The organism is Geodermatophilus sp. SYSU D00879 (genome assembly GCF_054050375.1).
The window spans coordinates 55,522-169,116 of sequence record NZ_JBJGZF010000008.1 but is presented as its reverse complement, the minus strand read 5'-3'; the positions used below and the strand labels follow the sequence as shown (position 1 = coordinate 169,116).

Here is a 113,595-nt window from a genome sequence, read left to right as displayed (position 1 = left end):
CTTCTTCATCCGGGACGCCATCAAGTTCCCCGACTTCATCCACTCGCAGAAGCCGGACCCGGTCACCTTCGAGGCGAGCGTCGCCGAGCGGGCGTTCGACTTCTTCAGCCAGACCCCCGAGGCCATGCACATGATCTCGCTGGTCTTCAGCCCGAGGGGCACGCCGGCCAGCTACCGGCACATGCAGGGCTTCGGCGTGAACACCTACAAGTGGGTCAACGACCAGGGTGAGACCGTCCTGGTCAAGTACCACTGGTACCCGAAGCAGGGCGTGAAGTCCTGGACCGCCGCGGACGCCTCGGCCGCGCAGGCCAAGAGCCTCGGCACCCACACCAAGGACCTGCACGACGCCATCGCCGCCGGCGACTTCCCGTCGTGGGACCTCTACGTCCAGGTCATGAGCGACGACGAGCACCCGGAGCTGGACTTCGACCCGCTCGACGACACCAAGGTCTGGCCCGAGGAGCTGTTCCCGGTCCGCAAGGTCGGGACGATGACGCTCGACCGGATGCCGGTGGACAACTTCACCGAGAACGAGCAGATCGCGTTCGGCACCGGTGTGCTGGTCGACGGCCTGGACTTCTCCGACGACAAGATGCTCGTCGGCCGCACGTTCTCCTACTCCGACACCCAGCGCTACCGGGTGGGCCCGAACTACCTGCAGCTGCCGGTGAACGCGCCGAAGGCGCGGGTGGCCACCAACCAGCGCGACGGCCAGATGGCCTACGGCGTGGACCGGGCCGAGGGCACCAACCCGCACGTGAACTACGAGCCGTCGATCCTCGGCGGCCTGCGGGAGGCGCAGTACCCGACGCACGACGAGCAGGGCCCGGTCATCACCGGCCGGCTCACCCGCAAGCGGATCCCGCGCACGAACGACTACGCGCAGGCCGGGGAGCGCTACCAGCTCTCGGAGCAGTGGGAGAAGGACGACCTGGTGAAGAACCTGGTCGACGCCCTCTCGCAGTGCCGCCGCGAGATCCAGGAGCGGATGGTCTGGCACTTCTTCATGTGCGACGACGAGTGGGGCCAGCGGGTCGGCGACGGCCTGGGCATCAGCGCCGACGACGTCCGCGGCCTGGAGCCGCTGCAGACGCAGACCCTCTCCGAGGAGGAGCTGCAGCGCGCCGCCAACCTCGGCAAGAACGGCCCGCGCGACGTCACCGGTCACCAGATGACGCACTGCGTGCCCAACGAGCACGTCACCGTCGAGGCCTGATCACCGCAGGGCATCGAGCAGCGGGCCGCGTCCGGGATCCCCGGGCGCGGCCCGCTGTCGTCCCGGGCCGGGGTGCTTCCGCTGGGCGGGAGCCGATTGGGACGCGACGCGGGGCGCTCCTACCGTCGGTCGACCGCCGACGCCCTCGCCGTGGAGGACACCGATGAGCTCGACCCCCGTCCGCCCGACGACGCCCGGCGCCGCGGCCCGCGCCGCCGGGTGGGTCGCGCCGCTGTGCTGGATCGCGGTGCTGCTCGACGGCTTCGACCTGGTCGTCGTCGGGACCGTCGTCCCCACGCTGTCGCAGCCGGAGGAGTTCGCCCTCACCGGCACCGGCGCCACCGTGGTGATCACCATCGGCCTGGTCGGCATGATGATCGGCGCGCTGACCATCGGCACGCTCACCGACCTGGTCGGCCGCCGCAAGGCGCTGATCGGCGCCGTGGCGTCCTTCTCGCTGTTCACCCTGCTGTGCGCGTTCGCGCCCAACGAGGTCGTCTTCGGGGTGCTGCGCTTCCTCGCGGGCCTGGGCCTCGGTGGCTGCCTGCCCACGGCGATCGCCATGGTCAACGAGTTCACCCGCGCCGGGCGCAGCGGCCGGGCCACCACGACGATCATGACCGGCTACCACGTCGGCGCCGTGGCCACCGCGGCGCTGGCCATCGTGGTCATCCCGTCGCTGGGCTGGCGGTGGATGTTCGTCATCGGCGCGGCCCCGGCCCTCGTGCTCGTCCCGCTCATGATCGCGCGGCTGCCGGAGTCGGCGTCCTTCCTGCAGGCCGCCGGCCGGCGGGCGGAGGCCGAGGAGGTGGCCCGCCGCTACGGGCTGGAGCTGGAGAGCACCGCGGGCCCGGCGTCGGCCGGCGCGGCCGCCGGTGCCACCTCGACCGTCCGCTCGCTGTTCACCGGCGGGTACGCCCGCAACACCGTGGCCATCGGCGTGACCTCGTTCATGGGGCTGCTGCTGGTCTACGGCCTGAACAACTGGCTGCCGACGATCATGCGCGAGGCCGGCTACGACCTCGGCAGCTCGCTGGCGTTCCTGCTGGTGCTCAACGTCGGCGCCATCGTCGGCCTGCTGGTGGCCGGCACGGTCGCCGACCGCATCGGCGCCCGCACCGCCGGGATGATCTGGTTCGCCTCCGGCGCGCTGTTCCTGGCGCTGCTGTCGGTCGAGCTGCCCACCGTGGGCCTCTACCTGATGTGCTTCCTCACCGGCTGCTTCGTCTTCTCGGCGCAGGTGCTCGTGTACGCGTTCACCAGCGCCAACCACCCGCCGGCCGTGCGCGCCACCGCGCTGGGCTGGTCGGCGGGGGCCGGCCGGGTGGGCGCCATCGTCGGGCCGGTGATCACCGGGGCCCTGGTGACGGCGGGCATCGCCTTCCCGTGGGGCTTCTACGTGTTCGCCGTCGTCGGCGCGCTGGGCGCGCTGGCCCTGAGCGTCACCCGGACCCGGCGCCCCGCGCGGTGACACCGCGGTCCTCCGGACCGCACCGCGGCCACGTGCCGTCCCCCTGAGCGCGGAGCCCCGCCGGCGAGTCCTCCTCGGGGACCCTCCGGGCCCCGCTCGTCGGACCGCACCGCGGCCACGTGCCGTCCCCCTGAGCGCGGAGCCCCGCCGGCGTCACTGCGCGGACCCCTCCGGGGCCACTCGGGACGCCGTCAGTCTCCTCGCCCGCGGCGGTCCTGCTCCGCGAGGAAGCGCTCGAACTCCGCGCCGATCTCGTCGCCGCTGGGCACCTCGCCGGCCCCGCCGAGCAGGTCCTCGCCCTCGCGGGCGGCGGCGAACTGGTCGTACTGCTGCTCCAGCGCGGCCACGACCGCGGTGTTGTCCGCGGAGCGGGCGATCTGCTCGTCGACCTCGGTGCGGTGCTGCTGGGCCGCCTCGCGCAGCGTCTCGGTGGGCAGCAGCAGGCCGGTGAGCCGCCCGAGGTGCTCGAGCAGGGTGAGCGTCGCGGCCGGGTAGCTGGCCTGCGCCAGGTAGTGCGGCACGTGCGCGGCCACCCCGAGGGCGTCCACGCCGGCCTCGCCCAGGCGCAGCTCCAGCAGTGCCGGGGCGCTGCCCGGGACGCGCAGCTCGCCCCAGTAGACGGGGTAGGACTCGATCAGCTGCCGGCGCGTGGCGTGCGCGGTGACCGTCACCGGCCGGGTGTGCGGCACCGGCATCGGGATGGCCTGCAGCGCCACGACCGAGGTCACCCCGAGCCGCTCGACCACCCCGGCCACGGCGGCGGCGAAGCCCTCCCACCGGTAGTCCGGCTCGGGCCCGTGCAGCAGCAGGAACGGCTCGCCGGCGTCGTCCTCCAGCGCCGAGAGCACGATCTCCGGCGCGGTGAAGTCCTCGTAGTGGTCGCCGTTGAACGTCATCCGCGGCCGGCGGGCGCGGTAGTCCACCAGCAGGTCGGCGTCGAACCGCGCGACGGTGCGGTGCGGCAGCGAGGCCAGCAGGTGCGAGGCGGCGAGCTGGGCGGACGAGGCGGCGTCGAAGTCGCCCGCGAGGGCGTGCACGAGCACCAGGCCGCGCCGCTGGGCGGCGCCGGTGACCGCCTCCTCGGCGGCGAGGAACGGATCGGCCTCGGGAGTGAGCTCGACGAGCTCCTCCGGTCGCTGCGCCACGGGGGCACCTCCTGCTGGTCGGACGCCGTGCTGATCGGACGTCGTCAGGGGAAGCGACGGCGGCCCGGCCGGCATTCCCGTCCGGTCAGGCCGGCGGCGCGGGGGAGCGGGTCAGGACGGCGCCGTCGTCGTCGCCGGCCACCTGGTGCCGGGTGCCGTCGTCGGCGACCTCGGGATGGCGGCCGTCGAGCGCGTCGCGGGTGTACCGGTAGACGACGGCGATCAGCGCGGCCACCGGCACCCCGAGGAAGGCGCCGATGATCCCGGCCAGGCTGCCGCCGGCGGTGACGGCGAGGATGACCACCGCGGCGTGCAGGTTGAACCCGCGGCCCTGGATGATCGGCTGCAGCACGTTGCCCTCGATCTGCTGCACCAGCAGCACGATCCCGAAGACGATCAGCGCCACGGTGAAGCCCTCGTCGACCAGGGCGATCAGCACCGCGAAGGCGCCGGCGACGAACGCGCCGATGATCGGGATGAACGCGCCGAAGAACGTCAGCACGGCCAGCGGGATGACCAGCGGCACGTCGAGGATCCACAGCCCCAGGCCGATGAAGAAGGCGTCGACGAAGCCGACGAGGGCCTGCTGCTTGATGAACTCCGACAGGGTCGTCCAGGTCTTCTGCGACAGCGCGGCCACGTGCGGGGCGGCCTTCGGCCCGGTCTGCGCGGCCAGCCACGGCACCCAGCGCGGCCCGTCCTTGACGAAGAAGAACGCCAGCACCAGCGCGAGCACCAGGTTGATCAGCCCGTTGCCGACGGCGGAGGCGCCGGTGGCCGCGTAGCCCGCGATGTTCGACGCGTTGTTCTGGACCGAGTCGATCGCCTGGTCCACGTACTGGCCCAGCTGCTCCTCGTCGATGTTCAGCGGGGGGCCCTGCAGCCAGTCCTGGACCTGCTGCAGGCCGCTGGTGAACTGGTCGGCGAGCTCGGTGACCTGGTCGGCGACCTGCGGCGCGATGACCGCGACCAGCCCGCCGATGAGGCCGAGGAACAGCAGCAGCACGACCGCCGCGGCCAGGGCGGGGGGCCAGCCGTGCCGGCGCAGGAACCGGGTGGGCGGCCACAGCACGGTGGCGAACAGCAGGCCGAGGATGACCGGCAGCAGGATGACCCACAGCTTGCCGAGGACCCAGCCGATCACCACCAGCGCCGCGCTGATGAGCAGCAGCTGGGCGGAGGCGATGGCGAGGGTGCGGGTGGCCGACACGGCCCGCTCGCCGCGCTGCCAGGCCGGGGCGGGGGCCGCCGTGGCGTCGTGGTCGGCGGCGCGCGGGTCGCCCGGGCCGCCCTCGCCGGTGAGCGTGGGGGTGGCGCGCTCGTCGCCGACCGGCCCGGCGCCGGACCCGTCGGCGGCCGCGCGGTCGCGGGCCGCGGCGCCGCCGGCGGCGGACGCGCCACCACCGGCCGGGGCGTCGTCCCGGCGTCCGGACAGGCGGAACCTCATGGTCACATCGCACCACGGATCACCGCGGACCACCGCCCGACGGCTGGTGGGGCGCGGGCCGCCGCTAGCGTCGGGGACGTGCCCAGGACCGCCAGAGCCGACCGGGTCGAGCGCGCCGAGCTGCTCGACTTCCTCCGCCCGCGGCACCGCGCGGTGCTGCTCACCCGGCGCCGCGAGGGCGGGGTGCAGCTGTCCCCGGTGACCTACGGCGTCGACGCCGAGGGCCGGGTCGTCGTCAGCACCTATCCGCAGCGCGCCAAGGTGCGCAACGCCCGGCGCGACCCCGCCGTCTCCCTCTGCGTCCTGTCCGACGACTGGGACGGCGCGTGGGTGCAGGTGGACGGCCGCGCCGAGGTGCTGGACCTGCCGGAGGCGCTGGAGCCACTGGTCGAGTACTTCCGGTCGATCAGCGGCGAGCACCCCGACTGGGACGAGTACCGCGCCGCGATGGCCCGGCAGGGCAAGTCGCTGCTGCGGGTCACGATCGACCGCTGGGGCCCGGTGGCCACCGGCGGCTTCCCGCCCGAGCCGGCGCAGGACTGACCGGCGCGCCGGGCAAGCCCAGGAGCTTGCACCCGGCCCGGCCGGCGGCGACGCTGCGCGCGTGTCCCTGGCCGTCGCCTGCGCCCCGCTGACCGCGGGCCCCGCCGCCGGCGGCCCCCCGGCGGCCCTCGGGGCCGGCGCGCGTGCGGTGGGGGAGGGCTGGGCGGCGGTCCTCCACCACCCCCCGGCCGCCGTCGACGCGGTCGTCGCGCTGGTGCGGGAGGGCGGCCGGCGGATCGGCGTCGGCGCCGCGCCCGCCGGTCCCGGCGACGGCCCGGTGGTGCTCGCCGCGCGCCGCGCCCTGGAGGCCGCCGGGCGCCGCCCGGCCCGGCTGGCCGTGCGCGGGTCCGACGCCGAGGCGGCCGCCGACGCGCAGGCGGTCCTCACCGCGCTCGCCGTCCTGCTCGCCCGCCGCAGCGCCGCGGCCTGGGCCGCCGTCGACCTGGTCGCGGCCGGCGCCACGCGGGCCGCGGCGGCCGCCGAGCTCGGCGTGTCCCGGCAGGCGGTCGCGCAGCGGCTGGCCGCCGGGTCCTGGGAGCTGGAGCAGGAGCTGCGCCCGGCCGCCGCGCGCCTGCTCACCCGCGCCGGCCGGCCGCCCGGATGAGGGACGCCGCCGCGCGCGGTGATCACCGGTCCCGGAGGATGGGGACGTCCCGCCCCGCAGGAGGTCCCGTGTCCGAACCCGTGCAGCCGCTCCGCAACGCCGAGCTCCTCGGCGTCTACGTCAACGACCACCTCGCCTCGGCCACCGGCGGCATCGAGCTGGTCCGCCGGATGCTGGGCGTGCACCGCGGCTCGCAGTGGGAGGCGCCGCTGACCCAGCTGCTCGGCGAGCTGCGCGAGGAGAAGTCCTCGCTGCTGGCCACGGCCCGGGCGCTCGGCATCCCGGTGCGGCAGTACAAGCAGCTCGGCGTCTGGCTGGCGGAGAAGGTCACCCGCGTCAAGCTCAACGGCCGGCTGCTGTCCCGCTCCCCGCTGTCGGACCTCGTCGAGTTCGAGTTCCTCGCCTCCGGGGTGCGCGCCAAGCGCAGCGGCTTCGAGACGCTGCGCATCGTCGCCGAGGCCGACGACCGGCTGGACCGGGCCGAGCTCGACCGGCTCATCGACCAGGCGCACCGGCAGTACGCGTGGCTCACCGACGCCCGCCGCGAGGTCGCCGCCGCCGTCTTCGGCGGCCGGGCGGGGGCCGCCGAGCGCACCGGGGGCGTCTGACCGGGTCCCTCGCGCGGTGCCCGCCGCGGCCTGGTAGCACAGGGCCATGTGCCACGACCCCGCCAGCCGCCCGCCCGCCCCGCCGCGCTCGGGGCAGGTCGGCGACCGCGGCCTCACCGTCCTCACCGCGGCCGACGGCACGGAGGTCTCGGCCGCCTGGGCGCTGCCCGCCGACGTCGCGGCCGCACCCGCCGGCGTGGTGGTCCTCCCGGACATCCGCGGACTGCACCCGTACTACGTCGCGCTGGCCGAGCGCTTCGCCGAGGCCGGCGTGCCAGCCGTCGCCTTCGACTACTTCGGCCGCACCGCCGGCCCCTGCCCGTCCGGCACCCGCGACGCCGGCTTCGACTGGCAGACGCACGTCCCGCAGACCACGCCCGAGGGGGTCGACGCCGACCTCACCGCGGCGATCGCCGAGCTGCGCCGGCGCACCCGGCCCGGCCTGCCGGTGGTCACCGTCGGCTTCTGCTTCGGCGGCAGCCACTCCTGGCGGCAGTCCGGCGGCGCCCTCGACGTCGCCGCCTGCGTGGGCTTCTACGGCCGGCCGGCCATGGTCGGCGACGCCGCCCGGCGCGCCGCGCGCCCGACGCTGATGGTCGTCGCCGGCGCGGACGCAGCCACCCCCGTCGAGGACCAGCTCGCCCTCGCGGAGACGATGCGCGCCGCCGGCGCCGACGTCGAGACCGCGGTCTACGACGGCGCCCCCCACTCCTTCTTCGACCGCGCCGCGCCCGAGTGGGAGGAGGCCTGCCAGGACGCCTGGCGGCGGATCCTCGCCCTCGTCGACGGCCTCGGGGCGGGGGCGCGGTCGTGAGCGAGCCCATCGACCCCGGCGTCATCGAGCTGGCCGCGCGGGTCTTCGACCTCGCCCGGTTCGGCCACACCGCGGAGCTCGCCGCCTACGTCGACGCCGGCGTCCCGGTGGACCTCACCAACGACAAGGGCGACACGCTGCTGATCCTCGCCGCCTACCACGACCACCCGGAGACGGTGGCCGCGCTGCTCGAGCGCGGCGCCGACCCGGGCCGGGCCAACGACCGCGGCCAGACGGCGCTGGCCGCGGCGGTCTTCCGCCGCTCGGAGGCCGGCGTGCGGACGCTGCTGGCCGCCGGCGCCGACCCCGACGCCGGCGGGCCGAGCGCCCGCGAGACCGCGGCGTTCTTCGACCTGCCGGACATGACCGCGCTGCTCGAGGGCCGGTCCGGCTGAGGCTCCCCGCGGGAGCCGCACCGCCGTGACACCCTGGGGCGTCACGGCGCCGTTACGGGGGAGGACGTCCATGGCCGCGCAGTCGCACCTGCCCGAGCCGGGTGCGGAGCGGGCGCGCACCGGGGCCTCAAGGGTGGTCCCCCCGGAGCCCACCGAGCTGCCGGCGGACCTCGCCGACGGGCTGCCGCTGGCCGCCGACGTCCCGCTCGCGCCGGTCGACGGCGGCCCGGCGCCGGGACCGGCCGGCACCCTCTCGGGCCCCGGCGGGCTGCCCCGCTGGCTGGTGCTGCTGGTCGGTGCCGCGGCCGCGACGATCGCCGTCGCCGGGGTGCGCGAGATCGCCTGGCTGGTCGCGCCGGTGCTGCTGGCGCTCGTCGTCGTCGTGGCGCTCATGCCGGTGCAGCGCTGGCTGCTGCGCCACCACGTGCCGCGCTGGGCGGCGGCCGGAGTCCTGCTGCTGCTCGTGTGGGGTGTGCTGCTCGGCCTCGGGTCGCTGCTGGTGGTCGCGATCGCCCAGTTCGCCGTCCTGCTGCCCGACTACGCGCCGCAGTTCGCGGTGCTGCTCGACGACACGGTGCAGCGGCTCGACGAGGCCGGGCTGTCCTCCACGCAGATCCAGGACCTGGTCGACCGGTTCGACTACGGCCAGCTCGTGGGCCTGGCCACCGACCTGCTCTCCCGGGTCACCGACACCGCCAGCACGCTGGTGCTGCTGCTGTCGGCGATGGTGTTCCTCGCCATCGAGTCCGGCGGGTTCGGCCGCCGGCTGGCGCTGGTCGCCGAGGACCGGCCGCACCTGCCCATCGCCCTCGGCCTGTTCGCCCGCGGCACCCGCAGCTACCTGCTGGTGAGCACGGTGTTCGGGGCGATCGTGGCGGTGGGCGACACCGTCGCGCTGGCGATCCTCGAGGTCCCGCTGCCGGTGCTGTGGGGCCTGCTGTCGTTCATCACCAACTACGTGCCCAACATCGGGTTCGTGCTCGGCGTCATCCCGCCGGCGCTGCTCGGCCTGCTCGCCGGCGGCTGGACCGAGTTCTGGGTGATCATCGTCGTCTACGCGCTGCTCAACTTCGTCGTGCAGACGCTCATCCAGCCCCGGTTCGTCGGCGACTCGGTGGGCCTGTCGATGACGGTCACCTTCCTCGCGCTGCTGTTCTGGGGCTGGGTGCTCGGCGCGCTGGGCGCGCTGCTGGCCATCCCGCTCACGCTGCTGGTGAAGGCGCTGCTGGTCGACGTCGACCCGCGCGGGCACTGGCTGGACGCCCTGCTGCGGGAGGAGCCGAGAGCCCCGCGGACCAGCCGCGCGCGGCAGCGCGCGCAGGCCCGCCGGGCGGCGCTGGCCTCGGTCCGGGCGCTGCACCCGCACTGGCCCTCGCGACGCGGATCCGGGGACTGACCAGCGCTTTCGGGGAATGTCAGGGGTCGGGAGGACGTTGTCCACAAGCCGGGAGATGGTCCCGGCGAGACCCCGAGGAGGACCCGTGAAGGGCGATCGTGTCGAGGTCGTCATCGACGCCGGTGGCGACACCCGCACCTACGAGATCGAGGCCACCCGCGCCGGGCGCCGGGTGGACGTGTCCCACGGCCGCGGCGTCGTGGAGGTCACCGAGACCACCCGCGGCGGCACGCCCGTGCGCACCGCACGCTTCATGTCCGGGAGGGTGCTCGCGCTGGTCGAGCACCCGGCGGCCCGCCCGGTGTTCGAGGACGACGACGAGCCGGTGACCCCGCTGCGCCGGAGCGCATGACGGCCGGACCGGCCGACGGCGCGCAGGAACTCGTCGTCGTGGTCGGCCTGCAGGGCGCGGGCAAGTCGACGTGGGTGCAACGGACCCTCGCCGGCACGCACGAGGTGGTGAGCAAGGACCACTGGCCCCGCGCCCGCCGGCGGGAGGCGCGGCAGCAACGGCTGGTCGCCGCGCTGCTGGCGGCCGGGCGCAGCGTCGTCGTCGACAACACCAGCCCCTCGCCGGAGGAGCGCGCGCCGCTGGTCGCCGCGGCCCGCGCGGCCGGCGTGCCGGTGCGCGCGGTCTGGGTGGACACCCCGCTCGAGGAGTGCCTGGCCCGCAACGCGGCCCGCGAGTCGCCGGTGCCGCTGGTCGGGGTGTACGCCGCCCGCACCCGGTTCGCCCCGCCCACCGCGGCCGAGGGCTTCGACCGGGTCGACGTCGTGCGGGGTGACGTCGTACAGGGGTGACGTCGTACACGGGTGACGTCGTGCGGGGTGACGTCGTGCGCGCGGGGACCGACCGGCCGGACCGTCGCGTGCGGCCGGGGGAGCCGGTGCGGTAGGAACTGGCAGGCCCGTCCGCTCCCGCCCCCGGAGGTACCCGTCCCGTGCTGGCCAGCCTCGGCTACGCCGTCGCCTACACCGCCGTCGGCCTCGTGCTGCTGGCCCTCGGCTTCCTCGTCCTCGACCTGCTGACGCCCGGCCACCTCGGCCGGCGCATCTACGAGGACCGGTCGGTGAGCGCCGCGGTCGTCCTGTCCGCCGGGTTCCTCGCCCAGGGCGCGGTCATCTTCGCCTCGATCTGGACCAACGCGACGTCCGGGTTCGGGGAGGCGCTGCTCTACACCGTCGTCTTCGGCCTGCTCGGCGTGGTGCTGCAGGCCGTCGCCTTCGTCGTCCTCGACCTGCTCACGCCGGGGAAGATGGGCCACCTCGTCACCGAGCCCGGCTTCCACCCGGCGAGCCTGGTGATGGCCGCCGCCCAGCTCTCGGTCGCCGGGATCATCGTCGCCTCGATCTGGCCCTGACGGCCGCCGCGCACCGGCACGGGGCCGTCTCCGGACGCCCCGGGAGCCCGACGTAACGTGTCCGGCGCAGCCCGGGGGCCGGCGCGGGACGACCCGGCCCGAGCCCCCCACCCGGACCGGCCGGCGACGACGCCGCCACCAACGAGAGGAACTGCCATGAGCGAGGCCACCCCCCGCGTCGCCATCGTGACCGGCGCCGCGCGCGGCATCGGCGCCGCGACGGCGAAGCGCCTGGCCGCCGACGGCTTCGCCGTCGCCGTGCTCGACCTCGACGAGGCGAACACCAAGGACACCGTGCAGGCCATCGAGTCCGCCGGCGGCCGCGCGCTCGGCGTCGGTGCCGACGTCAGCGACGCCGAGCAGGTGCAGGCCGCCGTCGACCGCATCGCCGCCGAGCTCGGCCCGCCGGTCGTGCTGATCAACAACGCCGGCGTCATCCGGGACAACATGCTGTTCAAGATGACCGAGGTCGACTGGGACCTGGTCATGAACGTCCACCTGCGCGGCGCCTTCCTCATGAGCCGCGCCTGCCAGAAGCACATGGTCGAGGCCAAGTGGGGCCGGGTCGTGAACCTGTCGAGCACCTCGGCGCTGGGCAACCGCGGCCAGGCGAACTACTCGACGGCGAAGGCGGGCCTGCAGGGCTTCACCAAGACCCTCGCCATCGAGCTGGGCAAGTTCGGCGTCACCGCCAACGCCATCGCGCCGGGCTTCATCCAGACCGAGATGACGATGGCCACCGCCGAGCGCATGGGCATCGCCTTCGACGACTTCATCAAGGGCGCCGCCTCGCAGATCCCGGTGGCCCGCGTCGGCCAGCCCGAGGACATCGCCCACCTGGTGTCGTTCTTCGTCAGCGAGGGCGCGGGCTTCGTCTCCGGCCAGGTCGTCTACGCCGCGGGCGGCCCGAAGGCGTAACAGCCGCCACGCACGGACCCTGGGGGCCCGGCCGGGAGAGATCCCGGCCGGGCCCCGTCGCGTCTGGGGCCGTTCGGTCGTGGGTCTCGGCCTGCTGGCGACCACCGACGCCCGGGACGTCGACCTGGCAGCTGGGCGCCTACACGGTCGTGCTCGGCTGCGGCGCCGGCATGCTCGGGCAGAACCTGGTGCTGGCCGCACCGGTCGCCGACGGGCCCGGTGCCCTCGGCGGCGGCGCGCCGCCCCGGGCGGCGGCGAGCCCGCGGCGCCGGACGTCAGCGGGCTGCCGCCGGAGGTGGTCGCGCTGGTGCAGGGCACCCGCGCCTGCTCGTGGTGCCGTTCATCCCGGAGAAGCCGCTGAAGACGACGTCGGGCTCGCAGCGGCCGGCCGAGGAGCAGGGCGGCGCGCCCGTCCTGCACCGACCGCAGCGGCCGTGTCCCACCCCGGTCCCGCGGCACCCGGCGCTCACGCGGCCGGCGCCCCGGGCCCGGGGTGGGCCGTGCCGGGGAGCGCGGTCCGGGGCTCGGCCAGCCGGGTCACCACGGGGCCGGCGACGGCGAGCACCAGCACGTACGCAGTGGTCAGGGGACCGAGCTCGGGCAGTCCGGCCACCACGGCCAGCCCGGCGATGACCACGGAGAACTCCCCGCGGGCGATCAGCGCCGTCCCGGCACGCCAGCGGCCCGGAGCCGCGACCCCGTCCCGGCGGGCCGCGTACCAGCCGGTCCCCACCTTGGTCGCCGCCGTCACGACGGCGAGGAGCAGCGCCGCCGGCAGGACCGGGAGGACGTCGGCGGGGTCGGTGCCCAGCCCGAAGGCCACGAAGAAGGTGGCCGCGAACAGGTCGCGCAGCGGGATGAGGATCCGCCGCACCCGTGCGGCGAAGGGGGCGGGCAGGGCCAGCCCGACGAGGAAGGCGCCGACCGCGGCCGAGACGCCCAGCGCCTGGGCCGCGCCGGCGACCAGCAGGGTCAGCCCGACCAGCCGCAGGAGGACCTGCTCGTCGTCGGGAGAGGTGAGCAGCACCCCGAGGCGGTGACCGTGGCGCCGGGCGGCGGCCAGGACCAGCACCACGGCCCCGGCGGCCAGGGCGAGGCCGCCGGCGGCCGCGGCCGGGCCGCCCCCGGCCAGCGCCACCGCGAGCAGCGGCAGCACAAGCGCCATCGCGAGGTCCTCGAGGACCAGGACCGACAGCACGGCCGGCGTCTCCCGGTTGGCCAGCCGGCCGAGGTCGGCCAGCAGCCGGGCCACGATGCCCGACGACGAGACGTAGGTGATGCCGCCGAGGGCCAGCGCTCCCTGCCAGGGCAGGCCGAGCGCCAGGCCGCCCACGATGCCCGGCGGCGCGTTGAGCAGCAGGTCCACCACGCCCGAACGGCCGTGGTGGCGCAGCGAGGCGAACAGCTCGTCCGGTGAGAACTCCAGGCCGAGGGCGAGCAGCAGCAGCACGACGCCGATCTCGGCCGCGGCCTCGATGAACGGGGTGGCCGTGGTCAGGGGCGCGACCCCGCCCTCGCCCACCGCCAGCGCGGCCACGAGGACGAACGGGATGGGGGAGAGGTCCAGGCGCCGGGCGAGCAGGCCGAGCAGCGCGAGCCCCAGGAAGAGCAGCCCCAGTTCGACCAGCAGCGCCTCGGTGCCGTGCACGCCGGGGGGCCTAGGCCGCGCCGTCCAGCCGCGCGCCGAGCTGGGTGAGCCCGGCGTCGGAGCCGATGGCGACGAGCACGTCCCCGGCGTGCAGGACCTCCGCCGGCCCGGGGGAGGGGACGACGTCGTTCTCCCGCACCACGGCCACGATCGAGCACCCGGTCAGCGTGCGGGCGCGGGTCTCCCCGAGCGGACGCCCGTCGAAGGGGGATCCCGGGCGGACGAGGAAGCGGGCGGACTCGAGGCCCGGCACCTCCCGGGAGAGGTCGACGAACCGCTGGGTCAGCCGTGGCGCGCCGAGGAGCTCGGCCAGGACGCCGGTCTCCTCGGCGTCGAGCCGGAACACGGCGCGGGCGCGGTCCGGGTCGCGCCGGTCGAACACGGCCACCTCCGCGCCGCCCTCGCGCTGGACGACGACGGCCAGGCGGTCACCGGCGCGCGTCGTGAGTCCGTAGCGCACGCCGACGCCGGGCAGCATGGTCTCGTCGAGATCCACCACGCGGGCATCGTGGCAGAGCGTCGCGGGTCGGGGCGCACGGTGGCCGGGGTCACCGGCGGCCGGCCGCTCCGGCGGGCAGAGCGCCCCCCCGGCCGGCGTTGTACCGGGCGTGACCGACCGTCTCCACCTCGCCGTCCTCGGTGACTCGATCGCGTACGGCACCGGTGCCGCGCGGGTCGAGGACGGCCTCGGCCCGCGGCTGGCGCAGGTGCTGCGCAGCGCGGGCATCGACACCGACCTGTCCGTGCTGGCCGTGCCCGGCGCGGTCTCCCGCGACCTCGCCGCGCAGGTCCGCCGGGCCGCGCCGCTGGGCGCCGACCTCGCCGTCGTGGTGATCGGCGCCAACGACCTGGCCCGGTTCCTCCCCGTCGAGCAGGCGGTGGGCGCGCTCGGCGCCGCCGTCGACGGGCTGCGCGCCGCGGGCACCGACGTCGTCGTGGTGCCGGCGCCGGACATGTCCAGCGTGCCGTTCGTACCGCCGGCGTTCCGGCCGGTCGTGCAGGCCGCCTGCGCGGCGATGCAGCAGCGGCAGGCGGAGGTGGCGCGGGCGCGCGGCGCCGCCGTCGCGGCCGTGTCCGCCGAGGTGGGCCGGGCGTTCACCACCGACCCGGCGCTGTTCTCCGCCGACCGGTTCCACCCCTCCTCGGGCGGCTACGCGCGGATCGCGGCGGCGCTGGCCCCGACGGTGCTGGCCACCGCCCGCGCCCGCCGGGACCGCCGCGCCGCCTGAGCTCACGCGGCCCGGGTCGCCTCCGCGGTCGCCCGGCGCAGGCCCTCGAGGTCGAGGTCCGGGCCGTAGCCGGCGGTGCCGGGCTCGATCCGCCAGCTCTCGGCCAGCGGGCCCAGGTCGAGGACGTCGAAGCCGACCTCGTCGATGAACGAGGCGACGACCTCCCGGGCCGAGGCGTCGTCCCCGGCGACGGCCAGCGCCCGCCGGTGCGGGGTGCCGCTCGGCGTCCGCCGGGCGGTGATCTGCCCGGCGGCGATGTGGTTGAACGCCTTGACCACGCGCGACGTGGGCAGGTGGTCCTGCAGCAGCTGGGAGCTGGTGGTGGTGCCCTCGTCGAGGGCGGGGACGTGCCCGTCGCGCTCCGGGTAGTAGTTGTTGGTGTCGACGACGACCTTCCCGGCCAGGGGCTCGACCGGGATGTCGGGGACCGCCCTGAGCGGCACGGTGACGACGACGAGGTCGCCGGCGGCGCCGGCCTCGGCCGCGGTCGCCGCGCGCACCGTGCCCCGGCGGGAGGGCCGGTCGGCGAGCGCGTCGACGAGGCCGGCGAGGGTCTCCGGGCCGCGGGAGTTGGCGAGGACGACGTCGTAGCCGAGGTCGGTGGCCGCCTGCGCGAGCGCCGTGCCGATGTGGCCGGCGCCGATGATGCCGAGAGTGGTCATGCCTGCCGCCAACGCGCCGGCCGGCGGCTCATTCCCGGTCCAGCGCTCCCTGGGCCCGGTCCAGCGCGTCGGCCAGGAGCTCGGCGAGGTGCTTCCCCGGCCGGTCGGCGAGCTGGTCCAGCTGCGTGCGGCAGGAGAACCCGTCGGCCAGCACGACGGCGTCCGGGCCGGCCGCGCGGACGGCGGGCAGCAGCTGCTGCTCCGCGATCGTCACCGACACCTCGTGGTGCCCGCGCTCGACGCCCCAGTTGCCGGCCAGCCCGCAGCAGCCGCCGAGCCGGGTGACCGTCGCGCCGGCCCGGCGCAGCAGCCGCTCGTCGGTCGCCCAGCCCATCACCGCGTGGTGGTGGCAGTGCGGCTGCGCGACCACCTCGACGCCGGCCAGCGACGGCGGCGCCCACCCCTCGGTGGCGGTGAGCAGCTCGGCCAGCGTCCGGGTGGCCGCGGCGACCCGCGCCGCCGTGGCACCCCCGCCCACCCCCTCGAGCAGCTCGACGGCGTCGCTGCGCAGCGCCGCGGTGCACGAGGGCTCCACCCCGACGATCGGGATGCCCGCGTCGGCCAGCGGCGCCAGCCGGTGCACGGTGTCGCCGAGGATGCGCTTGGCGGTGTCCAGCTGCCCGGTGGTGATCCAGGTCAGCCCGCAGCAGGTGTCGTCGCCGGGCACCTGCACCGAGTAGCCGGCGGCCTCGAGCACCCGGACGGCGGCGTGCGCGGCCTCCGGCGCGAAGTGGTCGGTGAACGAGTCCACCCACAGCGCCACCGGCGCGCCGCCGCCGGGCCGCGGGGTGAACGACTGACGGAAGGTGCGCGGCGCGAACGACGGCAGCGACCGCCGCCGGTCCACGCCGGCGCCCCACTTCGCCAGCCGCCCGCCGAGCCGGTTGCGCAGCACCGCGTTGACCAGCCGGGGCGCCCGAGCGGCCAGGTCGGACCACATCGGCAGCCGGCCCAGCGTGTAGTGCGCCAGCGGCCGGAGGCGGCGCCGGTAGGACTGGTGCAGCACCTCGGACTTGTAGCTGGCCATGTCCACGCCGGTCGGGCAGTCCCGCGAGCAGCCCTTGCACGACAGGCACAGGTCGAGCGCGGCGTGCACCTCCGGCGAGCGCCAGTCCCGCACCGGCCCGCCGGGCGCGAGCATCTCCTGCAGCACCCGGGCGCGGCCGCGGGTGGAGTCCTTCTCCTCGCGGGTGGCCGGGAACGACGGGCACATCACCGCGACGCCGGACGGGTCGGCCCGGCACTTGCCGACGCCGGTGCAGCGGTGCACCGCGTTGGACAGGTCGCCGTCGTCGTGCCGGTAGGCCAGCGCCAGGCCCTCGCGCAGCCGGGGTGCGGCGGCCACCCGGACGTCGTCGTCCAGGCGGGCCGGGCGCACCAGCACGCCCGGGTTGAGCACGTCGTCGGGGTCGAACAGCGCCTTGACCTGCGCGAACAGGTCCAGCGCGGCGGGGGAGTACATGGCCGACAGCAGCTCGCTGCGGGCCCGGCCGTCGCCGTGCTCGCCCGACACCGACCCGCCGTAGCGGGCGACCAGCCGGGCGGCGTCCTCGACGAACGAGCGGTAGGCGGCCCGGCCGCGGTCGGGCTCGCGGCCGAACGGGAAGTCGATGCGCACGTGCACGCAGCCGTCGCCGAAGTGGCCGTACGGCACGCCCTGCAGCCCGTGCTGCTCCAGCAGCGCGTCGAACTCGCGCAGGTAGGCGCCGAGGGACTCCACCGGCACGGCGGCGTCCTCCCAGCCGGCGTGCGCGGGGCGGCCGTCGGAGGTGCGCGCGGCCAGGCCCGCGCCGTCCTCCCGGATCCGCCAGATGGCGGCGGCGTGCGCGACGTCGGTGACCACCAGGGCGTCCAGCGCGCCGGCGTCGGCGACCACGCCCGCGCCCTTGGCCTCGACCTCGGCGACGGTGTCGCCGGTGACCTCGACGATCAGCCAGCCCGCGCCGCGCGGCAGGTCGGGGACGACGGCGGCCGGCACGTCGCGCAGCCGCTGCACGATCCGCTCGTCCAGGCCCTCGACGGCGGTCGGCCCGTGCCGGAGCAGGCCGGGCGTGGCGTCGGCGGCGTCGGCCATCGACGGGTAGCCGAGCACCACCAGCCCGCGGTACGGGGCGTCGGCGACCAGCCGCACGGTGGCGCCGAGGACGACGGCCAGCGTCCCCTCGCTGCCGACCAGCGCCCGGGTGACGTCGAAGCCGTGCTCGGGCAGCAGGTGCTCCAGCGAATAGCCCGACACCTGCCGGCCGAAGCGGCCGAGCTCGGTGCGGATGGTGGCCAGCTCGCGGCCGACCAGGGCGCGCAGGTCGTCGACCACCCCGCTGCCCGTGCCGTCCACGGCCGCCCCGGAGGTCAGCCGCAGCCGCTGCCCGGTCCCGGTGACGACGTCGAGGCCGACGACGTTGTCCGACGTCCGGCCGTAGCCCAGCGCCCGCGACCCGCAGGCGTTGTTGCCGATCATCCCGCCGACGGTGCAGCGGTTGGCGGTGCTCGGGTCCGGCCCGAAGCGCAGCCCGTGCGGGCGGGCGGCGACCTGCAGGCGGGCCTGGACGACGCCGGGGTCGATGACCGCGGTGCGGGCCTCGGCGTCGACCGCGTGCACCCGGTCCAGGTGCCGGCTGGTGTCGACGACGACCCCGGTGCCCACGGCGTTGCCGGCGATCGAGGTGCCCGCGCCGCGCATGGTCAGCGGCACGCCGAGCGTCCGGCAGACCTCGAGGGCCGCGACGACCTCGTCGGCGTCGCGCGGGCGGACGACGGCGCGCGGCAGCACGCGGTACAGCGAGCCGTCGGAGGAGTACAGCGCCCGGGCCAGGCCCGAGTCGTCGACGTCGCCGATCCCGGCCCGGCGGAGCGCGGCGGTGACCTCGGCGGTGTCGGCGGTGGTGTCGGCGAGTGCGCTGCTCACCCTCCCAGTGTCCCCGGTGCCGCCGCGGGGGCGGACGGCACCGGGGGGAGGCGTGTCAGTCGCCGGTCGGCGGCTCGTCCTCGCCGGACTCCTCCGCCGCGTCGGCCTCCTCCTTGGTGTGGTGCACCGCGCCGTCGGCGTGCTCCGGCGGGCCGTAGACCGTGTACAGGATCAGCGGGTTCTCGCCGGTGTTGACGAAGTTGTGCTTGGTCCCGGCCGGGACGACGACCAGGTCGCCCTGCGCGACCTTCTTCGTGGCGCCGCCGACCTTCGCCTCCCCGATGCCGCTGACGAAGGTGAGGATCTGGTCGATGTCCTCGTGGACCTCCTCGCCGATCTCCCCGCCCGGCGGGATGGTCATGACGACCAGCTGCGTGTTCTTCCCGGTCCACAGGACCCGGCGGAAGTCGGGGCTCTCCTCGGCGACGGTCGCGATGGTGAAGTGGATGACGGACGCCATGGACGGCGCTCCTCCCTGTCTCGCGGCACCCGGACGGTGCTCCTCGGACCAGCCTTGCCCCCCGCTGCTGCGGCCCATGCCTGTTCCTCCGCGGGGGTGGTGCACCCGCGCCCGGCCCTGCTAGCGTCCCGGCATCACGGTTGGAATGTCCAACCGACAAGCCTCCTGGGGGCGCGCGTGTCCCGATCGGTCGAGTCCCGTCCCGTGCCCGCGGCCGCCGACGGCGCCGGGACCGCCGTGCTGCAGCGGCGGACGCTCGCCGTCGTCGCGGTCAGCACCCTCGTCGTCCTCGCCGCCTTCGTCACCCCGCTGGCCACCGCCGTGGCCACCGCCGCCGAGCTCGGCGCCGGCGCGGGCGGGCAGGCGTGGCTGCTGTCGGCGATGAGCGTCGGGCTGGCCGCGGCGCTGCTGGTCACCGGCGCCGCCGCCGACGACCTCGGCCGCCGCCGGGTGTTCACCGCGGGCCTCGTGCTGCTGGCCGCCGGCGCCGCGCTGTCGGCCGCCGCGGGGTCGACCGGCGTCTTCGTCGCCGGCCGGCTGGTCGAGGGCGTGGGCGGCGCGGCCGTGCTGGCCTGCTCGCTCGGGCTGATCGCGCAGGTGTTCCCGCTCGGCCCGGCGCGGGCGCGGGCGGCGGCGGTCTGGGGCGCAAGCCTGGGCGCGGGCACCGGCGTGGGCGGGCTGGCCGCGGTGGTCCTCGACGGCGACACCGGCTGGCGGGCCACGCACGTCGCCACCGCCGTCGTCACGCTGCTGCTGGCGGTCGCCGCCCGGCTGCTGCTGCCGGAGGCGGCACCCGGCCGCCGGCCGCGGGTCGACGTCGCCGGGCCGGTGCTGCTCGTCGCCGCGGTGTGCTGCCTGCTCGTCGGGCTGGTCGCCACCCGCACCGGCACCGGGACCGCCACCGTCGTCGCGCTGCTCGCCGGCGGCGCGATCCTGACCGTCGGGTTCGTGCTGGCCGAGTCCCGGGTGCGCGCACCGATGGTCGACCTCGGCCTGTTCCGCGTCCGCGGCTTCCTCGCCGCGAGCGTCGGCGCGCTGGTCACCGGCGCAGCCACGGTCGGGCTGATGTCCTTCCTCGCCACCGTGCTGCAGCGGGCGCTGGGGGAGAGCCTGCTCGCGACGACGGTGCTCGTGCTCATCTGGTCCGCGGTGGCGACGGCGACGTCGGTGGGCCTGCGCTGGCTGCCCGGCGTCGACGGGCGCGTGCTGCTGGCCGCCGGCCTCGCGGTGTCGGCGGCGGGACTGGCGGCGCTGGCCGTCCTCGACCCCGGCGACCGGGCCGCCGCGCTGCTGCCGGGCCTGCTCGTCCTCGGCGTCGGCTACGGCGCGGCCAACGCGGCGCTCGGCCGCGAGGCGGTGGCACACGTGCCGCCGGAGCGGGCCGGCATGGGCAGCGGCGCCAACAACACCGCCCGCTACCTGGGCGCCGCCGTCGGCGTCACGCTGGTCGTCCTGCTGGTGACCGCGGGCGCGCCCGCCGGCACCGCGGCCGGCCTGCTCGCCGGGTGGGACGCGGCCGCGCTCGCCGGCGCCGGGGTCAGCGCGGCCGGGGCGCTGGCGGTGCTGGCACTGCGACCGGCGCGCCGCTGACCGCCACCACGGCCACCGCGGCGTCGCCGTCCGGGTCCGGCGCCGCCGCGCGCAGCCGCAGCAGACCGACGGTCACCAGCAGCACGCCGGTGCCGGCCGCGGTCCCGACGACGGCGAGCACCGACAGCCGCCCGGCCGCGGCCAGGACCTCCACCACCGCGCACTCGAGCGCGACGGCGCCCCAGACCGCGGCGGCCGCGACCCGGTCCGCGGCGGCGATGCCGGAGTAGAGGAGCAGCTGCGCCAGGGCCAGCAGCGCGCCGCACGCGGTGAACACCCACGCCCAGCCGCCCAGCGCGCTGCCGTAGGCGGCCCCGCCGACTAGCGGCAGCGCGGCCTCCCCGAGCGCCGCGGTGGCGGCGGTCAGCAGCGCACCCAGCCCGCCGACCACCGCCAGCGCGCGCGGCAGCTCGCGCCGCCGGGCCGCGGCGTCGGCCATCCGCGGCAGCACGACCACCCCGACGCCCTGCGGCAGCCAGTAGGCGACCTTGGCGAACACCGCGCCGACGGCGTACTCGCCGGCCAGCGCCGCCGGCAGGTGGTGCCGGGCGAGCAGCAGGTCGACGTTGACCAGCAGCACCAGCCCGGCCAGCGCCCCCGCCGCGCGGGCCGCCGCCCGGGCGGGCGCGCGCAGCCCGCGGGCCACCCCCGGCCGGCCGGCGCAGAGCCACGACACGGCCGCGCCGGCCGCGCACCCGGCGGCCATGCCGGCCAGCGCCGCGGCCGGCGTGCCGCCGGTCAGCAGGCCGGTCAGCGCGCCCGCCGTCTTCAGCGACCCGAAGGCGACGACGACCACCGCCAGCCGCCCGTGCCGACCGGTGCCCTGCAGGACGCCGTCGTAGGTGCCGACCAGCGTGTGCGGCACGAGGACGGCGACCATCCAGGCGGCCGCGGTCGCGTCGGGCAGCCGCAGCAGCGCCACCACCGGCGCCAGCGCGAGCAGCCCCACGAGCGCGGTGGCGGCGCCGGTGGCCAGCGCGGTCGCGTGCAGGCGCGGCGCCTCGGCCGCGGCCGCCTCCGGTGACCGGTCGCCCAGCCGCAGCGCGGTGGCGGTCTGCAGCCCGGTGGCCGGCACCGTGCCGACCAGCAGCACGCCGAGCAGCGCAGCCAGTTCCCCGTAGGACACCGGGGTGAGCACCCGCGCGGCCAGCACGGTGACCACGTAGGACAGCGCGCTCACCGACAGCAGCGCCGCGGACACCAGCGCCGCCGGCGCCACGCGGGCCGCCCGGCTGCGGGACGCGCTCACGCCGCGCACCTACGCTGCTGGCGCCCGGGAGCCGGGCACGACGGGGGAGAGGGGCGCGCGTGGAGACCGCCGTCGATCCCGTCATCGCGCCCGACCGCTCCCCGTGGCCGGCCCGCGCGCTGGCCGCCGCGGTGGCGCTGCTGGTGACCGCGCCGGTGCTCGCGCCCGGCTACGTGCTGCTCGCCGACATGGTGTTCGTGCCGCGCCAGGACCTCGACCTCGACGCGCTCGGCCTGTCCGGCGGGCTGCCCCGCGCGGTCCCTGCCGACGGCGCGGCGGCCCTGCTCACCGCCGTGCTGCCCGGCTCGCTGGTGCAGGCCGCCGTGCTGCTGCTCACCGTCTACGCCGCGGTGCTCGGCGCCGCGCGGCTGGTGCCGCCGGGCCCGGAGGGGCGCCGCGGCGCGGCCGGCGCGGTCGCCGGGCTGGTCTACGGCTGGAGCCCCTACCTCGCCGAGCGGCTGCTCATCGGCCACTGGACGCTGCTGGTGGCGTGGGCCGCGCTGCCCTGGGTGGTGCGGGCCGGGCTGCGGCTGCGCGCCGGCGAGCCGCGGGCGCTGCCCTGGCTGGTGCTCGCCGTCGCGCCGGCCGCGCTCACCCCCACCGGCAGCCTGCTCGCCGCGGGCGCCGTGCTCGCCGGCACCGGCCGCCGCTCCGCCCTGCGCGGGCTGGCGGCGGTCGCGCTGCTCTCGGCGCCGTGGGTGGTCGCCGGCCTGCTCGCCCCGGTCACCGGCACGTCGGACCCGTCCGGGGTGGCCGCCTTCGCCGCGCGCGGCGAGAACTGGGCCGGCGCCGTGGTCGCCGTCCTCGGCACCGGCGGCATCTGGAACGGCGCGGCCGTCCCCGGCAGCCGCGCGTCGGTGCTCGTCCCGCTGGTCACCGCGCTGCTGCTCGCCCTCGCCGCCGCGGGCTGGGCGCCGCGGCCCGCCCGCGCGGGCGGCGGCGGCCGGCTGCTCGGACTCGGGGCCGCGGGCCTGCTGCTCGCCGTCGCGGGCGTCCTGCCCGGCACGCGGGACCTGCTCGAGACCGCGGTCGCCGGCGTGCCGGGGGCCGGCCTGCTGCGCGACGGGCAGAAGTGGGCCGCCTGGCTCGCGCTGCCGCTCGCCGTCGGCGCCGGGCTGGGCACCCGCCGCGCGGTCGCGGCCGTGCGCGCGCACCTGCCGGGCCCGGCCGGCGGGGCGGTCGCCGTCGCGGCCGCGCTGCTGCCGCTGGTCGCCGTCCCCGACCTCGCCTGGGGCGTCGGCGGCCGGCTGCAGCCGGTGGCCTGGCCCGCCGACTGGCAGACCGTGCGCACCGTCCTCGCCGAGGACCCCGCGCCCGGCGACGTGCTGGTCCTGCCCGCCGGCGCCTACCGGGCGTTCGGCTGGAACGACGACCGCCCGCAGCTGGACCCCGCGGCCCGCTGGCTGCCCCGGCCGGTCCTCGCCGACGACACGCTGGTCGTCGACGGCCGGCCGGTGCGCGGCGAGGACGCCCGCGCCGCGCGGGCCCTCGCCGCCGCCGGGGACCCGCGGGCGCTGGCCCGGCTCGGCGTCGGCTGGGTGCTGGTCGAGCGCGGCACGCCCGGCCCGGCGGTCCCCGCCGCGGTGGGGGACCTGCCGCTCGTCGTCGACGGCGCCGACCTGCGGCTGTACCGCGTGCCCGGCGCGCTGCCGGGTCCCCGGCCGTCGGCCGCGCGGGCGGCCGCGGTGGGGGTCGCTCACGGCGCCGCGCTCGGCGCGGTGGCCGGGGCTGCGTTGTGGATCACGCTCGCGGCGTCTATGGTCCCGCTCCGACGTCGCCCCCCGAGGAAACGAGTGCCCGCGTGAAGACCCTCCTGGCCGTGCTCCTGTCCCTCGGCACCGGTGCCGGCATCGGTGCCGCGGCCGTCGCCGGCGTCTCGGCCGCCGTCGACCCGGACACCTCCGCCGTCGAGCAGAGCGACCAGCAGCCGATCGACGTCCTGGACTACGGCACCCGCGGCTGACCCCCGGCCGGCGTCCGCACCGGCGGGCGCCGGCACCCCCGCCAGGACCCCGCGCAGCACCCGCGCCCAGCCCCGCACGGCCGACGGCCAGTCGAACCGGGCCGCGTGCCGGGCCGCCGCCGCACCCATCGCCGACCGCGCGAGCGGGTCGGCCAGCAACCGGTCCACCGCCTCGGTGAGCTCGTCGAGGTCGTCGACCAGCACGCCGGTGCGGCCGTCGAGCACCGACTCGGTGAGCCCGCCCGAGGACCGGTAGCCCACCGTCGGCGTCCGGTGCGCGCCCGCCTCGGTGACCACCAGGCCCCACCCCTCCTTGACCGAGGGGCACAGCTGCAGCCACGCCCGCGCCAGCTCGGCGTGCTTGGCCGGCTCGTCCAGGAAGCCGTGGAACTCGACCCGGTCGGCGACGCCCAGCCGCTCCGCCTCGGCCCGCAGCCGGTCCTCCCACCAGCCCTCGCCGACGACCGAGAGCACCAGGTCGGGCCGGTGCCGCCGCAGCCGGGCCAGCACCTCGAGGGCGTGCTCGACCCGCTTGTGCGGCACCAGCCGGCCGAGCACCACCACCCGCGGCGTCGCCGAGCGGCGCACCGCCACCGGCGGCGCGGGCTCCACCCCGTTGGGGACGACGGTGACCCGCGACGGCGCGACGCCGAGCCCGGCCAGCTCCGTGCGGGTGGCCCCGGAGACGGTGACGTACCGGGACCGCCGGTAGACCCACGGCGCGAGCCGCGACTCCAGCCACCAGCCCACCGCGCCGCCGACTCGGCCGAACACGATCGGCCACTGCTCGCGGTGCACGTGGTGGACCAGCACCGTCACCGGCGCGCGGGTCACCAGCGGGCTGCAGAAGGGCAGCCCGTTCTGCACGTCGACGACGAGCCGGGCGCGCGAGCGCCGCACGTGCAGCAGCGCCCGCGGGTAGACGCCGAGCCGGCCGCCGCGGCGCACGACGTGCACCCCGCCCACGACCTCCTCCGCCGGGGCGCGGTCGTGGGCGGCGCAGAACATCTCGACCCGCAGCCCCGCGGCCGCGAGCCCCTCGGCGACCCGGTGCACGTACCGTTCGGACCCGCCGCCCTCCGGGTGGCCGAGGTCGCGCCAGTTGACGAACAGGACGTCGACGGGCGGACGCCGGGGGGAGAGGCGGATCACCCGCGGCACGATACAGACGGGTACCAGCCATTCCACCCGCCCGAACGGGCGGTCCTTCCAGTGCTGAGGAGAGGCCCCGGAAATGGACCGGACGGCGACGTTGCGGCGGTCGGTGCGGCTGTTCCGCGCCTTCCTGCGCGAGCAGAGCGATCCCGATTCCTTCTACGGCGTCCTGGCCGAGGACTCGGTGCGCCAGCTCGCCCGGCACGCCGACCTCGCCGGGGCCACCGTCCTCGACGTCGGCGGCGGGCCGGGGTACTTCTCGGCCGCCTTCCGCGCGGCCGGCGCCCGCTACGTCGGCCTCGAGCCCGACGCCGGTGAGATGGCCGCGCGCGGCGAGCCGGAGCCCGGGACGGTGCGCGGCAGCGGCGAGGCGCTGCCGGTGCGCACCGGCGCCGTCGACGTCTGCTACTCCTCCAACGTGCTGGAGCACGTGCGGCACCCGTGGGTGATGGCCGAGGAGATGGTGCGGGTGACCAGGCCCGGGGGCACCGTGCTGCTGTCGTTCACCCCCTGGCTGTCGCCGTGGGGCGGGCACGAGACCGCGCCCTGGCACTACCTCGGCGGGGCGCGCGCCCGCCGGCGCTACCGGCGGCGCACCGGCCGCGAGCCGAAGAACCGGTTCGGCGAGTCGCTGTTCGCCGTCTCCGCGGGGGCGGCGGTCCGCTGGGCCCGGCGCTGCCCGGACGCCGACCTCGTGGCGGTGTACCCGCGCTACCACCCGTGGTGGGCGGCGTGGGTCGCGCGCGTGCCGGGGCTGCGGGAGGTCGCCGGCTGGAACGTCGTCCTGGTGCTCCGGCGCCGTGCGTGTGACGCCCGGTAACGGGTGTTATCGACGCCGGTACGTGGCCGTACCCGACCCGATCGGGGGACCGGTACCGACCGGAACCGGCCGGAGTTGGCCTGTGGTGTGGCCGACAGTAATGTGACCGCGCTGCGACGCCGGTGGAGCCGTCGCTTCGGTCGAGGAGGTCCCCGCATGCGTCGTCGTGTCCTCGGGTTTGTGCTGCTGGCCCTGGGCGCGCTGTGCCTCGGTGCCGCGCTCGCGATCCGCCTGGTGCTGGCGCCCACCCTGGTGACGCTGCCCCTCGACCAGGAGGCCTCGCGGGCCGTCGTCGACGAGGACGCGACCTACCTGGACATGGAGCGGCTGGAGGAGGCGCAGGGCGAGGTCACCGCGCGGCTGACCGTCCAGGGCGACGCCGACTCACCCGACGCCTCCGACGACGTCGCCGTCTGGGCCTCCGGCACCACGATCACCACGGCCGACGGCACGCTGGTCACCGAGCCCTCCGAGGTCGTCAACTGCCTCGACCGGGAGACGGCCGAGGCGGTGGACTGCGGCGCGGCCAGCGAGGACATCGACGGCCTGACGCTGACCTTCCCGTTCCACACCCGGCAGCGGGACTACGAGGTGTGGAACGGCAACGTCGGCGAGGCGGTTCCCGCCCGCTACGACGGCGAGGACGAGGTCGAGGGCGTCGAGGTCTACCGGTTCCTGCAGTCGGTCCCCGAGACGGTGATCCGCCAGATCGAGGTCCCCGGCAGCCTGGCCGGCGAGTCGGGCGACGCGACCGTCACCGCCGACGTCGTCTTCAGCAGCGAGCGGGAGATCCTGGTCGAGCCGGTCAGCGGCAAGATCGTCAGCTCCGTCGAGAGCCCGGTGACGGTGCTGCGCGGCCCGAGCGGCGACAACGGCGTGACGGTGCTGTCCGCCGAGCTCGGCCCCACCGAGGACGGGCTGCGCGACGCCGCCGCGGACGCCGCCGACACCCGCGACCAGATCACCCTCGTCCAGCGCACCCTGCCGCTCGCCGTCGCCGGGCTCGGCGTGCTGCTGCTGATCGCCGGCGCCGTGCTGCTCCTGCGCGCCGACCGCGGCGCCCACCGGGCCTCCGTGACGGCCGCCGTCCCGCCGACCGCCCCGGTGTCCTTCGCCAAGTGACGCCCGACCGCCGGCGCGCCCCCCTCCCGGGGTCGTGACCGTCGCTCCGCCGACGACCGAGCCCGCCGGGACCGCCCCGGCGGGCTCGGTCGCGTCGCGGGAGCCCGACCGCGCCCCGCGGGGCCCCGGGTCGGCGGCGCTGCTGCGGCGGCTGCGGCTCGCGATCGTCTGCACCGCCTTCCTCGGGCTGGCGCTCACCCAGTCGCCGGGCCGGGTCGTGCCGGACACCAAGCTCGACCTCGCCGTCGACCCCGCCGGCTTCCTCGGCCGCGCCCTGCGGCTGTGGGAGCCCGAGGGCTTCGCCGGGCAGGTGCAGAACCAGGCCTACGGCTACCTGTTCCCGATGGGCCCCTTCTCCGCCCTCGGCGACGCGGCGGGCCTGCCGGCCTGGGTGGTGCAGCGGCTGTGGTGGGCGCTGCTGATGAGCACCGCGTTCCTCGGCGTCGTCGTCCTGGTCCGGCGGCTGGGCATCGGGACGCCGGCGGCGGCGATCGCCGGCGGGCTGGCCTACGCGCTCGCCCCGCGCATGGTCACCGCCCTCGGCGCCACCTCGGTCGAGGTGGTCCCGATGGCGGTGGCGCCGTGGGTGCTGGTGCCGCTGGTCGGCGCCGCCGCGGTCCGCTCGCCGCGGCGGGCGGCCACCCTGTCCGGCCTCGCGGTGCTCTGCGCCGGCGGCGTCAACGCGGTGGCGGCCGCCGCCGTCCTCCCGCTGCCGGTGCTCTGGCTGCTCACCCGGCCCGGCGGGCCGCTGCGGCGCCGGCTGGCCGCCTGGTGGGCCGGCGCGGTGCTGCTGGCCACGGCCTGGTGGGCGGGTCCGCTGCTGCTGCTCGGCCGGTACAGCCCGCCGTTCCTGGACTACATCGAGAACGCCGACGTCACCACCGCGCCGACCGACGTGCTGTCGGTCCTGCGCGGCACCGACCACTGGCTGGCGTACCTCGGCTCGGCGACCGGGCCGCTGTGGCCGGCCGGCTGGACGCTGGTGGCCGAGACCCTCCCGGCGGCCGGGACGCTCGTCCTCGCCGCGGCCGGCCTGTGGTCGCTGGCCCGCCGCGACCTGCCCGAGCGCACCTGGCTGGTGCTCGGCCTGCTGGCCGGGGTCGCGCTGGTGACGCTGGGCCACCTGGCGACCGTCGACGGGCTGCTCGCCGGCCCGCTCAACGCCGCCCTCGACGGGCCGCTGGCGCCGCTGCGCAACGTGCACAAGTTCGACCTCGTGCTGCGGCTGCCGCTGGCGCTGGCCCTGGCGCACCTGGTCGGCGTCCTCGCCCGGCGGTCCCGGCAGCGGCCCGGCCGGCGGCCGGCGTGGGTGACCGAGTGGGTGCCCGCGTGGCCCGACCGCCGGCCGCAGCCGGCGACGCTGCTGGTCCGCGGCGTCCTGGCGCTCGTGGTGGCCGCGCTGGCCGCCACCGCCTCGCCCGCGCTCGCGGCCCGGCTCGCGCCGCCGACCGGCTTCGAGGAGGTCCCCGGGTACTGGGCGGACGCGGCGCGCTACCTGGCCGCCGAGCAGCCCGCCGGCCGCGCGCTGCTGGTGCCGGCGTCGTCGTTCGGCACCTACGCGTGGGGCAGCCCGCAGGACGAGCCGCTGCAGCCGCTGGCGGACTCGCCGTGGGACGTCCGCAACGCCGTCCCGCTGACCCCCGAGGGGCACATCCGCGTCCTCGACGCCGTGCAGCGGCGGCTCGAGCGCGGCGAGGGCTCGGCGGGGCTGACCCGCTACCTGGCCCGCGCCGGCTTCTCCCACCTGGTGCTCCGCAACGACCTGGACACCGGCGCCGCGGGGTCGGCGCGGTCGGTGGTGGTGCGCCAGGCGCTGCGGGACTCGCCGGGCATCACGCCGGTCGCCGCCTTCGGGCCGGCGGTCCCCGAGCTGCCCTACGTCGACGGGATCTCGCTGGACGCCGGCCTGGTCGAGCCCGCGCCCGCGGTCGAGGTCTACGCCGTCGAGGACCCCGCGCCCCGGGCGTGGACCGCGCCGCTGGCCGACGCCGCGGTGGTCAGCGGCGGGCCCGACGCGGTGCTCGCCCTGGAGGACCGCGGCCTGGTCACCGACCGGCCCACGGTGCCGGCCGGCGCGGCTCCCGACGGCGCCGGGCCGGCGGTGGTCAGCGACGCCCTCGTGCGCCGCGAGCGCAGCTTCGGCCGGATCGACGGGGCGACGTCGGCCGCGCTGTCCCCGGACGACCCGCGGCGCCTGACCGGCCCCGCCCGCGACTACCGGGTCGAGCACCCCGAGCAGGCGGAGACGGTCGCGCGCTACGCGGGCGGCACCCCGAGCGCGTCGAGCTCGGCGTCCGACGCGGGCGCCCTCGGCGGGTCCGACCCGGCCGCCACGCCGTGGGCCGCGCTGGACGGCGACCCGGCCACCGCGTGGCGGCCGGCCCCCGCCTACGGCGGGCAGGGTGCCTCCTGGTGGCGGGTCACCGCCGACGCCCCGTTCCGCGCCGCCGGCGTCACGGTCACCCTCGCCGCCGAGACCGCCGACGACCCGCCGGCCGCCGTCCGGCTCACCACCGACACCGGCACCGTCACCCGGCCGCTGCGCGCGACCGCCGACCCGCAGGACCTGCCGCTGCCGGCGGGCACCACCCGGACCCTCACCGTCGGCGTCGACCCCGCCGACGGCGACCCCGGCGACGGGCTGGCCCTCGCCGAGGTGGACCTGCCCGGCGTCACCGTCACCCGCTCCCTGGTCACCCCCGCCCCCGACGGCGAGGTCGCGGCCTGGGCGTTCGACGCGCTCGGTCCGGACGGCACCGCCTCCGGCTGCGTCGTCGACGCCGGCGGGGACCCGCGCTGCGCCGCCGTCCTCGCCGCGGCCGCCGAGGAGACCGCGGGCCTGGACCGGGTGTTCACCGCGGCCGCGCCCACCGACGCCGACCTGGCGCTCACCGCCCGGCCGCGCCCCGGCCCGGCGCTGGACGCGCTGCTCGCCGACGCCGGCGGGGCGGGCGTCCGCGCCACCGCCAGCAGCACCGCGGTCGACGACCCGCGGGCGAGCGCGCTGGCGGCGGTCGACGGCGACCCGGCGACCGCCTGGCGGGCCGCGGCCGGCGACGACGCCCCGGCGCTGACGCTCACCTGGCCCGCGCCGCGCACGGTCGACTCGCTGCGGGTGGTCACCACCCCGGGCCTGGCCGCCTCCTTCCCGACGGCGGTCACCCTCGTCACCGGCGGGCTGCCGCGCACGATCGCCCTCGACGACGACGGCACCGCCCGCTTCGCCCCGGTCACCACCGACCGGCTGGAGGTGCGTTTCGCGCTGCCGCTGGAGCTGCAGACCTTCGACCCGGTCACCCGCTTCGTCACGCCGCTCGGCGTGGGGGTGAGCGAGCTCGAGGCCGGCGGCCCGGCGCCGCCCCTCGACGCCGGCGCCGAGGTCACCGTCCCGTGCGGTGACGGCCCGGTGGTGATCGTCGACGGGGAGCGCCGCGGGACCACCGCGCGGACCACGGTCGGCGCGCTGCGCGCCCTCGACGAGCTGGACCTGGAGCTCTGCGACGACCCCGGCGTCGCGCTGGCGGCGGGCGGGCACCGGCTGGTGGCCACCGGCACCGACGTGCTCGCCGTCCGCTCGGCGACGCTCACCGCCGCGGACCCCGGCCCCGCGCCCGGCCGGGAGGCGGCCGACGTGACGCGCTGGGACGCCGAGCACCGCGCCGTGCGGGTGGCCGCCCGGGACGAGCCGACGCTGCTGGTCGTCCCGGAGAACACCAACCCCGGGTGGCGGGCCACCCTCGACGGCGAGGTGCTGGACACCGTCGCCGTCGACGGGTGGCAGCAGGGCTACGTGCTCCCCCCGGGCGCGGCGGGGACGGTGACGCTGGACTTCCTCCCCGGCACGGCCTACCGGGCCGCGCTCACCGCCGGTGCCGCGGCGGTGCTCCTGCTGGTGCTGCTCGCCGTCCTGCCGGTGCGCCGGCCGCGGCCCGTGCCGGCCCCCGGGCGCCGCGGCCGGGGCGGGCAGGTGCTCGTGGTGCTCGCCGCCGTCGCCGGCACCGCGCTGGCCGGCGGGGTCGTCGGCCTCGGGCTGCTGGCGGTCGCGGTGGCGGCAGGGGCAGCGCTGCGCACCCGGCGGGCCGCGGTGCTCGGGGGCGTGGCCGCCGGGGCGGTGGCGGTCGCCGGCGTCCTGCTGCTCGTGGTGCCCGACGCGACCGGCACCGCCCGGCAGGTGCTGGCGCTGGCCGCGCTCGCGGCGGTGGTGGCCGCGGTGCTGCCCGCGCCCCGGGTCCGGCGGCCGCGGCTCCGCGCCGCGGACTGACCCGGCCTCAGGGGGCCAGGGTCTGCGCCTCGTCCTCGTCCCGCGCGATCACCTGGTCGGCGGGGCGGGCCGGCGGCCGGTCCGGGACCACGGGGCGCAGCCGCTCCACCAGCGGCCGCTCGAGGAACCGGTAGGAGACGGCCGCCGCGGCGACCGAGACCACGAGCGTCCCGCCGAGGACCACCGGCAGCGGGTGCGCGAACAGGTCCCAGAAGGTGACCAGCAGCAGCAGGTGGAACAGGAAGACGCCGTAGGAGATCTCGCCGGCCCAGCGCATCGGCCGGCCGGCGAGGAAGCGGCGGGCCCGGCCGGCGGTCTGGTCGCCGAAGACCAGCGGCACCAGGGCCAGGGCGGCGACGCCGGTGTAGAGCGCGTGCTTGACCACGACCTGCGCCCCGGTCAGCGGCTGGTCGATCTCGACCGAGCCGGTGAGCGGGCTCGCGGCGACCCAGAACAGCGCCGCGGCGCCGGCCCAGCAGGTCCACGGGCTCGACGCCAGCACGTGCACCAGGCGGACCGGCCCCCAGCCGGGCGGCGAGACGGTCAGGATCGCGGTGGCCATGCCGGCGGCGAACCAGGACAGGTAGGCCGGCAGCCACAGGGTGAGCGAGGCGAGGACCAGCGGGTCGCTCGCCGCCCACAGGCTCCAGACGGACCCCAGCACGGAGAGCACCCCGAGCGCGGCGACGAGCCGGGCCGGGCGCCACCCGCCGCACACCGCCAGCAGGCCGCGGACCAGCAGCGGCAGCAGCAGGTAGAAGGCGACCTCGGTGCACAGGCTCCACGCGTGGTCGAGGCCCTCGGCGTGCCAGTCGCGGGAGTAGATCTGGGTGAGGGTCAGGAACCGCAGCCAGTCGCCGGGGGTGGCGTCCTCGTTGCCCGGCAGGAACAGCAGCGCCAGCGCCACGCACAGCCAGTAGGCCGGGAGGATGCGCAGCGCCCGCCGCCATAGGAACGCCGCGGTCCGGGGCGCCGGGCGGCCCTCGGCGGCGGCGCGGAACAGCGGCTGGGACAGCAGGAAGCCCGACAGCGTGAAGAACACGGCGACGCCGACGTCGAGCCGGGCGAGGGCGAACCCGCCGAGGTCGGGGGTGTAGGACCCGCTCCAGAACGCGGCGTGGGTGGTGACGACGGCGAGCGCGGCCAGCGCGCGCAGGCCGTCGAGGGCCGGGTAGCGCACCGCGCTCAGCCCCCGCCCGGGGTCAGCGGGCGGGGCGTGCCCACCGTCACCGCGCCCACGCAGACCGGCACCGACGGGTCGTCGACGGTCACGACGACCTCGCCGACCGGCCCCTCGGCCTGCAGGAACAGGTCGTGCAGCCCGGCGCCGACCAGCGCGCCGCCGACCGTGCCGCCGGCCTGCACGGTGACCGCGTTGCCCGCCCCGGCGATGTAGGGGACCTGCACGATCCACCGCCCGTCGGGCACCGGCTCCTCCAGCGGGACGGTCACCGGCCCCTCGGCCACCCGCCAGCCGCAGTCGGGCACCGGGCCGGTCTCCGAGGTGCCCACGGGGTCGACGGCGGCGAGCTGGCCGCGGCCCCGGTCGTCGAGCGCGGCGAGCTGGTAGGCGATCTCGCCGACGGACTGGAAGTGCGGCTGGGCGGGCAGGCCGGAGAGGACCACCGACGCCCGGTTCGCCGGCGCCAGCGCGGCCGGGACGACGTCCTCGGGCACCGTCGTGTCGGCGAGCACCAGGTCCGGCCGGCCGATGACGGAGCCGCGGGCGCCGTCGACGTAGTCGCGGGTGGCGTTGACCGACCAGTGCTGCGCGAACCCGGCCGTGGAGAGGACGCAGCCGACGGCGAGCGCGGCGGCGACCGCGGTGCCCAGCGCCGGGCGGGCGAGCCGGTGGGCCGGCAGTCGCGCGGTCCGCGGGCGCAGGACCGGCGGCGCGCCGCGGACCGGCAGCGTCGCCAGCGCGAGGCCGAGGGCGGCGAGCAGCGCGACCGTGGCCGGCGGCACCGTGTCCGCGGGCAGCCCGCCGGCCACGGCCGGGCCGTCGGGCGCGGCGGCCTCGGCGACCAGCACGACCGCCCCGGCGACGGCGGTGAGCGCCCACGCGCGGAGCGCGCCGCGCCGCAGCACGACGCTGCCCAGCACGACGGCGGCGACCACGGCCCCCGCGCCCACCACCAGCGCCTGCGGCGGCGCCGGGACGGCGAAGGGCAGGGCCACCGGCCGCCAGACCCAGGGGCCGCCGACCAGGCCGGGCAGCACCGTCCGGGTCACCTCGCCGCCGAGCCCCGGGGCGGCCTCGCGCAGCGCGTCGCCGTCGACGAGCGGCCCGGCGCCGGTCAGCAGCCGGGCGAGCAGCCCCACGGCCACGCCGGCGACCTGCGCCGCCCAGGCGGCGGGCCGCGCGGCGAGGGCGCGCAGCCGGTCGCGGACCGGGCCGGTCGTGCCCCACAGCAGGGTGGCGGCGAGCAGCAGCAGCGGGACCAGCAGCACCCAGCCGGTGAACGACAGCCCGGCCGCGACGGCGAGCCCGGCGGCCACGGCCGGCCCGGGGCGGCCGGTGCGCAGCGCGCGGACGTGCCCGGCGACGGCGGCGAGCAGGCACAGCTGCACGGGCAGCTGCACCAGCGCCGCGCTCCACCACAGCCCGCCGACCAGGGGCAGGGAGCTGGCCAGGTACACCGTCAGCGGCAGCAGCACGGCCGGGCGGCGGCCGAACAGGTCGACCAGCAGCCGGTAGAGCAGCACGTCGACGGCGAGCTGCCCGGCCAGCACCAGCGTCACCAGCCCCGCCCACGCGTACGGCGCCACCGAGGCCACCCCGCCGGCCAGCGCCGCGGCGCCCGGGGGGCCGGGCACCTCGGGGGTCAGGCCGAGGAGGTGGGCGGCGGGGAGGAGGTCCTGCCGGGTGAGCCAGCCGCCGGCCGCCGTCCAGGCGCGGGCGGCCAGGGACAGGGTCACCAGCAGCGCGGCCAGCGCGGGGACGAGCGCCTCGCGCTCGACGCGCAGCGAGAGGACCGGGCGCCGGTCGGCCGCGGGCGACGCGTCCCCGGCGGCGTCGGTCGCGACGTCCGCCGCTGTGGTCATGGGCCTCCGATCCCCGTGAGCCAGGTCCCGGGGCAGCGTAGGACCCGCCGGTACCGCGCGGTATCCCGGTGGCGGGTGACCCGCCGGGCGGCTCAGCGGCGGGCGACGAGACCGACGAGCACCTCAGTGGCGACGTCGGTGTCCTCGGCCAGGGAGCCGGCCTCGCCGCGCTCGACCCGGACGAGCATGAGCTCGTTGAGCCCGCCGACCGCGGCGACGACGAGCGCCCGGTCCACCGCCCGCACCTCGTCGGGGTACCGCTCGGCCATCTCGGCGGCGACCCCGCGGATCAGCTCCACGTAGCGGTCGATGACCTGCCGCCGCAGGGTGAGCGCGTGCCGGCCGGCGGCCTGCACCTCCACCAGCGCCGCCCAGGCCACCTCCGGGTTGGCGGCGAGCACCTCGAGGTAGGCCCGCACGGCCGACCGCAGCCGGTCCCGCCAGGCCAGCCCCTCAGCGGCCGCCCGGTCCTGCGCGGCGTGCACGGTGGCGAGCATCTTGTCGGTGGCGCGGGTGTAGAGCTCGAGGAGGCAGTGCTCCTTGTCGCGGAAGTGCGCGTAGACGACGGTCTTGGACACCCGGCCCTCGCGGGCGATGTCGGAGATCGTCGTCGCGCGGTAGCCCTTCTCGGCCATGCAGGTGGCCAGCGCGAGGAGGATGCGCACCCGGCGGTGGGCGTCGTCCTCGGTCAGGTCCTCGGGGGAGACCAGTGCTGCGACCACCTCCCGATCCTAGGGCCGGGCACCCCCCGTCCGGGCCGCGCGCGGGCGCGTGCCGTGAGGCGACTCACCGCGGTACCGGGAACAACCGGTCCGCGGGAGCTGTCGTCCCCTCAGTGACGCCCCCGACCGCCGCCCGCACCCCGCTGCGCGCCTACGCCGTCTGGCTCACCGCGCTCGCCGCCTACGTCGTCGCCGTGTTCCACCGCGCCTCCCTCGGCGTGGCCGGGGTGGAGGCGCAGGAGCGGTTCTCCGCCGGGGCGTCGGCGGTCTCGCTGTTCCTGGTGCTGCAGCTCGCGGTCTACGCCGGGCTGCAGGTGCCGGTCGGGGTGGCGCTGGACCGCTTCGGCTCGCGCCGGCTGATCGTCGCGGGCGGGGTCACCATGGCCGCGGGCCAGCTGGTGCTGGCGCTGGCCACCGACGTGCCCACCGCGGTCGCCGCCCGCGTGCTGGTCGGGGCCGGCGACGCGATGACGTTCATCAGCGTGCTGCGGGTGATCGGCTTCTGGTTCGCCGGCCGCACCGTCCCGCTGGTCACCCAGCTCACCGGCATCCTCGGCCAGCTCGGGCAGGTCGTGGCCGCCTACCCGCTGGTCGCGCTGCTGCACACCGCGGGCTGGCGCAGCACCTTCCTCGGCGCGGCGGCGGCCGGCGTGCTGGTCGTCGTCCTGGTGCTCGCCACGCTGCGCGACGCGCCGCCCGGCGTCGCGCCCGCCACCCCCGCCGGGCTGGCCGAGGTGCGCCGCAACCTGGCGCTGACCTGGCGGGAGTCCGGCACCCGGATCGGCCTCTACACCCACCTGGTCACCCAGTTCTCCGGCACGGTCTTCGCGCTGCTGTGGGGCTATCCCTTCCTCGTCGTCGGCCAGGGGCTGTCCCCGGCGACGGCGGCCGGGCTGCTCACCCTGCTGGTGGTCGTCGGCATGGGGGTGGGGCCGCTGCTCGGCCGGCTGTGCGGGCGCTGGCCCCTGCGCCGCTCGGTGCTGGTCCTCGGCATCCTCGCCGTCACCGCCGCCACCTGGACCGTCGTCCTGCTGTGGCCCGGCCGCGCGCCGCTGTGGCTGCTCGTGCTGCTGGTCGTCGTGCTCGGCACCAACGGTCCCGGCTCGATGATCGGCTTCGACTTCGCCCGCACCTGGAACCCCGCCGAGCGGCAGGGCAGCGCCAGCGGCGTGGTCAACGTCGGCGGCTTCGTCGCCTCGCTGCTGACCATCCTGGCGATCGGCGCGGTGCTCGACGTCCTCACGCCCGGCGCCTCGACCGCCTACGACCTCGGCGCCTTCCGCGCCGCGTTCGCCGTCCAGTACCTGTTCTGGGCGATCGGCCTGGTCGGCGTGCTGCGCCACCGCCGGGCGCTGCGGGCGCGGCTGGCCCGCGACGGCGTCGTCCTCGCCCCGCTGGTGACGGCGGTCGGCGCCCGGCTGCGCGGCGGGTCCGCCTACCGCTGACCGGTGCGCGGGGGCGCCGTCCCGGCGGCCGGTGCGCCAGGATCGGGCGGCGTGCTGCCCGCCGGCGCGCTGCCGGCGGCGGCGGGATCGCTCGCCCTCGGCGCCGGCGGCGGGCTCGACTGGCTGGTGGGGGCGCTGGTCGGCGGGATCGCGGCGTCGTGCCCGAACGCCCGGGTGCTGCTGGGGGAGATCCGGCGCTGACCTGCGGCCCCCTGGGGGCGCGGGCAGGATCGCCCGCATGGACGTCGTGGTCGGGCTGGACAGCGGGACGACGGCGACCAAGGCGGTCACGGCCGGCACCGACGGGCGGGTGCGCGACCTGGTGAGCGTCGGCTACCCGCTGTCGGTACCCGCCCCCGGCCGCGCCGAGCTCGACGCGCACCGGGTCGCCGACGCCGCCGTCGAGGCGCTGGCCGCCGTCAGCCGGGCCGCCCGCGAGCGCGGCGACCGGGTGGTCGGGGTCTGCCTGTCCGCGGCCATGCACGGCCTGGTCCCCATGGACGACGACGGACGGCCGCTGGGCCCGGTCGTCACCTGGGCCGACGACCGCGCCGCGGGCTTCGCCGAGGCCCTGCGCGCCGACGGCCGCGCCGGCGGGCTGCACACCCGCACCGGGACGCCGGTGCACCCGATGTCCCCGCTGCTCAAGCTCGCCTGGATGCGCGCCGAGGAGCCCGGCCGGCTGGACGCGGTGCCGCGCTGGGGCGGGGTCAAGGAGCTCGTCGTGTCCGCGCTGCGCGGCGGGCCGCAGGTCCTCGACCGCGCCTGCGCCTCGGCCACCGGGCTCTACGGCATCCGCACCGGCACCTGGGACCCCGAGGCGCTGCAGCTGGCCGGGATCCGCCCCGGGCAGCTCGGCGAGGTCCTCCCCACGACGACGGTGCTCGAGGGCCTGCGCCCGGAGGTCGCCGCGGCCACCGGCCTGCCCGCGGACACCCCGCTGGTGCTCGGCGCCTCCGACGGCGTGCTGGCCAACCTCGGCATCGGCGCGGTCCGCCCCGAGGTCGCCGCCGTGTCGCTGGGCACCAGCGGCGCGATGCGCGTCGTCGTCCCGGCGCCGACCGTGGACCCGGCGCACCGGCTGTTCTGCTACGCGCTCACCGACGACCAGTGGGTGGTCGGCGGCGCGGTCAACAACGGCGGCTCGGTGGTGCGCTGGGCCGCCCAGGCGCTGGCCGAGGGGGAGGGGGTCACGGGGGAGGACGCCGACGCCCTCGACGCCCGGCTGCTCGAGGAGGCCGCCGCGGTGCCCGCCGGCAGCGCCGGGCTGCTGTGCCTGCCCTACCTGCTGGGGGAGCGGGCGCCGTGGTGGCGGTCCGGGCTGCGCGGGGCGTACGTCGGGCTGCGCCGCGAGCACCGCCGGGGGCACCTGGTGCGCGCCGCCGTCGAGGGCGTGTGCCAGCAGCTGGCGCTCGTCCGCGACGCGTTCTCGGCCACCGGCCTGCCCGTGACCGAGGTCCGCGCCACCGGCGGGGCGGTGGCCTCGCCGCTGTGGGTGTCCACCCTCGCCGCCGCGCTGGACCTGCCGGTGCGGGTCGCCGACTCCCCGGAGGGCACGGGGCTCGGCGCCTGCCTGCTCGGCCTGCACGCGCTGGGCGCGCTGCCCGACCTCGACGCCGCCACCGCGCTGGTCGGCGTCTCCGACCCGGTGGAGCCCGACCCGGCCGCCGCGGACCTCTACCGGCACACCCGCCCGCTCGTCGAGCGGTCCACCCGCGCGCTCGAAGACGTCCTGCGCGCCCTCGACGCCCTCGACGACGAGGGCTGACCCCCAGGAGGACCCATGCCCGAAGTCGAACCGGCTCTGGGAGCCGGGTGGCTGTTGCTCATCGCGGCGGTAGCCGTGGGCGTGCTGCTGTTCCTGATCATGAAGCTGAAGCTGCACGCGTTCCTGGCGCTGATCCTGGTCAGCCTGCTGGTCGCGCTGGTCACGCAGATCCCGCTCGAGGACGTCGTCACCACCCTCACCGAGGGGTTCGGCGCGACCCTGGCCAACGTCGCGCTGCTGGTCGGCCTCGGGGCGATGCTCGGGCGGCTGCTCGAGCACAGCGGCGGGGCGCAGGTGCTGGCCGACAGCCTCATCGGGCGGTTCGGGGAGAGACGGGCACCCCTGGCCCTGGGCGTGGCGGCGCTGCTGTTCGGCTTCCCGATCTTCTTCGACGCCGGGCTCGTGGTCTTCCTGCCCATCGTCTTCACCGTCGCCCGCCGGCTGGGCGGGTCGCTGCTCACCTACGGCCTGCCGGTCGCCGGCGCCTTCGCCGTCATGCACGCGTTCGTCCCGCCGCACCCGGGGCCGGTCGCGGCGGCCGAGCTGATCGGGGCCGACATCGGGCTGGTCCTGGTCTTCGGGCTGGTCGTCGGCCTGCCCACCTGGTACCTCGGCGGCTACCTGTTCGGCCTGTGGGCCGGGCGGCGCTTCGACGTCGCGGTGCCGCCGTCCGAGGACGACCCGGACGCCGGTGCCGCGCCGGAGGCCCCCGAGCCCACCGTCGCCGGGACCGCACCGGGCACGGCGGGCGCCTCCGGCGGCCTCCGGACCGGGACGGTCACCCGCCCGGCGCCGCCGCGCTTCGCCACCGTGGTCGGCATCCTGCTGCTCCCGCTCGTGCTGATCTTCCTCAACACCGGGCTGACCACCCTGGCCACCGCGGGGGCGCTCGAGGAGACGTCGTTCGTCGTGCGCGCGGGACAGCTGGTCGGCGCCACCCCGGTGGCGCTGCTGATCACCGTGCTGGTGGCGATCGTGGTGCTCGGCCGGCGGCGCGGCGAGAGCGGCGCCCAGGTCGAGTCCATCGTCAACAGCGCCCTGGGCCCGGTCTGCGCGGTCATCCTCATCACCGGCGCCGGCGGCATGTTCGGGGGCGTCCTGCGGGCCAGCGGCATCGGCACGGCGCTGGCCGACGTCCTCGGCGACATCGGCCTGCCGGTGATCGTGGCCGCGTTCGTGGTCTCCGTGCTGCTGCGGGTGGCGCAGGGCTCGGCGACGGTCGCCCTCACCACGACCGCCGGTCTCATGGCGCCGGTGGTCGAGGCCAGCAGCGGGCTGTCCTCCATCGACCTGGCGCTGATCGTCCTCGCGATCGCCGGCGGGGCCACCGTCCTCTCGCACGTCAACGACTCGGGGTTCTGGCTGGTCAGCCGGTTCTTCCAGATGGACGAGAAGACGACGCTCAAGACCTGGACCGTCATGGAGACGCTGCTCGGGACGCTCGGGTTCGTCTTCGCGCTCGTGCTCAGCCTCTTCCTGTAGACCCCGGACCCCGGGCGGCCCACCATGGCTGTCCGGGGTCCGCCCGGGGTCCGCAACGACGCGGGAGGAGCGGGGTCATGAGGGGTGCGGCGCGGGCCGCAGTGGCCGGACTCGGGGCGCTGGCGGCGGTGGCCGCCCGGGACCTGGCGCAGCGGGAGCACACCCTGCTGCGCAACTTCCCGGTGATCGGCCACGCCCGCTACCTGCTGGAGTCGATCGGCCCGGAGCTGCGGCAGTACCTGGTCGCCGGCAACAACGAGGAGCGGCCGTTCACCCGCGACCAGCGGCGCTGGGTGTACGCCTCGGCCAAGGGCGAGAACAACTACTTCGGGTTCGGCACCGACAACGACCTCGAGTACACGGCCGGCTACCCGGTCATCAACCACCGCACGTTCGGCCGCGCCGTGCCGCCGTCGCACCCGCACTCGGCGGCCGACGTCACGATCCCGTCGGCGAAGGTGCTCGGCGGCCCGCGCGGGCGGGCGCACGCGTTCCGGCCGCCGTCGGTGGTCAACGTGTCGGCGATGAGCTTCGGCTCGCTGTCCGGCGCCGCGGTCGAGGCGCTCAACCGCGGCGCGGCGCTGGCCGGCTGCCTGCACAACACCGGGGAGGGCGGGCTGTCGGTACACCACCGGCACGGCGGCGAGCTGGTGTTCCAGATCGGCACCGCCTACTTCGGCTGCCGCGACGAGGCCGGCCGGTTCGACCTGCAGCGGCTGAAGGACCTCGTGGCGTCCGCTCCCGTCCGGGCGCTGGAGATCAAGCTCAGCCAGGGCGCCAAGCCCGGGCTCGGCGGCGTGCTGCCCGCGGCCAAGGTGACCGCCGAGATCGCCGCCGCCCGCGGGGTGCCCGAGGGCGTGGACTGCGTCAGCCCGTCCCGGCACGCGGAGTTCACCGACACCGACAGCCTGCTCGACTGGGTGGAGCTGCTCGCGACCGAGACCGGCCTGCCGGTGGGGATCAAGTCCGCCGTCGGCGACCTGGTCTTCTGGGACGAGCTGACCCGGCTCATGGCCGACACCGGCCGCGGCGTGGACTTCGTGACCGTCGACGGCGGCGAGGGCGGCACCGGCGCCGCGCCGCTGATCTTCACCGACTCGGTGTCGCTGCCCTTCCAGCTCGGCTTCGCCCGCGTCTACAGCACCTTCGCCCGCCGCGGGCTGGCCGAGCAGGTCACCTTCGTCGGCGCCGGCAAGCTGGGCCTGCCCGACAACGCGGTGGTGGCCTTCGCGCTCGGCTGCGACATGGTCAACGTGGCCCGCGAGGCGATGCTCGCCATCGGCTGCATCCAGGCGCAGAAGTGCCACACCGACACCTGCCCGACCGGCGTCGCCACCCAGAACGCGTGGCTGGCGCACGGCCTGGACCCGGCGCTGAAGTCGGTGCGGCTGGCCAACTACGTGGCCACCCTGCGCCGGGACCTGCTCAAGGTGGCCGAGGCGTGCGGCGTCGAGCACCCCGGGCTGATCGACACCGGCTCGGTGGAGGTGCTCACCGGCCGGACGGCGTCACGGCCGCTGTCCGAGGTCTACGACTACGAGCCCGGCTGGGGCCTGCCCTCGGCCGCGGACCGGGCGGAGGTCGTCCGGGTCATGACGGCGGAGGCCCCGCAGGGCGGCTCGGCGGCGCCGTCGGAGGACGCCGTCCGCTGAGCCCACCCGCCGTCACCGGTCGGGGGCCGCCGGTGGCGACGCGCTACGGATGGGGCCGAAGGTCCCGCCGTCCCGTCCGGGCCCGCCACTAGCGTCGCCCGCTCCCGAGTGGTCCCGACTTCCCCGCGGAGGCCAAGATGGCGGCCTACCTGTACCGGTGCCCGGCGTGCGGCCCGTGGGAGGTGCGGCGGCCCATCGGCACCGCGCAGGCCTCCGAGCGGTGCCCCGCGTGCGGCGACACCGGCCGGCGCGTCTACACCGCCCCGCTGCTGGCGCGCACCCCGGCGCCGCTGGCCGCGGCGCGCTCGCGCGAGGAGGCCAGCGCCGACGCGCCCGCCGTGACGACGGCCGTGCCGCCGGCCGCCCGCCGCCCGGTGCCGCGCGACCCCCGGTGGAGCGCCCTCCCGAGGCCCTGACCAGCCCGCGCGGCGGCCACCGGGCCGGGCCGCCGTCGCCTCCCCGGCTCCCGCGCGGAGCCGCCGCGAACGGCCCGCGGACGCGGGTCGGCCCTCCCGTCAACGGAGATCGGAGTGTGGGGGACATGCCAGACGTCGTCTTCACCGTCGACCAGGCCAAGTCCATGCGCGACCAGGCCGTCCCGGGGCACAACCGCTGGCACCCGGACGTACCCGTCGCCACGATGGTCCGGCCCGGGCAGGACATCCGGGTGGAGTGCCGGGAGTGGACCGACGGCCAGATCGGCAACAACGACTCGGCCAACGACGTCCGCGACGTCGACCTGACCAGGGCACACATGCTCAGCGGACCCATCGGCGTCGAGGGGGCCGAACCCGGTGACCTGCTCGTGGTCGACATCCTGGACCTCGGCCCGGTGCAGGCGCCGCAGGAGTACGGCGACGCCCCCGGCCAGGGCTGGGGGTACACCGGCATCTTCGCCAAGGCCAACGGCGGCGGCTTCCTGACCGACTACTTCCCGGACGCCTACAAGGCGATCTGGGACTTCCACGGCCAGGTGGCCACCTCCCGGCACATCCCGGGCGTCCGCTACACCGGCCTGACCCACCCCGGGCTGTTCGGCACGGCCCCGTCGGCCGACCTGCTCGCGAGGTGGAACCGGCGGGAGAAGGCCCTGGCCGACACCGACCCCGACCGCGTGCCCGCCCTCGCGCTGCTCCCGATCGAGGCCCAGACGCTGGCCGGGCAGGCCGACGGCGACGTGGCCGCGGCGATCGCCCGGGACGGCGCCCGCACCGTGCCGGCTCGCGAGAACGGCGGCAACCACGACATCAAGAACTTCAGCCGCGGTTCCCGCGTCTTCTACCCGGTGCACGTGGAGGACGCGAAGCTCTCCGGCGGCGACCTGCACTTCAGCCAGGGCGACGGCGAGATCACGTTCTGCGGCGCCATCGAGATGGGCGGGTTCATCGACTTCCACATCGACCTGATCAAGGGCGGCATGGAGACCTACGGGGTGACCACCAACCCGGTGTTCATCCCGGGCAACGTCGAGCCCCGCTACTCGGAGTTCCTGACCTTCATCGGGGTATCGGTCGACCACGAGGAGGACCGAAACCTCTACCTGGACGCGACGCAGGCCTACCGCAACGCCTGCCTCAACGCCGTCCGGTACCTGCAGAAGTTCGGCTACTCCGGCGAGCAGGCCTACCTGCTGCTCGGCTCGGCGCCGATCGAGGGCCGCGTCAGCGGGGTCGTCGACATCCCGAACGCCTGCTGCTCGCTGTACCTGCCGACGGCGATCTTCGACTTCGACGTGAAGCCGTCGGCGTCGGGACCGGTCCGTGCCGACCGCGGGCAGTGCGCCGTCACGTCCTGACCGCCCGGCGGGTCCCGGCGCACGCCGGGACCCGTCCGCCCGGGCCGGGCGCCGCCCTCAGGCGGCGTCCGGCTCCGGGAACGGCTCGGGGAAGGGCCGGCGGACGGAGGGCCGGGCGGTCACCACGACCGGCCCGCCGCAGTTCCAGCAGGTCGGGTCGTCGTCACCGTCCTCCGTCACGTCCTGCCCGCCGACCTCGCACGGCGCGCACGTCCACACCACCTCGACCCGGAGTTGCACGGATCGCTCCTCACACGAGCACTGCACGGCTCCCGGTTGTTCGAGGCCGGGAGGGGGAGTACCCGGCGCGCCGTGCGCCCAACCGGGTCCGGGGGTCACCGACCGTGCCGAGGGGGCCGGGGCCGAGGGGAGTGGGAGGAGGCCAGAGGTGAGCGGGGAGGTGCCGCGGATCGAGCGCCACGAGGCGGCCGACCGCGCCGGCAAGGCCGCGCTGCGGGCGGCGCACGACCTCACCGAGGGGCTGTCGTCCGGGGAGCCCGACGACGACGTGCCCGAGCCGGTCGTCGTCCGCCGGGGCGGGCCGCACCGCTCGGTCGGCGGGCTGGCCGACCTGATCGACAGCGCCCTGGAGGAGAACGAGGCCCTCCAGGAGAACGAAGCCGTCCGGGAGAACGAACGGGAGTCCGGGGAGCCCGGCTCCTGACCGCCGGCGCGACCGCTGCCGGCACCAGCCACGGGGGACGTCCGCACCGTCGCGGGATCCGAGGAGATGACCGCACATGGGAGCCGTGGGACTGCTGTACGTGGGAGCCGTCCTGGTCGTCAACGGCCTGATGCTGCTGGGGCTGGTGGACGCCCGCGCCGCCGCCCCGCTCAACCTGTTCGTCGGGGCGCTGCAGGTGGTGACGCCGACCGTCCTGATCATCACGGCCGACGGGGACCCGGCCACGATCCTGGCCGCGTCGGGCCTCTACCTGTTCGGCTTCACGTACCTGTACGTGGGGATCAACCTGCTCGGCGGCCTCGACGGCACGGGGCTCGGCTGGTTCTCCGCGTTCGTGGCGGCGTGCGCGCTGGTGTACGCCGGGCTCAGCTTCTTCTACGTCGTCCCCCGGGACCCGGGCTTCGGCGTGATCTGGCTGTACTGGGCGGTGCTCTGGGCGCTGTTCTTCGTCGTCCTGGGGCTGAAGCGGGAGGAGTTCACCCGGTACACGGGCGCGATCGCCGTCGTCGCCGGGCTGCTCACCGCCGCCCTCCCGGCGTTCCTGCTGCTCACCGGCTCGTGGGTCGACTACACCGGCACGTGGGCGGTGATCCTGGCCATCGCCCTGGCGGCCAGCCTGGTGCTGGCGTACCCGCGGCTGCGGGGCCGCCCGGAGCCGGCCGTGCCGCCCGCCGCGCCGGTGCCGGCCGCGCCCCCGGCCGCGCCGGAGGGCGTGCCGGTCGCCCGGCAGGCCCCCGAGCGCGACAGGACACGGCACTCGGACCCGCGCGGCGGCGGGTCGTCCCAGGCGCCGGTCCAGGACCGGTCCTAGGCGGTACCCCGCAGCAGGTCCTCGAAGGAGGGGACGTCGGCGAAGGGGTCGGCCGGGCGGGCCGACGCCGGCCGGCCGGTGACGACGTCGGCCAGCTCGCCGGCCGCGCGGGTGATCCGCGCGGCCAGCTCCTGGCCGACGCCGTCCCCACCGGCCCAGTCCTCGCTCGCCGCGAAGACGGCCGTCGGCACGGTCACCGCGCGCAGGTAGCTGAACAGCGGCCGCATGGCGTGCTCGAGCACCAGCGAGTGCCGGGCGGTGCCGGCGGTCGCCGCGAGCAGCACCGGCGTGCCGGTGAGCGCGTCCTTGTCCAGCACGTCGACGAAGGACTTGAACAGGCCGCTGTAGGAGGCGGTGAACACCGGCGTGACCGCGATGACCGCGTCCGCGCCGGTCACCGTCCCGACCGCCGCGCGCAGCGCCGCGTTCGGGAACCCGGTGACCAGCGCGTCGGCGACGTCGCGGGCGTGCTCGCGCAGCTCGACGACCTCGACGGTGGCGTCCTCGCCGCGCTCGCGCAGCGCGGCGACGGTGGCCGCCGCGAGCCGGTCGGCCAGCAGCCGCGTCGACGACGGGACGCCGAGCCCCGCGCTGACGACGGCCAGGGTGCGGGTGGTCATCGGACGGACACCTCCTCGCGGGCCTGCCCGGTGACGTCGTCACCCGCGGCGTACACGGTCGGGTCCTGCGCGCCCCCGCGGGCGGCCACCCGGGCGGCGTGGGTGGGGGCGTCGGGCACGTGCGCCGGCGTGAGCGCGGCGAACTCGCGGCGCAGCACCGGCACGACCTCCTCGCCGAGCAGGTCCAGCTGCTCGAGGACGGTCTTCAGCGGCAGGCCGGCGTGGTCGATGAGGAACAGCTGCCGCTGGTAGTCGCCGACGTAGTCGCGGAAGCCGAGCGTGCGCTCGATCACCTGCTGCGGGCTGCCCACGGTCAGCGGCGTCTCCCGGGAGAAGTCCTCGAGCGAGGGCCCGTGCCCGTAGACCGGCGCGTTGTCGAAGTAGGGCCGGAACTCGGCGACGGCGTCCTGGCTGTTCCGCCGCATGAACACCTGCCCGCCGAGGCCGACGATCGCCTGGTCGGCGGCGCCGTGGCCGTGGTGCTCGAACCGGGACCGGTAGAACTCCACCATCCGCTGGGTGTGCTCCTTCGGCCAGAAGATGTGGTTGTGGAAGAAGCCGTCGCCGTAGTAGGCGGCCTGCTCGGCGATCTGCGGGCTGCGGATCGAGCCGTGCCACACGAACGGCGGGACGCCGTCCAGCGGCCGCGGGGTAGAGGTGAAGCCCTGCAGCGGGGTGCGGAACCGGCCCTGCCAGTCCACGACCTCCTCGTCCCACAGCCGGCGCAGCAGCGCGTAGTTCTCCACGGCCAGCGGGATGCCGTTGCGGATGTCCTGGCCGAACCACGGGTAGACCGGGCCGGTGTTGCCGCGGCCCATCATGAGGTCGACGCGGCCGTCGGCGAGGTGCTGCAGCATCGCGTAGTCCTCGGCGATCTTCACCGGGTCGTTGGTGGTGATCAGCGTGGTCGACGTCGACAGCTGCAGCCGGGAGGTCTGCGCCGCGACGTAGGCCAGCGTGGTCGTGGGGGAGGACGAGAAGAACGGCGGGTTGTGGTGCTCGCCGAGCGCGAAGACGTCGAGGCCCACCTCCTCGGCCTTCTTCGCGATGGTGACGACGGCCTTGATCCGCTCCGCCTCGCTCGGCGTCCGCCCCGTCGTCGGGTCGGTCGTGACGTCGCTGACCGTGAAGACCCCGAACTGCATCTCGTGCTCCATGTGGTTGAGAGTGCAACTACTGTACCCGGCCCAACGACCCGCCTCCGCCGGGCATTCCCCGCGGGGGCCGTGACCGTACTGAGACCTCTCGACCGCGCACAGTGACCAGCCCGGCACGTCCGGGCGCGACCGGTCCGCACGTCCCGCGCGCGCCCGTGTCGGCCCGTTCGGCCGCACCCGGCGGGTGGAACTCTGTGATCACCCACGCCGGCGTGCCGGTGGGGGACCGGATCGGAGCGCACCGAGGGGGAACCGGGATGTCGCTGCGGGGACAGGGAGCTGCTCCGGACAGGGCCGGGGACGGCCCCGCCGAGCCGCCTCCGGGACGCGGGCTCGACGGCCTGCTGGGCACCGGACCGGTGTTCACCGGGGCGGTGCGCGGCTACGACCGCCTGCAGGTCGACGACTACGTCGCCTGGGCGGAGACGGAGTTGCTGGTCCTGCGCCGGGAGAACGAGCACCTGCTCAGCCGCTACGCCGCCGCGTCGGCCGAGCTGCAGAACGCCCGCCGCCGGCTGGCCCAGCTGGTCCGCGAGCGGCAGAGCCTGCCCGGCCCCGAGGACGCCGCGGCGATGATGCGCCGGGCCGAGGAGGCGGCCGCCGCGCTGACCGCCGCCGCCGAGGAGGAGGCCGGGCGGATCCGCGCCGAGGCGCTCACCGAGGCGCAGGCCCGGCTGTCCGGGGTGGCCGAGATGCGCGAGGCGGTGCTCGCCGCCCGCGAGCAGACCCGCAGCGAGGCCGCCGCGATCCTGGAGGCCGCGCGCCGCGAGGCCGCCCGGCTGGAGGAGGGGGCCGCCGCCGAGCGCGCGCGGCGGGACCGCGAGGCCGCCGAGGCGCGGGCACGGGCCGACGCCGAGGCGCTCGAGCGCCGGTCCGCCGTCGAGGCCGAGCTCGAGCCGCTGCGCGACGAGCGCGACCGGGCGCGCGACTGGCTGCGCCTGCTGACCGGGCAGCTGGACGAGGCGCTCGCCGTCGTCACCGGGGTCGTGCCCGACGACGTCCACGCCCTCGGCGACAAGCGGGGGCTGCCCCGCCTCGGGGAGGACCCGGCGCCCGAGCCCCGCGCGGGGGCGCGGCCGGCGCCGTCCGCCACGGACGTGTCCGACGTGACACCTCTGCACGGGCCCGGCCGGCCCGAGGTGGCCGCGGCCTCCTGACCAGCGGCGACGCGGAGGGGCGTTCCGGTACGGGACAGTCCGTACCACGCGTCACGGCCGCACCTCCGGCCACGACCGTTGTCACGAACCGGTAACGACCGTACGGTGGCTTGCGTCCGGCAGGTCGTCAGGTCCCCGTCCCGGGGAGCCCGGCCGGACGCCGCCGAGTCGTGTCCGCACCCGTGGACGCGAGCCGGGGACCCACCGCAGTACTGGGGTGAATCGCGCCCGCCGAGCTCCGGCCCGGCACGCGTAGGGCTCCTTCCCGCCCGAACCCGTCAGCTAACTCGGTAGGCGGCTCACGGAAGAAACGGAGAGTCTCCGCATGCCCCGCCTCCGGGCCGAAGCGGCCCGCAGGTGCAGCTGCCCGCGCGCACACCGCGCCCCCGCGTCCGCCTGACGCCGGCCGCCCCTGCCCTGCCGCTCCCTGCGACGACGTCGCCGGGGACCCCGTAACGCCACACCCCCCAGACCCGCGCCGCACCCGCACGCCCGAGGTCCGCCTCCGGGCCGCTGCCGCGCGCACTCTCCCTCGGAGCCCTCACCCCCTCATGTCCCGCCACGTCCAGAACACGCCTGCCGACGCCCCCGTGACCGTCGAGCTCGCCACTCCCGACGCCATCGACGCCACCGCCGACACCGCCACCCGCGAGCTGCCCGCGCTCGCGGACGCCGCCGAGCCGGCCGCCGAGGCCCCCGCCCGCCGGCGCCTGTTCCGCCGCGGCAGCCCGCCGCTGGGCCCGCGCCGCCCGGCCCTCCTGCTCGGCGCCGCCGCGGCCGGCGCGCTGATCGTGGGCGTCGTCTCCACCAGCGGCCCCGCTGCCTCCGCCGGCACCGACACCGCCGGCACCACCGGCACCGCGGTCAGCGTCGCCGACGAGCTGGGCATCCCGCAGCAGCAGGCGGCCGCGCAGGCCGCGACCGGCCCCGACCTGACGACGCTGGCCGACGTCGCCGCCTCGCGCGCCGAGCGCAGCGCGCAGGAGGCCGGTGTCGCCCAGGCGCAGCTCGCCGCCGAGCAGGCGGAGCGCGACCGCCAGGCCGCCGAGGCCGAGGCCGCCCGCGTCGCCGCCGAGCAGGAGGCCGCCCGCGTCGCCGCGGAGCAGGAGGCCGCTCGCCAGGCCGCCGAGGCGCAGGCCGCCGCCGAGGCCGCCGCCGCGCAGCAGGCCGCCGAGGAGCAGGCCGCCGAGGAGGCCGCGCCGGCCGCGCCGTCCGGCTCCTTCAAGGACTACGCGCTGAGCAAGGTCGGCAGCGGCGAGCAGTTCTCCTGCCTGGAGAAGCTGTGGGGCAAGGAGAGCGGCTGGAACCCCAACGCGCAGAACCCCACCAGCACCGCCTACGGCATCCCGCAGTTCCTGGACTCCACCTGGGCCAGCACCGGGATCGCCAAGACCTCCGACGGCTACCGCCAGATCGACGCCGGCCTCATCTACATCGAGCAGCGCTACGGCACGCCGTGCGACGCCTGGGCGCACTCGCAGGCCACCGGCTGGTACTGATCCCCAGGTGATCCAGCGAGGGCCGGCCACCCGGGTGGTGCCCGCGGGGTTCGTCCGCGCGCACACCCAGGTGCGCCGGCCCTCGCTCGTCCCCGAGGTGCGGCTGCACGTCGCCGACGACGTCGTCGCCCTGTGGGAGGCGATGGAGACCGCGGCCGGCGGGGCGGGGGAGGAGCCGCCGTTCTGGGCGGCCGCCTGGCCCGGCGGGCAGGCACTGGCCCGCCACCTGCTCGACGCCCCCGCCACCGTCGCCGGCCGCACGGTGCTCGACCTCGGGTCGGGCAGCGGCCTGGTCGCGGTGGCCGCCGTCCTCGCCGGCGCCCGCCGGGTGCTGGCCAGCGACGTGGATCCCTTCTCCCGGACGGCGGTCGGTGTCAACGCCGGCCTCAACGGCGTGACCGGCATCAGCGTCACCGGCGACGTCCTCGACCGCGAGCCGCCGGCCGTCGACGTCGTCGTCGCCGGCGACGTCTGCTACGACCGGGAGATGACCGGGCGGGTGCTGCCCTTCCTCGACCGGGCGCGGGCCCGCGGCTGCGACGTGCTGATCGGCGACCCCGGCCGCCCGTACCTGCCGCACGAGCGGCTGGAGCCCGCCGCGGTGTACGAGGTCCCCGAGACCGAGGGGCCCGGGCTGCGCCGGACGACGGTGTGGCGGCTGCCCTGAGCGCCGCCGGATACGGTCGCCGCGTGCGCCCCTACGCCTTCACCGGTACCGCCGTCGTCACCGGGGCGGCCAGCGGCATCGGCGCCGCGCTCGCCCCGCGGCTGGCCGCCCGCGGCACGGACCTCGTGCTGCTCGACCGCGACGCCGAGCGCCTCGAGGGCGTCGCGGCGGCGGTTCGCGCGGCCTCCCCGGGCCGGTCGGTGGTCACCGTCGTCGCCGACCTCGCCGACGCCGGGCAGCTGCGCGAGGCCGCCGACCGGGTCGTCGCAGGTCACCCGGCGACGACGCTGCTGGTCAACAACGCCGGCGTCGCGCTGGGCGGGCGGTTCGACCAGGTGACCCTCGAGGAGTTCGAGTGGGTCATGGACGTCAACTTCCGTGCCGCCGTCCGGCTCACCCACGCGCTGCTGCCCACGCTGAAGGGGAACCCCGGGTCGCACCTGGTCAACGTCTCCAGTCTCTTCGGGCTCATGGCGCCGGCCGGGCAGGCGGCGTACGCGTCGAGCAAGTTCGCCGTCCGCGGGTTCACCGAGGCGCTGCGGCACGAGCTGGCCGAGGACGGCGTCGGCGTGACCAGCGTGCACCCCGGCGGCATCGCCACCCGGATCGCCGAGACCGCCCGGGTGGCGAGCGGCGCCGACCCCGCGGAGGCCGAGCGGGGCAAGCGCGAGTTCGCCAGGCTGCTGCGCTACCCGGCCGACCGCGCCGCGCAGCGGATCGTCGAGGCGGTGGAGCGGCGCCGGCCGCGGCTGCTCATCGGCGCCAGCGCCGTCGTCCCCGACGTCCTGGTGCGGCTGGCGCCGGGTTCGTACGGGCGGGTGCTCGCCGCCGCCACCCGGCTGGCCGGCCTGCGCCGGGCGGCCTGACCCCGCGGGGTCCCCGGTGGCCGTCCACGTCGGCACGTCGGGCTGGAGCTACGACCACTGGGAGGGCGTCCTCTACCCGCCGGGGACGCCGTCCCGGGACCGGCTGGCCCACTACGTCCGCCGGTTCGGCACCGTCGAGCTCAACGCGAGCTTCTACCGCTGGCCGCGCACCGCGACCTTCGCCGGGTGGCGGCAGCGGCTGCCCGAGGGCTTCCAGCTGTCGGTCAAGGCCCCGCGCGGGCTGACCCACGCCAAGCGGCTGTACGCCCCCGAGGCGTGGGTCGAGCGGATGACCGCGGCCTGGCACGAGCTGGGGCCCCGGCGGGCGGTGCTGCTGGTCCAGCTGCACCCGGCCGCCGCCCGCGACGACGCCCGGCTCGACCACTTCCTCGGCCTGCTGCCCGACTGGGTGCGGGTGGCCGTGGAGTTCCGGCACCCCAGCTGGCACGACGACGGCGTGTTCGCGCTGCTCGAGCGGCACGGCGCCGCCTACTGCGTGATGAGCGGCGCCGGCCTGCCGTGCGTGCTGCGCGCGACGGCGCCGTTCGTCTACGTCCGGCTGCACGGGCCCGACGCCGCCCACCTGTACGCCGGCTCCTACCCCGACGCCGACCTGCGCTGGTGGGCCGACCGGATCGGCGAGTGGGCGGGGCAGGGCCGCGACGTCTACGCGTACTTCAACAACGACGGGTACGGCCACGCCGTCCGCAACGCCGAGACGCTGCGCGCGCTGACCGGCGGCTGAGGTCCGCAGCCGCGAGACTGGGCCGGGTCCCGCCGACCGGGCGGGGAGAGCCGGGGGAGGTGCGCGTGAGCGAGTCCGAGGACAGGCCCCGCGACGGCGGGCTGGTGGCGCGGTCGGTCGAGGAGTTCGTGGCGCAGCTGCGCGGCTTCACCGACCGGGCCACCCGGCTGGCCGCCGGCGCCGTCCCGTCCGGGTTCTCCCTGCCGCGGCTGCCCTCGCCGCCCGGGGCGATGTCGGCGGCGCAGGTGCGGTCGATCGCGTCGTCGGTGCGGGCGCAGCGCCAGCTCGTCGAGGGCCTGATGGGGCAGCTGCAGGCCTTCGACGAGCAGCTCGCGGTCTTCGAGCGGATCCTCGAGCCGCTCGTCGAGTGGAGCGGCACCTGGGCGCGGCTGGAGGAGTCCCTCGCCGACGTCCTCCGCCGCTCCCCGGCCGACCGGCCGCCCGGCGGACAGGAACCGCCGCCCGCTCAGTCCTCGTAGCAGGCGGTCAGCGCGGCCACCATCGACGGGACGTCGAGCGCCGAGGCGAGCTCGCGGCAGGAGTGCATGGCCAGCACCGGCGCGCCGACGTCGACGGTCGCAACGCCCAGCCGGGTGGCGGTCAGCGGGCCGATCGTCGAGCCGCAGGGCAGGTCGGCGCGGGACACGAAGTACTGCACCGGCACGCCCGCCCCGGCGCACCGCTCCGCGAACCAGCCGCCGCCGGCCGCGTCGGTGGCGTAGGCCTGGTTGGCGTTGACCTTGAGCACCGGGCCGCCGCCCAGCTGCGGGGTGTGCGCGGGCTCGTGCCGGTCGTACCGGGTCGGGTGGACGGCGTGCGCCATGTCCGCCGAGACCAGCCGGGACCGCGCGAGCGCCCGGGGCAGCGCCTGCGCGTCCCCGGGGTCGGTGACGGCCACCAGCCGGCGGACGACGTCCTCGAGGAAGCTGCCGCGCGCCCCGGACATCGAGCCGCTGCCCACCTCCTCGTGGTCGTTGGCGACCAGCACCTGGGTGCGCGCGCCGGGCGCCGCGCCGGCCAGCGCCGTCACGCCGGCGTGGCAGCTGGCCAGGTTGTCCAGCCGCGGCGCGGCGACCCACGTGCCGTCGGCGCCGGCGGGGGCCGCGGGCTGGGTGTCGGCCAGCACCAGGTCGTGCCCGACGACGTCGCCCGGCGCCACCCCGGCGGCCGCGGCGAGCGCCTCGGTCAGCCCCGGCTCGGTGTCCAGGTCCCGCGACCAGACCGGGACCAGGTGCCGCTGCGGGTCGAGGGTGAGCCCCTCGCGGACGCCGCGGTCGAGGTGGATGGCCAGCGACGGCAGCCGCAGCGGCGCGCCGTCGAGCCGGACCAGCGCGGTCCGGCCGCCGCGCAGCGCCACCCGCCCGGCGACGGTCAGTTCCCGGTCCAGCCAGGTGTGCCAGAGCCCGCCGCCGTAGGGCTCGACGCCGACCAGCCGGTAGCCGGCCTGCCGGACGTCGGACCGCGGCCGGACCCGGAAGGTGGGGGAGTCGGTGTGCGCGCCGACCAGCCGCATCCCGGCGTCGGCGAGCGGGGCGCTGCCCAGCCGGAACGCGACGAGGCTGCCCTGCCGCACCACGAAGTGCGCCCCGCCGGGGGCGAGCCGCCACGCGTCGGCCTCGGCCAGCTCGGTGAACCCGGCGGCGGTCAGCCGGCGGGTGAGCTCGGCCACGGCGTGGAACGGGGAGGGGGAGGCGTCGACGAGAGCGCGCAGGTCGTCGCCGAGGGAGAGGTCCGGCACTCGTGCGATCCTGCCCCACGGGCCCGGGCGCCCCGACCCCCGCCCGTGAATGGTCATGCGTGGTCGTGCATAATCTCTCTCGTGTCCAAGGTGCTCACGTCCCTGCCCGTCGGCGAACGCGTCGGGATCGCCTTCTCCGGTGGTCTCGACACCTCCGTGGCGGTCGCCTGGATGCGCGACCGGGGCGCGGTCCCCTGCACCTACACCGCGAACATCGGGCAGTACGACGAGCCCGACATCGCCTCGGTGCCCGGCCGGGCCACCGCCTACGGCGCGGAGATCGCCCGGCTGGTCGACTGCCGGGAGGCGCTGGTCGAGGAGGGCCTGGCGGCCCTGACCTGCGGCGCGTTCCACATCCGCTCCGGCGGGCGCAGCTACTTCAACACCACCCCGCTGGGCCGCGCGGTCACCGGCACGCTGCTGGTGCGCGCCATGCTCGAGGACGACGTCCAGATCTGGGGCGACGGCTCGACGTTCAAGGGCAACGACATCGAGCGGTTCTACCGGTACGGCCTGCTGGCCAACCCGTCGCTGCGGATCTACAAGCCGTGGCTGGACGCCCGGTTCGTCGAGGAGCTCGGCGGCCGCAAGGAGATGTCGGAGTGGCTGACCGCGCACGGCCTGCCCTACCGGGACAGCGCGGAGAAGGCCTACTCCACCGACGCCAACATCTGGGGCGCCACCCACGAGGCCAAGCGGCTGGAGCACCTCGACGCCAGCATCGAGATCGTCGAGCCGATCATGGGCGTCCGGTTCTGGGATCCCGCGGTCGAGATCGAGCCCGAGGACGTGACGATCGGCTTCGCCAACGGGCGGCCGGTCTCGGTCAACGGCAAGGAGTACGCCTCCGCCGTCGACCTGGTGCTCGAGGTCAACGCGATCGGCGGCCGGCACGGCCTCGGCATGTCCGACCAGATCGAGAACCGGGTCATCGAGGCCAAGAGCCGCGGCATCTACGAGGCGCCGGGCATGGCGCTGCTGCACGCCGCCTACGAGCGGCTGGTCAACGCCATCCACAACGAGGACACCCTCGCCACCTACCACACCGAGGGCCGGCGGCTGGGCCGGCTCATGTACGAGGGCCGGTGGCTGGACCCCCAGGCGCTCATGCTGCGGGAGTCGCTGCAGCGGTGGGTCGGCATGGCCGTCACCGGCGAGGTCACGCTGCGGCTGCGGCGCGGGGAGGACTGGTCGGTCGTCGACACCACCGGCCCGGCGTTCAGCTACCACCCGGACAAGCTGTCGATGGAGCGCACCGAGGACCCCGCCTTCGGGCCCACGGACCGGATCGGCCAGCTGACCATGCGCAACCTCGACATCGCCGACTCCCGCGCCAAGCTCGAGCAGTACGCGCGCCTCGGCATGGTCGGCGGCGGGGCCGAGCCGGCCGTCATCGGCGCCGCGCAGGCGGCTTCCACCGGGCTGATCGACCGGATGACCGAGGGCGGCGCCCGGGCGATCGCCGGCCGCACCGCCCCGGCCGACGACGAGCTGCTCGACCGCGCCGCGATGGAGTCCGGCACCGACTAACCGGGCGGGCGGACGTCCACCCGGAGCGGGTGGTCGGCGGGGACCTCGACGAGCACGATCGCCACGCCGTCGGGGTCCTCGACCGTCGCCTCCAGCAGGCCCCACGGCATGCGCCCGGGCTCCGCGACGACCGGGACGCCGGCCGCGGCCAGCCGCGCCGCCTCGGCGGCCAGGTCGCGCACCTGCACCCACAGCGCCAGCCCGCGCGGGCGCTCGTCGGCGCGGCCGGACACCTCGAGCAGGCCGTTCCCGAGGAAGAACACCACCCCGCGGTGCTCCGGCGGCCCGAACTCGCGGTACACGGCCAGCCCGAGGACGTCGCGGTAGAACGCCTGCGAGCGCGCGGGGTCGGTGGGCCGCAGGAGCACGCGGCTGCTCAACACGTCCATGCCCGCGACATACCCTCGGCCGGTGACCCCTCCCGCCCCGCCGGCGGCTGCCCCCGCCGATCGGCGGCGGGACCTGGCCGCCGACTGCTCGTCCTGCGCCGGGCTGTGCTGCGTGCTGCCCGCCTTCGCCGCCTCGGCCGACTTCGCGATCGACAAGCCGGCCGGCCGGGCCTGCGTCCACCTCACCGCCGACGCCCGCTGCGGCATCCACGCCGACCTGCGGCAGCGCGGCTTCCCCGGCTGCACGGTCTTCGACTGCTTCGGCGCCGGCCAGCGGCTGGTGCAGGCCGCGGCGGTCGAGGACCCGGCCGCCGACCCCGGTGTCGCGGCGGCGTTCCCCGTCCTGCGGCAGCTGCACGAGCTGCTCTGGTACCTGACCGAGGCCGCCGCGCTGCCGCTGCCGGCCGGCCTGCACGACGAGGTCACGAGCGCCCTCGACCGCACGGAGCGGCTGGCCGCGGGCTTCCCGGCCGATCTGGCAGCGGTCGACGCCGGAGCGGTCCGCGGGCCGGCGGGGGAGCTGCTGGGCCGGGTCAGCGCGGCCGTCCGCGCCGGTGGGCGGGACCGGCGCAACGCCGACCTGGTCGGCGCCGACCTGCGCCGGACCGACCTGCGCCGGGTGAGCCTGCGCGGCGCCTACCTGATCGGCGCGGACCTGCGCGGCGCCGACCTCACCGGCACCGACCTGCTCGGCGCGGACCTGCGCGCGGCGGACCTGCGCGGCGCCGACCTCACCGGCGCGCTGTTCCTCACCCGCCCGCAGGTGGCCGCCGCCCGCGGCGACGCCGGCACCCGGCTGCCCGCCGTCCTCGGGCGCCCGCCGCACTGGACGGCGGCCGCGGCGACCGTCAGCCCGCCGCGTCCGCGTCGTCGGGGCGGTCGTCGGGGCGGTCGTCGGGGCGGCTACGGCGGCGCAGCAGGCCGGTGACCCCGGCGACCCGCGACTGGGCCTGACGCAGCGTCGCGATCATCGGCATCAGGTCCTCGTCGATGGTGCGGATGATGTCCGGCACCGCCTCCACCGCGGGGTCGTCGAGCACCCGCCCGACCCGCTCCAGCCCCGGCTTGAGCGCCCGCACCGGCTCCTCCAGCTCGCCGACCAGCCCCTCCAGCCGCTCGGCGGTGCGCTGCGCCGACGCGATGGCCGACGTCGCCGTCGAGGTCGCGGCGATGAGCTCCCGGACGGCGGCGTTGAGGTCGGTCAGCGTGCGCGGCAGCTGGGCCAGTGCCTCGGTCTGCGTCTGCAGGAGCGTCAGCAGCTCCGTGAGGCCGGGGATCTTCGGCATGCCGAGGCGGAAGGGGTCCACGGCGTCCACCGTCGCGCCCGTGCCGACCACGCCGCAACTCAGCCCGGCAGCACCTCGCGCCAGCGCCGCCCCGCCGCGCGGCCGTCGCGGACGTCGGCCAGCCCGCGCAGCGCGTCGAGGTCGGCGAGGGCGTGCGGCGGCAGCGTCCCGGTGAGCACCCCGACGGCGCCCACCGACGACGCCAGCATCGACGGCTGCGGCGGCGGCATGCCGTTGGGCCGGACGAAGGTGACCTTCCACCGCTGCCCGGCCGCCGTCAGCTTCAGCCCGCCGCCGAACCACCACCACGGCCAGGACACGTCGGTGACCGCGCCCAGCGGCACGTCGAACACCGGGGTGTCGCTGACGAAGGCCAGCCCCCGCCCGTCGGTGGCCAGGAAACCCGGCACGTTGCGCAGCCCACCGATCAGCCAGGCGGGGCTGACGAGCACCCCGCTCACAGCGCCCGCAGGATGTCCTCGACCCGCTCGCGCGCGTCGCCGAACAGCATCCGGGTGTTCTCGCGGAAGAACAGCGGGTTCTGGACGCCGGCGTAGCCGGTGCTCATCGACCGCTTGAACACGACGACGTGCTCGGCCTCCCACACGTGCAGCACCGGCATGCCGGCGATGGGGGAGCCCGGGTCCTCGGCCGCGGCCGGGTTCACCGTGTCGTTGGCACCGATGACCAGCACGACCGACGTCTTCGGGAAGTCGTCGTTGATCTCGTCCATCTCCAGGACGACGTCGTAGGGCACCTTCGCCTCGGCGAGCAGCACGTTCATGTGCCCGGGCAGCCGCCCGGCGACCGGGTGGATGCCGAAGCGCACCGGCACGCCCTTGTCCGACAGGGTCCGGGTGAGGTCGGCGACGGCGTTCTGCGCGTGCGCGACCGCCATGCCGTAGCCGGGGGTGATGACGACGCTGTCGGCGTCGCGCAGCAGCTGCGCGACCTCCTCGGCGGTGGTCTCGGTGTGCTCGCCCTCGACCGCGCCGGTCCCGGTGGTGCTGCCCTCGTTGCCGAAGCCGCCGGCGATGACGGAGATGAAGGAGCGGTTCATCGCCTGGCACATGATGTAGGAGAGGTAGGCACCCGAGGAGCCGACCAGCGCGCCGGTGATGATCAGCAGGTCGTTGTCGAGCAGGAAGCCCGACGCCGCGGCCGCCCAGCCGGAGTAGCTGTTGAGCATCGAGACGACGACCGGCATGTCGCCGCCGCCGATCGAGGCGACCAGGTGCCAGCCCAGCGCCAGCGCCAGCACGGTCAGCCCGGCCAGCACGCCCAGGCTCGGGGAGACGACGAAGACGACGGTCAGGACGGCGAACGCCGCGAGCGCGCCCAGGTTGAGCGCGTTCTTGCCCGGCAGCACCAGCGGGTTGCTCTTGATCCGCGCCGACAGCTTGAGGAACGCGACGATCGAGCCGGTGAAGGTGACCGCGCCGATGAAGACGCCGATCGCGACCTCGGCGGAGTGGATGCCGACCGGCAGGCCGAGCTCCTCGGCCTCCCCGGCCGGCGCCCCCTCGACCGACAGGTAGCCGTTCCAGCCGACGAGCACCGCGGCGAGGCCGACGAAGCTGTGCAGCAGCGCGATGAGCTCGGGCATGCCGGTCATCTCGACGATGCGCGCCCGCCAGAGGCCGATGGCCGCGCCGAGGGCCATGGCGACGGCGATCAGCCCGACGGCGAGCGCGTCGCCGTTGCGCCAGGCCAGCCCGATCGTGGCGACCAGGGCGATGGCCATGCCGGCGATGCCGTAGGCGTTGCCCGCCTTGGCGGTCTCGTGCTTCGACAGGCCGGCCAGGCTCAGGACGAACAGCAGGCCGGCGACGATGTAGGCCGCGGACGCGGCGCTGGTGGCGGTCATGGCGGTCAGGCCCTCCGGAACATGCCGAGCATGCGGCGGGTCACCGCGAAGCCGCCGAACACGTTGATGCTGGCCAGCAGGACGGCGAGGAACGCGAGCACGGTGACCACGGTGCTGACGTGGCCCAGCTGCAGCAGGGCGCCGACCACGATGATCCCGGAGATCGCGTTGGTGACGCTCATCAGCGGGGTGTGCAGCGCGTGGTGCACGTGCCCGATGACGTAGAAGCCGACGACGACGGCGAGGGCGAACACCGTCAGGTTGCCGATGAGCTGGTCGGGGGAGAACGCGGCCAGCAGGAACAGCAGCGCGGCGGCCAGGCCCACCAGCGCGGCCCGCCGCTGGGGCGTGGGCGCCTTCTTCTCCGGTGGCGGCAGCGGCGCCGGTGGCGGCGCGGTGGCGGCCGGGGCGGCGGAGACCTGCACCGGCGGCGGGGGCCACAACAGCTCGCCGTCGCGGGTCACGGTCATCGCCCGCTGCACGACGTCGTCCATGTCCAGGACCAGCCGCCCGTCCTTGCCGGGGGTGAGCAGCGTGAGCAGGTTGACCAGGTTCGTGGCGAACAGCTGGGAGGACTGCGCGGGGAGCCGGGCCGGCAGGTCGGTGTAGCCGATGATCGTGACGCCGTTCGGGGTCACCACCACCTCGTCGGGCACCGAGCCGGCGACGTTGCCGCCCTGCGCGGCGGCCATGTCCACGACCACCGAGCCGGGCTTCATGCTGGCCACCATGTCCTCGGTGAGCAGCCGGGGCGCCGGGCGGCCGGGGATGAGCGCGGTGGTGATGACGACGTCGACGTCGCGGGCCTGCTCGGCGTACACGACCGCGGCCCGGGCGTTGAAGTCCTCGCTGGTCACCGACGCGTAGCCCGTGCCGCTGGACCGGTTCTCGCTCTCGTCGGCCGGGACGCCGACGTACTCGCCGCCCAGCGAGCGCACCTGCTCGGCGACCTCGGGCCGGACGTCGGTGGCCCGCACGATCGCGCCCAGGCTGCTCGCCGCGCCGATGGCGGCCAGCCCCGCGACGCCGGCGCCGGCGACGAAGACCTTGGCCGGCGGGACCTTGCCGGCCGCGGTGACCTGCCCGGTGAAGAACCGGCCGAAGGCGTGCGCGGCCTCGACGACGGCCCGGTAGCCGGCGATGTTGGCCATCGAGGACAGCACGTCCAGCGACTGCGCGCGGGAGATGCGGGGGACGGCGTCCATCGCGAGGGCGGTGACGCCGCGGGCGGTCAGCGCGTCGAGCAACCCGGGCGCCAGCGCCGGGGCCAGCAGGCTGACCAGCACCGCGTCCGGCCGGAGCCGGGCGACCTCGTCGAGGGTCGGGGCGTTGACGTGCAGGACGACGTCGGCGCCCCAGGCCTCGGCCGCCGACCCGATCCGCGCGCCGGCGGCGACGTAGGCCTCGTCGGGGCAGCTGGCCGCCTCCCCGGCGCCGGACTGGACGAGGACCTCGTGGCCGAGGGCGCACAGCCGGCCGACGCTCGCGGGGGTCGCGGCGACCCGCGTCTCGTTCCGCCGGGTCTCTGCGGGCACACCGATGAGCACGCGCACTCCAACGACAGCTCGGGCCGGCGTCGTTGCCGGCGGGCCTGGGTGGTGCTGCGGGGGAGGCGGGCTCTGCCACCCCGGGGCTGCATGGTGACAGGCGCACCCGGCATCCCTCGCCCCCAGGGACCCGATCGTGACGCGGATCGCAGGCGGCCCTGACCCACCCCTCGGGGTGAGGGGGCGGCGCCCCCGGCTGGAGTCCGGCCCCGCGGGTGCCGACGCAGCGGGGGTGTCCCCGTGCGGGGACGCCGACCACGCAGGCCGCAGCCCAGGAGGACGCCCGTGCCCGCCAGCCCGCCCGTCACGGGTCCGGCCGGTGCCGTGACCCCGGAGGTGGTGGCCGCGGTCTTCTCCGCCGCGGCGGGGGGCGTGGGCACCGCCCTGCTCGTGGCGGAGACCATCGGGGACACGCCGCGGGTCACCTGGGCCAACGAGGGCGCCGTCCGGCTGCTCGGCCCCGCCCCGGGAGACCTCGCCGGGCGGCCGGTCGCCGACCTGGTCCCCACGCTCGCCGCCGGCGAGCTCCCGCTGCTGCTGCGCCGCGAGCACACCTCCCGGCTGGCCCTGCAGGTCCGCACCGCGGACGGCGGCCTGACCGACGCCGTGGTGCGGGCGACCCCGGCGCCGGGCGGGAACGCGTGGACGCTGGTCGTCACCCCCGGGACCGCGGAGGCCGACCGGGTGTCGCGCGCCACCGCCGACGCCGCCGAGCGCCGCTTCGCCACCCTGAGCGAGCGCTCGCCGGTCCCGACGCTGCTGTCCGAGCAGGGCATGCGGCTGGCGCACGTCAACGACGCGTTCTGCCGGCTGGCCGGGCGGCCCGCCGAGGTCCTGCTGGGCACCGGGTGGACCGCCTGCGTGCACGAGGACGACCTCGGCGCCGTCGTCGAGGTGGTGGCCGCCGTCCTCGAGGGCGGGGACGGCGAGGTGCGGGCCCGCCTGGTGCGCCCCGACGGCACCGAGCGGACCACCGTGCTGCGCTTCGGCCACGTGTTCACCCCGGGCGCGGGCGCGGGCTTCCTCGGCACCGTCGAGGACGTCACCGACCGGATGGCGTTCGAGGCGCGGCTGGCCCACCAGGCCCAGCACGACCCGCTGACCGGCCTGCCCAACCGCACGCTGCTCGACCAGCACCTCACCGGCCGGTTCGCCGCCGGCGGCCGCGGCCTGGCCTGCCTGTTCCTGGACCTCGACGACTTCAAGGTGGTCAACGACTCGCTCGGCCACGAGGCCGGCGACGAGCTGCTGGTGGAGGTCGCCGACCGGCTGCGCGCCACGGTCCGCCCCGGCGACCTGGTCGCCCGCTTCGGCGGGGACGAGTTCGTCGTCGTCTGCGAGGACGTCGACGAGGCCGACGCCGCCGCGCTGGCCGAGCGCATCGTCGCGGCGCTCGCGGTGCCGGTGCACCTGGCCGGCGTGCTGTTCCGGCCGCACTGCAGCGTCGGCGTCACCGTGCAGGCCCCCGAGCACGCCGACGCCGCGGACCTGGTCCGCGACTGCGACATCGCCATGTACCAGGCCAAGGCCGGCGGCAAGGGCCGGGTTCGGGTGCTGGACCGCGCCGGCCGCGCCGAGGCCCGCGACAAGCTGCGGCTGGTCGCCGACCTGCGCGACGCGATCGAGCGGCGGCAGATCGGCCTGCACTACCAGCCCATCGTCTCCGCCGCCGACGGCTCGCTGGACGCCGTCGAGGCGCTGGCCCGCTGGGTGCACCCCGAGCGCGGCCCGATCAGCCCCGCGACGTTCGTGCCGCTGGCCGAGGAGAGCGGGCTGGTGGGCGCCCTGGGCCTGCTGGTGCTCGACGAGGCGTGCCGCCAGGTGGCCGAGTGGGACCGCGCGCTCGGCGCGGCCGCGCCGCCCCAGGTCAACGTCAACGTCTCGGCGCTGCAGCTCGACGCCGCCCTCCCCGGCGAGGTGGTCGCCGCCCTGGACCGGCACGGCGTCGCCCCGGCCCGGCTGTCGATCGAGATCACCGAGTCCGCGCTCATGACCGACCCCGTCGCCGCCCGCGCGCTGCTCCAGCGGCTGCGCGACCTCGGGGTGGCGCTGGCGATCGACGACTTCGGCACCGGCTACTCGTCGCTGGCCTACCTGCGCCACCTGCCGGTCGACTGCCTCAAGGTGGACCGGTCCTTCGTGGCCGAGCTCGCCGACGGGCACGTCGAGATCGCCAGCGCCGTCATCGCGCTGGCCCGCAGCCTGGGGCTGTCCACCGTCGCCGAGGGCGTGGCCACCCCCGCCCAGGCGGTGGCGCTGCGCCAGCTCGGGGCCACCTACCTGCAGGGCTTCTCCCTCGCCGAGCCGATGGACGGCGCGGCGGTCGCCACCTGGGTGGGTGCCCGGTGACCGCGGTGCCCCTGTCCCGCCCGGCGGTGGACCTGGACCGGCTGCTCGCCGGCATCGACACCATGGCCGCGCAGCGCCCGGTCGCCGCGCAGGTGGTGGCCGTCGCCAACACCGAGGACGCCAGCGCCCGCACCCTCGCCGACGTGCTCGCCGCCGACGTCGCCCTGGCCGGCCGGGTGATGAAGCTGGCCAACTCGGCCTACTTCGGCATGAGCGGGCGGGCGACGACGCTGCAGTTCGCCGTCACCGTCGTCGGCTTCACCGCGGTGCGCACCATGGCGACGGTCGCGCTGACCTGCCTGGACGACGAGTCGCAGCTGCCCGAGCGGTTCTGGGAGACCAGCACCGGCATCGCGCTGGCCGCCTCCGCGCTGGCCCCGCGCTTCGGGAGCCGGCCGCAGGACGCGCTGTGCCTCGGGCTGCTCGCCCAGGTCGGCGTGGCGCTGCTGCACGCCGACGACCCCGAGGGCTACCGCGAGCTGGCCGCCGCGCAGCGCCCGTTCGCCGCCCGGCGGACCGCGGAGGTGTGCCGGTACGGCATCTCCGCGCTGCGGCTGTCCGCGGTGGCGCTGGAGCAGTGGGGCTTCCCGCCGGCGATGGTCGCCCCGCTGGCCGCCGTCGACGACCCCGCCTCCGCCGAGGGCACCCTGCTGCGGGTCGCGTTCGAGCTCGGCGCCCGCTACGCCGACCCGGAGCACGTGCCGGTGCCGGTCGAGCGGCTCAGCGGCGGCCTGCTGCGCGAGGACGGCATCACCGCGGTGCTCGAGCAGGTGCGCGCCGACGCCGAGGACCTGCGCCGCGCCGTCGTCGGCGACTGATCGAAGGGCCCCTCTGCCCCCCACGCCTCGCGAGCTCGGCGCGGGACCCTGCAGAGGGGCCCTGGGAAGCGGAAGTCAGCTCACCCTGTCGGCGACGTCGCGGAGCACCGCGGGCCAGTCCTCGACGCCCTCCTCGCGGCCGAGCCGGACCACGACGACGTCGGTGGCCGGGTCGACGTAGACGTACTGGCCCTTGTTGCCGCGGGCGTAGAACCGCCCCTGGCGCTCGGTGTCGACCCACCACCAGTACTGGTAGTGCTCGGCCGGGTCGGCGGAGGTGTCCGGGGCGGTCGCCTCGGCGACCCACGCGGCGGGCACCACCTGCCGGTCGCCGGCGCGGCCCTCGCGGGCGAACAGCAGCCCGAACCGGGCCCAGTCCAGCGCCCGGGCGTTGAACCCGCTCTCCATCTTCGGGAACCCGCTGGCCGCGCTGTCGGCGCTCCAGCTCGCGTCGGCCTCCGCGCCCATCGGGCCCCACAGCGCCTCCGCGGCGAACTCCTCGACCGGCCGGCCGACGGCCCGCTCCAGCACCAGGCCCACCAGCAGCGGGTTGTAGTTGCAGTACAGCCACTCCCGCCCCGGCTCCCGCGCGACCTCGGCCGACAGCGCGAGCCGCCGCAGGTCGACGTCGTAGTAGGTGAGCGCGTCGTTGCTCCAGGGCAGGCCCTGCTCCTCGTAGGACAGGCCCGACGACATGGTCACCAGGTGCCGCAGCGTGATGGCGCCGAAGCGCGGGTCGCGGTCGAGCAGCTCGGGGACGTAGTCGGTGACCGGGTCGTCCAGGCCGCCGATCGCGCCGCGGTCGATCGCCAGGCCGACCAGCGTGGACAGCACCGACTTGGCCACCGAGAACGACGTCATCGGCGTCTCGCGGGAGCCGCCGGCGCCGTACCGCTCCAGCAGCACCTCGTCGCCGCGCAGCACGACGAAGCCCGTGGTCTGCGTGCGGTCCAGCAGCGCGGCCAGGTCCTCGGTGCCGCCGCCGGGGACGGTCACCTGGTCGAGGACTCCGCCGGGCAGGGAGCCGGCGGTCAGCGGCAGCGGGGTGTCCCCGGCCGGGACCGGCAGCTCGGGGAACCGGAGCCGGTCGTCGACGTCGGCGTCCATCCACACGATCGCGCGGGCGATGCCGGAGGAGTCCAGCGACGCCCGTGCCCACACCTGCAGCCCGCCCGCGGCGACGGCCAGCCAGGCGAGGACGGCGACCAGGACGGCGGCGACCCGGCCGGCGCGGCGGCCCCGGGCGCGCCGGCGGACCAGCCGCGCGGCGGCCCAGGCGAGGACCGTGGCGAGCACGGCGGGGAGCAGGAGCCAGGCGAGCACCCGCCGCACCCTAGGTGGTCGGCCGCCGGGAACGGCGACGGCCGGCGCCCCCGGGAGAGGGGACGCCGGCCGTCGACGTGGTGCGGTCGCTCAGGCGCCGGTGTAGGGCGCGCCCAGCGGGTCGACCGTCGGGTACGAGTCGACCGCCGCGGCCAGCCGGTCGGCGGCCCAGTCGCCGTCGCCGAGCAGGTGGTCGATCGCGGTCAGCCGGCTGGTGTAGTGGCCGACCGAGTACTCCGCGGTGACGCCGATGCCACCGTGCAGCTGGATGGCCTCCTTGCCGACGTGCCGGCCGGCGCGGCTGGTCTGCAGCCGGGCGCGGTCGGCGGCGGTGACGACGTCGCCGCCGGTGTCGGCCACCATGCTCGCCCACAGCGCGGTGCTGCGGGCCAGCTCCAGGGACACGTACATGTCCGCCGCGCGGAAGGTCAGCGCCTGGAACCGGTTGAGCGTGACGCCGAACTGCTTGCGGGTCTTCAGGTACTCCGCGGTCGTCCTCAGCGCGGTGTCCATCGCCCCGACGGCCTCGGCGCTGTAGGCGATCCGGGCCAGGGCCTGCGCCCGCTCGACGTCGGCGGTGCGGTCCGCGGTGCCCTCGCCGAGCAGCTCGGCGGGGGTGCCGTCGAGGGTGACGTTGGCCGCGCGGGTGCCGTCGTGGGTGCGGTAGCCGGTGCGGGTCAGGCCCTCGGCGTCGCCCTGGACGAGGAACAGGGCGGTGCCGCCGTCGGTCACCGCGCTGACCACGAGGACGTCGGCGCGGGCGCCGTTCGGCACCGGCTCCTTGACGCCGGTCAGCCGCCAGGTGCCGCCGTCCTGCGTGGCGGTCACGGCCGACGCCGCCGGGCTCCACCGCGTGCCGGGCTCCGCGTGCGCGAAGGCCAGCACGCCGGCGCCCTCGGACAGCGGCCCGAGGACCGCCGCCCGCTGCTCGGCGGTGCCCACGGCGGCGACCAGGCCACCGGCGAGGACCACGGCCTCGACGAACGGCTCGGGCGCGAGCACACGGCCGATCTCCTCGGCGACGAGGGCCACCTCGATCGGGCCGGCGCCCATGCCGCCGTCCTCCTCGGCGAAGGGCAGCCCGAGGACGCCCATCTCGGCCAGCTGCGCCCAGGTCTTCTCGTCGAAGCCGGGGTCGGTGGCGACCACCTGGCGGCGCCGCTCGCTGTCGCCGTAGGCGCGGCCCAGCAGGCCCGCGACGGCCTCGCGGAGGTCGTTCTGCTCGCTGTCGTACTGGAAGTCCACTGCTAGCTCACAGCCCCAGGATCGTGCCGGCGATGATGGTCCGCTGGACCTCGTTGGAGCCCCCGTAGATGGAGACCTTGCGGTAGTTCAGGTACTCCGGCGTGGCCACCCGGGCCCACTGGGGCACCTGCGAGCCGCCGTCGGCGAAGGACGCGACCGACAGCGGGCCGGCGATGTCGACCAGCAGCTCGGTGGCGGCCTGCTGCAGCTCCGAGCCGCGCAGCTTGAGCACCGAGGAGGCCGGGTGCGGCTTGCCGTCGGCGGAGTTGGCGACCACGCGCAGCGCGGTCAGCTCCAGGGCCAGCAGCTCGTTCTCGAGCTCGGCGATGCGCGCGGTCAGCCGCGGGTCCTGCGACAGCGGCCGGCCGGCGACGACGACCTCGCGGGCGTGCTCCTTGGCCTGCGCGATCAGCTTCTTGGTGGCGCCGACGCGGGCGATGCCCACGCGCTCGTTGCCGAGGAGGAACTTGGCGTAGTCCCAGCCGCGGTTCTCCTCGCCGATCAGGTTCTCGGCGGGCACGCGGACGTCCTCGAAGAAGACCTCGTTGACCTCGTGGCCGCCGTCGATGAGCTGGATCGGGCGCAGCGTCACGCCGGGGGTGTCCATCGGGAAGACCAGCATCGAGATGCCGCGCTGCTTCTTCTCCGCGGTCGGGTCGGTGCGGACCAGGCAGAAGATCCAGTCGGCGTACTGGCCGAGGGTGGTCCAGGTCTTCTGGCCGTTGACCACCCAGTCGTCGCCGTCGCGGACGGCGGTGGTGCGCAGCGAGGCGAGGTCGGAGCCGGCGTCGGGCTCCGAGAAGCCCTGGCACCACCAGATGTCGAGGCTCGCGGTCTTGGCCAGGAAGCGCTCCTTCTGCTCCTGGTTGCCGAAGCTCGCGATGACCGGGCCGATCATGCTGGCGTTGAACGCGAGCGGCTCGGGGACGTTGGCGAGCTGCATCTCCTCGCGCCAGATGTGGCGCTGCAGCGGCGTCCAGTCCCGGCCGCCCCACTCGACCGGCCAGTGCGGCACGGCCAGGCCGGCGGCGTTGAGGACGCGCTGGGCCTCGACGTACTGGTCGCGGGTCAGGTGGCGGTGGGCCGCGACGGTGTCGCGGATCTCCTGCGGCACCTGGGTGGTGAAGAAGGTGCGCATCTCATCCCGGAAGGCCTCCATCTCCGGGGAAAGCTGCAACCGCATGGGACCTCTCTCCTGACGGCGGTGTGACGCCGTCTCGACGTGTTCCCCGACGATCCCACATCTGTTACCGATCAGTAGATCCGGCTCTCGGGAGGTGGGACGGGTGGGGCGGGACGTGCCCCGGGCCCCGGGTGGCGGTCACCGGACGTGCCGCTCCCGGGGCCCGGGGTGCTCGGGTACTCGACCGCTCAGGTGCTCAGCGGGCGGCCCAGAACGCGCAGTTCGCGTCCGCGGCGACGTCGACCGGCCCGACGCCGCCCTGCGAGGCGACGTCGAGGCCCTGGACGTCGGCCGGGGTGCGGTAGGCGTTCCACGCCGGGACGCCGCGGCCGTTCGGGTCGCCGGTGGCCGCGAAGTTGGTCCAGTAGCGGACCATCGTCGTCGACAGCGCCTGCTGCTCGGCGGTCAGCGGGCCACCGAACAGGCCCGGGAACAGGTAGGGCAGCTCGCCCGCGTGCTGGGCGCCCTCGTCGTACCGCGCCGGGTCGTACGGGAAGTCCAGCAGGGCCGGGGCGTCCTGGTCGCGGAACGAGTAGGCGAAGACGGGCGCCTGCTGCCCGCGGAGCAGGTCGTAGGCGCCCACGTGCGTGCAGGTCGACAGCGCGCTGCCGGTGTCGCTGGCCACCGCCGCCAGGACCCGCAGCGTCGAGCCGTACTCCGCCAGCGGGTAGCGCTCGGCGACCGCCTCGGCCCGCGTGCCGAACCGCTGCGCCAGGGTGGCGGTGTACACGGCCGGGTCGGCCGACAGCAGCGCCTGGCGCTGGGCGTCGGCTAGCGACAGCGGGGTGAACAGCGTGTTCTCGTCCTGCAGGTTGCCGTGCACCACCGGCACGCGGTTCCACCGGCCGGCCGCGATCGCCGTCCCCGGCTGCTCGGGCAGCGACGACCCGCCGACGACGAACGAGCCGCCGGGCCAGGCGCGCAGCAGCGCCTCGGCGGGCACCGCGCGCAGGCAGGCGGCGACGTCGGCGGCGCCGGCGCAGCCGACGGCGGTCGCGACGGTCTGACCGGTCGCCTCCTCGGCGGCCAGCGTGTCGTAGGGAGTCGTGCAGCTGTAGCTCTGCGCGATCGCCTTGTCGAACAGGCCGGCGGCGGTGGGCGAGGCCAGCTGCGCGCAGACGGACGAGGCGCCGGCGGACTCGCCGAAGACCGTCACGTTGTCCGGGTCGCCGCCGAAGGCGTCGATGTTGCGCTGCACCCAGCGCAGCGCCTCCTGCTGGTCGAGCAGGCCGGCGCTGCCGGAGCCGACCGCGCCGTTGGCGGCGGACAGGTCGCGCTGGGCCATGAAGCCCATCGGGCCGAGGCGGTAGTTGATCGTCACGACGACGGCGTCGCCCTCGACGGCGAGCTTCGCGGCGTCGTAGTTGGCGCCGTTGCCGTAGACCCAGGAGCCGCCGTGGATCCACACCATGACCGGCAGGTCCGAGCGGGCCGCGTCCAGGCCCGCCGGGGTGGTGACGTTGAGGAACAGGCAGTCCTCGTTGGAGGTCTGGAACGCGTTCGTGGTGCCGTTGGCCAGCTGGGCGCACGGCTCGTGCGGGGCGGTGGCGTCGGCGATCCCGCGGAAGGGCGCGACCGGCACCGGCGGGCGGAACCGGAGGTCGCCGACCGGCGCCTCGGCGTACCGGATTCCCTCGAAGGTGCGGTACCCGTCGAGCCGGGTGCCGCGGAGCTTCCCCTCGTCGGTCTCCACCAGCGTCGGGGCGGCGTTGCCGACGCCACCGCCGTTGCCGTTGCCGGGCACCGCGGCGGCCGGGCCGGCGGTGACGACGGCGCCGGTGACGAGCGCGGCGCCGGTGGCGAGGGAGAGGACGGACCTGCCGAGGGATCGCGGGACGGGGATGCGCACGGGACCTCCTGGGTCGCCCGCGAGCTCACCGCTGTGTGAGCTGGACCACGGGTCGCTGGGACACTAGCGGCTCGTGTTTCACGATCCGCACCGGGTCCGGAACCGGCGGGTCCGCGGGCGGCGGCGCAGGATGGGGCCGTGCCGGCCGCGTCGCCCGGCGGCCGGCTGCTGCTGGCCGCCGTCCTGCTGACGGCGCTCAACCTGCGGGGCGCGATCGCCGCCGTCGGCCCCGTCCTCGACGACGTCCGCGCCGACCTCGGCCTCTCCGCGGCCGCCGCCGGCCTGCTGACCACGCTGCCGGTGCTGTGCTTCGCGCTGCTGGCGCCGGCCGCGGCCGCCGCCGGGCGCCGGGTCGGCGCGGGCGCGGCGGTCCTCGGCTCGCTGGTGCTGCTGGCGGTCGCGCAGGGGCTGCGGGTCCTCGACGGCGCCCCGGTGCTGCTGGCCGGCACCTTCCTCGCCGGCGCGGCCATGACGGTGGGCAACGTGCTGCTCCCGGCCGTGGTCAAGGCCGGGTTCGGCCGGCGCGCGGGGACGGTGACCGGCCTCTACACCGCGGCCCTCGTGGCCGGCGCGGCCGCGGGCGCGGCGTTCACCGCGCCGCTGGCGGCGGTGCTCGGCTGGCGCGGCGCGCTCGCCGCGCAGGGGGTGCTCGCCGTCGTCGCGGCGGTCGTCTGGGCGGCGGCCGCGCGGCACGCCGACGCCGCCGGCCCCGCCGCGGCCGCCCGGAGGGACGCCGGCGCGCGGCCGCTGTGGCGGTCGCCGGTCGCGTGGGCGGTGACCGCGGTGCAGGCGCTGCACTCCACGCTGTACTTCTCGCTCACCGCGTGGCTGCCGACGCTGCTGGCCGACCGCGCCGGCACCGACGCGGCCGCCGGCTCGGTGGCCGCCTCCGTCTACCAGGTGCTCGGCATCGCGGGCAGCCTGCTGGTGCCGGCCGTGCTCGCCCGCACCTCCGGGCAGGCGGGGCTCGCGCTCGGGGTCGCCGCGCTGTGGGTGGTACCGGTCGCCGGGCTGCTCGCCGCGCCCGGGGCGTGGCCCGCGTGGGCGGCGGTCGGCGGGCTGGCGCAGGGCGCCGGCATCGCGCTGGCGGTCACCCTCGTGGTGCTGCGCGCGGCCGACGCCGGCGCCGCGGCCCGGCTGTCGGGCATGAGCCAGCTGGTCGGCTACGGCGTCGGCGCGCTCGGCCCGGTCGCCGTCGGCGCGCTGTCGGAGGCGACCGGCGGGTGGACCGCGCCGCTGCTGCTCCTGCTGGCCGTCGGCCTCGGCCTGGCCGCGGCCGGGGTCGTCGCCGCCCGGCCGGTCCGCGTCGGCTGACTCAGGGCAGCCGGACGACGTCGGCCAGCACGCCGCCGTCGGCGGTGAGCCGCGCGGGGGCCGGGCTGTCGTAGACGACCAGCAGCCGGCCGTCGCCGGCCGGGCCGAGCAGGCCGATGCCCTCGGCGTGGTCGTCGCCGTCGCCGAAGGGCAGCGCCAGCTCGCGGGTGAGCAGGTCGCCGCGGACGACGGTCGGCTCCTCCGCCGCGCAGGCGCCGTGCCAGCGGTAGACGTACACCGGGCCGTCGAGGTCCATGGTGGGCCCGGCGAGCACCAGCAGGTCCTCGCCCTGCGGGCACAGGTCGCGCACGCCGAGACCGGCCAGCCGCAGCACGTGCTTGCGGTAGCGGCGGCCGTCGGGGAACTTCCGCAGGCGCAGCCGGGCGGGGTCGCGCTCGTCGACCACCGGCCGCAGCTCGAGCACCACCGCCCAGCCGCGCAGCACCGGGCCGCGCAGACCGAGGTAGACGCGCTCGCCGGAGACCGCGATGCCCTCGACGTCGAGGCCGTTGTCCTTGCCCGGGATGGGGAGGAACGGCGCGAGGTGCTCGTCGTCCGCGAGCAGGTCGCGCAGGTCCTTGCCCCGGGCGCCGAACACGGCGGCGCTGCGGGCGCCGTCGTCCTTCACCAGGGTGGGCAGCCCGTCGACGTCGACCACCGGGATGCGCACCAGCACCTGCCGGCGCGGCTGGCCGGTGACCCGCGCCAGGCGGCGCAGCGCCTGCTCGCCGTCGTGCTCGTCGCGGATGCGGCGGCGGCGCAGGCTGTGCGAGCCGACCGCCCACAGCGCGTCGCCGGTGCGGGCCAGGCCCTCGATGTCGGCCTCCTCCTCGACCCCGGGGCCGGTGCCGCCGGGCAGCGGCACCAGGTCGGCGAGGGAGGAGGTGGTCTGCCCGTCGTAGCGGGTGGGGGAGGCGGGGTCGTCGGCCACCAGCCGCTCGATCGTGGCGGTCTCGTCGCCGGCCACCCAGAGGACCGGCCCGTCGCTGCGGACGGCGGAGAGGTTGGTGTGGGTGGTGCTCCGCCGGGAGGCCGTGCCGAAGCGGAGGGTCACCGTGCGCTCTGTGCTCACGGGCGCGCACCCTGGCACGCGGTCCCGGTCTCCGGGGGTCCCGCGTGCGTCGTACCGTGCGGCATGGAACTCGTCTGTCCCAAGTGCCACGGCACGATGCGCACCTACGAGCGCAACGGCGTCCACGTCGACCAGTGCACCGAGTGCCGGGGCATCTTCCTCGACCGCGGGGAGCTCGAGCGGCTCATCGACGCCGAGAACTCCTGGCACGCCGCGCCGGCCGCCGCGCAGTCCGGCGGCCACGGTGCCCAGCAGCCGCCACAGCAGTACGGCGCACCGCAGCAGCACGGGGGCCAGTATCCGGCCGCCGGCGGCGCGGGGCTCGGCGCCGTGGTGAACGAGGTGCTCGGCGCGGTGCGCGGCTCCTCGCACTCGTCGTCGCACGGCTCCTACGGCTCGCACGGCAAGAAGCGCAAGGAGTCCTTCCTGTCCGACCTCTTCGGCTAGTCGGAGGGCCCCGCTGCCCCCACCCCTCGCTCCGCTCGGGGCGGGCCCCTGCAGCGGGGCCGTGCCAGCACGTCACGCGTAGCGTCGCGGGGGTGGCGGCGCGGGAGCTGGTCGTGCTCGGCACCGCGAGCCAGGCGCCCACCCGCACCCGCAACCACAACGGCTACCTGCTGCGCTGGGACGGCCGCGGCTTCCTGTTCGACCCCGGCGAGGGCACCCAGCGGCAGATGCTGCTGGCCGGGGTGCCGAGCAGCGCGGTGCACCGGATCCTGCTCAGCCACTTCCACGGCGACCACTGCCTGGGCCTGCCCGGCGTCGTGCAGCGGATGTCGCTGGACGGCGTCGCGCACCCGGTGGTCGCCCACTACCCGGCGTCCGGTCAGGTCTTCTTCGACCGGCTGCGGCACGCCACCCCGTTCGCCGACCTCGCCGAGGTCCGCGAGGAGCCGGTGTCCGGGGACGGGCGGCTGGCCGAGGACCCCGCCGGCGTCCTGGAGGCGTGCCGGCTCAGCCACCCGGTCGAGTCCTTCGGCTACCGGCTGACCGAGCCCGACGGCGTCCGGATGCTGCCGGACCGGCTGGCCGAGGCGGGCGTGGCCGGTCCCGACGTCGGCCGGCTGCAGCGCGAGGGCGCGCTCCGGGTGGGGGCGCGGACGGTGCGGCTGGCCGACGTCAGCGCCCCGCGGCCCGGGCAGCGGTTCGCCTTCGTCATGGACACCCGCATGTGCGACGCCGTCCCCGCCCTCGCCGACCGCGCGGACCTGCTGGTCGTCGAGGCGACGTTCCTCGCGGCCGACGCGGCGCTGGCCGACCGGTACGGCCACCTCACCGCCCGGCAGGCCGCCCGGGTCGCCGCGCAGGCGGGGGTGCGCACGCTGGTGCTCACCCACTTCTCCCAGCGCTACGCCGACCCGCGCGCCTTCGCGGACGAGGCGCGGGAGGAGTTCGACGGCGACCTCGTCGTCGCCGCCGACCTGCAGCGCGTGCCGGTGCCCGCCCGGGCGGGGTAGGAGCAGGTCCCGACCCGGAGCCCGAGGAGCGCCGATGACCCGGCTGAGCGCCGCGACGCTGGGCGAGCTGCCCGCGTCGGTGTGGACGCCGCGCTACGACCGCGCCGCGGTGCGGGCGGGGGTGGTCCACCTCGGCGTCGGCGGCTTCCACCGCGCGCACCAGGCGGTGTACCTGGACCGGCTGCTGGAGGCCGGCGCGGGGGAGGGCTGGGGGGTCTGCGGGGTCGGCGTGCTGCCCGCGGACCGCCGGATGGCCGAGGTCATGGCCGCGCAGGACCGCCTGTACACGCTGGTCGAGAAGCACCCCGACGGGCACCTCACCGCCCGGGTGGTCGGCTCGCTGGTGGGCTACCGGCTCGCGCCGGACGACCCCGGGGCGGTGGTCGAGGCCATGGCAGCGCCGGGCACCCGGATCGTCACGCTGACCGTGACAGAGGGCGGCTACAACGCGTCCGCGGCCACCGGCGAGTTCGACGCGACGGCGCCCGCCGTGCTCGCCGACCTGCGGCCGGGCGCCGCGCCGGCGACGGTCTTCGGCCTGGTCACCGAGGCGCTGGTGCGCCGCCGCGCCCGCGGGCTCCCGCCGTTCGCCGTCGCCTCCTGCGACAACGTGCCCGGCAACGGCGACCTGGCCCGGCGCAGCTTCGCCGCCTTCGCCGGGCTGCGCGACGACGCCCTCGGCGAGTGGGTGGCCCGGGAGGTGCCGTTCCCGTCGTCGATGGTCGACCGGATCACCCCCGTCACCACCGACGACGACCGCGCCCGGCTCGCCGCCACCTTCGGCGTCGAGGACCTCTGGCCGGTGGTGTGCGAGCCGTGGACGCAGTGGGTGCTCGAGGACGCGTTCCCGGCCGGGCGGCCACCGCTGGAGGACGTCGGCGTGCAGGTGGTCGGCGACGTCGCGCCGTACGAGCTGATGAAGCTGCGGCTGCTCAACGCCGGCCACCAGGTGCTCGGCCACCTCGGCCCGCTGCTCGGCCACGAGCACGTGCACGAGGCCACGCGCGACCCGCTGCTGCGCGAGCTGCTCGTCGGTTACCTGGAGGAGGAGGGGACGCCGACGCTGCCGCCGGTCCCGGGCACCGACCTGCGCCGCTACCGCGCCGAGCTGGTCACCCGCTTCGGCAACCCGCACGTGCGCGACACCCTCGCCCGGATCGTCGAGCACGCCTCCGACCGGCTGCCGCAGTTCCTGTTCCCGGTGCTGCGCGCGAACCTCGACCGTGGCGGCGAGGTGCGGCGCTCGGCGGCGGTGGTCGCGGCGTGGGTGCACGCGCTCGAGCGGCGCGGGGACGCCGCCGGGCTGGTCGACGCCCGCGGCGACCGCCTGGTCGCCGCGGCGCTCCGGTCCCGGGAGGACCCGCTCGCCCCGCTGGCCGACCGCGAGCTGTTCGGCGACCTCGGCGACCGGCCCCGCTTCACGGCCGCCTACGCCGCGGCGCTGGACTCGCTGCGCACCCGCGGGCCGGCGGCCACCGTGGCGGCACTGCTCCACGGACCGCTGGGAGAGGGGTAGCAAGGAGGGGTGTTCGACAGCTCCTTCGACAGCATCGCCTCCTTCGACGGCTCCACCTTCGACGTCGACTGGTTCGGCCTGCTCGGCCGCGAGGTGCTCCGGGAGCGCCGCGCGGCGCTGATCGCCGAGTCCTGCGCCTGGGCGGTGGGCCTGTCCGACCGGCCGCACCACCTGCGGCTGCGCGGCCGGCTGGTGGCCACCGGCTCCACCATCGGCGACCGCGCCGCCACCGGGCAGCCGCTGTCGGGCGAGGAGGACGGCCGGATCGAGCTCGGCGACGCCCGCCCGGGCAGCTTCCAGGACGCGCTCAACGCCGTCGACGCCGACGGCACCGTGTTCGCCGACCGGTTCGACCGCGAGGTGGTCGAGCCGTTCGTGCGCGAGACCTGCGTGCTCGCCGCCGACCGCGCCCGCCGCACCCGGCCGGCGCAGTGGGCCGAGCTGCTCGACGAGCTCGGCGAGGACGGCGCCGACCTGGGCGAGGTCGTGCGCGCGATGGAGTGGGAGGAGCCGCTGCGTACCGAGGCCGAGCACCTCGTGCTCGCCGCCCTGGGCCGCACCCCGCTGCTGGAGGTCGAGTCCGAGGGGCTGCCGCTGTCGCTGGTCCGCGCCGCCGAGGCCGCCACCCGCGCCGCGGCCGCGCCGGGCCGGGCGGGCGGCGGTCGGGAGCCCGAGCCGGACGAGGGGCTCTCGGGCGCGCTGTTCCTCGCGCTGGCCGCCGTCCGGGACGCCGGCCTGCCCGCCCCGGTGCCCCCGGACGACGCCGCCCGGCTGGTGGCCGTCCTGGCCGAGCAGGGCCTGGAGCCCGAGGAGGTGACCGGCGTGCTGCCGCACCTGCCGCTGGCGCCCGGCACCGCCGGCCGGGTCCGCGACCTCCTCTAGTAGGGGAGGCCGGTGTAGTTCTCGGCCAGCTCGCGGGCGGCGGCCTCCGACGCGCACACCCGGCGCAGCTGCGACAGCTGCAGCTCGGCGTCGAAGGGGTCCCCGGTGGTGTGCAGCATCGAGGTCATCCACCAGGAGAAGTGGGTGGCCCGCCAGACCCGCCGCAGCGCGGTGTCGGAGTAGGCGTCGGCGAGGTCGGTCTCCTTCTCCTGCAGCAGCCGGACCAGCGCGCGGGAGAGCAGGACGACGTCGGCGACGGCGAGGTTGAGACCCTTGGCGCCGGTGGGCGGCACGATGTGCGCGGCGTCGCCGGCGAGGAACAGCCGGCCGCGGCGCATCGGCGCGCTGACGAACGAGCGCATCGGCAGGATCGACTTCTCCAGCACCGGGCCGGTGCTGATCTCCCAGCCCTCGTGCGCGAACCGGGTGGCCAGGCCCGCCCAGATCCGGTCGTCGGACCAGTCCTCGATCTTCTCGGACGGGTCGACCTGCAGGTACAGCCGCGACACCGACGGCGAGCGCATCGAGTACAGCGCGAACCCCTCGGGGTGCCAGGCGTAGATCAGCTCGTCGGTGGCCGGGGCGGCGTCGGCGAGGATCCCCAGCCACGCGTACGGGTAGGTGCGCTCCCACAGCCGCTGCCGCGTGCCCTCGGCGACGACGGCGCGCGACGGGCCGTGGAAGCCGTCGGTGCCGGCGACGACGTCGCACTCGAGCACCTGCGCGGTGCCGTCGGCGTCGGTGAACCGGACGCGCGGGCTGTCGGTGTCGACGTCCTCGATCGCGACGTCGGACACCTCGAAGTGCAGCGGCGGGCCGCCGGCGAGCTGCGCGGCGATCAGGTCCTTGACCACCTCGGTCTGGCCGTAGACCCACACCCGCCGCCCGCACAGCTCGGGGAAGTCCAGCGTGTGCCGCGTGCCCGGGTACTGCAGGTGGATGCCGCGGTGCTCGAGGCCCTCGCGGTGCAGCCGGTCGCCCATGCCGGCCTCGGTGAGGACGTCGACGGTGTTCTGCTCGAGGATGCCGGCGCGGATGCGCGCCTCGACGTACTCGCGCGAGCGGTTCTCCAGCACCACCGAGTCGATGCCCTGCAGCGCGAGCAGCCGCGACAGCAGCAGGCCGGCCGGGCCGGCGCCGATGATCCCCACCTGGGTGCGCATGCCGGCGAGTGTGACCCGGGCTACCCGCGGGTGGACACCTCGGCCTGCCGCTCAGCGGAAGTGGGCGGCGCGGGCCAGCGCCCGGCCGATGCCCCGGGCGGCCACCTCGAGCACCGGCACCAGCCGGGGGAGGTCGCGCCGGTGGCTGGGGACGACGATGCCGAGCGCCGCGGCCACGGCGGTGCCGCCGCCGCGCTCCACCCGCACCGGCACGGCCACCGACAGCGTGCCCAGCGACATCTCCTCGGCGGTGCGCGCCCAGCCGCGGCGGCGGACCTCGGCGAGCTCCCGGCGCAGCCGGGCCGGCTCGACGACGGTGTGCCGGGTGGCGCGGGCCGGCGCGGCCAGGGCCCCGGCGACGACGTCGTCGGGGGCGGCGGCGAGCAGCACCTTGCCGACGCCGGTGGCGTGCAGCGGCAGCCGGCTGCCCACCTGGCTGACCACCGGCACCGACTCGCGGCCGGAGATGCGCTCGACGTAGAGCGCCGAGAGCCCGTCGCGGACGGCGAGGTGGACGGTGTCCCGCGTGGCGGTGTGCACGTCGAGCAGGTAGGGCGCGGCCACCTGGCGCAGCTCGAGCGACACGGGCGCGAGCAGGCCGAGGTCCCAGAGCTTGCGGCCGATCTCGTAGCGGCCGTCGGCGCGGCGGGCCAGCGCCCCCCAGTCGGTGAGCTCGGCGAGCAGCCGGTGCGCGGTCGTCAGCGGCGTACCCGACCGCTCGGCGATCTCGGTGAGGGTCAGCCGGGGCGCGCCCGCGTCGAACGCGTCGAGGACGGCGAGCGCCCGGGAGGTCACCGACCGCCCCCGCTCGCCCGCGCCGCCCGCCACCCCGCCAGTCTCCCACCCAGCGGAAGTCGCAGGACCTCGGACCCTGCCGGTCCGGGCCGCGCGCCGGTGTGCTGGGCGCCGTGACCGACCCCGTCCGGCTGCCGCTGGCCTACCACGACGCGGCGGTGGCCTGCTCCTACCACCTGGCGTCGGCGGCCGCGGTCGCCGCGCTGCTGCCCCGGGACGGCGGCCGGCCGCTGCTCCGGCCGATCCCGGTGCCGGGTGGCCGCACGCTGGTGGCGGTGCACGCCTTCCGCTACCGCACCGTGACCTGGACCGACGCCGACGGCGGCACCCACGCGCTGGCGCCCTACGGCGAGGTCGGCGTCACGGCCGGCGTCGTCGGGCCGGGGGCGCGCGGCGCGGCCCGCCCGGCCGTCGGCGGCTTCGTGCTGCAGCTGCCGGTGACCTCCCGCGAGGCCCGCGACCTCGGCCGGGCCGAGTGGGGGCTGCCCAAGTGGCTCGGCGACATGGACTTCCTCGACGAGCCCGGCCGGCAGCGGGTCCGGCTGTCCGAGGCCGGCGCCGACGTGCTGGTGCACACCGTGCGCGCCCGCGGCCCGGCGCTGCGCGGCAGCCCGGCCCGGACGCTGTGGTCGGTGCGCGGCGGGCGGCTGCTGGAGACGCGCATCCCGGTGCTCGCCCGGTGGCAGGCGCGGCCCGGGCCCGGCGGCGCCGAGCTCGCTCTGGGGGAGCACCCGGTCGCCGACGCGCTGCGCGCGATCGGGCTGTCCCTCGCGCCGCTGGCCGCCTTCCGCGCCGTCGAGTACCGCAGCACGCTGCCGGCGGGCCGGCCGCTGGGCGCCGCGGACGCCGCCCCCGCCCCCGCGCACCCCGGCCGGGACGACGAGTACGGCCGGTTCACGGTCGCCCACCCGGGGACCGGACCGCTGCCGCAGTACCCGCCGGTCGCCGTCGGCTGACCGGGGCGGCGCCGCTCAGGAGGAGCGCGCGAGCTCCTCGTCCAGCGCCGCCCAGGGGCCCAGCGCCGCGCCGGCGGCCCGCCCGCGCGCCTCCTCGTCGTCCCCGAGCGCGGCGCGCAGCGCCTCCCGGAGCCGGTCGGCCAGCGCCTGGTGCGGCGACCAGCGGGCCACCCCGAGGCCGGCGCGGGCGGCGTCGGCGGCGCCCGCGAGCCGGGCCGCCGCCGCGTGCCGGCCCTCGGCGAGGGCCAGCGCGGCCAGCACCTCCAGGCAGGTCGCGGCGCCCTCCAGGTCGCGGGTGCGCCGGTGCAGCGCCACCGCCTCGTCCAGCCGGGCCCGCGCGCGGGGCAGGTCGCCGGCCAGCAGCGCGGCCAGCGCCAGGGCGTCACCGAGCAGCGCGGCGAGCTGGTCGTCGGCGGCCGCCGCGGCCAGGTCCCGCGCCTCGCCCGCGACCCGCTCGGCGACGGGCACGTCCCCGCCGGCCAGCGCGACGGCCACGCGCAGCATCCCGCTGAACGCGACCGACCAGCCGTCGCCGCTGCGCCGCAGCTGGGCCAGCGCCTCGTCGAGCTGCGGGACGACGCGCGGGTCGGCCGGGGGCAGGCACATCGCCCGCGCGCCGAGGGCGTGGCCGAGCAGCCACGCGTCGTCGCGGCGGCGGGCGTCGTCGACCACGCCGTCGAGCAGGCCGGCCGCGCCCGCCCGGTCGCCGAGGGCGATCCGCAGCGAGGCCCGCGCCCAGGTCAGCCGGCCGGCCAGGTCCGGCGGCAGCGCGGCGGCCGACGGCAGCGCCGCCGTCTGCTCGGCCAGCCCGGCCATCGCGGGCAGCAGCCCGCGCGCCCACCACCAGCGGACCAGCGGCGCGGTCAGCCGGACGGCGAGGTCCGCGCGGTCGGTGGCCACCGCCCAGCGCAGCGCGGCGCGCAGGTCGGCGGTCTCGGCGTCCAGCCGGTCCCGCCACAGCCGCGCGGCCGGGCCGGCCAGCCCCGCGCCCGCCTCGGCGCCCAACCGGGCCAGGTGCTGCGCCCAGCGGACCCGGGTCGCCTCCTCCTCGCCGCGCTCGCGCAGCCGCTCGGCGGCGAACGCGCGGACCAGCTCGAGCATGCGGAACCGCGGCTCGCCGTCGCCGGTGTCGGTGGGGGTGACCAGGCTGTGCCCGACCAGGTCCGACAGCGTCTCCAGGACGTCGAGGTCGCCGGCGCCGTCCTCGTCCCGGCCGGCGCCCACCACCTCGGCGGTGTCGAGGGTGCAGCCGTCCGCGCACACCGACAGCCGCGCCAGCAGCGCCCGGCCGCGCTCGTCGAGCAGGTCGTGGCTCCAGGCGATGGTGGACCGCAGGGTGCGCTGGCGGTCGGGCACGTCGACGTCGGGGTCGCCGAGGTCGAGCGCGCGGTCCAGCCGGGCCAGCAGCAGCCGCGGGGGCAGCGTGCGCACCCGGGCCGCGGCCAGCTCCACCGCCAGCGGCAGCCCGTCGAGCCGGCGCACCAGCTCGGCGACCGGGCCGGCGGTGGCGGCGGTGAGCGCGAAGGAGGGGTCGGCCTGGCGGGCGCGGGCCACGAACAGCTGCACCGCGGGCGCCGTGCCGGGGTCGTCGTCGGCGGCCGGCGTCCGCAGCGGCTCGATCGGCACGTCGTGCTCGCCGCGCAGCCGCAGCACGGCGCGGCTGGTGACCAGCAGCTGGGTGAGCGGGCAGCGGGCCAGCAGCGTCGCGAGGTCGGGGGCGGCGCCGGCGACCTGCTCGAGGTTGTCGACGACGAGCAGCGCCCGGCGGCCGGCCAGCCGGTCGCCCACCTGGTCGAGCAGGGGGCGGCTGCCCTCGGCGGACACCCCGACCGCCTCGGCCACGGCCGCGGGCACGTCGGCGCGGTCGCGGACGCCGGAGAGGTCGACGAACCACACGCCGTCCCGGCCGGGCTCCACCGCCGCGGCCGCGGCCAGCGCCAGCCGGGTCTTGCCGATGCCACCGGGCCCGGTGAGCACCACCAGCCGCACCGCCGGGTCGCCGAGCAGCCCGGTGACGGTGGCGAGCTCCGCGGCGCGGTCCACCATCGGCGTCGGCGGCGTCGGCAGCCACCCGGCGGCCAGCCCGGGCGGCGCCGGGGCCGGCCGGGTGAAGCGCTCGCTCAGCAGCACGGCCAGGTCGTCGGCGACCAGCTCGGCGAGCTCGGCCGGCTCGCGGTAGGGCGTGGTCGAGACGCCGCCCCCGGCCTGCACCCGCTCCAGCAGCCGGGCCAGCCGGGGGTCGCGGCCGGGCGCCGGCGTGCGGACGTAGAGCAGCCGCGGCATCCCCTCGGACAGCACGAGCTCGTCCTCCAGGCCCGACACCGCCATGTCCGGGCCCACCCAGCCGTAGCGGTCGCCGTAGACGCCGACGAAGACGTCGCTCTGCGCGAGGTAGGCACGGTAGAGGTCGCGCGGCGGGTGCGGGCGCGCGCCCAGCTCGAACATCACCGGGGTCAACCGCAGCCGGGCGACGGCGTCGCGGACCGCGCGCCGCTCGGCCGCCAGCTCCTCGAGGGTGGAGGAGACGAACACGCGCAGCCGCTGGTCGGGCGTCGCGATGGTCCGCGGCATCCCGGGCGTCCCCGCCGGAGCGGCCACGAGCACCTCCCGCCCGCCGACGGGCGCGCCGCCCGCCGACGCCGCGGAGTCTAGGGACGGCGGAGGCGCCCCGGAACCCGGTGACAGCGGGCCCGGGGGAGTGGTTGCATGGCCGCACCCACGGTCCGCACGGGGGATGCGCGCACCCGGAGAGCCCCGTGCACGGTGCCCAGACCCCCGCCCCCGCCCGCCCGTCCGGAGCGGTGTCGTGACCGGCACCGCCCTGGCCGTCGTCGCCCGGGACGCCGGCCTGCGCACCTCGACCACCCGGGAGCTCGAGCGCCGCTACGGCAGCGACTACCGCGTCGTCTCCGGGGCCGACCCGGGCGAGCTGGACGCCGCGCTGTCCGCGGCGGGCGACCCGGCGGTGGCCGTGCTCCTCGGCGGCCTCGGGGAGGACGACCCCGACGGGCTCGAGGTGCTGCGGGCCTGCCACGGACGGCACCCCGGCGCGATCGCCGTGGCCCTGGTCCGGTGGGGCGCGTTCGAGACCGCCCGGCCGATCTTCGAGGCCATCACCGTCGGCCAGCTCGACCGCTGGGTGTACGCCCCGCAGGGCCGCCCCGACGAGGAGTTCCACCGCTCGGTCACCGAGATCCTCGACGAGTGGTCCTCGCGGCGCGGCGGCGGCTTCGAGGCGGTGCGGATCATCGGGCACCGGTGGGACCCGCACGCCCAGCACCTGCGCGACCAGATGACCCGCAACCGCATCCCGCTGGGCGTCTACGAGGCCGGCTCGCCCGAGGGCCGCGCGATGCTCGCCGACCTGGAGCTCGACCAGCCGCGGCTGCCGGTCGTCGTCGTCCGGTTCCGGCCCGAGCAGACCGTGCTCGAGGCGCCGACCGACCTCGAGGTGGCCGAGGCGTTCGGCCTGTTCGACCCGCTGGACCCCGACGCCGTCCACGACGTCGCGATCGTCGGGGCCGGGCCCGCGGGCCTGGGCGCGAGCGTGTACGCCGCCTCCGAGGGCCTGGACACCCTGCACCTGGAGTGCGAGGCGGTCGGCGGGCAGGCGGGCACCAGCTCGCTGATCCGCAACTACCTCGGCTTCCCCACCGGCGTGAGCGGCAGCCGGCTGGCGTTCTCCGCCTACCTGCAGGCCTGGGCGTTCGGCACGACGTTCTCCTTCATGCGCACCGCCGCGTCCCTGCGCACCGAGGACGGGCTGCACCGGGTCACGCTGCACGACGGGACGGCGGTGCGGGCGCGCAGCGTGGTCATCGCCACCGGCGCGGCCTGGCGGCGGGTCGGCGTCCCGGAGCTCGAGGCGTTCACCGGCCGCGGCGTCTTCTACGGGGCGGCGGTCAGCGAGGCGCCGGCGATGGCCGGGCGGCACGTGTTCGTCGTCGGCGGCGGCAACTCGGCCGGGCAGGCGGCGGTGTACCTCTCCCGCTACGCCGAGCGGGTGACCGTGCTGGTCCGCCGGCACTCGCTCGCCGAGACGATGTCGGACTACCTGGTCCGCGAGCTGGAGGCGCTGCCGCGGGTCGACGTCCGGTACCGGGTGCAGCTGGCCGGCGGGCGCGGCAGCGACGTCCTGGAGACCGTGGTCCTGCGCGACCTGGACACCGGCGCGGAGACCGAGGAGCCGGGGATGCTGTTCGTGATGATCGGCAGCGAGCCGCGCACCGACTGGCTGGCCGGGACGCTGGCCCGCGACCGCTGGGGCTTCCTGCTCACCGGGGCGGCGCTGCTGACCGGCGACGACGTCACGCCGGCCTGGTCGCTGGACCGGCCGCCGGCGCTGCTGGAGACGAGCACGCCGGGCGTCTTCGCCGCCGGCGACGTGCGGCAGGGCTCGGTCAAGCGGGTGGCCTCGGCGGTCGGGGAGGGCGCGCTCGCGGTGACGCTGGTGCACGCCCACCTGGCCTCGCTCGCGGCGTCGTCCGCGGCCCGCTGACCGGGCGGCCGCCTTCCGCTGGGCGGGACCCGGCGCTCGCCCGCCGTCGCCGCCCGGACGTACGTTCCCGGTATGACCGGGACCACGTCGGAGGGCAGGCTCGTCCTGCCGCGGTACCTGCGCGAACCCGACGGGACGCGGACGCCCGTCGGCTTCCCGGACTACCGGAGCACCGCGCTGCGCGCGCCGCTGCGCACCCCCGTGGACCTGCCGCACCGGCTCACCGAGGTCACCGGCCCGGTGCTCGGCGAGGACCGGGTGCTGCCGTCGGACGCCGACCTGACGCTGCGCAACGGCGGCGAGGCCATCGGCCAGCGGATCCTCGTGTACGGGCGGGTGCTGGACAGCGACGGCCGCCCGGTGCCCGGCGCGCTGGTGGAGGTGTGGCAGGCCAACGCGGCCGGCCGCTACCGGCACGTCGTCGACAACTGGCCCGCGCCGCTGGACCCGCACTTCGACGGGCTGGGCCGGGTGGTCACCGACGGCCTGGGCCGCTACGAGTTCATGACGATCAAGCCCGGCGCCTACCCGTGGGGCAACCACCACAACGCCTGGCGGCCGGCGCACATCCACTTCAGCCTGTTCGGCCGGGCGTTCACCCAGCGCCTGGTCACCCAGATGTACTTCCCGGACGACCCGCTGTTCGGCCAGGACCCGATCTTCAACGCGATCCCGCCGGCGGCCCGGCACCGGGCGGTCAGCCGGTACTCCCTCGACCGCACCCAGGACAACTGGGCGCTGGCCTTCGAGTGGGACATCGTGCTGCGCGGCACCGAGCAGACGCCGTTCGAGACCGACGACGACGGGGACGTGGCGTGAGCGCGGACCCGCTGGACGTGCCGCCGGACCCGGCGACGCCCTTCCAGCCCCGTTCCGGGCAGCGCGGCACCGGCTTCCTCACCGGGCCCTTCCGGCTGGGCACCACCCCCAGCGCCACCGTCGGGCCCTACCTCGCGATCGGCCTGACCTGGCCGGACGGCGAGTGGGCCGCCGCCGAGGGCACCCCGGGCGGCTTCTGGATCCGCGGCCGGGTGCTCGACGGCGCCGGCGACGTCGTCCCCGACGCGATGGTCGAGACCTGGCAGGCCGACCCCGACGGCCGCTTCGCCTCGCCGGAGGACCCGCGCGGGCCCTCGACCTACCCCGGCTTCCGCGGGTACGCCCGCGCGCAGACCCGGTCCGGCGAGTTCGCGGTGTTCACCCTCAAGCCGGGCCGGGTGCCCGACGGCGAGGGCGGTCTGCAGGCGCCGCACGTCGACGTCTCGGTGTTCGCCCGCGGCCTGCTCGACCGCGTCGTCACCCGGATCTACTTCGCCGACGAGGCCGAGGCCAACGCGGCGGACCCGGTGCTGGCCGCGCTGCCGGAGGACCGCCGGGCCACGCTGCTCGCGCAGCCCGCCGAGGACGGCTACCGCTTCGACGTGCACCTGCAGGGGGACCGCGAGACGGTCTTCTTCGCCGTCTGAGCGGGCTCGGTCTGCCGGCCGCCGGTAGGAAGGACGTCGTGACAGGTCTGTTCGCCGGCACCTTCGCCCGGGGCGGTGCGGCGGCGGCCGTGTCCGACGACGCCTGGTTCCGCGCGCTGCTGGAGGTCGAGGCGGCGCTCGCCCGCGCCGCCGCCGCGGCGGGCCTGGTGCCCGCGACGGCGGCCGACGCGGTGACCGCCGCCTGCGCCGACCCCTCGCGGCTGGACCTCGCGGCCGTCGTCGCGCACGCCGCGGACGCCGGCAACCCGGTGCCGCCGCTGGTGCGGGCGCTGCAGGCAGTGGTGGGGGAGCGCGACGCCGTCGCCGTGCACGTGGGCGCCACCAGCCAGGACGTGCTGGACACCGCCCTGCTGCTGCTCGCCCGGCGGGCGGTGGCGACGCTGGACGCCGACCTGGCCGCGGCGGCGGACTCCTGCGCGGCGCTGGCGCGGGAGCACCGCGACGACGTGGTCGTCGGCCGCACGCTCATGCAGCAGGCGCTGCCGACGACGTTCGGGCTCAAGGCCGCCACGTGGCTCGCCGGGCTGGACGGCGCGCGGCTGCGGCTGGCCGAGGTGGTCGCCTCGCTGCCGGTGCAGTACGGCGGCGCGGTCGGGACGCTGGCGGCGTCGCGCGGCGCCGGGGTGGCGGTGCGGGCGGCGCTGGCGGAGGAGCTGGGGCTGGTCGCGCCCGCCGTCCCGTGGTTCACCACGCGGCTGCCGGTGGCCGACCTCGCCGGGGCGCTCGGCGCGGCCGCGGGCGTGGTGGCGACGGTCGCCGTCGACGTGGTGCTGCTCGCCCAGTCGGAGGTGGCCGAGGTCGCCGAGGCCGGTGAGGGTCGCGGCGGGTCCTCGGCGATGCCGCACAAGCGCAACCCGGTGGCGGCGATCTCGGCGCGGGCGTGCGCGCGGCGCGCGCCGGGCCTCGTGGCGACGCTGCTGGGCGCGATGGAGCAGGAGCACGAGCGGGCCGCCGGCGCGTGGCACAGCGAGTGGCCGACGCTGACCGACCTGCTGGTCACCGTGGGGTCGGCCGCAGCGTGGCTGGCGGAGAGCCTGCGCGGGCTGCGGCCCGACGTCGGCCGGATGGCCGGGGCCGTGTCCGAGGCCGGCGAGGGATCGCTGGCCGGCGCGCTGGCCGAGGCGCTGACGCCGTCGCTGGGGCGGGGCGCGGCGCACGACGCGGCCGCGGAGGCCGCGCGCCACGCGCGCGAGACGGGCCGGACGCTGGCCGAGGTGGTGGCCACCCGGACCGACGTCGACGTCGCCGCGGTGCTCGCCGCGGCCACGCCGGACGTGGGGGAGGCCGGCGCGCAGGTGGACGCCGCGCTGGCCGAGCACGAGCAGCTGGTGGAAGGGGCACCGTGACCGCGGTCGAGGTCAGCTACACCGAGGACGGGCCGGCCGGCGCGCCGGTCGTCGTCCTGTCCAACTCGCTGGGCGCCACCCGGGGGATGTGGGACCCGCAGGTGCCGGCGCTGGCCGAGCGGTACCGCGTGGTCACCTACGACACCCGCGGGCACGGGGAGTCGCCCGCGCCGGCCGGGCCGTACACGGTCGACGACCTGGCCGACGACGTCGTCGCGCTGCTGGACCGGCTCGGCGTGCGGCGCGCGCACGTGGTGGGGCTGTCGCTGGGCGGGATGACGGCGATGCGGCTGGCCGCGCGCGAGCCCGAGCGGGTGGGCCGGCTGGCGCTGCTGTGCACCTCGGCGAAGCCGGAGCCGCAGGGCTTCCTCGACCGGGCGGTGCAGGCCCGCTCGGGCGGGACGGCGCCGCTCGCGCCGGCGATCGTGGGCCGCTGGCTGACCCCGGGCTACGCCGCGCAGCACCCGGACCTCGTGGCGCGGCTGGAGGCGATGATCGCCGGCGCCGACGACGAGGGGTACGCCAACTGCTGCGAGGCGGTCGGGCACTTCGACGCCCGCGAGGACCTCGCCCGGATCACCGCGCCCACGCTGGTCGTGTCCGGCGCGGAGGACCCGGCGCTGCCGCCGCCGCACCAGCAGCTGATCGCCGACGGGATCGCCGGCGCCTCGCTGCTGTCGGTGAGCCCGGGCGCGCACCTGCCCAACCTGGAGCAGCCGCTGGAGGTCACCGGCGCGCTGCTCGGCCACCTCGACGCCGCCGGGGGTCACGCGTGAGCGGGGCGCCGCTGGACTCGGACGACGCCCGCCGGGACGCCGGGATGCGCACCCGGCGCGAGGTGCTCGGCGACGCGTGGGTGGACCGGGCGGTGGCGAACACGACGCCGTTCACCGCCGGGTTCCAGGACTTCATCACCCGGGTGGCGTGGGGCGACGTCTGGCAGCGGCCGGGCCTCGAGCGGCGCGAGCGCAGCATCGCCACGCTGTCGATCTGCATCGCGCTGCGGCACTGGGACGAGTTCGCGCTGCACGTGCGCGCCGCGGTGCACAACGGCCTGACCGAGGACCAGATCGCCGAGGTCATCCAGCACGCCGCCGTCTACGCCGGCGTTCCGGCCGCCAACCACGCCTTCAAGGTCGCCGGACCGATCCTCCAGGAGATGCGCGCCGGCTGACCCGGGCCCTCAGTCCCGCCCGGCGGGCTCCGCGGGACTGGGCGTGAGCGCGATCGCGGCGACGGTGACGAGCCCGACGAGGACCGTCGGGGTCACCTCGTCGTCCAGCCAGTAGTGGAACAGCGCGGCACCCAGGCCGACGAGGACCGCGAGCAGCAGCCGGCTCCGGATCCCGTCCAGGTACGCCCCTCCCGCCTGCACTCCCACGGCCCTCATGAGCAGAACGGTAGGTAGGGATCGGGGCGGTCCCGGGCCGTTCGGGGACGTGCCGCGGACGCGTTCGACGGGCGCGGTGAGTCGTCACGGGGAGGAGTGCCCCGGTCGCCGCCCGCCTCTCGGTGGCGCCCTGTCCCGTCACCGCCCGGGTGCAGTCTGCCGCGCATGGCCGACTCCTCGTCCCAGCACCGGCACCACGCCATCGACTACGTCGAGCTCACCGTGACCGACCTCGACCGGGCCCGGCGCTTCTACGCCGACGCCTTCGGCTGGCGGTTCACCGACTACGGCCCCGACTACGCCGGGATCCAGGACCCGGGCGACCCGGCGGCCGAGGTGGGCGGCCTGCGCCTGGACGACGAGGTCCGTCCCGGCGGCCCGCTCGTGCTGCTCTACTCCGCCGACCTGGACGCCTCCGTGGACGCCGTGACGAGCGCCGGCGGCCGCGTCGTCGACGGCCCGTACGCCTTCCCGGGCGGGCGCCGGTTCTCCTTCACCGACCCGAGCGGAAACCAGCTCGGCGTCTGGTCCGAGACCTGACGGCGGGCGGGCACGCCGGGGCTCTCCCCCGGGGCGCGGTCAGGCCGCGGAGGAGAGAAGGGGCGCCGGGGTGGTGATCTCGGTGCCGTCGGGCCGCCAGGTGCGCCATCGGCCGTCGGGTTGTCGCTCGACGCGGAAGCCGTGGTGGACCTTCGTGTGGTGGCGTTCGCAGAGCAGGGCTGAGTTGTCCAGGCTGGTGTCGCCGCCGTCGATCCAGTGGATCAGGTGGTGGACGTCGCACCACCAGGTCGGGGCGCCGCAGCCGGTGAACACGCACCCGCCGTCGCGGAGTTCGGCGGCGCGGCGGATGTGCCGGCTCATCAGCCGCTGCTCCCGGCCCAGGTCCAGCGGTGCGCCGTCGGGCGCGAACACCACCCGGGACACCGCCCCGTCGCAGGCCAGCCAGCGGGCCCGGGCGGCGGAGATGGTGGCCCCGAACCCCATCCGCCCGGCGTTGCGGCTTCCGGCCGGGTCGACCAGGTCCGCCAGGTCGATCACGACGGCGATCTGCGGCTTGTGTTCGCGCAGCTGAGGCAGCGATCCCGACGCCAGGACGTTGTCGCACAGTTGCACCAGGGCGTCGCCGAGGCGCTGGGCGCGGGTGCGGTCGTCGCCGGCGGGGCGGTCGGCCTGCACGTGCGCCTCCAGGGCGGTCTGCAGCCTCTCCCCGCCCACGGCATCCAGGTGCCCGCGGAAGGACAGCGACCCGTCGGCGTGCCTGGCCAGCGTCAAGGACCGGCCCTCGGTGGGGTCCGGCTCGGGCCCGTCGGGGTCGAGGTCGGTGCAGTAGTGCTGCACCACCTGCACCAGGTCGGCGTGCGCGCGCTCGACCGCCACGCCGGTGAGGACCGCGTCGATCACGGCCAGGTCCACGCCCTGCTCGAGAGCCGAGGCCAGCCGCTCGGGGGTCACGGCGCGGGCGGCGACGGCGACCTGCTCGGCCGACACCAATCCCGCCTCGTGGGCCTCGGCCAGCGCCGGCAGGTGCTCCAGGGCGCGGCCGTTGCGCACCAGCCGCGACGCCTCCGCGGTGGACAGCCGGCAGTGCCCGCGCAGCCAGGAGGCCATCGACCTCAGCCCGTCCCGCTCCGGCGCCTGCTCCAGCTCGGCGGCACGCACCGCGCGGGTCAGCCGGGCGTCGATCCGGTTGCGTTCGGCGACCAGCGCGGCGACGTCGTCGAGGACGTCGCCGCCGCTCAGTTCACCCGAACACATGATCGAAACCTAGCCGATCAGACACCCTTCCGTGAGACGAATCCGCAGATCAACGGCCTGTCCACAGATCTCGCCGACCCCTTGCGCGGCGCTCACGAGGCGTCTCCGCGAGGATCGCAGGCGCACGGGGAACAGCGGGACCAGCAGCGGGACGAGAAGAGGGACGACGTGGCACTTCTGGACGACGGCGCATGGCAGGGCAAGGTGTGGACCGGCGCCTGGACCGACGGGTCCGGCGGCACCTACGACGCGGTGGAGCCGGCCACCGGCGACGTCATCGCGCCGGTCGGCAAGGCGACCCCCGAGGACGTCCACGCGGCGGCCGAGCGGGCGGCGGAAGCCCAGCGCGCGTGGGCGGCCGCCCCGTTCGAGGAGCGCGCGCGGGTGCTGCGCCGGGCCGGCCAGGTGCTCGAGGACAACGCCGACGAGATCAAGGGCTGGCTGGCCCGGGAGTCCGGTGCGATCCAGCCGTTCGGCGACTTCCAGGTCCACACCAGCGCCCAGGAGTGCTACGAGGCGTCCGCGCTGCCCAGCCACCCCTACGGGGAACTGCTGCGCACCGGCGCGCCGCGGCTGAGCTTCGCCCGCCGCGTCCCGGCCGGCGTCGTCGGCGTGATCGCGCCGTTCAACGTGCCGACCATCCTCGCCATCCGCGCGATCGCCCCGGCGCTCGCGCTCGGCAACGCCGTCGTCCTCAAGCCCGACCCGCGCACCGCCGTCTCCGGTGGCGCCGTCTTCGCGCGCGTCTTCGAGGAGGCCGGGCTGCCGGCCGGCGTCTTCCAGGTGCTGCCCGGCGGGGCCGACGTCGGCGAGGCGCTGGTCACCGCGCCGCAGGTGCGGGTCATCGCGTTCACCGGCTCCACGAAGGCCGGCCGGATCGTCGGCGCGCTCGCCGGCCAGCACCTCAAGCGGGCGCACCTCGAGCTCGGCGGCAACTCCGCCCTGATCGTGCTGCCCGACGTCGACGTCACCGCGGCCGCCAGCGTGGGCGCCTGGGGCACCTTCAGCCACCAGGGCCAGATCTGCATGGCGACCAGCCGGCACCTGGTGCACGAGTCGATCGCCGAGGAGTACACCGCCGTCCTCACCGAGAAGGTCGAGAAGCTGCCGGTCGGCGACCCGTTCCGCGAGCAGGTGGCGATGGGGCCACTCATCGACGCCGGCCAGCGCGACCGCGTGCACGGCCTGGTCACCGCGAGCGTCGACCAGGGGGCCACCGTGCGCACCGGCGGCACCTACGAGGGTCTGTTCTACCGGCCGACCGTCCTCGGCGGCGTCGCCATCGACCACCCGGCCTACCAGGAGGAGATCTTCGGCCCGGTCGCCCCGGTGACGCCGTTCTCCAGCCTCGACGAGGTCACGCAGCTGGCTGCCGGCACCGAGTACGGCCTGAGCCTGGGCATCCTCACCCGCGACGTCTACGCCGGCCTCGAGCTGGCCGAGCGCATCCCGTCGGGCCTGGTGCACATCAACGACCAGACGGTCAACGACGAGGCGGTCGCCCCGTTCGGCGGCGTCGGGGCGTCCGGCACCGGCTCCCGGCACGGCGGCCCGCAGGCCAACATCGAGGCGTTCACCGAGACCCAGTGGGTCACCGTGCGCGGCGACCTGCCCGCCTACCCGTTCTGAGCGCCCGGGGCCGTGCAGTTCCGCGGAGGTGCACGGCCCCGGGAGAGTGGCCCGCATGCACGAGCTGTTCAGCGAGGAGCGCTCGGCCGACGTCGTCGCCGCCAGCTTCGCGGGCACCCCGGACCCCCGGCTGCGGCAGGTGGTGACGTCGCTGGTCCGTCACCTGCACGCCTTCGTCAAGGACGTCGAGCTCACCGAGGCGGAGTGGGCCGCGGCGATCGACTTCCTCACCCGCACCGGGCACACCAGCGACGCCGTGCGCCAGGAGTTCGTGCTGCTGTCCGACGTCCTCGGGGTCTCGATGCTGGTGGAGACGATCAACCACCGCAGCGGCGGCACCGGGACCGAGTCCACCGTGCTCGGCCCCTTCCACCAGGTCGCGTCGCCGGAGCGGCGGCTCGGCGACGACATCGCCCTCGACGGCAAGGGCACCCCGTGCCTGGTGTCCGGACGGGTCAGCGGCCCGGACGGCGAGCCGCTGGCCGGCGCCACCGTCGACGTCTGGCAGGCCAACGCGGACGGCTTCTACGACGTCCAGCAGCCGGACGTGCAGCCGCCGGGCAACCTGCGCGGGCTGTTCACCGCCGACGACGACGGCCGCTTCTGGTTCCGCTCGGTCGTGCCGCGCTGGTACCCGATCCCGGACGACGGCCCGGTCGGGCAGCTGCTCGCCGCCACCGGCCGGCACCCGAACCGCCCCGCGCACCTGCACGTCATCGCCGCGGCCCCCGGGTACCGGCCGGTGACCACGCACGTGTTCGTCGCCGACTCGCCCTACCTCGACTCCGACGCGGTGTTCGGGGTCAAGGAGAGCCTGGTCCGGGACGTGCCCGAGGTCGACGACCCGGAGCGCGCCGCCGCGCTCGGCCTGCCCAACCCGTTCCGCACCCTCGTCGTCGACGTCACGCTGCTGCGCGACCGGCGCTAGGGGCGGAGCCGCAGCACCTGCCCGGGGCGCAGCTGCGCGCAGCGGTCGACGTCGTCGTCGGCGACGTAGCCGGCCACCGGGTAGCCGCCGGTCACCGGCGCGTCGGCGAGGAACAGCACCGGCTGCCCCGACGGCGGCACCTGCACCGCGCCGCGGACCAGCCCCTCGCTGGGCAGCTCCCCCTCGACCGCGCGGTCCAGCCGCGGGCCGGCCAGCCGCAGCCCCACCCGGTTGCTCTCCGCGGTGACCGTCCACGCGGCCGATCCCAGCGCGTCCCGGGCCGAGGAGCTCAGCCAGTCGGCGCGCGGGCCGGGCAGCAGCCGCACGGTCACCTCCCCGGCGGGCGGGTCGGCGACCGGCGCCACGTCGACGCCGGGCGGCGGGCCGGCGGCGTCCCCGACCGGCAGGACGTCCCCGGCGCGCAGCGGCGCCGGGCCCAGGCCGGAGAGCACGTCGGTCGACCGCGAGCCCAGCACCGGCGGGACGGCGATCCCGCCGCGGACGGCGAGGTAGGTGCGCAGCCCCGCGGCCGGGGTCCCGAGCGCCAGCGTCGCCCCGGCGCGGAGCAGGCCGGGTGCGTCGTGCACCGGCGACCCCGGGCACCGCGCGCCCGTGGTGACGACGAGCAGGTCGGCGTCGGCGCGCACCGCCAGCCCGCCGAGGGTCGCCTCCAGCACCGCGGCCGCGGGGTCGTTGCCCACCAGCCGGTTCGCCAGCGCGGCCGCGGCGCGGTCCGCCGCCCCCGACCGGCCCACGCCGATCCCGCCGAGCCCCGGCCGCCCGCGGTCCTGCACCGTGGTCAGCGGGCCGGGGGACAGCACGGTCAGCACGGCACGAACCGCACCCGCACGCCCGGGCGCAGCAGCGCGGCCGGGTCGCGGGCCAGGTCGAAGACCGGGACGTCGGTGCGCCCGACCAGCCGCCACCCGCCCGGCGACGCGCTCGGGTACACCCCGGTGAACCCGCCGGCCAGCCCCACGGACCCGGCCGGCACCCGGGTGCGCGGGGTGGCCAGCCGCGGCACGTCCCAGGGGCCGGCGTCGGGGACGCAGTAGCCGAAGCCGGGGGAGAACCCGCAGAACGCCACGGTCCACTCCCGCCCGCTGTGCGCCGCGACGACGCCGGCGGGGTCGGTGCCCAGCAGCTCCGCGACGTCGGCGAGGTCGGCGCCGTCGTAGCGGACCGGCAGCTCGACCCGCTCGCCGCTGCCCGCCCGGCCCGGCCGCCACGGCAGCCGCTCCAGCGCGGCCCGCACGTCGGCGAGGTCCCCGTCGGCCACCACCAGCACCGTCCGCGCGGCCGGGACGACGTCGACGACGCCCGGCAGCGCCCGGTCGCGCAGCGCGGCGGAGAACCCGAGGACGGCGTCGAGGTCGTCGAGCTCGACCAGCAGCGCGGCCGACCCGCTCGGCAGGACGCGCATCAGGCGAACGGCGCCAGCGCGACGCCGGCGGCGGTGAGCGCGGCGCGGACCTCCCGGGCGATCGCCACCGCGCCGGGGGTGTCGCCGTGCACGCAGATCGAGTCCGGCGCCAGCACCAGCGGGCCGCCCTCGACGTCGGTCACCGGCTCCCCGGCGGACATCGCCACGCACCGCCGGGCGATCTCGGCGGCGTCGGTGAGCAGCGCACCCGGCTGCCGGCGGGGGACCAGCGTGCCGGCCGGGGTGTAGGCGCGGTCGGCGAACGCCTCGGCCACCGTGGGCAGCCGCGCCTCACCGGCCAGCCGCAGGAACGCCGAGCCCGGCAGCCCCAGCACGGGCAGGGCCCGGTCGTACGCCGCGACGGCGGAGACCACGGCCGCGGCCTGCTCCTCGTGCGCCACGACCGCGTTGTACAGCGCCCCGTGCGGCTTGACGTAGCGCACCCGCGTGCCCGCCGCGCGCGCCAGGCCGTCGAGCGCGCCGAGCTGGTAGAGCACGTCGGCGGCGAGCTCGTCGGGCGCGGCGTCGAGGAACCGGCGGCCGAAGCCGGCGAGGTCCCGGTAGGACACCTGCGCGCCGATCGCGACGCCGGCGTCGGCGGCCTGCGCGCACACCCGCCGCAGCGTCAGCGGGTCCCCGGCGTGGAAGCCGCAGGCGACGTTCGCGCTGGTCACCACCTGCAGCATCGCGGCGTCGTCGCCGAGGGTCCACGCACCGAAGGACTCCCCGAGGTCGGCGTTGAGGTCCATGGCGACATCCTCGCGGTCGACCCGCGCACGCCACGCGGTCAGCCGACCGGGAGGCAACTACCGTTCCGGTGACGCCCCTGTGAGCCGGGAGCGCGCCCAGCACGGGAGGAGGCGGTACCGGATGCACCGGGACCTGGTGGTGATCGGCGCCTCGGCCGGCGGTGTCGAGGCGCTGCGCGACCTGCTCGCCGGCCTCCCCCGGGACCTGCCCGCCGCGGTCCTGGTGGTGCTGCACATGCCCTCCAGCGGCCGCAGCGCCCTGCCGGCCATCCTCGGGCGGGTGTCGGCGCTGCCGGTGGCCGCGGCCCGGGACGGGATGCGGCTGGAGGCCGGCACGGTCGTCGTCGCCGTGCCCGACCGGCACCTGATGGTGGCCGACGGCCACCTGCAGCTCTCGCGGGGACCGCGGGAGAACGGCCACCGGCCGGCCGTCGACGTCCTGTTCCGCTCGGCCGCCCGCGCGCACGGCCCCCGGGTGGTCTCGGTCGTCCTGTCCGGTGCGCTCGACGACGGCACCGCGGGCACGATCGCCGTCCGCGGCCGGGGCGGCGCGGCGATCGCGCAGGACCCGGAGGAGGCCCTCTACCCGAGCATGCCGCTGCACGCGGTGGAGGTCGGCGGGGCCGACCACGTCGCCGGGCTCGCCGAGCTGCCGAAGCTGCTGGACCGGCTGGTGCGCGAGGAGGTCGACGCCGTCGCCCCGGCAACCACCCACCTCATGACGACGGAGACGGACATGGCGCGACTCGACGGCGAGGCGATGGACGAGGACACGCGGCCGGGGACGCCGTCGGGCTTCGGCTGCCCCAGCTGCCACGGCGCGCTGTTCTCGATCGACGAGGGCGGCCTGGAGCGGTACCGGTGCCGGGTCGGCCACGCCTGGTCGCCCGAGGCGCTGGCCGCCGAGCAGGCGGAGGCGCTGGAGGGCGCGCTGTGGATGGCGCTGCGCGGCCTGGAGGAGCGGGCCGCGCTCAGCCTGCGCATGGGCCTGCGCGCGGAGGACAGCGGGCACCGGCACAGCGCGCTCGCCTTCCGGCGCCGGCACGACGAGGCGCTCGGGGCCGCCTCGCTGCTGCGGGACCTCCTCGAACGTGGTGCGCTCAACGGCGAGGGCCTCCCGGACCAGGTCGACGACAGGCTCGGCGACCCCGCCGAGGGCGCGACGGGGGCCTGACCGGTGGCCGAGGAGAGACGGCGGGACCTGGACCCCGTGACCGACGACGGGACGACCCCCGATCCCGGCGAAGGCGACGTGACGACCGACGACCTGCCCGCCGGTGACCCGGCGGAGGACGACGGCCTGCTGGTCGACGACACCGAGCCCGACGACGGCGGGCCCGACGCCTTCAGCGACGCCGCCGCGGGCCTGGACCCCGACTTCGAGTCGCTGCTGGTGTACCTGCGCGAGCGGCGCGGCTTCGACTTCACCGGCTACAAGCGGCCCAGCCTGGTCCGCCGGGTGCGCCGGCGCATGGCCGAGGTCGGCACGACGTCGGTCACCGAGTACCAGGACTTCCTCGAGGTCCACCCCGACGAGTTCGCGCCGCTGTTCAACACGATCCTCATCAACGTCACGAGCTTCTTCCGCGACCGCCCGGCCTGGGACCACCTGCGCGACCGGCTGCTGCCGGACCTGCTGGCCTCCGCCGGACCGCGGATCCGGGTGTGGAGCGCGGGCTCGGCGTCCGGGCAGGAGGCGTACAGCCTGGCGATCCTGCTGGCCGAGGCGCTCGGCATCGACGAGTTCCGCGAGCGGGTGAAGATCTACGCCACCGACGTCGACGAGGAGGCGCTGGCCCAGGCCCGCCAGGCGCTGTTCACCGAGCGCGAGATGGCCGGCCTGACCCCCGAGCAGGTGGAGCGGTACTTCACCCAGGAGGGCAGCCGGTTCGCCTTCCGCAAGGACCTGCGGCGCTCGGTCATCTTCGGCCGCAACGACCTCGTGCAGGACGCGCCCATCTCGCACGTGGACCTGCTGCTGTGCCGCAACACGCTCATGTACTTCAACGCGGAGACGCAGAACCGCATCCTCGGCCGGCTGCACTTCGCGCTCGCCCCGCACGGGCTGCTGTTCCTCGGCAAGGCCGAGATGCTGCTCTCGCACGCGCAGCTGTTCGTGCCGGTCGACCTCACCCGCCGGTTCTTCCGGAAGCGCGACGGCGGAGGGCAGCCCGAGCGGCGGGTGGCCCCGGCCGTCCCGCGCAGCGAGTTCGACGGCGGGCCGGGCGACCTGTCCCGGCTGCGGCGCCAGGCGATGCTCTCCTCACCGGGCGCGCAGCTGGTCCTCGACGCCGACGGCCGGCTGGCCCTGGTCAACCACCACGCCCAGCGGCTGTTCCACGTCGACGAGCGCGACGTCGGCCGGCCGTTCCAGGACCTCGAGGTGTCCTACCGCCCGGTCGAGCTGCGCGGCGCGATCGCCGAGGCGGTGGGCGGCCGGCGGGCCGTGTGGCTGCGCGGCGTGGAGCGGCACCAGGCGGGCACGGAGGCCCTCGTCTTCGACGTCCAGGTGGTGCCCCTGTCCCGCGAGGACGGCACCCCGCTCGGCGTCACGGTCGTGTTCGAGGACGTCACCCCCTACCGGCGGCTGCAGCGGGAGCTGGAGTACGCCAACCGGCAGCTGGAGACGGCCTACGAGGAGCTGCAGTCGACCAACGAGGAGCTGGAGACCACCAACGAGGAGCTCCAGTCGACGGTCGAGGAGCTGGAGACCACCAACGAGGAGCTCCAGTCCACGAACGAGGAGCTCGAGACGATGAACGAGGAGCTCCAGTCGATGAACGACGAGCTCCACACGACCAACGAGGAGCTGCGCGCCAGCACCGACGAGGTCGCCACGCTCAACGAGTTCATGACCGGCGTGCTCTCCAGCTTCCGCGCCGGCGTCGTCGTCGTGGACCGGGACCTGCGGGTGCTGGCGTGGAACGCCGCGGCCGAGGACCTGTGGGGCCTGCGCCAGGACGAGGTCAGCGGCCAGTACCTGCTCAACCTCGACATCGGCCTGCCGGTGTCGGCCCTGCACCCGCTGCTGCGCCGGCAGGCGGCCGGTGAGGAGCCCTCGCACGAGACCGTCGAGCTGCGCGCGGTCAACCGGCGGGGGCGGCCGGTGCAGGTCCGGGTGACGGTGAGCGCCTTCGCGCCCCGCGCCGGGCAGGGCGGCGGCGCCGTCGTCCTCATGGACCCCGTCGACTGATCACCGGGCGGCGGCGATCACCTCGTCGGCGTGCCCCTCGACCACGAGCTGGGCGAGGTCGCGGACCTTGACGTTGAGCCGGTTGCTCAGGGTGACCAGCCGGGCGAACGCGTCCTCGGCGTCGACGCCGAGCCGGCCCATGAGCACGCCCTTGGCCTGGTCGATCACCGCTCGCGTGGACAGCGCCTGCTCGAGGTTGGCGGTGAGCCGGTGCAGCGCCTCCCGCTCGCCGACCTCCTGCAGCACGGCCGCGAGCGCCACCGCGACCAGCTCGGCGATCCGCCGGTCCGCGGACCCGAAGGCGTCGGCACGGGACGAGTAGACGTTGAGCACGCCGGTCGGCTCGCCCGTCAGCGCCATCGGCACCGCGAGGACGCTGCGCACCGGGCCGACCGCGGCCAGCCGGGCCAGCGCCGGCCAGCGGGGGTCGGTGCGCAGGTCGCCGGTGACGACGACCTCGCCGGTGGCGGCGGCGTCCAGGCACGGTCCCTGCTCGGCGCGCATCTGCCGGCCGTCGGCCTCCTGGGCGACCGTGGAGTCGCTGCCGAGGAACCGCGGCGCCGTGGGGGAGCCGATGGTAATGCTCACCCAGTTCGCCGCCGGGACGGCGCTCTGGGTGAGCGCCGCCATCCGGCCGAGCAGCTGCCGGCGGTCCCCGTCGGTGCCGGCCAGCCGGGTCAGCTGGGTGAGCGCCTCCGCCACCGTGACCGGCGTGCCCTCCCCGTCGCGGGCGGCGGGCGCGCCGCCGGGCGCCTCGGGCGGGCCGAGCGGGATGCCGCTGTCGTCGGTGACCAGGACCCAGCGGATCCGCGCCCGCAGCGGGTCCGGGTCGACCACGTCCGGCGCGCCGAACAGCTGCCCCGCGGCGCTCGCGCCGCTGCGACCGCGGACGGTGACCGGGGCGCGGTACTCGTCGACCTGCCCCGACCTGAGCGCGCGCATCGCCGCCCGCAGGCCGGGCACGTCCCGGGGCTCGAGGTAGACGGTCAGCGGCTTGCCGGCGAGCCGGGGCACGGAGACCCCGGCCAGCCTGGCCAGCTCCGGGTTGACCTCCACCAGCTTGCCCGCCCCGTCGGTGACGAACAGGCCGACCGGCAGGACGGCGGCGACGTGCTCGTGCCACCGGCGCTCGTCGTCGAAGCGCGCGACCAGCCGGGCGATCTCCTCCTGCTGCGCGCGCAGCTCCTCCTCGGCGACCCGCAGCTCCTCGTGCGCGACGGCGAGCTCGGCGAGGTCGTCGACGACGCGCCGGTCCCGCAGCGGGTCGGTGTTCACGGCGAGCCCTCCCGTGCCGCGGCGGCGGCGTCGGTGGCCGCCTGCCGCCGGTCCTCCTCCGCCTCGTCGCGGTGCTGGGCCGCCCGGCGGCGGTGCTCCGCGGCGTCGCCGATCCCGCGGTCGGCGGCGTCGTCGTGCAGCCGGGCGGTGCGCTCGTGCAGCCGGGAGGAGTGCTCGTGCCGCGCGGCGGCGCGGCGGTGGGCCGCCTCCGCACGGGCGGCGGAGTCCTCGGCCGCCTCCTTCGCCGCCCGGACGTCGAGCTCGGACGGGACCTGGCCCGAGTGCAGCCGGACCAGCCGGTCGGCCAGCTCGCGGGTGCGCCGGCCGGCCGCCTCCGCGCGCTCGGCGGCCTGCTGCGCCTGCTCCTCAGGGGTCATGCCCCCATCGTGCTCGCCCGGGCCGCCCGTCGCACGCGTGTCCGGCACGGCGGCGGCCGGCCGTCACACGCGCCCGGCGGCCCGCTCCCGGGCGGCCGCGCGCACCCGGGAGTGCCGGTAGCCGTAGGCGGCGTACACCAGCAACCCGAGCGCGAGCCAGGCCAGGAAGCGCAGCCACGTCTCGATGCTCAGGTTGAGCATCAGGTAGAGGCAGGCCAGCGCGGCGACGACCGGCAGCACGGGGGAGAACGGCACCCGGAAGGGCCGCTCGAGCCGCGGGCGGGTGCGGCGCAGCACCGGCACCGCGACCGCCACCAGCAGGAAGGCGAACAGCGTCCCGATGCTCACCAGGTCGGCCAGCGTCCCGAGCGGCACGAACGTCGCCAGCACCAGCACCAGGACGGCGAACAGCAGCGTGACCCGCGCCGGGACGCCGGTGCGCGGGCTGACCCGGGCCACCGCCGGCGGCAGCAGCCCGTCGCGGCCCATGGCGAAGCCGATCCGGCCGATGGTGATCAGGTCGACCAGGATCACCGAGGTCAGCCCGGCCACCGCGGCGATCGACACCAGCGACGACGCCCAGCCCAGCCCCACCTGGTCGAACGCGTCGGCGATCGGCGCGCCCTCGTCGATGTCGGTGTACTCCACCATCCCGACGACGACGAACGCGACGCCGACGTAGAGCGCGGTGGCCAGCCCGAGGGTGCCGAGCAGGCCGAGCGGTACGTCCCGCGCCGGGCGCCGGGTCTCCTCCGACAGGTTGGCCACCGCCTCGAAGCCGGTGTAGGCGAAGAAGACGACGGCGGCCGCGGTCAGCACCCCGCCGACGCCGAACGCGACCGGCTCCAGACCGGCGAGCACCTCGATGAGCGGCCGGGCCAGCCCGCTGCCGCTCTCGGCCGGCTGCGACGGCGGCACGAACGGCGTGAGGTTGGCGCCGCGGACGAACCAGACCCCGGCCAGGATCACGAACAGGCAGACGGCGACCTTGACGACGACGAGCACGCCGGTGACCCGCGCCGACTCGCGGATGCCCAGCACCGCCACGAGCGTCAGGACGACGACGATGAACGCCGCGCCGACGTTCACGGTGGCCGTCTCGCCGAACATCGACGGCGGCAGGTCCAGCAGGTTGCCGACGTAGCCCGACCAGCCGCGGGCGACCACGGCCGCGCCCAGGGCGAACTCGAGGAACAGGTCCCAGCCGATGATCCACGCGACGACCTCGCCGACCGTGGCGTAGGTGTAGGTGTACGCGCTGCCCGCCGTCGGCACGGCGGAGGCCAGCTCGGCGTAGCAGACCGCCGCGAGCAGGGCGACCACGCCGGCGATGGCGAAGGAGACCACCACCGCCGGGCCGGCGTTGTTCTTCGCCGTCACGCCGGTGAGCGTGAAGATCCCGGTGCCGATGACGATGCCGATGCCGAACCCGACCAGGTGCCGGGCGGACAGCCGCTTGCGCAGGTGCCCGCCGCGGTCGGGCGCCCCCTCGTCGCTCCCGGCGTCCGCGCGGACGGCCTCCACCGACTTCGTCCGGAACAGGTCCACGGGGGGACGCTAGGTCGGCGCGCGCCCGCCCGCTGGGTGAGGAGGAGGGTGGTCCGCCGTCACACCTCGTCGACGGGGAAGGTGCGCGACGGGGACACGAACTCGTCCTGGGCGGCGACCAGCAGGATCTCCCGCGAGCCGGCCTCCTCGGTGCGCCGCAGCAGCCCCCAGACGCTGGCCGCGGCCCGGCCGAGCGCCTCGCCGGCCGAGCGGGTGTCCAGCCAGTGCGCGAGGAACAGCGCCGCGATCGCGTCGCCGGCGCCGTTGACCGACACCGACAGCCGCGGCGTGCGCACGCGGAAGTGCCGGCCGCCCTCGGAGGCGAGCAGGTCGACGGCGTCGTCGGGGGTGTCGTCGGCGACCAGGGACGTCGTCAGCACCACCCGGGGGCCGAGCGCCTGCACCGCGGCGACGGCGTCCTGCACCTCGGCGAGGGTGCGGGTCGTCGTCCGGGCGAGCAGGTCGAGCTCGTAGTGGTTGGGCGTGACGACGTCGGCCGCGGGGACGGCGACCTCGCGCATGAACTCCTCGATGCCCGGCCGCACGAACACGCCGCGGCCGACGTCGCCGATGACCGGGTCGCAGGCGTAGACGGCGTCGGGGTTGGCCGCGCGCACCCGCCCGACCGTGCCGACCACGGCGTGGCCGATGTCGGCCGAGCCGAGGTAGCCGGACAGGACGGCGTCGGCGGTGCCGAGCACGCCGCGGTCGGCGATGCCGTCGACGACCTCCTCGATCGCCTGGCCGTCGAACACCCGGCCGGTCCACGCGCCGTAGCCGGTGTGGTTGGAGAACTGGACGGTGTGCACCGGCCAGACCTCGATGCCGAGGCGCTGCAGCGGGAAGACGGCCGAGGAGTTGCCGACGTGGCCGTAGGCGACGTGCGACTGGATCGAGAGGACGTTCACCACGGGCGCACACGCTGCCACGCGCCCGCGGTCCGGTCAGCCGAGGGTGGCGACCAGGTCGCGGCAGGCCTGCTCGCAGCGCCGGCAGGACTCGGCACAGACCCGGCAGTGCTCGTGCATCTCCGCGTGCGAGGCGCACTCGTCGCCGCAGGCGCGGCAGGCGGCGGCGCACGCCTCGAGGACGGTGCGGGTGAGGTTCGCGTCGTAGCCGGTGTGCCGGGACAGCACCCGCCCGGTCGCCTCGCAGACGTCGGCGCAGTCCAGGTTCGTGCGGATGCACTTCCGCAGCTCGGCGACCATCTCCTCGGACAGGCAGGCGTCGGCGCACGCGGTGCACGACTGCGCGCACTCGACGCACGCCTCGATGCAGGCGGCGAGCCGCTCGCGGTCGATGCCGCCGAGGTCGGCCGGGTAGGTGTCGAGCATCTGCGCGGCGACGGTCACGTCGGTCTCCGTTCCCTGCGTGGGGCCGGGGCGGCGGGCGCCGTCCCGGGCGGCGGGTCCCGGCGCGCCGTCCGGTCGAGCCGGGCGACGACGAGCGCGTGCGGGAGCGTGAGCGCCGCCAGGACGGGCAGGGCGGTGGCCAGGGACCCGCGCCAGCCTCCCGCGGCCGGCCACAGCAGCGCCAGGGCGGCGAGCACGGCGAGGGTGGGCAGCGCCGCGGCGGCGGCGAACCGGCGCAGCGGCGCGCCGAGCCGCCCGCGGGCCAGGTCGTCCGCGTTCGCCGGGTCGACGGCGACGAGGCGGGCCACGTGGCGGACGGCGTGCCAGCAGCCGAACCACACGCCGAAGGCCGCGAACGGCGGGACGACCAGGACGAGCACCAGCAGCACGGCGACCTCGGCGGCCTCCAGCCACCGGCCGGCCAGCAGCCGCTCGGCGGCCAGCGCGGCGGCCGCCGGGAGCACCGTGACCAGCACCGTCGCGACGACGGCGGCCGGCAGGACGCCGCTGCTCCCGGGCACGACCGCGGCCACGACCGGCGCGGCCCCCTCCGCCCCGCGGGCCAGGGGGACGAGCAGGACGAGCGCGCCCAGCACCACGGACGCCGTCGCCTGCCGGTGCACGGGCCGGCCGGCCCGCAGATCGGCGAAGGCGGTCTCCCCGGTGCCGAAGTGCCAGGTCGACACGAGCACGAAGACGACCAGCGCCGGCCCCGGCGCCGCCCGGAACAGCAGCCACCCGGCGGCGGCCACGGCGGCGTAGCCGAGGGCGACCAGCGCCCGGCGCGGCAGCCGCCCGCCGGTTCCCCGGTGGTCGACCGCCCCGTGCGGGAGGCCCAGCAGGAGACCCGCCACCAGCGGCAGCCAGGCCAGGTCGCCCCAGCCGACGGTGACCTCGACGGCGACCGCCGCCGCCACCGCGGTCAGCGAGACGGCGGTGGCGGCCCGCGTGGGGGCGGCGACCGGACCGGCGGGCGACGGCACGCTCAGGTCCGGTCGGCCGTCCAGGCCGTCCCGTACCGGCCGGCCGAGACCCGGCTGCCGGGGTCCCGCCCGGGCAGGTGCTCGACCTCGTGGTGCTCGTGCGGGTAGGCCGGGTGCGTGGCGAACACCGGGGCGTCGAAGACGGTGTTGTCCTCGAAGCGGGTGCTGCGGTGCTCGGTCTGCGTGCCCGGCAGCACCGCCTCGCTCTGGTGCACGTTGCTCACCCACACCGACCGGGGGTGGGTGTCGACGCCGGCGGCGACGTCCTCGGCGGTGCGCAGCTTGGCCACCTTGTGCACCAGCACGCCGAAGCCGACCTTGGCCAGCACGTCGGCGGCGGAGTAGGCCACCTGCACGCCGGTCAGCCACGCGGGCGTGACGTCGACGAACACCGGGACCGCGTAGACCAGCGGGTAGACGCCGAAGGCGGCCAGCAGCACGACGGCCGCGTTGCGCAGGCTGGTCCCGGCCTCGACGCTCATCGACGCGGTCGAGGAGCGGACGGCGCCGATCAGCGCGACGTACAGGTAGGCGCAGAAGACGGTGCTGATGCAGCCCCACAGCACCAGCGCGCCGACGTCGCGGCCCTGGGCCAGCACCTGGCTGCCGAGGAAGCCGGTGAGGATCATGAGGAAGGCCGCGGCCATCGTGGTGAACCGCAGGGTGCGCGCCCGGGCCCCGGTGAGCGAGCAGACGGCCAGCAGTTCCGCGGTCAGCAGCGGGACGGTCACCGACCAGTCGGCGTACCGCGGGTACAGCGTCGCGCGCGCCTCGGCGTTCGGCACGTAGACGCCGTCCTGCAGGTCGAAGCCGGTGTCCCACTTCAGGTACAGCACCAGGTACGACAGGGCCGCGACGCCCGCGATGCACAGGCCGGCGAGCACGGCGGGGCGGTAGCGGGCGCCGACCTCGTCCCGGCTGGTCCACGAGTAGAGGAGGTAGGCGACCAGGGCGAGGCCCGCGCCGGCGAGCGAGTAGGTGACCAGGTCGTACAGGCCGGGCGGCACGGTCTGCAGCTCGGGGGTGGGCGTGTCGGACACGTCTGCGGGACCTCCGGGAGCCGGGGCTGCGGGGCCGCGGCTCGACCCGCGGCGGGGTTACCCCCCGTCACCCGGCCGAACCGGGCGTGCCCCGTCGGGCGGGTGGCCGTGGTCGTCGGCGTAGGCCGCGACCCGGGCCCGCACGTCCCCGCCGCGGTGGAGGAACTGCCGGTCGAGCACGCCGGTGAGGTCCTCGAGCGCGAGGCCCAGCAGCGCGGCGGCCGTGCGGACCTGCGGGTCGGCCGAGCGGCCGGCCGCCTCCGCCAGCGCCAGCGCGACCGGCAGCTGCAGCGGCAGCGCCGTCTCGGGGTCGACGTCGCGGAAGTAGTGCGTCTCGGCGTGCTGGGTCACGTCGACCCGCACCTGCGCCAGGTCGACGGCGACCTCGCGCACCAGGCCCGCGTCGGCGTCCGCCGCGGGCAGCGCCGCCCGCCCGAGCAGGGACAGCCGCAGCGCCAGGGCCCGCCGCCGGCTCAGCGCCGGGTACACCTGCAGCACCCAGGTCACCGCCGCGGTCAGCAGGACGAAGCCGACGAGGGCCTGCACCGGGACGGCGATCCGCAGCCACGGGCTCTCGGGGACGATGTCGCCGAAGCCGAGCGTGGCCAGGGTGACCAGGGACAGGTAGACGGCGTCGAGCACGCCGCTGCGGCCGGACTCCAGCCCGCTGCCGTAGACGAAGCCGTGCGGCAGGTGCGGCCAGTAGACGAGGGTCCAGCCGGTCACCAGCAGCGCGATCCAGACCAGGACGACGACGACCATCGCCATCGGCCCGCCGAGGAACCCCGCCGCGGACCGGTGGCGCGCTCCGCGGCCGGCCCGCCAGACCGCCTGCATGAGCCGCCGGCTCAGTCCGCGGCGGCCGCTGGGGTGCCACAGCGTGTGCACGATGTCCCGCAGCACGAGCAGGACGAGCAGGGCACCGGCCGTCGTCGCTGCCCATCCCGCCGCGGAGGCCACGCGGCGAGGGTGCCAGCAGGTGGTCCCGCGCGGAGTCGTGCTCTGCCCCGGACCCGGGTGCTCCCGCCGGGGGCCGGGAGGGTCGTGTCAGCGTGTCGCGCGGCGGGGCGCGCGGACCGACTTGTCGCGGAACCGGGGCGGCGGGATCCTGCGGTCACCGCCGCGGACGCCGGGCTCCCGGGCTGTGCGGCGCGGTCCAGGGGAGGGCCGCCATGGGCTGGGCTGTCGTCAGCGTCGTCGGGTTCGTCGTGCTGACCGCGCTGGTCACCGCGATGGCACGCAGCAACACCGCCCGCTGGGAGCGGGACCACCGCGCGGCCCAGGCCGCGGCGCGGGCGCAGGCGGCGAGGGCGCGCAGCGCCTGGACGGCGGCCCTCGGCCGGGCGCGGCCGCAGGAGCCCGAGGAGCCGCGCCGGGGCTCCCTGCACCTGCCGCACGTGCGGCTGCCGGCCGGCCTGGTGGACCGGCTGCCGCACCCGCACGTCCCGCTGCCGCGGCACCTGCCGCACCTGCACCTGCCGGTGCTGCGTCTGCCGGGTCGTGACCGGGCCGACCGGGAGCCGGAGGAGCCGCCGCGCGCCGAGGCGTCCTAGACCGCCACCTCCCGGCCCGGCGCCTCCCGCTCCGCGACGGGGAAGGTCAGCTGCTCGAAGCCGGGCCGCTCCGCGCCGCGCGCGGCCCGGCCCGCCCGCCGGGCGGCCGCCTCCCGCTCGGCGGTGCGCCGCGCGTGCCGGGCGCGGGCGTCGGCGAGGCCGGGCACGTCCAGCCCGTCGGCGGTCAGCCGGCAGGCGGCCAGCCGCACCCAGCGGACCGCCGCGCCGGCGTCCCGGACGCCGACCATCAGGCCGCGGTCGTGCCGGCGCACCACGAGCGCGGCGCCGCGCACCCGCGCCTCGGCGGCCGCGGACACCTCGGCGTCGGGACCGTGCAGCCAGGTGACCCGCCCGTCCACGCGCCGCAGCACGTCGTCCCGCTCCCGCCAGGCGTCGTCGGCCAGCGGGGCGAGCTGGACCTCGAGGACACCCGCGCCGGGCACGACGACGTGCAGACCGGGGTGGCCGCCCGGGTCGGGCGCCCGCACCACCCGGGCCTCGTGCCCCTGGCCGGTGAGCCATGCGGTCAGCGGGCGGCGGTAGCGCAGCGCGTCGTAGGCGGGGCCGGCCGCGGAACCGCGCCGGGCGAACCCGCAGGCGGCGGACCCCACGTGCCGGAACGCGGGCCGCGGCCCGTGCGCGACCTCGAGCCGGCCGCCGCAGCCGCCGGCCTCGCGCGCGCACCAGAAGCCGCCGCGGGCCTGCTGCTCCAGGCGCCACGCGTCGTCGTCGTCGCGGGGCAGCTCGACGGCCGCGGTGCCGTCCGGCCCGTCGGTGACCGCCCAGCGCAGCTCACCCGTCACGGCGCCGACGGTAGGAGCGGGGTCCGACGGTTCTACCGGGCGATGGAGCGGAACAGGCCCACCAGGCGGTCGGCGTGCGCGTCGAAGACGTGCCGTTCCCGCGCGACCACGGCGGCGGCGTTCCCCGCCCGCGTCCCGAGCTCGGCGTGCAGGGCCGCGGCGACGTCGTCGGCGGAGCGGTAGAACAGCCCCGTCCCGTCGGCGCGCAGCACCCGCTCCACCGAGACCAGCGAGCCGGGGTTGGCCTGCTGCAGCAGCGGCAGCCCCGCGGCCAGGTACACCGGCAGCCGGGCGGGGGAGTTGAGGTCGTCCCAGCTGGCCCGGCGCAGGTCGCCGCCGTTGGCCGAGTCGAAGCGGTGCAGCCAGCCGGCGTCGTAGCGGGACAGCTCGCGCACCGAGTCCTCCGGCCCGACGGCGGGGTGCACGTGCACGCACCCCGGCGCGCGGGCGAGTGCCTCGTCCAGCCAGCCGGTCCACGAGCCCTTCGCCCCCGGCGCCCGGACCTGCCCGTACAGGTGGGTGTGCACGCCGCGGTCGGCCAGCGCCAGCACCCAGTCCAGGTCCAGCCCCGAGGGCCGGCCGGCGAGGACGGCGTGCGGCTGCCCGTCGGCGTCGGAGAGCCGGGGGGAGAACGGCGCGTCGAGCCAGTCGCGCTTGGGCAGGTCGCCGTCGAGGACGCCGAGCCGCGCGGGGTCGACCCGGCCGGCCAGCGCGAGGGCGAACCAGTCGCGCTCCTCCTCGGTGGCGAACAGGCAGGCGTCGGCGCCGCAGACCAGGTCGGCCAGCAGCGGCCACTCCCCGCGGACGACGCTGCGCTGCGGCGCCTCCTTGAAGTGCCACACGAACGGCAGGTCGGGGAACGCCTGCCGGACGGCGTGCGCGAACGGCACCGCCCGCCAGTTGAGCTGCGCCCACACGACGTCGGGGGCGAGCGCGCGGACACCGTCCCGCCAGCGGTCGCGGTCGAGGTCGGGGACGTGCCCGAACGGCAGCGGCCCGACGGTGGAGTCGCCGAGCCCGTCGGTCGTCCACAGGCCGGTGAGGGAGTGCCCGCGCTCGGCCAGCGCCAGCACCCGCTCGGGGTTGAACGCGAGCTCGCCGACCACCAGGACCCGCAGCCCGTCCGGCGACGGCGGGTGCACCCGCTCCCGATACCGCGCGTACCGGGCGACCTCGTCGGTCGCCCCGCCGTCGGTGGAGGCGAACCGCAGCGGCCCGGCCACCCGGTAGCGGCTGCGGAACACGTTGAGGCCGCCGTCGGACGACTCGCGGATCGCCCGCGACCGCTGGCCCGGGTGCCGCGTCCACGCGCAGGTGACCCGGCCGGTGCCGGTCGTCGTCCCGCGGGCGGCCACCCGCGACCACATCAGCCGGTCGAGGTCGTCGGTCTCCAGCCCGGCGCGCTCGGTCCAGCGGTCGCCGGTGCGCCGGTGGGCCACCTGCACCAGCTGGGCGTACGGGGGATCGGCCGGCTCGTCGAGGTCGGCGCGGGCCAGCACCACGCCGTCGTCGGCCAGGGCGTCGAGCAGCGTGGCGAGGTGCGCGGGGAACCAGACGTCGTCGGCGGGCAGGTAGGCGACGACCGGGGCGGTGGTCTCGTCCAGCGCCCGGTTGAGCGCCGCGCCCAGGCCGCGGTTGTCGTCGGTGCGCACCAGCCGCAGCCGGGGGTCGGCGGGGACGGTGACCGGCTCGCGGGACCCGTCGTCGACGACCACCGCCTCCCACGCCGTCTCCTCCTGGGCCAGCAGCGACTCCAGCGCCCGGGGCAGGAACGCCGCCTGGTCGTGCACCGGGACCAGGACGGCGACCCGCGGGGTCACGCGGCGGGCTCGAGGTCGGAGTCGACGCCCAGCACCCGGTCGTAGACGGCGGCCACCCGCGCCGACAGCGCCGGCCACCCGTACGCCGCCGAGCGGGCGCGGGCGCCGGCGGCCAGCCGGGCGCGCAGCAGGTCGTCGCCGGCCACCCGGTCCAGCGCGGCGGCCAGCGCGCCGACGTCGCCGGGCGGCACGAGCAGCCCGGCGCGCCCGTCCTGCACCACCTCGGGGATGCCGCCGACGTCGCTGGCGACGACCGGCAGGCCCGCGGCCATCGCCTCGGTGAGCACCGAGCCCATCTCCTCGTAGGCCGAGGGGAGCACGAGCACGTCGAGGGAGGCCAGGACCGCGGGCACGCGGGCGTGCTCGACGAAGCCGGCCAGGGTGATCCGGCCGGCCGCGGGGCTCTCGGCGGCCAGCCGGTGCACCAGCGCCCGGTCGGGCCCGTCGCCGACGACGACCAGCGACGCCTCCTCGCGCATCCGCCCGAACGCGCGCACCAGCGTGGCGGGGTCCTTCTGCGGCGCGAGCCGGCCGACGTACCCGATCCGCGGGCGCGCCACCCCGGGGAACACGTCGGGGGTGCCGCCGGAGAACAGCGCCGGGTCGAAGCCGGAGGGGATGGTGGACAGCCGGTCGGCGGGCACGCCGTCCGCGCGCAGGGCCGCCGCGGTCCGCCCGGTGAGGACGACGACGGCGTCGGCGCGCCGGAAGGTGCTGCGCTCGATCCAGCCGCCGAGGGCCCGCAGCAGCCGCACCTTCGGCCCCCGGCCCGTCAGCGTGTGCCCGACGCTGCAGTGCACGGTGACCACCAGCGGGGCGCGGTGCACCCGCGCGGCCAGCCGGGCCAGCGGCAGCGTGGCGAGGTCCTCGCCCTGGTGGGCGTGCACGACGTCGACCGGCGCCCGGCGGCCGGCGCGCAGCACCGCCGGCAGCCCGCACAGCGCCCACAGCTGCCGCAACCGCGGCACCGGCAGCCCGGTGCGGGACACCCGGGCGCCGCGCCCCGGCGACGTCGTCCCGCGCGGGCCGGCCAGCCGCGCGGTCACCACGGTCTGCGTGACGCCGGCCGCGTCGAGGCAGCGGGTGAGCGTGGCCGTGTGGTTCTGCATCCCGCCGATCGGGTCGAACCGCGCCGCGCGGGCGTCCAGCTCCCCGGGCAGCGCCCCCGGCGCCGTGGCCGGCCGGGCCGCCGGCGGTTCGAACACGCTGCACAGGCGCAGCACGTGCAGGGCGGCAGCGGGGCGGGACACGCAGGGGACCTCCGGCGACGGCGGGAAGCAGGTGGGCGGGCGAGCCCGTAGTGCACCACGAAGCGGCGGCACCCGTCGGTTGGGCGTCATGGAGTTGCGTTACACGGCTGGTGCGGCGGGGCAGTGGGCGCTGGTGACCGCGCCCCTCGCCGACCCCGCCGTCCGACGCCTGGCCCTGGTCCGGCTGCGGGTGGGCCTGGGCGACCTGCTGTGCACCGTCCCCGCGCTGCGCCGGCTGCGCGCCGCCCGGCCCGACGTCGAGGTCACGCTGGTCACCTTCGGCCGCATGGCGCCGGTGGTCGAGCGCCTCGGCGTCCCCGTGGCGCTGCTGCCGTTCCCCGGCGCCCCCGGCATCCCCGACGGCCCGGTCGACCGCGCCGGGTGGGCGGCGTTCACCGCCGCGGCGCGGGAGCGCCGGTTCGACCTGGCGCTGCAGGCCTACGGCGACCGGCCGGCCGCCAACCGGGTGACCGCCGCCCTGGGCGCCCGGCTCACCGGCGGCTTCGCCCCCACCGGCTGGGACCCGCCGCCGGGCCCCGGTGCGCTGCACCTGCGCTACCCGCTGGACCTGCACGAGGCCGCGCGGCACGTGGCGCTGCTGGAGCACCTGGGCCTGCCGCCCGGCGGCGACGCCCGCATGGGCTTCCCGCTCACCGCCGACGACGAGACCGGGCACGCCGCCACGCTCGCGGCCGCGGGGCTCGAGCCCGGGCGCTACGCCGTCCTGCACCCGGGGGCGTCGGCGCCCACCCGGCGCTGGCCGGTCGAGCGGTACGCCGCCGTGGGCGACGCGCTGGCCGCCGAGGGGCTCGACGTCGTCGTCACCGGGGTGGCCGGCGAGCGGGAGATCTCCGCCCGGGTGGTCGCGGCGATGCGCGCCCCCGCGGTCGACCTCACCGGCGCCACCAGCCTCGGCGGGCTGGCCGCGCTGCTGCGCGACAGCGCGGTGCTGGTCGGCAACGACACCGGCTCCGCGCACCTGGCCGCGGCCGTCGGCGCCCGCAGCGTCACCGTCTTCCTGCCCGGCGACCCGGTCCGGTGGGCGCACCCGGGCCCCCGGCACCGCGCGCTGACCCCGGCGGTGGCGTGCGCGCCGTGCCCGCACCTGGCCTGCCCGATCGAGTTCCGCTGCGCGCTGACCGTCTCGCCGTCCGCGGTGGCCGGTGCCGCGCTCGAGCTGGCCGCCTCGTGAGGGTCTCGTTCGTCGCGGACTCGAGTGGCTGGGGCGGGGCGGAGGTGTGGCTGACGCACCACCTGCGCCGCGCGGCCGACAACGGCTGGACGGCGTCGCTGGTGTGCGCCGAGCCGGTGGCGGACGGCTTCGCGCACCTCGACGTCGAGCGCACCGTCGTCCCGCTGACCCGGCACACCGCCGCGGCGCCGCGCACCCGGGCGGCGCTGGCCGCCCAGCGCCCCGACGTCGTGGTGGTCAACCTCGTCGACCCCGCGTCCAACCTCGCCGCGGTGGCCGCCGCGCAGCAGGTGGCGCCCACCGTCGGGGTGCTGCACCTGGTCGGCGACACCCGCGGCGGGGAGGAGCGCGGCGTGCTGTCCGCGCTCTACCGGCGGATGGGCGCGGTGGTCAGCCCCTCGGAGGAGGGCCGCCTGCAGGTGGTGGCCGACCTCGGCGTCGACCCGGCGCGGGCGCACGTCGTGCCCAACGGCGTCGACGTGCCGCCCGACCCCGCCGGCCCGGCCGGCAACGCGGTGCCGCGGATCGGCGCGTTCGGCCGGCTGACCGCGCAGAAGGGCTTCGACGTCCTGCTCGCCGCGCTGCGCCGGCTCGACGTGCCGTTCGAGGCGGTGGTCGGCGGCGCCGGCCGCGACGGCGACGCCCTGCGCGCCGCGGCCGACGGCCTGCCGGTCGCGTTCCCGGGCTGGGTGGACGACCACCGCGCGTTCCTCGGCGGCCTGGACCTGTTCGTGGTGTCCTCGCGGGTGGAGGCCGGACCGCTGGTGCTGCTGGAGGCGATGGCCGAGGGGCTGCCGTGCGTGAGCACCGACGTCGGCCGGGTGCGGCGCGCGCTGCGGGAGGACGTCGTCGTCGTGCCGGTCGACGACGCCGGCGCGCTGGCCGCGGCGCTGCACGGCCTGCTCACCGACCCGGCGCGGCGGGCCGAGCTCGGCGCGCGGGCCCGGGCGCGGGCGGAGCGGGACCTCGGCGCCGGCCTCATGGCGGAGCGGACCTTCCGCGTGCTCACCGGCGTGGCGGACGGCGCCGTCGGGTAACCGGTCGCCATGAGCAAGAAGAACGACGCCGACGCCCAGCGCTCGGCCGTGCAGGAGGCCAAGCGGCACGGCGAGTCGCCCAGCGCGGCCGGCGTGACCACCGGCGCCTCGAAGCAGACGAAGCACGTGAGGAAGGGCGACGACCGGCACGAGCACTCCAGCGCCCAGGGCAAGAGCAAGACCTGACCGCGGTGGTCCGGGGACGGCGGCGGCCTCCGTCGCGCGCCGCCGTCCCCGGACCGGTCTAGGGGGTGGTCGGCAGCCCCGCCGCCACCCACGCGCGGTGCCCGCCGATCACGTCGCTGGCCCGCGCCAGGCCGAGCGAGCGCAGCGCGTCGGCGGCCAGGCTGGAGGTGTAGCCCTCCTGGCACAGCACGACGACGTCGACGTCGTACCCGGTGGCCTGCGGCACCCGCGCGTCGCTCTCCGGGTCGAACCGCCACTCCAGGTGGTTGCGCTCGACGACGAGCGCGCCGGGCACCTCGCCGTCGGCCTCGCGCTGCGACTGTGGGCGGATGTCGACGAGCACCGCGCCGTCGGCGACCCGCCGCGCGGCCTCCTCCGGCGTCGCCCGCGTGATCCGCGAGCGCGCCTCCTCCAGCAGCTGGTCGACGCTCCTCGCGCCGGGCGGACGGCCGGTCACCAGTCGACGCCCGCCTTCTCGGTGCCGGTGCGCAGCAGGGTGCCGTGCTCGAGGCGGTAGCTGGTCATCAGGGACAGGCGCGGGGTGTACGCGTGCACGCTCACGGCGGGCACTGTCCCGCGGTTGGTCACCCGGTGCACGTGGTGGGGGCCGAACGGCCGCACCCGGCCGGCCCACAGTTCGGTGGCCGCCTCCCGCACGGCGCCGGGGCGCCCGCCGACGACGTCCTCGGTGAGCACCCCGCCGACGACGGCGAACGCGCCGGCCGAGCCCCCGTGGTCGTGCAGCGGGGTGCCCTGGCCGGGCAGCCAGGTCAGCAGCCACACCTGGGCGTCGGCGAGGTCGGCGTGCAGGGAGGGGTCGACCAGGCCGGCGGCGTCGTCGGCCGGGAGCAGGCCGGTCCAGCGGCTGCCCTCGCGGTACTCGACGCGGGGCAGCCACTCGTCGGCGACGGCGAGCAGCGCGGCGGCCAGGGCGGCGGCGGAGGTGGTGCGGGCGGTGGTGCTGCGGGCGGGGGCGGTGCGCGGGGCGAGGTCGGCAGGGGGCAGCAGGGGGGTCACGGGTTCTCCTGAGCAGGGCGCGCCGGGACCCGGGCGGGGCGGCGCGGAGGGTGGCGAGGGGCGGTCGGGCGCTCAGGCGGCCGGACACAGCGCGCTGGCCACCCGCAGCAGGTCCACGGCGGACCGGCGGGTGAGCGTCAGGGCGGGTGCCACGCCGACCATCCGACCCCGCCGGTCAAACCCTGTCAAGTCCATCGGTCTGGTAGGGATTACCGCGTGTCGAGCACGCGGCCGGACCGGTCAGGCGGGGAGGACGACGGTGCGCAGCTCGTGGGCGCCGTCGGCGCGGGTGGCCTCGTAGAACCAGCGCGCCCCGCCGCCGGGCAGCGCGACGACGTCGGCGTAGCGCAGCCCGTGCGGCGCGTGCGGGCTCTGCAGGTACGGCCCGCCCGCGGCGGCGCGGAAGCCGAGCTCGCCGTCGTGCTCGGCGAGGCCCGTCCGCTCCTCCCAGTTCTCCTCCGCGGTGGCCCGGCCGTCGTAGAGCGCCCAGGTGCGCGAGCCGTCGAGCACCACCGCGGTGAACCGCACGCCGCGGGCGTCCCAGCTCCCCTCGGTGCCGGCGAGGGCGGTGCCGCGCCAGGTCCAGGCGACGCCGTCGGGGCTGGTGGCGTGCTCGGTGGTCATGCGGTCGGTGGCGCCGGGGTCGTCGAGCGGGTGCACCGAGGCCCACAGGTGCCACCGGTCGCCGTCCCAGCGGACCACCGGGTCCTTGGGTGCCGTGGCGGCGTCGCCGGGCAGCACCGTGCGCGGCTGCGCGGTGGCCAGCCCCTCCACGGTGTCCGCCTCGAGCAGGTCGACCCGCCAGTGCTTCGTGCCCGGCGTCGCGCAGCTGACGTAGAGCCGCCAGCGGCCGTCGGGGGTGTGCACCAGCGCCGGGCGCTCCAGCGACTCGGCGCCGAAGCGCTCCTTGCCGATCGCGACCACCGGCTCGAAGCGCACGCCGTCGTCGGAGCGGGCCACCACGTTGCCGAAGCCGCGGCCCTCGCCGACCGGGCGGCGCAGCCGGTAGGCCAGCCACCACGTGCCGTCGACGAGCTGGGCCGACGGGCCGCCGGCCCACGAGCCCGGGCGCGGGTCCTCGGGCTCGACGACGACCTCGGCGTCGGACCAGAAGCGGTCGGGCGCCGGCGGGCGGGGCGCGGACGCGGTCACGCGGCGGCTCCGTTCGGGGGAGGGGGCGGGCCTCCCCGTGTGTACACCGCGGGCCGCCGCGGGCAGGGAGGGGACCGATGAGCACCGACGCCGACCGGCTGCCGCAGTTCTTGCTGGCCGGGGCGCCGAAGGCCGGGACCACGGCGCTGCACGCCGCGCTGGCCACCCACCCGGGGCTGTACCTGTCCCCGGTCAAGGAGCCGAAGTACTACCTGACCGACGGCGGCCCGCCCGCGCGCAGTGGCCAGCGCGGACCGGGCGACGCGCACAGCGCCCGCGAGTGGGTCTGGCGCCGCGCGGACTACCTGCGGCTGTTCGACGGCGCCCCGCCCGGGACGGTTCGCGGCGAGAGCACGCCGTTCTACCTGTACGACCGCGCGGCGCACCGGCGGCTGGCCGCCGACGTCCCGGGGGTCCGCGTCATCGCGATCGTGCGGGACCCGGTGGACCGCGCCTGGTCGAACTGGGTGCACCTGCGCGCCGACGGGCTGGAGCCCGAGGCCGACTTCGCCACCGCCGTCGAGCGCGAGGAGTCCCGGGTCGCCGCCGGCTGGACGCCGTTCTGGCACTACCGCGGGCTCGGCCGCTACGGCGAGCAGCTGCGCGACCTGTACTCCGTCCTGCCCCGCGAGCAGGTGCTCCTGCTGCGGTACCGGCAGCTGGTCGACTCCCCGCGCGAGACGCTGGACCGGGTGAGCGCCTTCCTCGGCGTCGAGGAGGGGGTGGCGCACACCGTGGCGCCGGAGAACGTGAAGCCCTTCGTCGCCGACACCGCCCGCTACCGGGCGCTGGCGCGGGTGGCCCGCGCCGGTGCGGCGCTCGGCGCGTACGCCCCGCCGCGGGTGTGGCGGCAGGTGTCCCGGCCGCTGCTGGCCGCGCTGCACGCGCAGCGGGCCCCGCGGCCGCCGATGCCGGTGGAGGTGCGGCGCGAGGTCCTGGCGCCGCTGCTGCCCGACGTCGCGCTGCTCGAGGAGCTGACCGGCGAGTCCTTCGACGACTGGCGCCGCGACACCGGCCGCGGCGACTTCCGCTCCCGCCGCCCCTGAGGTCAGCGGTGCACGCGGTAGGTCAGGTGCGTGCACACCGGCGACACCTCGACGGCGACCTGCTCCAGCCGGTGCGGGCCGGCGCCGGTGAACAGCGGGGTGCCGGTGCCGAGCACCTCGGGCGCGAGGTGCAGGCGGAGCTCGTCGAGCAGCCCGTCGCGCAGGCAGGAGCCGACCAGCGCGCCG

Annotated in this window: 109 protein-coding genes and 1 riboswitch (2 of these 110 cut by a window edge); of the genes, 59 read left to right on the top strand and 50 right to left on the bottom strand. The window is 76.9% G+C overall.

The genetic code is table 11. The features are described from left to right. Both ACI79B_RS12905 and ACI79B_RS12900 read left to right on the top strand, forming a co-directional pair. Positions 1-1,219, top strand: partial view of a catalase gene (locus ACI79B_RS12905; protein WP_456927986.1) — the 3' portion only. The gene continues 446 nt to the left of window position 1, outside the view; 1,219 of the gene's 1,665 nt are visible here — the last part of the coding sequence; the start codon falls outside the window, past its left edge; it ends in the stop codon at positions 1,217-1,219. Positions 1,220-1,382: 163 nt separating this feature from the next. After that, positions 1,383-2,690, top strand: a complete 1,308-nt coding sequence (locus ACI79B_RS12900; RefSeq protein ID WP_456927985.1) for an MFS transporter — start codon at positions 1,383-1,385, stop codon at positions 2,688-2,690. A gap of 191 nt (positions 2,691-2,881) precedes the next feature. On the opposite strand, the gene ACI79B_RS12895 is transcribed toward ACI79B_RS12900, so the two are convergent. Both ACI79B_RS12895 and ACI79B_RS12890 read right to left on the bottom strand, forming a co-directional pair. Continuing rightward, positions 2,882-3,835 carry a proteasome assembly chaperone family protein gene (locus ACI79B_RS12895; protein WP_456927984.1) on the bottom strand — a complete coding sequence of 318 codons (954 nt, stop codon included), beginning with the start codon at positions 3,833-3,835 and terminating at the stop codon, positions 2,882-2,884. Positions 3,836-3,920: 85 nt separating this feature from the next. Beyond that, positions 3,921-5,282 (bottom strand): AI-2E family transporter, encoded by a 1,362-nt coding sequence (locus tag ACI79B_RS12890; protein WP_456927983.1) that lies wholly within the window; start codon positions 5,280-5,282, stop codon positions 3,921-3,923. Positions 5,283-5,360: 78 nt separating this feature from the next. Between ACI79B_RS12890 and ACI79B_RS12885 the strand changes: the two genes are divergently transcribed. The 10 genes from ACI79B_RS12885 to ACI79B_RS12840 all read left to right on the top strand — a co-directional run bounded on the left by ACI79B_RS12885 (position 5,361) and on the right by ACI79B_RS12840 (position 11,921). Continuing rightward, complete coding sequence (locus ACI79B_RS12885) at positions 5,361-5,825, top strand: PPOX class F420-dependent oxidoreductase (RefSeq protein ID WP_456927982.1); 465 nt, start codon at positions 5,361-5,363, stop codon at positions 5,823-5,825. 61 nt (positions 5,826-5,886) lie between these two features. After that, a complete protein-coding gene (locus ACI79B_RS12880; protein ID WP_456927981.1) occupies positions 5,887-6,429 on the top strand; it encodes a hypothetical protein in 543 nt (180 codons plus the stop codon). Between the two features lie 68 nt (positions 6,430-6,497). Next, positions 6,498-7,037: a hypothetical protein gene (locus ACI79B_RS12875; protein ID WP_456927980.1), complete on the top strand. Its 540-nt coding sequence runs from the start codon at positions 6,498-6,500 to the stop codon at positions 7,035-7,037. 46 nt (positions 7,038-7,083) lie between these two features. After that, the gene (locus tag ACI79B_RS12870; protein ID WP_456927979.1) at positions 7,084-7,851 is read left to right on the top strand and encodes a dienelactone hydrolase family protein; all 768 of its coding nucleotides are present in this window, start codon (positions 7,084-7,086) and stop codon (positions 7,849-7,851) included. Then, positions 7,848-8,246, top strand: coding sequence for an ankyrin repeat domain-containing protein (locus tag ACI79B_RS12865; RefSeq protein WP_456927978.1), 399 nt, complete (start codon positions 7,848-7,850; stop codon positions 8,244-8,246). Before ACI79B_RS12870 ends, ACI79B_RS12865 begins: the two co-directional genes overlap by 4 nt. A gap of 70 nt (positions 8,247-8,316) precedes the next feature. Then, on the top strand, positions 8,317-9,642 hold the full coding sequence (locus ACI79B_RS12860; RefSeq protein WP_456927977.1) for an AI-2E family transporter: 1,326 nt from the start codon (positions 8,317-8,319) through the stop codon (positions 9,640-9,642). 85 nt (positions 9,643-9,727) lie between these two features. Then, positions 9,728-9,994 (top strand): hypothetical protein, encoded by a 267-nt coding sequence (locus ACI79B_RS12855; protein WP_456927976.1) that lies wholly within the window; start codon positions 9,728-9,730, stop codon positions 9,992-9,994. Further along, positions 9,991-10,443, top strand: a complete 453-nt coding sequence (locus ACI79B_RS12850; RefSeq protein ID WP_456927975.1) for an AAA family ATPase — start codon at positions 9,991-9,993, stop codon at positions 10,441-10,443. The genes ACI79B_RS12855 and ACI79B_RS12850 overlap by 4 nt, the downstream gene beginning before the upstream one ends. 140 nt (positions 10,444-10,583) lie before the next feature. Beyond that, entirely contained in the window at positions 10,584-11,003 is a 420-nt protein-coding gene (locus ACI79B_RS12845; protein ID WP_456927974.1) for a DUF350 domain-containing protein, read from the top strand. Positions 11,004-11,159: 156 nt separating this feature from the next. Then, positions 11,160-11,921 (top strand): SDR family oxidoreductase, encoded by a 762-nt coding sequence (locus ACI79B_RS12840; RefSeq protein WP_456927973.1) that lies wholly within the window; start codon positions 11,160-11,162, stop codon positions 11,919-11,921. Between the two features lie 466 nt (positions 11,922-12,387). Here ACI79B_RS12840 and ACI79B_RS12835 read toward each other — a convergent pair whose 3' ends face one another. Together ACI79B_RS12835 and ACI79B_RS12830 are read right to left on the bottom strand one after the other, a co-directional pair. Then, complete coding sequence (locus ACI79B_RS12835) at positions 12,388-13,569, bottom strand: cation:proton antiporter (RefSeq protein WP_456927972.1); 1,182 nt, start codon at positions 13,567-13,569, stop codon at positions 12,388-12,390. 10 nt (positions 13,570-13,579) lie between these two features. Beyond that, the gene (locus tag ACI79B_RS12830; protein WP_456927971.1) at positions 13,580-14,068 is read right to left on the bottom strand and encodes a cation:proton antiporter regulatory subunit; all 489 of its coding nucleotides are present in this window, start codon (positions 14,066-14,068) and stop codon (positions 13,580-13,582) included. Positions 14,069-14,177: 109 nt separating this feature from the next. On the opposite strand from ACI79B_RS12830, the gene ACI79B_RS12825 reads away from it, so the two are divergent. Then, the gene (locus tag ACI79B_RS12825; RefSeq protein ID WP_456927970.1) at positions 14,178-14,798 is read left to right on the top strand and encodes a GDSL-type esterase/lipase family protein; all 621 of its coding nucleotides are present in this window, start codon (positions 14,178-14,180) and stop codon (positions 14,796-14,798) included. 2 nt (positions 14,799-14,800) lie between these two features. Here ACI79B_RS12825 and ACI79B_RS12820 read toward each other — a convergent pair whose 3' ends face one another. The 3 genes from ACI79B_RS12820 to ACI79B_RS12810 are packed head-to-tail and all read right to left on the bottom strand — an operon-like array spanning position 14,801 to position 18,825. Beyond that, positions 14,801-15,460, bottom strand: coding sequence for an NADPH-dependent F420 reductase (locus ACI79B_RS12820; RefSeq protein WP_456927969.1), 660 nt, complete (start codon positions 15,458-15,460; stop codon positions 14,801-14,803). 28 nt (positions 15,461-15,488) lie between these two features. Continuing rightward, a complete protein-coding gene (locus tag ACI79B_RS12815) occupies positions 15,489-18,365 on the bottom strand; it encodes an FAD-binding and (Fe-S)-binding domain-containing protein (RefSeq protein ID WP_456927968.1) in 2,877 nt (958 codons plus the stop codon). A gap of 55 nt (positions 18,366-18,420) precedes the next feature. Next, positions 18,421-18,825: a cupin domain-containing protein gene (locus tag ACI79B_RS12810; protein ID WP_456927967.1), complete on the bottom strand. Its 405-nt coding sequence runs from the start codon at positions 18,823-18,825 to the stop codon at positions 18,421-18,423. 204 nt (positions 18,826-19,029) lie between these two features. Between ACI79B_RS12810 and ACI79B_RS12805 the strand changes: the two genes are divergently transcribed. Beyond that, entirely contained in the window at positions 19,030-20,415 is a 1,386-nt protein-coding gene (locus ACI79B_RS12805) for an MFS transporter (RefSeq protein WP_456927966.1), read from the top strand. Here the strand turns inward: ACI79B_RS12805 and ACI79B_RS12800 are convergent. Further along, on the bottom strand, positions 20,363-21,664 hold the full coding sequence (locus ACI79B_RS12800; protein WP_456927965.1) for a hypothetical protein: 1,302 nt from the start codon (positions 21,662-21,664) through the stop codon (positions 20,363-20,365). The two genes, ACI79B_RS12805 and ACI79B_RS12800, sit on opposite strands and share 53 nt — an antisense overlap. A 59-nt stretch (positions 21,665-21,723) precedes the next feature. Between ACI79B_RS12800 and ACI79B_RS12795 the strand changes: the two genes are divergently transcribed. After that, entirely contained in the window at positions 21,724-23,469 is a 1,746-nt protein-coding gene (locus ACI79B_RS12795) for a hypothetical protein (RefSeq protein ID WP_456927964.1), read from the top strand. On the opposite strand, the gene ACI79B_RS12790 is transcribed toward ACI79B_RS12795, so the two are convergent. Further along, a complete protein-coding gene (locus tag ACI79B_RS12790) occupies positions 23,361-24,779 on the bottom strand; it encodes a glycosyltransferase family 4 protein (RefSeq protein ID WP_456927963.1) in 1,419 nt (472 codons plus the stop codon). The two genes, ACI79B_RS12795 and ACI79B_RS12790, sit on opposite strands and share 109 nt — an antisense overlap. Before the next feature lie 82 nt (positions 24,780-24,861). On the opposite strand from ACI79B_RS12790, the gene ACI79B_RS12785 reads away from it, so the two are divergent. From ACI79B_RS12785 to ACI79B_RS12775, 3 genes are all read left to right on the top strand, one after another. Then, positions 24,862-25,602, top strand: coding sequence for a class I SAM-dependent methyltransferase (locus ACI79B_RS12785; RefSeq protein WP_456927962.1), 741 nt, complete (start codon positions 24,862-24,864; stop codon positions 25,600-25,602). Positions 25,603-25,758: 156 nt separating this feature from the next. Continuing rightward, complete coding sequence (locus ACI79B_RS12780) at positions 25,759-26,724, top strand: DUF3068 domain-containing protein (protein WP_456927961.1); 966 nt, start codon at positions 25,759-25,761, stop codon at positions 26,722-26,724. Positions 26,725-26,758: 34 nt separating this feature from the next. Further along, on the top strand, positions 26,759-30,985 hold the full coding sequence (locus tag ACI79B_RS12775; protein ID WP_456927960.1) for an alpha-(1->3)-arabinofuranosyltransferase domain-containing protein: 4,227 nt from the start codon (positions 26,759-26,761) through the stop codon (positions 30,983-30,985). A gap of 7 nt (positions 30,986-30,992) precedes the next feature. On the opposite strand, the gene ACI79B_RS12770 is transcribed toward ACI79B_RS12775, so the two are convergent. The 3 genes from ACI79B_RS12770 to ACI79B_RS12760 all read right to left on the bottom strand — a co-directional run bounded on the left by ACI79B_RS12770 (position 30,993) and on the right by ACI79B_RS12760 (position 34,752). Then, positions 30,993-32,165 carry an acyltransferase family protein gene (locus ACI79B_RS12770; protein WP_456927959.1) on the bottom strand — a complete coding sequence of 391 codons (1,173 nt, stop codon included), beginning with the start codon at positions 32,163-32,165 and terminating at the stop codon, positions 30,993-30,995. A 5-nt stretch (positions 32,166-32,170) separates the two neighbouring features. Further along, a complete protein-coding gene (locus tag ACI79B_RS12765) occupies positions 32,171-34,030 on the bottom strand; it encodes a hypothetical protein (RefSeq protein WP_456927958.1) in 1,860 nt (619 codons plus the stop codon). A 92-nt stretch (positions 34,031-34,122) separates the two neighbouring features. Further along, positions 34,123-34,752, bottom strand: coding sequence for a TetR/AcrR family transcriptional regulator (locus ACI79B_RS12760; protein WP_456927957.1), 630 nt, complete (start codon positions 34,750-34,752; stop codon positions 34,123-34,125). Positions 34,753-34,865: 113 nt separating this feature from the next. On the opposite strand from ACI79B_RS12760, the gene ACI79B_RS12755 reads away from it, so the two are divergent. From ACI79B_RS12755 to fmdA, 7 genes are all read left to right on the top strand, one after another. Then, positions 34,866-36,197, top strand: a complete 1,332-nt coding sequence (locus ACI79B_RS12755) for an MFS transporter (protein WP_456927956.1) — start codon at positions 34,866-34,868, stop codon at positions 36,195-36,197. Positions 36,198-36,248: 51 nt separating this feature from the next. Further along, a complete protein-coding gene (locus ACI79B_RS12750) occupies positions 36,249-36,398 on the top strand; it encodes a hypothetical protein (protein WP_456927955.1) in 150 nt (49 codons plus the stop codon). 37 nt (positions 36,399-36,435) lie between these two features. Then, entirely contained in the window at positions 36,436-37,965 is a 1,530-nt protein-coding gene (locus ACI79B_RS12745; protein WP_456927954.1) for a gluconokinase, read from the top strand. Positions 37,966-37,980: 15 nt separating this feature from the next. Continuing rightward, positions 37,981-39,447, top strand: a complete 1,467-nt coding sequence (locus tag ACI79B_RS12740) for a GntP family permease (protein ID WP_456927953.1) — start codon at positions 37,981-37,983, stop codon at positions 39,445-39,447. A gap of 77 nt (positions 39,448-39,524) precedes the next feature. Continuing rightward, positions 39,525-41,099: an FMN-binding glutamate synthase family protein gene (locus tag ACI79B_RS12735; RefSeq protein WP_456927952.1), complete on the top strand. Its 1,575-nt coding sequence runs from the start codon at positions 39,525-39,527 to the stop codon at positions 41,097-41,099. Between the two features lie 137 nt (positions 41,100-41,236). Beyond that, entirely contained in the window at positions 41,237-41,515 is a 279-nt protein-coding gene (locus tag ACI79B_RS12730; protein ID WP_456927951.1) for an FmdB family zinc ribbon protein, read from the top strand. A gap of 125 nt (positions 41,516-41,640) precedes the next feature. Continuing rightward, complete coding sequence (gene fmdA / locus ACI79B_RS12725) at positions 41,641-42,894, top strand: formamidase (protein ID WP_456927950.1); 1,254 nt, start codon at positions 41,641-41,643, stop codon at positions 42,892-42,894. A gap of 57 nt (positions 42,895-42,951) precedes the next feature. Here fmdA and ACI79B_RS12720 read toward each other — a convergent pair whose 3' ends face one another. After that, entirely contained in the window at positions 42,952-43,134 is a 183-nt protein-coding gene (locus ACI79B_RS12720) for a hypothetical protein (protein ID WP_456927949.1), read from the bottom strand. A gap of 148 nt (positions 43,135-43,282) precedes the next feature. Between ACI79B_RS12720 and ACI79B_RS12715 the strand changes: the two genes are divergently transcribed. Next, a complete protein-coding gene (locus ACI79B_RS12715) occupies positions 43,283-43,558 on the top strand; it encodes a hypothetical protein (protein ID WP_456927948.1) in 276 nt (91 codons plus the stop codon). A gap of 76 nt (positions 43,559-43,634) precedes the next feature. Continuing rightward, positions 43,635-44,390, top strand: a complete 756-nt coding sequence (locus tag ACI79B_RS12710; RefSeq protein WP_456927947.1) for an AmiS/UreI family transporter — start codon at positions 43,635-43,637, stop codon at positions 44,388-44,390. Here ACI79B_RS12710 and ACI79B_RS12705 read toward each other — a convergent pair. Then, positions 44,387-45,010, bottom strand: a complete 624-nt coding sequence (locus ACI79B_RS12705; RefSeq protein WP_456927946.1) for an FMN reductase — start codon at positions 45,008-45,010, stop codon at positions 44,387-44,389. The two genes, ACI79B_RS12710 and ACI79B_RS12705, sit on opposite strands and share 4 nt — an antisense overlap. Further along, positions 45,007-46,167 (bottom strand): LLM class flavin-dependent oxidoreductase, encoded by a 1,161-nt coding sequence (locus tag ACI79B_RS12700; protein WP_456927945.1) that lies wholly within the window; start codon positions 46,165-46,167, stop codon positions 45,007-45,009. The genes ACI79B_RS12705 and ACI79B_RS12700 overlap by 4 nt, the downstream gene beginning before the upstream one ends. 257 nt (positions 46,168-46,424) lie before the next feature. On the opposite strand from ACI79B_RS12700, the gene ACI79B_RS12695 reads away from it, so the two are divergent. The 6 genes from ACI79B_RS12695 (at position 46,425) to ACI79B_RS12670 (ending at position 51,580) form a co-directional block, all read left to right on the top strand. Beyond that, a complete protein-coding gene (locus ACI79B_RS12695) occupies positions 46,425-47,324 on the top strand; it encodes a hypothetical protein (protein WP_456927944.1) in 900 nt (299 codons plus the stop codon). Between the two features lie 151 nt (positions 47,325-47,475). Next, a riboswitch (cyclic di-AMP (ydaO/yuaA leader) is annotated at positions 47,476-47,636 on the top strand. 278 nt (positions 47,637-47,914) lie between these two features. Continuing rightward, entirely contained in the window at positions 47,915-48,823 is a 909-nt protein-coding gene (locus tag ACI79B_RS12690) for an aggregation-promoting factor C-terminal-like domain-containing protein (RefSeq protein ID WP_456927943.1), read from the top strand. 7 nt (positions 48,824-48,830) lie between these two features. After that, complete coding sequence (locus ACI79B_RS12685; protein ID WP_456927942.1) at positions 48,831-49,490, top strand: class I SAM-dependent methyltransferase; 660 nt, start codon at positions 48,831-48,833, stop codon at positions 49,488-49,490. Between the two features lie 23 nt (positions 49,491-49,513). After that, on the top strand, positions 49,514-50,356 hold the full coding sequence (locus ACI79B_RS12680; protein ID WP_456927941.1) for an SDR family NAD(P)-dependent oxidoreductase: 843 nt from the start codon (positions 49,514-49,516) through the stop codon (positions 50,354-50,356). A 16-nt stretch (positions 50,357-50,372) separates the two neighbouring features. After that, the gene (locus tag ACI79B_RS12675) at positions 50,373-51,101 is read left to right on the top strand and encodes a DUF72 domain-containing protein (protein ID WP_456927940.1); all 729 of its coding nucleotides are present in this window, start codon (positions 50,373-50,375) and stop codon (positions 51,099-51,101) included. A 65-nt stretch (positions 51,102-51,166) separates the two neighbouring features. Then, a complete protein-coding gene (locus ACI79B_RS12670) occupies positions 51,167-51,580 on the top strand; it encodes a hypothetical protein (RefSeq protein WP_456927939.1) in 414 nt (137 codons plus the stop codon). Here ACI79B_RS12670 and ACI79B_RS12665 read toward each other — a convergent pair. Continuing rightward, positions 51,568-52,839 carry a M18 family aminopeptidase gene (locus ACI79B_RS12665; RefSeq protein WP_456927938.1) on the bottom strand — a complete coding sequence of 424 codons (1,272 nt, stop codon included), beginning with the start codon at positions 52,837-52,839 and terminating at the stop codon, positions 51,568-51,570. The two genes, ACI79B_RS12670 and ACI79B_RS12665, sit on opposite strands and share 13 nt — an antisense overlap. An 81-nt stretch (positions 52,840-52,920) precedes the next feature. Here ACI79B_RS12665 and argG point away from each other — a divergent pair, with 81 nt between their 5' ends. Then, a complete protein-coding gene (gene argG / locus ACI79B_RS12660) occupies positions 52,921-54,369 on the top strand; it encodes an argininosuccinate synthase (protein WP_456927937.1) in 1,449 nt (482 codons plus the stop codon). Here the strand turns inward: argG and ACI79B_RS12655 are convergent. Further along, positions 54,366-54,758 carry a VOC family protein gene (locus ACI79B_RS12655; RefSeq protein ID WP_456927936.1) on the bottom strand — a complete coding sequence of 131 codons (393 nt, stop codon included), beginning with the start codon at positions 54,756-54,758 and terminating at the stop codon, positions 54,366-54,368. The two genes, argG and ACI79B_RS12655, sit on opposite strands and share 4 nt — an antisense overlap. 22 nt (positions 54,759-54,780) lie before the next feature. Between ACI79B_RS12655 and ACI79B_RS12650 the strand changes: the two genes are divergently transcribed. After that, a complete protein-coding gene (locus ACI79B_RS12650) occupies positions 54,781-55,686 on the top strand; it encodes a pentapeptide repeat-containing protein (protein WP_456927935.1) in 906 nt (301 codons plus the stop codon). Here ACI79B_RS12650 and ACI79B_RS12645 read toward each other — a convergent pair. From ACI79B_RS12645 to ACI79B_RS12630, 4 genes are read right to left on the bottom strand one after another with little or no spacing between them, the layout of a single operon-like run. Further along, positions 55,607-56,065: a hypothetical protein gene (locus ACI79B_RS12645; RefSeq protein WP_456927934.1), complete on the bottom strand. Its 459-nt coding sequence runs from the start codon at positions 56,063-56,065 to the stop codon at positions 55,607-55,609. The two genes, ACI79B_RS12650 and ACI79B_RS12645, sit on opposite strands and share 80 nt — an antisense overlap. Before the next feature lie 38 nt (positions 56,066-56,103). Beyond that, positions 56,104-56,505: a hypothetical protein gene (locus ACI79B_RS12640; RefSeq protein ID WP_456927933.1), complete on the bottom strand. Its 402-nt coding sequence runs from the start codon at positions 56,503-56,505 to the stop codon at positions 56,104-56,106. Next, complete coding sequence (pntB, locus tag ACI79B_RS12635; protein ID WP_456927932.1) at positions 56,502-57,911, bottom strand: Re/Si-specific NAD(P)(+) transhydrogenase subunit beta; 1,410 nt, start codon at positions 57,909-57,911, stop codon at positions 56,502-56,504. The genes ACI79B_RS12640 and pntB overlap by 4 nt, the downstream gene beginning before the upstream one ends. A 5-nt stretch (positions 57,912-57,916) precedes the next feature. Then, positions 57,917-59,458: a Re/Si-specific NAD(P)(+) transhydrogenase subunit alpha gene (locus tag ACI79B_RS12630; protein WP_456927931.1), complete on the bottom strand. Its 1,542-nt coding sequence runs from the start codon at positions 59,456-59,458 to the stop codon at positions 57,917-57,919. 285 nt (positions 59,459-59,743) lie between these two features. Here ACI79B_RS12630 and ACI79B_RS12625 point away from each other — a divergent pair, with 285 nt between their 5' ends. Both ACI79B_RS12625 and ACI79B_RS12620 read left to right on the top strand, forming a co-directional pair. Then, on the top strand, positions 59,744-61,807 hold the full coding sequence (locus ACI79B_RS12625) for a putative bifunctional diguanylate cyclase/phosphodiesterase (RefSeq protein ID WP_456927930.1): 2,064 nt from the start codon (positions 59,744-59,746) through the stop codon (positions 61,805-61,807). Then, positions 61,804-62,625: an HDOD domain-containing protein gene (locus tag ACI79B_RS12620; protein WP_456927929.1), complete on the top strand. Its 822-nt coding sequence runs from the start codon at positions 61,804-61,806 to the stop codon at positions 62,623-62,625. Before ACI79B_RS12625 ends, ACI79B_RS12620 begins: the two co-directional genes overlap by 4 nt. Before the next feature lie 75 nt (positions 62,626-62,700). Here the strand turns inward: ACI79B_RS12620 and ACI79B_RS12615 are convergent, their stop codons facing one another. The 4 genes from ACI79B_RS12615 to ACI79B_RS12600 all read right to left on the bottom strand — a co-directional run bounded on the left by ACI79B_RS12615 (position 62,701) and on the right by ACI79B_RS12600 (position 68,225). Continuing rightward, a complete protein-coding gene (locus ACI79B_RS12615; protein WP_456927928.1) occupies positions 62,701-63,948 on the bottom strand; it encodes a serine hydrolase domain-containing protein in 1,248 nt (415 codons plus the stop codon). A gap of 90 nt (positions 63,949-64,038) precedes the next feature. Beyond that, the gene (locus tag ACI79B_RS12610) at positions 64,039-65,193 is read right to left on the bottom strand and encodes an acyl-CoA dehydrogenase family protein (RefSeq protein WP_456927927.1); all 1,155 of its coding nucleotides are present in this window, start codon (positions 65,191-65,193) and stop codon (positions 64,039-64,041) included. Between the two features lie 7 nt (positions 65,194-65,200). Continuing rightward, complete coding sequence (locus ACI79B_RS12605) at positions 65,201-66,376, bottom strand: acyl-CoA dehydrogenase family protein (RefSeq protein WP_456927926.1); 1,176 nt, start codon at positions 66,374-66,376, stop codon at positions 65,201-65,203. 196 nt (positions 66,377-66,572) lie between these two features. Further along, on the bottom strand, positions 66,573-68,225 hold the full coding sequence (locus tag ACI79B_RS12600; RefSeq protein ID WP_456927925.1) for a carboxylesterase/lipase family protein: 1,653 nt from the start codon (positions 68,223-68,225) through the stop codon (positions 66,573-66,575). A 138-nt stretch (positions 68,226-68,363) separates the two neighbouring features. Here ACI79B_RS12600 and ACI79B_RS12595 point away from each other — a divergent pair, with 138 nt between their 5' ends. Beyond that, positions 68,364-69,539: an MFS transporter gene (locus ACI79B_RS12595; protein ID WP_456927924.1), complete on the top strand. Its 1,176-nt coding sequence runs from the start codon at positions 68,364-68,366 to the stop codon at positions 69,537-69,539. A 1-nt stretch (position 69,540) separates the two neighbouring features. Here the strand turns inward: ACI79B_RS12595 and ACI79B_RS12590 are convergent, their stop codons facing one another. Continuing rightward, positions 69,541-70,611: a DUF3616 domain-containing protein gene (locus tag ACI79B_RS12590; protein WP_456927923.1), complete on the bottom strand. Its 1,071-nt coding sequence runs from the start codon at positions 70,609-70,611 to the stop codon at positions 69,541-69,543. 63 nt (positions 70,612-70,674) lie between these two features. Between ACI79B_RS12590 and ACI79B_RS12585 the strand changes: the two genes are divergently transcribed. From ACI79B_RS12585 to ACI79B_RS12570, 4 genes are all read left to right on the top strand, one after another. Further along, positions 70,675-71,058 carry a TFIIB-type zinc ribbon-containing protein gene (locus tag ACI79B_RS12585; protein WP_456927922.1) on the top strand — a complete coding sequence of 128 codons (384 nt, stop codon included), beginning with the start codon at positions 70,675-70,677 and terminating at the stop codon, positions 71,056-71,058. Between the two features lie 92 nt (positions 71,059-71,150). Then, on the top strand, positions 71,151-72,068 hold the full coding sequence (locus tag ACI79B_RS12580) for a ribonuclease Z (protein ID WP_456927921.1): 918 nt from the start codon (positions 71,151-71,153) through the stop codon (positions 72,066-72,068). Between the two features lie 34 nt (positions 72,069-72,102). Beyond that, a complete protein-coding gene (locus ACI79B_RS12575; RefSeq protein ID WP_456927920.1) occupies positions 72,103-73,584 on the top strand; it encodes a mannitol dehydrogenase family protein in 1,482 nt (493 codons plus the stop codon). Between the two features lie 9 nt (positions 73,585-73,593). Then, positions 73,594-74,466 (top strand): hypothetical protein, encoded by an 873-nt coding sequence (locus ACI79B_RS12570; RefSeq protein ID WP_456927919.1) that lies wholly within the window; start codon positions 73,594-73,596, stop codon positions 74,464-74,466. Here the strand turns inward: ACI79B_RS12570 and ACI79B_RS12565 are convergent. After that, positions 74,463-75,629, bottom strand: a complete 1,167-nt coding sequence (locus ACI79B_RS12565) for a 4-hydroxybenzoate 3-monooxygenase (protein WP_456927918.1) — start codon at positions 75,627-75,629, stop codon at positions 74,463-74,465. The genes ACI79B_RS12570 and ACI79B_RS12565 overlap by 4 nt on opposite strands. 51 nt (positions 75,630-75,680) lie before the next feature. Next, a complete protein-coding gene (locus tag ACI79B_RS12560; RefSeq protein ID WP_456927917.1) occupies positions 75,681-76,457 on the bottom strand; it encodes an IclR family transcriptional regulator in 777 nt (258 codons plus the stop codon). Positions 76,458-76,537: 80 nt separating this feature from the next. On the opposite strand from ACI79B_RS12560, the gene ACI79B_RS12555 reads away from it, so the two are divergent. Next, complete coding sequence (locus tag ACI79B_RS12555; RefSeq protein ID WP_456927916.1) at positions 76,538-77,380, top strand: acetoacetate decarboxylase family protein; 843 nt, start codon at positions 76,538-76,540, stop codon at positions 77,378-77,380. A 15-nt stretch (positions 77,381-77,395) separates the two neighbouring features. Here ACI79B_RS12555 and ACI79B_RS12550 read toward each other — a convergent pair whose 3' ends face one another. Next, positions 77,396-79,951: an ATP-binding protein gene (locus ACI79B_RS12550; protein WP_456927915.1), complete on the bottom strand. Its 2,556-nt coding sequence runs from the start codon at positions 79,949-79,951 to the stop codon at positions 77,396-77,398. Positions 79,952-80,186: 235 nt separating this feature from the next. Here ACI79B_RS12550 and ACI79B_RS12545 point away from each other — a divergent pair, with 235 nt between their 5' ends. From ACI79B_RS12545 to pcaC, 6 genes are all read left to right on the top strand, one after another. Continuing rightward, the gene (locus tag ACI79B_RS12545; protein WP_456927914.1) at positions 80,187-81,878 is read left to right on the top strand and encodes an FAD-dependent oxidoreductase; all 1,692 of its coding nucleotides are present in this window, start codon (positions 80,187-80,189) and stop codon (positions 81,876-81,878) included. A gap of 72 nt (positions 81,879-81,950) precedes the next feature. Beyond that, a complete protein-coding gene (gene pcaH, locus ACI79B_RS12540; RefSeq protein WP_456927913.1) occupies positions 81,951-82,697 on the top strand; it encodes a protocatechuate 3,4-dioxygenase subunit beta in 747 nt (248 codons plus the stop codon). After that, positions 82,694-83,344 (top strand): protocatechuate 3,4-dioxygenase subunit alpha, encoded by a 651-nt coding sequence (pcaG, locus tag ACI79B_RS12535; RefSeq protein ID WP_456927912.1) that lies wholly within the window; start codon positions 82,694-82,696, stop codon positions 83,342-83,344. The genes pcaH and pcaG overlap by 4 nt, the downstream gene beginning before the upstream one ends. Positions 83,345-83,382: 38 nt before the next feature. Beyond that, entirely contained in the window at positions 83,383-84,711 is a 1,329-nt protein-coding gene (pcaB, locus tag ACI79B_RS12530; RefSeq protein WP_456927911.1) for a 3-carboxy-cis,cis-muconate cycloisomerase, read from the top strand. Then, the gene (gene pcaD / locus ACI79B_RS12525) at positions 84,708-85,487 is read left to right on the top strand and encodes a 3-oxoadipate enol-lactonase (protein ID WP_456927910.1); all 780 of its coding nucleotides are present in this window, start codon (positions 84,708-84,710) and stop codon (positions 85,485-85,487) included. Before pcaB ends, pcaD begins: the two co-directional genes overlap by 4 nt. After that, complete coding sequence (gene pcaC, locus ACI79B_RS12520; protein WP_456927909.1) at positions 85,484-85,885, top strand: 4-carboxymuconolactone decarboxylase; 402 nt, start codon at positions 85,484-85,486, stop codon at positions 85,883-85,885. The genes pcaD and pcaC overlap by 4 nt, the downstream gene beginning before the upstream one ends. A gap of 9 nt (positions 85,886-85,894) precedes the next feature. Here pcaC and ACI79B_RS12515 read toward each other — a convergent pair whose 3' ends face one another. Continuing rightward, positions 85,895-86,101 (bottom strand): hypothetical protein, encoded by a 207-nt coding sequence (locus ACI79B_RS12515; RefSeq protein WP_456927908.1) that lies wholly within the window; start codon positions 86,099-86,101, stop codon positions 85,895-85,897. A gap of 165 nt (positions 86,102-86,266) precedes the next feature. Here ACI79B_RS12515 and ACI79B_RS12510 point away from each other — a divergent pair, with 165 nt between their 5' ends. Then, positions 86,267-86,641, top strand: coding sequence for a VOC family protein (locus tag ACI79B_RS12510; protein ID WP_456927907.1), 375 nt, complete (start codon positions 86,267-86,269; stop codon positions 86,639-86,641). Between the two features lie 39 nt (positions 86,642-86,680). Here ACI79B_RS12510 and ACI79B_RS12505 read toward each other — a convergent pair whose 3' ends face one another. Then, the gene (locus ACI79B_RS12505; protein WP_456927906.1) at positions 86,681-87,856 is read right to left on the bottom strand and encodes a DUF222 domain-containing protein; all 1,176 of its coding nucleotides are present in this window, start codon (positions 87,854-87,856) and stop codon (positions 86,681-86,683) included. A 168-nt stretch (positions 87,857-88,024) separates the two neighbouring features. On the opposite strand from ACI79B_RS12505, the gene ACI79B_RS12500 reads away from it, so the two are divergent. Both ACI79B_RS12500 and ACI79B_RS12495 read left to right on the top strand, forming a co-directional pair. Continuing rightward, positions 88,025-89,485, top strand: coding sequence for a benzaldehyde dehydrogenase (locus ACI79B_RS12500; protein ID WP_456927905.1), 1,461 nt, complete (start codon positions 88,025-88,027; stop codon positions 89,483-89,485). A 55-nt stretch (positions 89,486-89,540) separates the two neighbouring features. Continuing rightward, positions 89,541-90,413, top strand: coding sequence for an intradiol ring-cleavage dioxygenase (locus ACI79B_RS12495; RefSeq protein WP_456927904.1), 873 nt, complete (start codon positions 89,541-89,543; stop codon positions 90,411-90,413). Here ACI79B_RS12495 and ACI79B_RS12490 read toward each other — a convergent pair. The 3 genes from ACI79B_RS12490 to ACI79B_RS12480 are packed head-to-tail and all read right to left on the bottom strand — an operon-like array spanning position 90,410 to position 92,585. Further along, entirely contained in the window at positions 90,410-91,243 is an 834-nt protein-coding gene (locus ACI79B_RS12490; protein ID WP_456927903.1) for a 5-oxoprolinase subunit C family protein, read from the bottom strand. The genes ACI79B_RS12495 and ACI79B_RS12490 overlap by 4 nt on opposite strands. Then, positions 91,237-91,836 (bottom strand): 5-oxoprolinase subunit B family protein, encoded by a 600-nt coding sequence (locus ACI79B_RS12485; protein WP_456927902.1) that lies wholly within the window; start codon positions 91,834-91,836, stop codon positions 91,237-91,239. The genes ACI79B_RS12490 and ACI79B_RS12485 overlap by 7 nt, the downstream gene beginning before the upstream one ends. Further along, on the bottom strand, positions 91,836-92,585 hold the full coding sequence (locus ACI79B_RS12480; RefSeq protein WP_456927901.1) for a LamB/YcsF family protein: 750 nt from the start codon (positions 92,583-92,585) through the stop codon (positions 91,836-91,838). Before ACI79B_RS12480 ends, ACI79B_RS12485 begins: the two co-directional genes overlap by 1 nt. Positions 92,586-92,706: 121 nt before the next feature. Here ACI79B_RS12480 and ACI79B_RS12475 point away from each other — a divergent pair, with 121 nt between their 5' ends. Next, complete coding sequence (locus tag ACI79B_RS12475; RefSeq protein ID WP_456927900.1) at positions 92,707-93,759, top strand: chemotaxis protein CheB; 1,053 nt, start codon at positions 92,707-92,709, stop codon at positions 93,757-93,759. Positions 93,760-93,837: 78 nt separating this feature from the next. Then, complete coding sequence (locus tag ACI79B_RS12470; protein ID WP_456927899.1) at positions 93,838-95,778, top strand: CheR family methyltransferase; 1,941 nt, start codon at positions 93,838-93,840, stop codon at positions 95,776-95,778. On the opposite strand, the gene ACI79B_RS12465 is transcribed toward ACI79B_RS12470, so the two are convergent. The 8 genes from ACI79B_RS12465 to ACI79B_RS12430 all read right to left on the bottom strand — a co-directional run bounded on the left by ACI79B_RS12465 (position 95,779) and on the right by ACI79B_RS12430 (position 103,313). After that, the gene (locus tag ACI79B_RS12465) at positions 95,779-97,053 is read right to left on the bottom strand and encodes an ANTAR domain-containing protein (RefSeq protein ID WP_456927898.1); all 1,275 of its coding nucleotides are present in this window, start codon (positions 97,051-97,053) and stop codon (positions 95,779-95,781) included. Further along, positions 97,050-97,430 (bottom strand): hypothetical protein, encoded by a 381-nt coding sequence (locus ACI79B_RS12460; RefSeq protein WP_456927897.1) that lies wholly within the window; start codon positions 97,428-97,430, stop codon positions 97,050-97,052. Before ACI79B_RS12460 ends, ACI79B_RS12465 begins: the two co-directional genes overlap by 4 nt. 63 nt (positions 97,431-97,493) lie before the next feature. Next, on the bottom strand, positions 97,494-98,978 hold the full coding sequence (locus ACI79B_RS12455; RefSeq protein ID WP_456927896.1) for an amino acid permease: 1,485 nt from the start codon (positions 98,976-98,978) through the stop codon (positions 97,494-97,496). A 59-nt stretch (positions 98,979-99,037) separates the two neighbouring features. Then, a complete protein-coding gene (gene pdxY, locus ACI79B_RS12450) occupies positions 99,038-99,889 on the bottom strand; it encodes a pyridoxal kinase PdxY (protein WP_456927895.1) in 852 nt (283 codons plus the stop codon). 33 nt (positions 99,890-99,922) lie between these two features. Then, a complete protein-coding gene (locus ACI79B_RS12445) occupies positions 99,923-100,330 on the bottom strand; it encodes a four-helix bundle copper-binding protein (RefSeq protein WP_456927894.1) in 408 nt (135 codons plus the stop codon). Next, the gene (locus tag ACI79B_RS12440; protein ID WP_456927893.1) at positions 100,327-101,313 is read right to left on the bottom strand and encodes a beta-carotene 15,15'-dioxygenase, Brp/Blh family; all 987 of its coding nucleotides are present in this window, start codon (positions 101,311-101,313) and stop codon (positions 100,327-100,329) included. The genes ACI79B_RS12445 and ACI79B_RS12440 overlap by 4 nt, the downstream gene beginning before the upstream one ends. 2 nt (positions 101,314-101,315) lie before the next feature. Further along, positions 101,316-102,353 (bottom strand): bacteriorhodopsin, encoded by a 1,038-nt coding sequence (locus ACI79B_RS12435; protein ID WP_456927892.1) that lies wholly within the window; start codon positions 102,351-102,353, stop codon positions 101,316-101,318. Between the two features lie 57 nt (positions 102,354-102,410). Then, on the bottom strand, positions 102,411-103,313 hold the full coding sequence (locus tag ACI79B_RS12430) for a potassium channel family protein (RefSeq protein ID WP_456927891.1): 903 nt from the start codon (positions 103,311-103,313) through the stop codon (positions 102,411-102,413). Positions 103,314-103,525: 212 nt separating this feature from the next. Between ACI79B_RS12430 and ACI79B_RS12425 the strand changes: the two genes are divergently transcribed. Next, a complete protein-coding gene (locus tag ACI79B_RS12425) occupies positions 103,526-103,906 on the top strand; it encodes a hypothetical protein (RefSeq protein WP_456927890.1) in 381 nt (126 codons plus the stop codon). On the opposite strand, the gene ACI79B_RS12420 is transcribed toward ACI79B_RS12425, so the two are convergent. The 3 genes from ACI79B_RS12420 to ACI79B_RS12410 are packed head-to-tail and all read right to left on the bottom strand — an operon-like array spanning position 103,903 to position 107,779. Beyond that, positions 103,903-104,709, bottom strand: coding sequence for a hypothetical protein (locus ACI79B_RS12420; RefSeq protein ID WP_456927889.1), 807 nt, complete (start codon positions 104,707-104,709; stop codon positions 103,903-103,905). The two genes, ACI79B_RS12425 and ACI79B_RS12420, sit on opposite strands and share 4 nt — an antisense overlap. A 32-nt stretch (positions 104,710-104,741) precedes the next feature. After that, positions 104,742-106,529, bottom strand: coding sequence for a glycosyltransferase (locus ACI79B_RS12415; protein WP_456927888.1), 1,788 nt, complete (start codon positions 106,527-106,529; stop codon positions 104,742-104,744). Then, the gene (locus tag ACI79B_RS12410; RefSeq protein WP_456927887.1) at positions 106,526-107,779 is read right to left on the bottom strand and encodes a glycosyltransferase; all 1,254 of its coding nucleotides are present in this window, start codon (positions 107,777-107,779) and stop codon (positions 106,526-106,528) included. Before ACI79B_RS12410 ends, ACI79B_RS12415 begins: the two co-directional genes overlap by 4 nt. 88 nt (positions 107,780-107,867) lie before the next feature. On the opposite strand from ACI79B_RS12410, the gene ACI79B_RS12405 reads away from it, so the two are divergent. The 3 genes from ACI79B_RS12405 to ACI79B_RS12395 are packed head-to-tail and all read left to right on the top strand — an operon-like array spanning position 107,868 to position 110,194. Continuing rightward, positions 107,868-108,971 carry a glycosyltransferase family 9 protein gene (locus ACI79B_RS12405; protein WP_456927886.1) on the top strand — a complete coding sequence of 368 codons (1,104 nt, stop codon included), beginning with the start codon at positions 107,868-107,870 and terminating at the stop codon, positions 108,969-108,971. Then, positions 108,968-110,008, top strand: a complete 1,041-nt coding sequence (locus ACI79B_RS12400; protein ID WP_456927885.1) for a glycosyltransferase — start codon at positions 108,968-108,970, stop codon at positions 110,006-110,008. Before ACI79B_RS12405 ends, ACI79B_RS12400 begins: the two co-directional genes overlap by 4 nt. Before the next feature lie 9 nt (positions 110,009-110,017). Further along, positions 110,018-110,194, top strand: a complete 177-nt coding sequence (locus tag ACI79B_RS12395; protein ID WP_456927884.1) for a hypothetical protein — start codon at positions 110,018-110,020, stop codon at positions 110,192-110,194. Positions 110,195-110,252: 58 nt separating this feature from the next. On the opposite strand, the gene ACI79B_RS12390 is transcribed toward ACI79B_RS12395, so the two are convergent. The 4 genes from ACI79B_RS12390 to ACI79B_RS12375 all read right to left on the bottom strand — a co-directional run bounded on the left by ACI79B_RS12390 (position 110,253) and on the right by ACI79B_RS12375 (position 112,363). Then, the gene (locus ACI79B_RS12390; RefSeq protein WP_456927883.1) at positions 110,253-110,651 is read right to left on the bottom strand and encodes a rhodanese-like domain-containing protein; all 399 of its coding nucleotides are present in this window, start codon (positions 110,649-110,651) and stop codon (positions 110,253-110,255) included. Then, positions 110,648-111,211 (bottom strand): cysteine dioxygenase, encoded by a 564-nt coding sequence (locus ACI79B_RS12385; protein WP_456927882.1) that lies wholly within the window; start codon positions 111,209-111,211, stop codon positions 110,648-110,650. The genes ACI79B_RS12390 and ACI79B_RS12385 overlap by 4 nt, the downstream gene beginning before the upstream one ends. Before the next feature lie 72 nt (positions 111,212-111,283). Continuing rightward, entirely contained in the window at positions 111,284-111,373 is a 90-nt protein-coding gene (locus ACI79B_RS12380) for a putative leader peptide (RefSeq protein WP_456927881.1), read from the bottom strand. 78 nt (positions 111,374-111,451) lie between these two features. After that, on the bottom strand, positions 111,452-112,363 hold the full coding sequence (locus tag ACI79B_RS12375) for a hypothetical protein (RefSeq protein WP_456927880.1): 912 nt from the start codon (positions 112,361-112,363) through the stop codon (positions 111,452-111,454). A gap of 77 nt (positions 112,364-112,440) precedes the next feature. Between ACI79B_RS12375 and ACI79B_RS12370 the strand changes: the two genes are divergently transcribed. After that, on the top strand, positions 112,441-113,409 hold the full coding sequence (locus ACI79B_RS12370) for a sulfotransferase family protein (protein WP_456927879.1): 969 nt from the start codon (positions 112,441-112,443) through the stop codon (positions 113,407-113,409). 2 nt (positions 113,410-113,411) lie between these two features. On the opposite strand, the gene ACI79B_RS12365 is transcribed toward ACI79B_RS12370, so the two are convergent. Continuing rightward, positions 113,412-113,595, bottom strand: partial view of a dihydrofolate reductase family protein gene (locus ACI79B_RS12365; protein ID WP_456927878.1) — the 3' end only. It continues 386 nt past the right edge of the window; the window shows 184 of its 570 coding nt (coding positions 387-570); its start codon lies off the right edge, out of view — the gene reads right to left on this strand; the stop codon is at positions 113,412-113,414.

Coding starts and splice junctions, on each gene's coding strand:
- ACI79B_RS12900 (WP_456927985.1), top strand. CDS start 1,383: ATGAGCTCGACCCCCGTCCGCCCGACGACGCCCGGCGCCGCGGCCCGC.
- ACI79B_RS12890 (WP_456927983.1), bottom strand. CDS start 5,282: ATGAGGTTCCGCCTGTCCGGACGCCGGGACGACGCCCCGGCCGGTGGT.
- ACI79B_RS12870 (WP_456927979.1), top strand. CDS start 7,084: ATGTGCCACGACCCCGCCAGCCGCCCGCCCGCCCCGCCGCGCTCGGGG.
- ACI79B_RS12860 (WP_456927977.1), top strand. CDS start 8,317: ATGGCCGCGCAGTCGCACCTGCCCGAGCCGGGTGCGGAGCGGGCGCGC.
- ACI79B_RS12850 (WP_456927975.1), top strand. CDS start 9,991: ATGACGGCCGGACCGGCCGACGGCGCGCAGGAACTCGTCGTCGTGGTC.
- ACI79B_RS12840 (WP_456927973.1), top strand. CDS start 11,160: ATGAGCGAGGCCACCCCCCGCGTCGCCATCGTGACCGGCGCCGCGCGC.
- ACI79B_RS12820 (WP_456927969.1), bottom strand. CDS start 15,460: ATGACCACTCTCGGCATCATCGGCGCCGGCCACATCGGCACGGCGCTC.
- ACI79B_RS12810 (WP_456927967.1), bottom strand. CDS start 18,825: ATGGCGTCCGTCATCCACTTCACCATCGCGACCGTCGCCGAGGAGAGC.
- ACI79B_RS12785 (WP_456927962.1), top strand. CDS start 24,862: ATGGACCGGACGGCGACGTTGCGGCGGTCGGTGCGGCTGTTCCGCGCC.
- ACI79B_RS12780 (WP_456927961.1), top strand. CDS start 25,759: ATGCGTCGTCGTGTCCTCGGGTTTGTGCTGCTGGCCCTGGGCGCGCTG.
- ACI79B_RS12765 (WP_456927958.1), bottom strand. CDS start 34,030: ATGACCACAGCGGCGGACGTCGCGACCGACGCCGCCGGGGACGCGTCG.
- ACI79B_RS12745 (WP_456927954.1), top strand. CDS start 36,436: ATGGACGTCGTGGTCGGGCTGGACAGCGGGACGACGGCGACCAAGGCG.
- ACI79B_RS12740 (WP_456927953.1), top strand. CDS start 37,981: ATGCCCGAAGTCGAACCGGCTCTGGGAGCCGGGTGGCTGTTGCTCATC.
- ACI79B_RS12735 (WP_456927952.1), top strand. CDS start 39,525: ATGAGGGGTGCGGCGCGGGCCGCAGTGGCCGGACTCGGGGCGCTGGCG.
- ACI79B_RS12730 (WP_456927951.1), top strand. CDS start 41,237: ATGGCGGCCTACCTGTACCGGTGCCCGGCGTGCGGCCCGTGGGAGGTG.
- fmdA (WP_456927950.1), top strand. CDS start 41,641: ATGCCAGACGTCGTCTTCACCGTCGACCAGGCCAAGTCCATGCGCGAC.
- ACI79B_RS12710 (WP_456927947.1), top strand. CDS start 43,635: ATGGGAGCCGTGGGACTGCTGTACGTGGGAGCCGTCCTGGTCGTCAAC.
- ACI79B_RS12705 (WP_456927946.1), bottom strand. CDS start 45,010: ATGACCACCCGCACCCTGGCCGTCGTCAGCGCGGGGCTCGGCGTCCCG.
- ACI79B_RS12700 (WP_456927945.1), bottom strand. CDS start 46,167: ATGGAGCACGAGATGCAGTTCGGGGTCTTCACGGTCAGCGACGTCACG.
- ACI79B_RS12695 (WP_456927944.1), top strand. CDS start 46,425: ATGTCGCTGCGGGGACAGGGAGCTGCTCCGGACAGGGCCGGGGACGGC.
- ACI79B_RS12655 (WP_456927936.1), bottom strand. CDS start 54,758: ATGGACGTGTTGAGCAGCCGCGTGCTCCTGCGGCCCACCGACCCCGCG.
- pntB (WP_456927932.1), bottom strand. CDS start 57,911: ATGACCGCCACCAGCGCCGCGTCCGCGGCCTACATCGTCGCCGGCCTG.
- ACI79B_RS12605 (WP_456927926.1), bottom strand. CDS start 66,376: ATGCGGTTGCAGCTTTCCCCGGAGATGGAGGCCTTCCGGGATGAGATG.
- ACI79B_RS12585 (WP_456927922.1), top strand. CDS start 70,675: ATGGAACTCGTCTGTCCCAAGTGCCACGGCACGATGCGCACCTACGAG.
- ACI79B_RS12575 (WP_456927920.1), top strand. CDS start 72,103: ATGACCCGGCTGAGCGCCGCGACGCTGGGCGAGCTGCCCGCGTCGGTG.
- ACI79B_RS12565 (WP_456927918.1), bottom strand. CDS start 75,629: ATGCGCACCCAGGTGGGGATCATCGGCGCCGGCCCGGCCGGCCTGCTG.
- ACI79B_RS12550 (WP_456927915.1), bottom strand. CDS start 79,951: ATGCCGCGGACCATCGCGACGCCCGACCAGCGGCTGCGCGTGTTCGTC.
- pcaH (WP_456927913.1), top strand. CDS start 81,951: ATGACCGGGACCACGTCGGAGGGCAGGCTCGTCCTGCCGCGGTACCTG.
- ACI79B_RS12515 (WP_456927908.1), bottom strand. CDS start 86,101: ATGAGGGCCGTGGGAGTGCAGGCGGGAGGGGCGTACCTGGACGGGATC.
- ACI79B_RS12510 (WP_456927907.1), top strand. CDS start 86,267: ATGGCCGACTCCTCGTCCCAGCACCGGCACCACGCCATCGACTACGTC.
- ACI79B_RS12505 (WP_456927906.1), bottom strand. CDS start 87,856: ATGTGTTCGGGTGAACTGAGCGGCGGCGACGTCCTCGACGACGTCGCC.
- ACI79B_RS12495 (WP_456927904.1), top strand. CDS start 89,541: ATGCACGAGCTGTTCAGCGAGGAGCGCTCGGCCGACGTCGTCGCCGCC.
- ACI79B_RS12485 (WP_456927902.1), bottom strand. CDS start 91,836: ATGCGCGTCCTGCCGAGCGGGTCGGCCGCGCTGCTGGTCGAGCTCGAC.
- ACI79B_RS12480 (WP_456927901.1), bottom strand. CDS start 92,585: ATGGACCTCAACGCCGACCTCGGGGAGTCCTTCGGTGCGTGGACCCTC.
- ACI79B_RS12475 (WP_456927900.1), top strand. CDS start 92,707: ATGCACCGGGACCTGGTGGTGATCGGCGCCTCGGCCGGCGGTGTCGAG.
- ACI79B_RS12460 (WP_456927897.1), bottom strand. CDS start 97,430: ATGACCCCTGAGGAGCAGGCGCAGCAGGCCGCCGAGCGCGCGGAGGCG.
- ACI79B_RS12425 (WP_456927890.1), top strand. CDS start 103,526: ATGGGCTGGGCTGTCGTCAGCGTCGTCGGGTTCGTCGTGCTGACCGCG.
- ACI79B_RS12405 (WP_456927886.1), top strand. CDS start 107,868: ATGGAGTTGCGTTACACGGCTGGTGCGGCGGGGCAGTGGGCGCTGGTG.
- ACI79B_RS12395 (WP_456927884.1), top strand. CDS start 110,018: ATGAGCAAGAAGAACGACGCCGACGCCCAGCGCTCGGCCGTGCAGGAG.
- ACI79B_RS12380 (WP_456927881.1), bottom strand. CDS start 111,373: ATGGTCGGCGTGGCACCCGCCCTGACGCTCACCCGCCGGTCCGCCGTG.
- ACI79B_RS12370 (WP_456927879.1), top strand. CDS start 112,441: ATGAGCACCGACGCCGACCGGCTGCCGCAGTTCTTGCTGGCCGGGGCG.